The organism is Gammaproteobacteria bacterium, assembly GCA_029880545.1.
GTDB lineage: Bacteria > Pseudomonadota > Gammaproteobacteria > Acidiferrobacterales > SZUA-150 > JAOUOD01.
The window spans coordinates 1-108,912 of the sequence record JAOUOD010000010.1 but is presented as its reverse complement, the minus strand read 5'-3'; the positions used below and the strand labels follow the sequence as shown (position 1 = coordinate 108,912).

Annotated in this window: 110 protein-coding genes, 1 tRNA gene, 1 other RNA gene and 3 pseudogenes; 86 read left to right on the top strand and 29 right to left on the bottom strand. The window is 54.4% G+C overall.

The genetic code is table 11. The features are described from left to right. The first annotated feature begins 430 nt into the window (after positions 1 to 430). The 10 genes from ffs to OEZ10_11980 all read left to right on the top strand — a co-directional run bounded on the left by ffs (position 431) and on the right by OEZ10_11980 (position 8,173). Positions 431 to 526: signal recognition particle sRNA small type (gene ffs, locus OEZ10_12025), an RNA gene on the top strand. A gap of 37 nt (positions 527 to 563) precedes the next feature. Continuing rightward, positions 564 to 2,273, top strand: coding sequence for a DNA polymerase III subunit gamma/tau (gene dnaX, locus OEZ10_12020; protein ID MDH5633706.1), 1,710 nt, complete (start codon positions 564 to 566; stop codon positions 2,271 to 2,273). 16 nt (positions 2,274 to 2,289) lie between these two features. Next, the gene (locus OEZ10_12015) at positions 2,290 to 2,613 is read left to right on the top strand and encodes a YbaB/EbfC family nucleoid-associated protein (GenBank protein ID MDH5633705.1); all 324 of its coding nucleotides are present in this window, start codon (positions 2,290 to 2,292) and stop codon (positions 2,611 to 2,613) included. 3 nt (positions 2,614 to 2,616) lie between these two features. Then, positions 2,617 to 3,213, top strand: a complete 597-nt coding sequence (recR, locus tag OEZ10_12010; GenBank protein MDH5633704.1) for a recombination mediator RecR — start codon at positions 2,617 to 2,619, stop codon at positions 3,211 to 3,213. An 83-nt stretch (positions 3,214 to 3,296) separates the two neighbouring features. Next, positions 3,297 to 3,875: an RNA polymerase sigma factor gene (locus OEZ10_12005; protein ID MDH5633703.1), complete on the top strand. Its 579-nt coding sequence runs from the start codon at positions 3,297 to 3,299 to the stop codon at positions 3,873 to 3,875. Next, on the top strand, positions 3,872 to 4,618 hold the full coding sequence (locus tag OEZ10_12000) for a hypothetical protein (GenBank protein ID MDH5633702.1): 747 nt from the start codon (positions 3,872 to 3,874) through the stop codon (positions 4,616 to 4,618). The genes OEZ10_12005 and OEZ10_12000 overlap by 4 nt, the downstream gene beginning before the upstream one ends. A gap of 137 nt (positions 4,619 to 4,755) precedes the next feature. After that, positions 4,756 to 5,691 carry an SPFH/Band 7/PHB domain protein gene (locus tag OEZ10_11995; protein MDH5633701.1) on the top strand — a complete coding sequence of 312 codons (936 nt, stop codon included), beginning with the start codon at positions 4,756 to 4,758 and terminating at the stop codon, positions 5,689 to 5,691. 18 nt (positions 5,692 to 5,709) lie between these two features. Then, positions 5,710 to 6,177, top strand: coding sequence for an NfeD family protein (locus OEZ10_11990; protein MDH5633700.1), 468 nt, complete (start codon positions 5,710 to 5,712; stop codon positions 6,175 to 6,177). A gap of 317 nt (positions 6,178 to 6,494) precedes the next feature. Then, positions 6,495 to 7,712, top strand: coding sequence for a hypothetical protein (locus tag OEZ10_11985; protein ID MDH5633699.1), 1,218 nt, complete (start codon positions 6,495 to 6,497; stop codon positions 7,710 to 7,712). 32 nt (positions 7,713 to 7,744) lie between these two features. After that, entirely contained in the window at positions 7,745 to 8,173 is a 429-nt protein-coding gene (locus OEZ10_11980; protein ID MDH5633698.1) for a hypothetical protein, read from the top strand. A 418-nt stretch (positions 8,174 to 8,591) separates the two neighbouring features. Here the strand turns inward: OEZ10_11980 and OEZ10_11975 are convergent. The 4 genes and pseudogenes from OEZ10_11975 to OEZ10_11960 all read right to left on the bottom strand — a co-directional run bounded on the left by OEZ10_11975 (position 8,592) and on the right by OEZ10_11960 (position 11,521). Then, a pseudogene (locus tag OEZ10_11975) lies at positions 8,592 to 8,690 on the bottom strand (SEL1-like repeat protein). Positions 8,691 to 8,926: 236 nt separating this feature from the next. After that, positions 8,927 to 9,703 carry a sel1 repeat family protein gene (locus tag OEZ10_11970; protein ID MDH5633697.1) on the bottom strand — a complete coding sequence of 259 codons (777 nt, stop codon included), beginning with the start codon at positions 9,701 to 9,703 and terminating at the stop codon, positions 8,927 to 8,929. A gap of 241 nt (positions 9,704 to 9,944) precedes the next feature. Beyond that, positions 9,945 to 10,241, bottom strand: coding sequence for a cytochrome c (locus OEZ10_11965; protein MDH5633696.1), 297 nt, complete (start codon positions 10,239 to 10,241; stop codon positions 9,945 to 9,947). Positions 10,242 to 10,276: 35 nt separating this feature from the next. Further along, the gene (locus OEZ10_11960; GenBank protein MDH5633695.1) at positions 10,277 to 11,521 is read right to left on the bottom strand and encodes a M48 family metallopeptidase; all 1,245 of its coding nucleotides are present in this window, start codon (positions 11,519 to 11,521) and stop codon (positions 10,277 to 10,279) included. A 76-nt stretch (positions 11,522 to 11,597) separates the two neighbouring features. Between OEZ10_11960 and orn the strand changes: the two genes are divergently transcribed. Continuing rightward, positions 11,598 to 12,149, top strand: a complete 552-nt coding sequence (orn, locus tag OEZ10_11955) for an oligoribonuclease (GenBank protein ID MDH5633694.1) — start codon at positions 11,598 to 11,600, stop codon at positions 12,147 to 12,149. Between the two features lie 14 nt (positions 12,150 to 12,163). Here orn and OEZ10_11950 read toward each other — a convergent pair whose 3' ends face one another. Together OEZ10_11950 and queG are read right to left on the bottom strand one after the other, a co-directional pair. Then, positions 12,164 to 12,907 carry a hypothetical protein gene (locus tag OEZ10_11950; protein ID MDH5633693.1) on the bottom strand — a complete coding sequence of 248 codons (744 nt, stop codon included), beginning with the start codon at positions 12,905 to 12,907 and terminating at the stop codon, positions 12,164 to 12,166. Beyond that, positions 12,904 to 13,977: a tRNA epoxyqueuosine(34) reductase QueG gene (queG, locus tag OEZ10_11945; protein MDH5633692.1), complete on the bottom strand. Its 1,074-nt coding sequence runs from the start codon at positions 13,975 to 13,977 to the stop codon at positions 12,904 to 12,906. Before queG ends, OEZ10_11950 begins: the two co-directional genes overlap by 4 nt. A gap of 59 nt (positions 13,978 to 14,036) precedes the next feature. Between queG and OEZ10_11940 the strand changes: the two genes are divergently transcribed. From OEZ10_11940 to OEZ10_11925, 4 genes are all read left to right on the top strand, one after another. Beyond that, positions 14,037 to 15,536, top strand: coding sequence for an NAD(P)H-hydrate dehydratase (locus OEZ10_11940; protein MDH5633691.1), 1,500 nt, complete (start codon positions 14,037 to 14,039; stop codon positions 15,534 to 15,536). Positions 15,537 to 15,570: 34 nt separating this feature from the next. Then, positions 15,571 to 16,011: a tRNA (adenosine(37)-N6)-threonylcarbamoyltransferase complex ATPase subunit type 1 TsaE gene (tsaE, locus tag OEZ10_11935; protein ID MDH5633690.1), complete on the top strand. Its 441-nt coding sequence runs from the start codon at positions 15,571 to 15,573 to the stop codon at positions 16,009 to 16,011. After that, on the top strand, positions 15,993 to 17,330 hold the full coding sequence (locus OEZ10_11930) for an N-acetylmuramoyl-L-alanine amidase (GenBank protein ID MDH5633689.1): 1,338 nt from the start codon (positions 15,993 to 15,995) through the stop codon (positions 17,328 to 17,330). The genes tsaE and OEZ10_11930 overlap by 19 nt, the downstream gene beginning before the upstream one ends. Positions 17,331 to 17,473: 143 nt before the next feature. Then, positions 17,474 to 18,973 carry an alanine:cation symporter family protein gene (locus OEZ10_11925; GenBank protein ID MDH5633688.1) on the top strand — a complete coding sequence of 500 codons (1,500 nt, stop codon included), beginning with the start codon at positions 17,474 to 17,476 and terminating at the stop codon, positions 18,971 to 18,973. Between the two features lie 56 nt (positions 18,974 to 19,029). On the opposite strand, the gene glnD is transcribed toward OEZ10_11925, so the two are convergent. Next, positions 19,030 to 21,711: a [protein-PII] uridylyltransferase gene (gene glnD, locus OEZ10_11920; GenBank protein MDH5633687.1), complete on the bottom strand. Its 2,682-nt coding sequence runs from the start codon at positions 21,709 to 21,711 to the stop codon at positions 19,030 to 19,032. A 67-nt stretch (positions 21,712 to 21,778) separates the two neighbouring features. Beyond that, positions 21,779 to 22,546: a type I methionyl aminopeptidase gene (gene map / locus OEZ10_11915; GenBank protein MDH5633686.1), complete on the bottom strand. Its 768-nt coding sequence runs from the start codon at positions 22,544 to 22,546 to the stop codon at positions 21,779 to 21,781. A 348-nt stretch (positions 22,547 to 22,894) separates the two neighbouring features. Between map and rpsB the strand changes: the two genes are divergently transcribed. The 15 genes from rpsB to rnhB all read left to right on the top strand — a co-directional run bounded on the left by rpsB (position 22,895) and on the right by rnhB (position 37,204). Beyond that, positions 22,895 to 23,740 carry a 30S ribosomal protein S2 gene (gene rpsB, locus OEZ10_11910; protein ID MDH5633685.1) on the top strand — a complete coding sequence of 282 codons (846 nt, stop codon included), beginning with the start codon at positions 22,895 to 22,897 and terminating at the stop codon, positions 23,738 to 23,740. An 87-nt stretch (positions 23,741 to 23,827) separates the two neighbouring features. Beyond that, on the top strand, positions 23,828 to 24,712 hold the full coding sequence (gene tsf, locus OEZ10_11905) for a translation elongation factor Ts (protein ID MDH5633684.1): 885 nt from the start codon (positions 23,828 to 23,830) through the stop codon (positions 24,710 to 24,712). A 32-nt stretch (positions 24,713 to 24,744) separates the two neighbouring features. Next, positions 24,745 to 25,467: a UMP kinase gene (gene pyrH / locus OEZ10_11900; protein ID MDH5633683.1), complete on the top strand. Its 723-nt coding sequence runs from the start codon at positions 24,745 to 24,747 to the stop codon at positions 25,465 to 25,467. Next, complete coding sequence (gene frr / locus OEZ10_11895; protein MDH5633682.1) at positions 25,467 to 26,030, top strand: ribosome recycling factor; 564 nt, start codon at positions 25,467 to 25,469, stop codon at positions 26,028 to 26,030. The genes pyrH and frr overlap by 1 nt, the downstream gene beginning before the upstream one ends. A gap of 72 nt (positions 26,031 to 26,102) precedes the next feature. Continuing rightward, positions 26,103 to 26,855 (top strand): isoprenyl transferase, encoded by a 753-nt coding sequence (locus tag OEZ10_11890; GenBank protein MDH5633681.1) that lies wholly within the window; start codon positions 26,103 to 26,105, stop codon positions 26,853 to 26,855. Beyond that, positions 26,848 to 27,693, top strand: a complete 846-nt coding sequence (locus tag OEZ10_11885; protein MDH5633680.1) for a phosphatidate cytidylyltransferase — start codon at positions 26,848 to 26,850, stop codon at positions 27,691 to 27,693. Before OEZ10_11890 ends, OEZ10_11885 begins: the two co-directional genes overlap by 8 nt. 13 nt (positions 27,694 to 27,706) lie before the next feature. Then, a complete protein-coding gene (gene ispC, locus OEZ10_11880; protein ID MDH5633679.1) occupies positions 27,707 to 28,909 on the top strand; it encodes a 1-deoxy-D-xylulose-5-phosphate reductoisomerase in 1,203 nt (400 codons plus the stop codon). Continuing rightward, a complete protein-coding gene (gene rseP / locus OEZ10_11875; GenBank protein ID MDH5633678.1) occupies positions 28,909 to 30,267 on the top strand; it encodes an RIP metalloprotease RseP in 1,359 nt (452 codons plus the stop codon). The genes ispC and rseP overlap by 1 nt, the downstream gene beginning before the upstream one ends. 8 nt (positions 30,268 to 30,275) lie before the next feature. Then, the gene (gene bamA / locus OEZ10_11870; protein MDH5633677.1) at positions 30,276 to 32,579 is read left to right on the top strand and encodes an outer membrane protein assembly factor BamA; all 2,304 of its coding nucleotides are present in this window, start codon (positions 30,276 to 30,278) and stop codon (positions 32,577 to 32,579) included. A gap of 24 nt (positions 32,580 to 32,603) precedes the next feature. Continuing rightward, a complete protein-coding gene (locus OEZ10_11865; GenBank protein ID MDH5633676.1) occupies positions 32,604 to 33,143 on the top strand; it encodes an OmpH family outer membrane protein in 540 nt (179 codons plus the stop codon). A 12-nt stretch (positions 33,144 to 33,155) separates the two neighbouring features. Continuing rightward, positions 33,156 to 34,184: a UDP-3-O-(3-hydroxymyristoyl)glucosamine N-acyltransferase gene (gene lpxD, locus OEZ10_11860; protein MDH5633675.1), complete on the top strand. Its 1,029-nt coding sequence runs from the start codon at positions 33,156 to 33,158 to the stop codon at positions 34,182 to 34,184. A gap of 2 nt (positions 34,185 to 34,186) precedes the next feature. Beyond that, positions 34,187 to 34,630: a 3-hydroxyacyl-ACP dehydratase FabZ gene (gene fabZ, locus OEZ10_11855; GenBank protein MDH5633674.1), complete on the top strand. Its 444-nt coding sequence runs from the start codon at positions 34,187 to 34,189 to the stop codon at positions 34,628 to 34,630. A gap of 13 nt (positions 34,631 to 34,643) precedes the next feature. Next, the gene (gene lpxA, locus OEZ10_11850; protein ID MDH5633673.1) at positions 34,644 to 35,420 is read left to right on the top strand and encodes an acyl-ACP--UDP-N-acetylglucosamine O-acyltransferase; all 777 of its coding nucleotides are present in this window, start codon (positions 34,644 to 34,646) and stop codon (positions 35,418 to 35,420) included. Continuing rightward, on the top strand, positions 35,421 to 36,593 hold the full coding sequence (lpxB, locus tag OEZ10_11845; GenBank protein MDH5633672.1) for a lipid-A-disaccharide synthase: 1,173 nt from the start codon (positions 35,421 to 35,423) through the stop codon (positions 36,591 to 36,593). It begins immediately after the preceding gene. Further along, positions 36,590 to 37,204, top strand: a complete 615-nt coding sequence (rnhB, locus tag OEZ10_11840; protein ID MDH5633671.1) for a ribonuclease HII — start codon at positions 36,590 to 36,592, stop codon at positions 37,202 to 37,204. The genes lpxB and rnhB overlap by 4 nt, the downstream gene beginning before the upstream one ends. A 15-nt stretch (positions 37,205 to 37,219) precedes the next feature. On the opposite strand, the gene OEZ10_11835 is transcribed toward rnhB, so the two are convergent. The 15 genes and pseudogenes from OEZ10_11835 to gspD all read right to left on the bottom strand — a co-directional run bounded on the left by OEZ10_11835 (position 37,220) and on the right by gspD (position 50,920). Then, positions 37,220 to 37,585 (bottom strand): hypothetical protein, encoded by a 366-nt coding sequence (locus OEZ10_11835; GenBank protein MDH5633670.1) that lies wholly within the window; start codon positions 37,583 to 37,585, stop codon positions 37,220 to 37,222. Then, positions 37,582 to 37,830, bottom strand: a pseudogene (locus tag OEZ10_11830) (S8 family serine peptidase). Before OEZ10_11830 ends, OEZ10_11835 begins: the two are co-directional and overlap by 4 nt. Before the next feature lie 495 nt (positions 37,831 to 38,325). Next, positions 38,326 to 38,958: pseudogene (locus OEZ10_11825) on the bottom strand (S8 family serine peptidase). Positions 38,959 to 39,440: 482 nt separating this feature from the next. Beyond that, complete coding sequence (locus OEZ10_11820) at positions 39,441 to 39,833, bottom strand: hypothetical protein (protein ID MDH5633669.1); 393 nt, start codon at positions 39,831 to 39,833, stop codon at positions 39,441 to 39,443. A gap of 237 nt (positions 39,834 to 40,070) precedes the next feature. Then, complete coding sequence (locus OEZ10_11815) at positions 40,071 to 40,889, bottom strand: type II secretion system protein N (protein MDH5633668.1); 819 nt, start codon at positions 40,887 to 40,889, stop codon at positions 40,071 to 40,073. 8 nt (positions 40,890 to 40,897) lie between these two features. Then, positions 40,898 to 41,389 (bottom strand): type II secretion system protein M, encoded by a 492-nt coding sequence (locus OEZ10_11810; GenBank protein ID MDH5633667.1) that lies wholly within the window; start codon positions 41,387 to 41,389, stop codon positions 40,898 to 40,900. 5 nt (positions 41,390 to 41,394) lie between these two features. Beyond that, the gene (gene gspL / locus OEZ10_11805; GenBank protein MDH5633666.1) at positions 41,395 to 42,732 is read right to left on the bottom strand and encodes a type II secretion system protein GspL; all 1,338 of its coding nucleotides are present in this window, start codon (positions 42,730 to 42,732) and stop codon (positions 41,395 to 41,397) included. After that, complete coding sequence (gene gspK / locus OEZ10_11800) at positions 42,722 to 43,696, bottom strand: type II secretion system minor pseudopilin GspK (protein MDH5633665.1); 975 nt, start codon at positions 43,694 to 43,696, stop codon at positions 42,722 to 42,724. Before gspK ends, gspL begins: the two co-directional genes overlap by 11 nt. Then, on the bottom strand, positions 43,689 to 44,321 hold the full coding sequence (gene gspJ, locus OEZ10_11795) for a type II secretion system minor pseudopilin GspJ (protein ID MDH5633664.1): 633 nt from the start codon (positions 44,319 to 44,321) through the stop codon (positions 43,689 to 43,691). Before gspJ ends, gspK begins: the two co-directional genes overlap by 8 nt. After that, positions 44,318 to 44,698 carry a type II secretion system minor pseudopilin GspI gene (gene gspI / locus OEZ10_11790; protein MDH5633663.1) on the bottom strand — a complete coding sequence of 127 codons (381 nt, stop codon included), beginning with the start codon at positions 44,696 to 44,698 and terminating at the stop codon, positions 44,318 to 44,320. Before gspI ends, gspJ begins: the two co-directional genes overlap by 4 nt. A gap of 7 nt (positions 44,699 to 44,705) precedes the next feature. After that, on the bottom strand, positions 44,706 to 45,254 hold the full coding sequence (gene gspH / locus OEZ10_11785; protein ID MDH5633662.1) for a type II secretion system minor pseudopilin GspH: 549 nt from the start codon (positions 45,252 to 45,254) through the stop codon (positions 44,706 to 44,708). Next, entirely contained in the window at positions 45,220 to 45,699 is a 480-nt protein-coding gene (gene gspG, locus OEZ10_11780; protein MDH5633661.1) for a type II secretion system major pseudopilin GspG, read from the bottom strand. Before gspG ends, gspH begins: the two co-directional genes overlap by 35 nt. 22 nt (positions 45,700 to 45,721) lie before the next feature. Beyond that, positions 45,722 to 46,942, bottom strand: a complete 1,221-nt coding sequence (gspF, locus tag OEZ10_11775) for a type II secretion system inner membrane protein GspF (GenBank protein ID MDH5633660.1) — start codon at positions 46,940 to 46,942, stop codon at positions 45,722 to 45,724. A 6-nt stretch (positions 46,943 to 46,948) separates the two neighbouring features. Continuing rightward, the gene (gspE, locus tag OEZ10_11770) at positions 46,949 to 48,445 is read right to left on the bottom strand and encodes a type II secretion system ATPase GspE (protein MDH5633659.1); all 1,497 of its coding nucleotides are present in this window, start codon (positions 48,443 to 48,445) and stop codon (positions 46,949 to 46,951) included. Between the two features lie 9 nt (positions 48,446 to 48,454). Continuing rightward, a complete protein-coding gene (gene gspD / locus OEZ10_11765) occupies positions 48,455 to 50,920 on the bottom strand; it encodes a type II secretion system secretin GspD (protein ID MDH5633658.1) in 2,466 nt (821 codons plus the stop codon). A 572-nt stretch (positions 50,921 to 51,492) separates the two neighbouring features. On the opposite strand from gspD, the gene OEZ10_11760 reads away from it, so the two are divergent. From OEZ10_11760 to ftsB, 8 genes are all read left to right on the top strand, one after another. Beyond that, on the top strand, positions 51,493 to 53,586 hold the full coding sequence (locus OEZ10_11760; protein MDH5633657.1) for a fibronectin type III domain-containing protein: 2,094 nt from the start codon (positions 51,493 to 51,495) through the stop codon (positions 53,584 to 53,586). A gap of 215 nt (positions 53,587 to 53,801) precedes the next feature. Beyond that, positions 53,802 to 57,248 (top strand): DNA polymerase III subunit alpha, encoded by a 3,447-nt coding sequence (gene dnaE, locus OEZ10_11755; GenBank protein ID MDH5633656.1) that lies wholly within the window; start codon positions 53,802 to 53,804, stop codon positions 57,246 to 57,248. Positions 57,249 to 57,321: 73 nt separating this feature from the next. After that, positions 57,322 to 58,281: an acetyl-CoA carboxylase carboxyltransferase subunit alpha gene (locus tag OEZ10_11750; GenBank protein ID MDH5633655.1), complete on the top strand. Its 960-nt coding sequence runs from the start codon at positions 57,322 to 57,324 to the stop codon at positions 58,279 to 58,281. Then, positions 58,268 to 59,632: a tRNA lysidine(34) synthetase TilS gene (gene tilS, locus OEZ10_11745; GenBank protein MDH5633654.1), complete on the top strand. Its 1,365-nt coding sequence runs from the start codon at positions 58,268 to 58,270 to the stop codon at positions 59,630 to 59,632. The genes OEZ10_11750 and tilS overlap by 14 nt, the downstream gene beginning before the upstream one ends. Before the next feature lie 97 nt (positions 59,633 to 59,729). Further along, on the top strand, positions 59,730 to 61,385 hold the full coding sequence (locus OEZ10_11740) for a CTP synthase (GenBank protein ID MDH5633653.1): 1,656 nt from the start codon (positions 59,730 to 59,732) through the stop codon (positions 61,383 to 61,385). Beyond that, complete coding sequence (gene kdsA / locus OEZ10_11735) at positions 61,386 to 62,228, top strand: 3-deoxy-8-phosphooctulonate synthase (protein ID MDH5633652.1); 843 nt, start codon at positions 61,386 to 61,388, stop codon at positions 62,226 to 62,228. Between the two features lie 71 nt (positions 62,229 to 62,299). After that, positions 62,300 to 63,583 carry a phosphopyruvate hydratase gene (eno, locus tag OEZ10_11730; GenBank protein ID MDH5633651.1) on the top strand — a complete coding sequence of 428 codons (1,284 nt, stop codon included), beginning with the start codon at positions 62,300 to 62,302 and terminating at the stop codon, positions 63,581 to 63,583. A gap of 40 nt (positions 63,584 to 63,623) precedes the next feature. Continuing rightward, on the top strand, positions 63,624 to 63,926 hold the full coding sequence (gene ftsB / locus OEZ10_11725) for a cell division protein FtsB (protein MDH5633650.1): 303 nt from the start codon (positions 63,624 to 63,626) through the stop codon (positions 63,924 to 63,926). A gap of 42 nt (positions 63,927 to 63,968) precedes the next feature. Here the strand turns inward: ftsB and OEZ10_11720 are convergent, their stop codons facing one another. From OEZ10_11720 to OEZ10_11700, 5 genes are all read right to left on the bottom strand, one after another. Next, positions 63,969 to 64,598, bottom strand: coding sequence for a hypothetical protein (locus tag OEZ10_11720; protein ID MDH5633649.1), 630 nt, complete (start codon positions 64,596 to 64,598; stop codon positions 63,969 to 63,971). Then, on the bottom strand, positions 64,595 to 65,056 hold the full coding sequence (locus tag OEZ10_11715; GenBank protein MDH5633648.1) for a universal stress protein: 462 nt from the start codon (positions 65,054 to 65,056) through the stop codon (positions 64,595 to 64,597). Before OEZ10_11715 ends, OEZ10_11720 begins: the two co-directional genes overlap by 4 nt. A gap of 81 nt (positions 65,057 to 65,137) precedes the next feature. Next, complete coding sequence (locus OEZ10_11710) at positions 65,138 to 65,266, bottom strand: hypothetical protein (GenBank protein ID MDH5633647.1); 129 nt, start codon at positions 65,264 to 65,266, stop codon at positions 65,138 to 65,140. Positions 65,267 to 65,289: 23 nt separating this feature from the next. After that, a complete protein-coding gene (locus OEZ10_11705) occupies positions 65,290 to 66,849 on the bottom strand; it encodes a YeiH family protein (GenBank protein MDH5633646.1) in 1,560 nt (519 codons plus the stop codon). 425 nt (positions 66,850 to 67,274) lie between these two features. Beyond that, positions 67,275 to 68,282 carry a folate-binding protein gene (locus OEZ10_11700; GenBank protein ID MDH5633645.1) on the bottom strand — a complete coding sequence of 336 codons (1,008 nt, stop codon included), beginning with the start codon at positions 68,280 to 68,282 and terminating at the stop codon, positions 67,275 to 67,277. A gap of 165 nt (positions 68,283 to 68,447) precedes the next feature. On the opposite strand from OEZ10_11700, the gene sdhC reads away from it, so the two are divergent. The 7 genes from sdhC (at position 68,448) to OEZ10_11665 (ending at position 72,726) form a co-directional block, all read left to right on the top strand. Then, a complete protein-coding gene (gene sdhC / locus OEZ10_11695; protein MDH5633644.1) occupies positions 68,448 to 68,825 on the top strand; it encodes a succinate dehydrogenase, cytochrome b556 subunit in 378 nt (125 codons plus the stop codon). After that, the gene (gene sdhD, locus OEZ10_11690; GenBank protein MDH5633643.1) at positions 68,822 to 69,181 is read left to right on the top strand and encodes a succinate dehydrogenase, hydrophobic membrane anchor protein; all 360 of its coding nucleotides are present in this window, start codon (positions 68,822 to 68,824) and stop codon (positions 69,179 to 69,181) included. Before sdhC ends, sdhD begins: the two co-directional genes overlap by 4 nt. Continuing rightward, positions 69,178 to 70,941, top strand: coding sequence for a succinate dehydrogenase flavoprotein subunit (sdhA, locus tag OEZ10_11685; protein ID MDH5633642.1), 1,764 nt, complete (start codon positions 69,178 to 69,180; stop codon positions 70,939 to 70,941). Before sdhD ends, sdhA begins: the two co-directional genes overlap by 4 nt. Positions 70,942 to 70,955: 14 nt before the next feature. Further along, positions 70,956 to 71,657, top strand: a complete 702-nt coding sequence (locus OEZ10_11680) for a succinate dehydrogenase iron-sulfur subunit (GenBank protein MDH5633641.1) — start codon at positions 70,956 to 70,958, stop codon at positions 71,655 to 71,657. After that, on the top strand, positions 71,651 to 71,926 hold the full coding sequence (locus OEZ10_11675) for a succinate dehydrogenase assembly factor 2 (GenBank protein ID MDH5633640.1): 276 nt from the start codon (positions 71,651 to 71,653) through the stop codon (positions 71,924 to 71,926). The genes OEZ10_11680 and OEZ10_11675 overlap by 7 nt, the downstream gene beginning before the upstream one ends. 151 nt (positions 71,927 to 72,077) lie before the next feature. Continuing rightward, on the top strand, positions 72,078 to 72,302 hold the full coding sequence (locus OEZ10_11670; GenBank protein ID MDH5633639.1) for a hypothetical protein: 225 nt from the start codon (positions 72,078 to 72,080) through the stop codon (positions 72,300 to 72,302). Positions 72,303 to 72,390: 88 nt separating this feature from the next. Next, a complete protein-coding gene (locus tag OEZ10_11665; GenBank protein MDH5633638.1) occupies positions 72,391 to 72,726 on the top strand; it encodes a hypothetical protein in 336 nt (111 codons plus the stop codon). 53 nt (positions 72,727 to 72,779) lie between these two features. On the opposite strand, the gene nadB is transcribed toward OEZ10_11665, so the two are convergent. After that, positions 72,780 to 74,432 (bottom strand): L-aspartate oxidase, encoded by a 1,653-nt coding sequence (gene nadB, locus OEZ10_11660; protein MDH5633637.1) that lies wholly within the window; start codon positions 74,430 to 74,432, stop codon positions 72,780 to 72,782. 232 nt (positions 74,433 to 74,664) lie between these two features. On the opposite strand from nadB, the gene rpoE reads away from it, so the two are divergent. The 41 genes from rpoE to OEZ10_11455 all read left to right on the top strand — a co-directional run. Then, a complete protein-coding gene (rpoE, locus tag OEZ10_11655) occupies positions 74,665 to 75,240 on the top strand; it encodes an RNA polymerase sigma factor RpoE (GenBank protein MDH5633636.1) in 576 nt (191 codons plus the stop codon). Continuing rightward, the gene (locus OEZ10_11650) at positions 75,212 to 75,832 is read left to right on the top strand and encodes a sigma-E factor negative regulatory protein (protein MDH5633635.1); all 621 of its coding nucleotides are present in this window, start codon (positions 75,212 to 75,214) and stop codon (positions 75,830 to 75,832) included. The genes rpoE and OEZ10_11650 overlap by 29 nt, the downstream gene beginning before the upstream one ends. Continuing rightward, positions 75,810 to 76,808 carry a MucB/RseB C-terminal domain-containing protein gene (locus OEZ10_11645; GenBank protein ID MDH5633634.1) on the top strand — a complete coding sequence of 333 codons (999 nt, stop codon included), beginning with the start codon at positions 75,810 to 75,812 and terminating at the stop codon, positions 76,806 to 76,808. Before OEZ10_11650 ends, OEZ10_11645 begins: the two co-directional genes overlap by 23 nt. 132 nt (positions 76,809 to 76,940) lie before the next feature. Beyond that, a complete protein-coding gene (gene lepA / locus OEZ10_11640) occupies positions 76,941 to 78,761 on the top strand; it encodes a translation elongation factor 4 (GenBank protein MDH5633633.1) in 1,821 nt (606 codons plus the stop codon). Between the two features lies 1 nt (position 78,762). Continuing rightward, entirely contained in the window at positions 78,763 to 79,593 is an 831-nt protein-coding gene (gene lepB, locus OEZ10_11635) for a signal peptidase I (GenBank protein ID MDH5633632.1), read from the top strand. A gap of 56 nt (positions 79,594 to 79,649) precedes the next feature. Continuing rightward, on the top strand, positions 79,650 to 80,057 hold the full coding sequence (locus OEZ10_11630; protein ID MDH5633631.1) for a DUF4845 domain-containing protein: 408 nt from the start codon (positions 79,650 to 79,652) through the stop codon (positions 80,055 to 80,057). Further along, positions 80,044 to 80,724: a ribonuclease III gene (rnc, locus tag OEZ10_11625; protein MDH5633630.1), complete on the top strand. Its 681-nt coding sequence runs from the start codon at positions 80,044 to 80,046 to the stop codon at positions 80,722 to 80,724. Before OEZ10_11630 ends, rnc begins: the two co-directional genes overlap by 14 nt. Next, the gene (gene era / locus OEZ10_11620) at positions 80,714 to 81,625 is read left to right on the top strand and encodes a GTPase Era (protein MDH5633629.1); all 912 of its coding nucleotides are present in this window, start codon (positions 80,714 to 80,716) and stop codon (positions 81,623 to 81,625) included. The genes rnc and era overlap by 11 nt, the downstream gene beginning before the upstream one ends. Further along, positions 81,625 to 82,380, top strand: coding sequence for a DNA repair protein RecO (recO, locus tag OEZ10_11615; protein ID MDH5633628.1), 756 nt, complete (start codon positions 81,625 to 81,627; stop codon positions 82,378 to 82,380). The genes era and recO overlap by 1 nt, the downstream gene beginning before the upstream one ends. A gap of 5 nt (positions 82,381 to 82,385) precedes the next feature. Continuing rightward, entirely contained in the window at positions 82,386 to 83,117 is a 732-nt protein-coding gene (gene pdxJ / locus OEZ10_11610) for a pyridoxine 5'-phosphate synthase (protein MDH5633627.1), read from the top strand. Continuing rightward, positions 83,114 to 83,491, top strand: coding sequence for a holo-ACP synthase (acpS, locus tag OEZ10_11605; GenBank protein MDH5633626.1), 378 nt, complete (start codon positions 83,114 to 83,116; stop codon positions 83,489 to 83,491). Before pdxJ ends, acpS begins: the two co-directional genes overlap by 4 nt. 595 nt (positions 83,492 to 84,086) lie before the next feature. Next, complete coding sequence (locus OEZ10_11600) at positions 84,087 to 85,025, top strand: hypothetical protein (protein MDH5633625.1); 939 nt, start codon at positions 84,087 to 84,089, stop codon at positions 85,023 to 85,025. 4 nt (positions 85,026 to 85,029) lie between these two features. After that, a complete protein-coding gene (locus OEZ10_11595; protein MDH5633624.1) occupies positions 85,030 to 85,470 on the top strand; it encodes a hypothetical protein in 441 nt (146 codons plus the stop codon). Beyond that, positions 85,463 to 87,157: a hypothetical protein gene (locus OEZ10_11590; protein ID MDH5633623.1), complete on the top strand. Its 1,695-nt coding sequence runs from the start codon at positions 85,463 to 85,465 to the stop codon at positions 87,155 to 87,157. Before OEZ10_11595 ends, OEZ10_11590 begins: the two co-directional genes overlap by 8 nt. 4 nt (positions 87,158 to 87,161) lie before the next feature. Then, positions 87,162 to 88,577 (top strand): hypothetical protein, encoded by a 1,416-nt coding sequence (locus tag OEZ10_11585; protein ID MDH5633622.1) that lies wholly within the window; start codon positions 87,162 to 87,164, stop codon positions 88,575 to 88,577. Further along, entirely contained in the window at positions 88,574 to 90,655 is a 2,082-nt protein-coding gene (locus OEZ10_11580) for a hypothetical protein (GenBank protein ID MDH5633621.1), read from the top strand. The genes OEZ10_11585 and OEZ10_11580 overlap by 4 nt, the downstream gene beginning before the upstream one ends. Next, on the top strand, positions 90,648 to 90,854 hold the full coding sequence (locus OEZ10_11575) for a hypothetical protein (GenBank protein MDH5633620.1): 207 nt from the start codon (positions 90,648 to 90,650) through the stop codon (positions 90,852 to 90,854). The genes OEZ10_11580 and OEZ10_11575 overlap by 8 nt, the downstream gene beginning before the upstream one ends. After that, positions 90,851 to 91,036 carry a hypothetical protein gene (locus tag OEZ10_11570; GenBank protein ID MDH5633619.1) on the top strand — a complete coding sequence of 62 codons (186 nt, stop codon included), beginning with the start codon at positions 90,851 to 90,853 and terminating at the stop codon, positions 91,034 to 91,036. Before OEZ10_11575 ends, OEZ10_11570 begins: the two co-directional genes overlap by 4 nt. A 13-nt stretch (positions 91,037 to 91,049) precedes the next feature. Then, positions 91,050 to 91,298 (top strand): hypothetical protein, encoded by a 249-nt coding sequence (locus OEZ10_11565; protein ID MDH5633618.1) that lies wholly within the window; start codon positions 91,050 to 91,052, stop codon positions 91,296 to 91,298. A 196-nt stretch (positions 91,299 to 91,494) separates the two neighbouring features. Then, positions 91,495 to 91,623, top strand: a tRNA-OTHER gene (locus tag OEZ10_11560). Positions 91,624 to 92,096: 473 nt separating this feature from the next. After that, positions 92,097 to 94,697 carry a phage protease gene (locus tag OEZ10_11555; GenBank protein MDH5633617.1) on the top strand — a complete coding sequence of 867 codons (2,601 nt, stop codon included), beginning with the start codon at positions 92,097 to 92,099 and terminating at the stop codon, positions 94,695 to 94,697. Between the two features lie 64 nt (positions 94,698 to 94,761). Continuing rightward, complete coding sequence (locus OEZ10_11550) at positions 94,762 to 95,268, top strand: hypothetical protein (protein MDH5633616.1); 507 nt, start codon at positions 94,762 to 94,764, stop codon at positions 95,266 to 95,268. Between the two features lie 8 nt (positions 95,269 to 95,276). Continuing rightward, positions 95,277 to 95,828, top strand: coding sequence for a hypothetical protein (locus tag OEZ10_11545; GenBank protein MDH5633615.1), 552 nt, complete (start codon positions 95,277 to 95,279; stop codon positions 95,826 to 95,828). Positions 95,829 to 95,838: 10 nt separating this feature from the next. After that, positions 95,839 to 96,177: a hypothetical protein gene (locus tag OEZ10_11540; GenBank protein MDH5633614.1), complete on the top strand. Its 339-nt coding sequence runs from the start codon at positions 95,839 to 95,841 to the stop codon at positions 96,175 to 96,177. Then, complete coding sequence (locus tag OEZ10_11535) at positions 96,174 to 96,647, top strand: hypothetical protein (GenBank protein MDH5633613.1); 474 nt, start codon at positions 96,174 to 96,176, stop codon at positions 96,645 to 96,647. Before OEZ10_11540 ends, OEZ10_11535 begins: the two co-directional genes overlap by 4 nt. 4 nt (positions 96,648 to 96,651) lie before the next feature. Beyond that, positions 96,652 to 97,005: a hypothetical protein gene (locus OEZ10_11530; protein ID MDH5633612.1), complete on the top strand. Its 354-nt coding sequence runs from the start codon at positions 96,652 to 96,654 to the stop codon at positions 97,003 to 97,005. Further along, on the top strand, positions 97,005 to 97,646 hold the full coding sequence (locus OEZ10_11525; GenBank protein ID MDH5633611.1) for a hypothetical protein: 642 nt from the start codon (positions 97,005 to 97,007) through the stop codon (positions 97,644 to 97,646). Before OEZ10_11530 ends, OEZ10_11525 begins: the two co-directional genes overlap by 1 nt. Beyond that, positions 97,643 to 98,146 carry a hypothetical protein gene (locus OEZ10_11520; GenBank protein ID MDH5633610.1) on the top strand — a complete coding sequence of 168 codons (504 nt, stop codon included), beginning with the start codon at positions 97,643 to 97,645 and terminating at the stop codon, positions 98,144 to 98,146. Before OEZ10_11525 ends, OEZ10_11520 begins: the two co-directional genes overlap by 4 nt. Next, a complete protein-coding gene (locus tag OEZ10_11515; GenBank protein MDH5633609.1) occupies positions 98,143 to 98,661 on the top strand; it encodes a hypothetical protein in 519 nt (172 codons plus the stop codon). The genes OEZ10_11520 and OEZ10_11515 overlap by 4 nt, the downstream gene beginning before the upstream one ends. Before the next feature lies 1 nt (position 98,662). Continuing rightward, entirely contained in the window at positions 98,663 to 98,887 is a 225-nt protein-coding gene (locus OEZ10_11510; protein MDH5633608.1) for a DUF2635 domain-containing protein, read from the top strand. 26 nt (positions 98,888 to 98,913) lie between these two features. Continuing rightward, the gene (locus OEZ10_11505) at positions 98,914 to 100,374 is read left to right on the top strand and encodes a phage tail sheath subtilisin-like domain-containing protein (GenBank protein ID MDH5633607.1); all 1,461 of its coding nucleotides are present in this window, start codon (positions 98,914 to 98,916) and stop codon (positions 100,372 to 100,374) included. 25 nt (positions 100,375 to 100,399) lie between these two features. Further along, positions 100,400 to 100,759, top strand: a complete 360-nt coding sequence (locus tag OEZ10_11500) for a phage tail tube protein (GenBank protein MDH5633606.1) — start codon at positions 100,400 to 100,402, stop codon at positions 100,757 to 100,759. 3 nt (positions 100,760 to 100,762) lie between these two features. Further along, positions 100,763 to 101,056, top strand: coding sequence for a phage tail assembly protein (locus tag OEZ10_11495; GenBank protein ID MDH5633605.1), 294 nt, complete (start codon positions 100,763 to 100,765; stop codon positions 101,054 to 101,056). Positions 101,057 to 101,200: 144 nt separating this feature from the next. Continuing rightward, positions 101,201 to 102,694, top strand: a complete 1,494-nt coding sequence (locus tag OEZ10_11490) for a tape measure protein (protein ID MDH5633604.1) — start codon at positions 101,201 to 101,203, stop codon at positions 102,692 to 102,694. After that, positions 102,691 to 103,899, top strand: coding sequence for a DNA circularization N-terminal domain-containing protein (locus OEZ10_11485; protein ID MDH5633603.1), 1,209 nt, complete (start codon positions 102,691 to 102,693; stop codon positions 103,897 to 103,899). Before OEZ10_11490 ends, OEZ10_11485 begins: the two co-directional genes overlap by 4 nt. Further along, entirely contained in the window at positions 103,892 to 104,938 is a 1,047-nt protein-coding gene (locus OEZ10_11480; GenBank protein MDH5633602.1) for a hypothetical protein, read from the top strand. Before OEZ10_11485 ends, OEZ10_11480 begins: the two co-directional genes overlap by 8 nt. Beyond that, entirely contained in the window at positions 104,935 to 105,498 is a 564-nt protein-coding gene (locus OEZ10_11475) for a phage baseplate assembly protein V (GenBank protein ID MDH5633601.1), read from the top strand. Before OEZ10_11480 ends, OEZ10_11475 begins: the two co-directional genes overlap by 4 nt. Beyond that, a complete protein-coding gene (locus OEZ10_11470) occupies positions 105,498 to 105,746 on the top strand; it encodes a hypothetical protein (GenBank protein ID MDH5633600.1) in 249 nt (82 codons plus the stop codon). The genes OEZ10_11475 and OEZ10_11470 overlap by 1 nt, the downstream gene beginning before the upstream one ends. Then, positions 105,746 to 107,521: a phage GP46 family protein gene (locus tag OEZ10_11465; GenBank protein MDH5633599.1), complete on the top strand. Its 1,776-nt coding sequence runs from the start codon at positions 105,746 to 105,748 to the stop codon at positions 107,519 to 107,521. Before OEZ10_11470 ends, OEZ10_11465 begins: the two co-directional genes overlap by 1 nt. Before the next feature lies 1 nt (position 107,522). After that, positions 107,523 to 108,575, top strand: a complete 1,053-nt coding sequence (locus OEZ10_11460) for a baseplate J/gp47 family protein (protein MDH5633598.1) — start codon at positions 107,523 to 107,525, stop codon at positions 108,573 to 108,575. Beyond that, a partial coding sequence (locus OEZ10_11455; GenBank protein MDH5633597.1) for a YmfQ family protein occupies positions 108,572 to 108,912 on the top strand: 341 nt, incomplete at its 3' end. The genes OEZ10_11460 and OEZ10_11455, both read left to right, overlap by 4 nt.

Sequence of the window (108,912 nt, the reverse complement as noted above, 5' to 3'; positions counted from 1 at the left end):
AATCCCTCTCTCTCCGCCAGACCAAATAAAAAAGACCCCCTTGCGGGGTCTTTTTTATTTGATTGGTGATGTGTGCAGGTATTCGAACGCTCGATGAAAGCTATAGGCCGGTTCGACGACCGCATGACATGCGGGCGAACGCCGGCGCACGGTACGTGCAACGGCGGCCCGAAGGGTAGGGCGACAGCCCGAGTAATCCCTCTCTCCGGTCCCAAGACCACCTTCGGTGTTCTGTCGGACACCCGCTTGAACCATTGTCGATGGTTCTGCCGGCCAATCATTAAAAAAGGCTGCCTGTAGGCAGCCTTTTTTAATGATTGGAAGAAAGTCTGGAGTCGTACTCTCGATGAAAGTTACAGGACAGTTCGACGACTCCAAATATGGTGCCTGGAAGGGGGCGTGTTATACTCGCGATTCACTGGCGGTGAAGGTTGGCCTCCCGGGCGGCGATAGGTTGTGAACCCGGTCAGGTCCGGAAGGAAGCAGCCGCAACATCCGAATCGGGTGTCCGGGTCAGGCTGGCTGGATCCGCCACCAGATTTCCAGGAATTGGGGGAGATTGCTTGAGTTACGAAGTGCTGGCCCGGAAGTGGCGGCCGCGGACATTTGAAGATCTGGTGGGTCAATCCCATGTTGTTCGACCGCTGGTTAATGCACTGGACAATCAACGACTCCATCATGCATTCCTGTTTACCGGTACCCGCGGTGTTGGTAAAACCACTATCGCCAGGATTCTTGCCAAATCACTCAATTGCGAACAAGGTATTTCGTCAAGACCATGTGGCGAATGCTCAACCTGCCAGGAGGTTGATGCCGGGCGATATATAGACCTGCTCGAAGTGGATGCCGCATCCCGTACCAAGGTGGATGATACGCGCGAGCTGCTCGATAATGTGCAGTACGCGCCGACTCGGGGGCGATACAAGGTCTATCTCATCGACGAAGTACACATGCTTTCGGGTCATAGCTTTAACGCGCTGCTGAAGACCCTGGAAGAACCGCCTGCCCATGTGAAGTTTCTTCTTGCGACAACCGATCCGCAAAAATTGCCGGTCACCATCCTGTCTCGATGTCTGCAGTTTGGATTGAAACGACTCGAGATCGGGCAAATTCATCAACAGATGGAAAAAATTCTGCAGGCGGAAACGATACAGTACGAATCCCCGGCTGTTGATTTGCTGGCGCGTGCCGCTGACGGCAGCATGCGAGATGGATTGAGTTTGTTGGACCAGGCGATAGCGTACGGCAACGGCGTGCTGCAAACGGATCCTGTTCGTGAAATGCTCGGCACTATAGACCAGGGAATTATAGAAAGATTGTTGTCCGCTCTGGCGCGGAGTGATGCTGCCAGCCTGATGGCTGCAATCAAGGATGTGGCGGATCATGGCGGTGATTTTCGATCTGTGCTCGACAGCCTGGCCCTCGCTCTGCACCACATTGCCATGCTGCAGGCAGATATACAATTATCTGAATTGTCTGAAACCGATCGCGCCATGCTTGCCGATTACGCGGAAGCGCTGTCTCCCGAAGCCATTCAGTTGTTTTACCAGGTTGCTTTGCACGGAAAGCGTGACTTGCCGCTCGCCCCCGATCCTAGAAGCGGGCTGGAAATGAGCCTGCTGAGAATGTTGGCATTCAAGCCACTAACGTTGGTCGATGTTGGAACACCGGGATCCGGGGAGAGTGAAATATCTCGTGCAGACCGGGGCGCACCACCAGCGTCGGTTGCCAAGCCCCGGTTGAACACTGCGGCCAAGGTAACACCGAAGACGGAAACTCTCCCAGCCGAGATTGAAGTCCAGTCTCGTGTAGGGCTGGAAACCGGGTTGGCACAGGCCATGACGGAGGAGTGCGCTCAAGCTCCGGAATTGTTCCGTTGGCCAGTAGATTGTGAAACCTGGGCCCGTTGGCTGGATCACTGGTCAATTGGTGGGCTATTGGGGCAGGTTTTGGCCAACGCGGTACCGGAGGCTGCGGAGACTGAAGATATGGCGCAGCTGGTTATGGCCGTGAATGCCTCGCACTTGTACAGCAAGGAGCGAGAGCAGGATTTACAAAAATTGCTTAGTGAGCGGTTTGGTAAACCGCTCAGGCTGTCGATTCGCATTGGCGAAGCAAAGGGAGAGACACCCGCGGATCGCCAGTTGCGGATAAATGACGAAGCCCAACAGGCGGCGGATGCGGCAATCGCTGCCGATCCCAATATCAAGGCAATGCAGGATATATTTGGCGCCCGAATCAAACCGGGTTCGGTCAGGCCACGAACCCATTAGTTTTTTTGAAGAGGTTATCATGAAAGGTGGAATCGGCAAGATGATGCAACAGGCCCAGCGTATGCAGCAGGACCTGCAGAAAGCACAGGCTGAGTTGGCAAATATTGAAGTGACAGGCAATGCTGGTGGTGACATGGTCAAGGTGACCATGACTTGTCGTCATGATGTACGTAAGGTGGAGATTGATCCGGGCCTCATGGAGGATGATAAGGAGATGCTTGAAGACTTGTTGGCAGCCGCTGTCAACGATGCCGTCCGGAAAGTGGAACAAGCCACGCAGGAGAGAATGTCAGGCATCACTGCGGGGCTCAATATTCCCGGATTGAATTTGCCCTTCTAGAGAATGTCGGAATCCAGGGTCATTCAGCGGCTAATTGAGGCGCTCCGGGTATTGCCAGGCGTAGGTCCGAAAAGCGCACGCCGCATGACCTATCATTTGCTGGAGCGAAACCGGGACGGCGCGAGGGAAATTGCCGCCGCACTGATCCAGGCAGTTGACACCATAGGCCACTGTCACCGTTGCAACAATCTCAGTGAAACAGCGCTGTGCGATATCTGCAGTTCCGGTAGACGCGACCCGTCATTGCTATGTGTTGTCGAGACTCCTACGGACTTGCAGTCGCTGGAACAGGCGGGTGTCTATAACGGTACATATTTCGTACTCATGGGGCATTTGTCACCACTTGATGGCATCGGCCCGGATGAGCTTGGCATGGACCGGCTGGAGGCGCTGCTCGATAGTGGCGGTATCCAGGAAGTTGTGCTGGCAACAAACCTGACCGTGGAAGGCGAGGCAACGGCGCATTTTGTCGGTGAACTGGTTCAGTCTCGCGGTATCAGGGCAACCCGTATCGCCTATGGTGTACCAGTTGGCGGTGAACTGGAGTACATCGACCGCAATACGCTCTCACGTGCCTTTTCCGGGCGTCGTGATGTATAGTTAATAACACGATTACAAAATAAAAATGGAGTAAAAGCGGTGCCACGTTTTAACCCCCGTTTGGCAGCATCGCGTTAAGACAAATGAAAAATCAGGAGAGCGATGAGGATTTGATGCTGCGGTTTCGCGATGGTGACGCCGCTGCATTTGATGAATTGTACAGGCGTCATCGCCCGGGGCTGTATCGTTACTTTATCAGGCAGACGGGTAGCGCGCCGTTGGCGGAAGAGTTGTACCAGGATGTCTGGATGAAACTTATCCGGGCCAAGGACCGGTACGAGGTGAGGGCGAAATTTACGACCTACCTGTACCACATGGCCCATAATCGCCTGATTGATTATTACCGGCGCAAAAGCCCGGAACTGGCCAACTCCTTTGTCGATGAAGATGGTGAGTCGCTTTGGGAGCAAATGCCGGAAGATGCGACGCACGAACCCGACCAGGTTGTCGAGCGTCAATTCAAGATGGAAGAGCTGAAGCAGGCCATTGATACATTGCCGGAAGCCCAGAAGGAAGCATTCCTGATGCGGGAAGAGGCGGGCATGAGTCTCGATGAGATTGCTGAAGCTACAGGGGTAAATCGTGAAACAGCCAAGAGCCGATTGCGCTACGCAGTAGCAAAGTTGCGCAAGATGCTCGAAGGTCTGGAGGAAGAAGAATGATGCACAGCGACCGTCAATTTGACAGCTATCTAGAGGGTGGTTCAGCACTGTCCCACGCGTATGCCGGTTTTGGCAATGAACTGCCGACAGAAGCGGTAGATAACGCCATTCTTGCCGCCGCACGCAGGGCGACAAGCAGCGGTCCGCGTAGTGGCAGGCATGGCAAGCGTTCATGGCAGGTACCCGCATCTATTGCTGCCTCAATGGTGGTCGCCGTGGGCATGGTCGCTTTTTTGAACCAGAGAATTAATGGTCTTGGAATTCCGGATTCTGCTGAGCCGGTACAAACTGCCCGGCTATCGCCTGCTCAAACTGTTCAACCGGTCACCGATCCGGCAGCAAACGTTGCCAGCGCTGCGGGCGCTGAGAACCCCGGTCAAGCAGATGTATCATCACCTACCGAGATGGCACTGGCAAAAGCAGCCGCCAATGCTGACGAGCAGGCCGTGGCACTGACCCAGCGATCAATGGCATCAGTTGGGCCCGTGCCTTCAGCGCAAGGCACAGAAAAGAGGTTGTCATTCGGTCAGCGTGTAAACTTGCTCAGGCAGGGAATGAAGCCTTCCCAGGTGGCTGTTTTACTGGGAGAACCCAGTGCCAAGGATTCGGGGCAGTGGATATATCAGAAAATTACCTCTAACCCGAATCAGATAAATGAGTACAGACTTGGTTTTAACGAGAAGAACGAATTGCACGGCTGGTCCCTGAAAACCATCGAGACAAAAACCCCTGCAAGTCACTGATACGGGCGGTATAAAAAATATTTCTTGATTGTGGGGCCTTGTGGCCCCATAACTTTATCTGGACAATAAATCAGCCGAATCCGGGATGGTTTGCCGGTAACCTGTGATTCCGCGCCCAATGGAAGAAAGGAGTGTCTATGTTTGAGTTGAGTGCAGCGTTGTTGTTTGTGTATGTATTGGTCATCCTGGCTATTTCATTTGTTTTTATGGGCGTCAAAACTGTGCCACAGGGTATGGAATATACAGTTGAACGGTTCGGACGTTATACGCGAACACTGTCACCGGGGCTTCACCTGATTGTCCCTGTCATTGATCGCATTGGCGCCAGGATCAGCATGATGGAAACCGTTCTCGATGTACCCTCTCAGGAAGTGATCACCAAGGACAATGCCATGGTTGAAGTGGATGGCGTTGTTTTCTTCCAGGTGCTTGATGCTGCCAAGGCTGCCTACGAAGTAAACCAGCTTGCGCGCGCCATTCTGAACCTGGTTACCACGAATATTCGTACGGTGATGGGCTCCATGGACCTGGACGAGTTATTGTCCAAGCGTGACGATATTAACGCACGGCTGCTGATAGTTGTTGACGAAGCGACCATGCCTTGGGGTGTCAAGGTTACGCGAATCGAAATCAAGGATATTACGCCGCCGCGCGACCTGGTGGATGCCATGGCCAGGCAAATGAAAGCCGAGCGTGAGAAGCGTGCCTCAATCCTGGAAGCTGAAGGCAAACGCCAGTCAGATATACTCAAGGCAGATGGCGAAAAACAGGCAATGATTCTGGAAGCAGAAGGCAGAAAGGAGGCGGCATTCAGGGATGCCGAAGCGCGTGAACGCTCTGCCGAGGCTGAAGCCAAGGCAACCCGGGATGTTTCAGCCGCTATTTCGACCGGGAACGTACAGGCTATAAACTATTTTGTGGCAACAAAGTATGTTGATGCGCTGCGGGATATCGCCAAGTCACCGAATGAAAAGATTTTGTTCATGCCGCTTGAGGCAAGCAATGTAATTGGCGCAATTGGCGGAATAAGCGAACTTGCCAAGGAAGCCTTCAACAAGCCAACGGGCAGCTGAAACGCGAGGAGTGTGAGTATGGAATGGGCTTCACTGGTAGAGTTTTGGCATTGGTGGATACTCGCCGTCGTGCTAATAGTGCTCGAACTGTTTGCACCGGGAGCCTTTTTTCTCTGGATCGGGTTGTCGGCCGGGCTGGTAGGGGCATTGCTGTGGCTGATACCGGGGACGACCTGGGAATGGCAGTTGACCGTGTTCGCCGTGCTTTCTGTCGTCACCGTGGTCGGCGGCCGGAATTTCCTGCGGCGCCATCCGATCCATACTGATGCGCCGGAACTGAATCGACGTGGCCATCACTACGTTGGCCGGGTTTTTGCGCTAAATGAGCCCATAGTAAACGGTTATGGAAAGATTCGCGTGGATGATTCGACCTGGAAAATATCCGGTTCCGACCTGCCGTCGGGTGCAAAGATCCAGGTAGTTGGTGTCGACGGGGTTGTCCTTAAGGTGGTGCCTGCGACTACCGTTACTACGACTACGGACTGATCCAGCAGCAAAATTCCTGGCGTAGGTTTCTTGTTTCGATGTTGCTCGCAATTTAGGATTGACAGTCTGGCCGGTATTTGGGCATGAATTGACATGTGTGAGAACATCCGAATTGCTTCAAATTATGGGCATGACTGGCTGGATAGCGTCGTACATCATCTGTTGGCATTGAAAAACATCGACAATCAGCTATATTTCGGGTCTCCCCGAGGAGATAGGGTGTTTCTGAGGGGTAAATCTAGTTTATGGTAAACGTCCGGTTCCGTCTTTTTGGCACGGGATGCACGGCCGCCTGCACGATTCTGAGGGAGAAATAAATGAAACGTTTTCTGGCTTTGTCATCAATGTTGGTGGCAGGTGTTTTTTCGCAAACTGCTTTAGCCGAGACCGATATCAGCGGATTTGTGACAGCGGGCGCCACCTATGGTGATTCCGAGGTCAAATCCTATGACGGCACCTATGACGACTCTACAGATGCCCTGACATTGAGCCGTCTTGGTATCCAGATCTCGGCAGAGGTAAATCCACAAGTCAGCGTGACCGGGCAATTGCTGTCCAAGGGTGGCGATCCATCCGGAAACTTCAATGTTAACGCTGACTGGGCGTTCGCGACCTACAAGCCGACAAATAACACCAGTATCCGGGCTGGCAAGATCAAGCTGACTTCCTACCTGATTTCGGACTATTACGAAGTGGGATATGCCTATCCCTGGGTGAGGCCGCCCCAGGAGGTGTACAGCACCAACCCGATCACCGCCATTGAAGGTATTGATGCGTTAATTCGCTTCAACTTTGGTAACAACAGCTTGTTGATCCAGCCTTATGCCGGTGGAAATCACGATACCTGGGCGGTTCAGCCTCAGGAAACCATGAGGCCGTTTGCTGATTGGGTCGCGTTTTTCATGGGTATGGGATTTAGCCAGGGTGCAGCAGAAGCCATGGCGGCAGCACAACCAGCGCCCGGGTCAGTTCATTACATCCAGTTCTCCACCAAGCAGATGGGCGGTATCAATATCGCGCTGAGCAATCCGTATTTTACCATTCGCGCCGGCCACTTCAGTACCAGTGTGTACCAGAAAGAGTTTGGTGTTGATGGCGACAAGGGTGCATATACCAGTGCCGGTATTACAGCGGACTGGAAAAATATTGTTTTCTATTCAGAATACTTCAAGCGTGATGTAGAAGGCCTGGCCAATGCTGCGTTCCCGAATCAGAAAGGCTATTACGCCACCCTGGGTTATCGCTTTGGTCCGACCATGATCCACTACACACGTGCGAGCCTGGCGGACAATGATAACCCGACGACCCCAAGCGTTGATTATCCAATGCCGGGTGTTCCGCTGTTGCAGCGGTCGCATACCCTGGGTGTTCGCTATGAGCTTGGCTCAGGTGCGGCATTCAAGTTTGATGTTCAGCAAGCAACTCCGGGCAAAGGCACACGTGGCTTGTTTGTCAGTGATCCGAACAACCCGGCTCTCGAAGACCCGAGTGAAAGCGTGAATTTGTACAGCATGGCAATTGACGTAATTTTCTAGAGCTCTGAACGAATTCACAGGAATTGTATCCAATGAAAAAATTGAAAATGATAGTTGCAGCTTCGGCCTTGTTCCTGGCGGCAGGGGCGGCGTCTGCAGACAGTATCGCGGTGATTACATCCGTTGATGGCAAGGGAATCGGGATTACCAAGGATGAGATAGCCAATATTTATCTCGGTAATTCCAGTACGTACGGGGACGGTGTCCAGGGTCAGCCCGTAGATCACGCGGATGGTGCCCAGGTTCGCAAGAAGTTCTTCAAGACCATGCTGGACAAGTCCGAACAGGATTTCGACAGGCATTGGTCAACGCGTCGTTTCAGTGGTCGCGGAAAGCCACCAAGACAACTGGGTAGTGATGCAGAGGTCAAGCAGTGGGTATCATCGAACCCCGGTTCTATCGGGTATATCAACGGCAAATCCATGGACAAGAGTGTCAAGTTGTTGCTGATCATCCCTTGAGCGGTTCTCATGCAGGAACAAAAAAGCCGGCCTGTGGGCCGGCTTTTTTGTTTGCAGCGATCGACTGTCAACAATCGCGTTATTTGCACATGGACATGAACTTTGCCTTCGGTCCCTTGCAAGGATCGGCACTGAATCCTGTGTCATCCTTTTTTGTATCCTGTGCGGGTTCCGGAGTCTTGGGCTTGGTCTGGGGCTGGACAGCTGGTTCAGCCGGCTTGGCTACCGGAACCGGTTTTGCAGGTTTTGGTTTACGCGCTTTTTCGGCAGCCTTTCGGGTTTCTTCTTCCTGTAGCTGTTTTCTCAATTCGGCCCGGCGCGTTTCAGCTTCTTGCCTGCGTTTTTGTTCTTCGCGCGCCTCAATCTTTCGAAGTTTGTCGCGTTCCAGCTGCCTCAGCTTGTTCTTGGCGGCACCGAATCCCTGCGCGGCAGACTTTTTGTACCACTCCCGGGCCTTGTCCATGTTTTGCGGTGTACCGAGACCTTGTTCGTACATTTCGCCAACATAATACTGGCCTTGTACTGAACCTTGTTTGGCCTGTTCCAGTTGCGCCTTGAACAGGCTTTGTGAAACCTCGTCAAGCTGGTCTTCGGCCACGGCGCTAGTCGTGAAGCAGGCGAGTCCGACAGTGATCAGCAGTATTTTCGGAAGCCTGGTATGCAAGTACTCAAACATGTTTATCCCCAATCATCTCTTTCGGATGGTATTGTTTGTATCCCGCGCCTTTTCAGACGCATCCCCCATTTGATGGTTTATTGTGTAACCGTTACAGTTCCGGCGCTGCCTTTGCAGACGGCGGCGTTGTTGTCATTCAGTCTGCACTGAAAGCTGATACCCGGCTCCTGCCAGCCTTCTTTCGCTGCAATTTTTGGCGCATAGGATCGTTCGCCACCGGCCTTGTTGATATCAAGAACGTTGTAAACGTATTTCACCGAAAAGCTGCCATCGGGTTGAAAGTTGTTCACCGTGGACTTGATGGTGTAGACCAGTTCCTGGTTGTTAACTGTATGTCTGAATTTTTCCGAAAAGCAGATGAGCTCATCAGAACTTGGCAGGCAACTGCTGCGAATTGAGGGCAAAAATCCTACCGGTTGCTTGCCGGTCAGCCAGTTGCCAGAACTGATGACTTGCTCGGTGTCATAGGTCCTGGCCACCGGGACCGGTTTTGCTTTTTTCGGTTTGACAGGCGCAGGCTTGGGCTTTGGTTCGGGTTTGGCTATCCTGGCTGGCTCGGGTTTCGGTTCTGGTTTCGGCTGGTCGGCTGCCTGTCGACGCTCAACAAAAAGTTTGGCAAGCGGGTGACCATTGTCGGCCGCCTGTTTGTACCAGTGCATGGCTTTATCAGAGCTTTGCTCTGTTCCCAGCCCCTTTTCGTAGCGTCTGGCAACCACGAACTGGGCGGTAGGGTCGCCTGCCTTGGCTTCGGCCAGGTATTCGCGGAAGGCCTGGGCTTCCAGTTCATTGGCTCTCGCCGGCGATAAAATGGTGACTAACAACAAAAAAGCGGTAGTAATAACCGTCCGAAACATGGTCTATGATCTCCAAAAAATAAATTTGATACTTTCCCGTTTTTACCCGGTGTGGACCCGGGTTTAATCAACTAGCGGTATTAACTGGGATGTGCTCACCATCGAGCCCGGCTCCCCGCAGGCCTGATACTGCGTCAAGTGTAGCAAAAATTTTTCTTTGGTGTTCGTCGGGTTTGAAACGGGGAGGTCGAAAACCGGCCCGAAGCGGCTAGGCGGCACGGGCCGGACAGATGATCCCGGTTCAGTCCCGGAACCGGTAAAAACTCTCGGCAAGATACTGAGCAATGTCATGCTGCTGAGCGGCATCAATTTTGATGTCTAGCTGACTAGCACAAATGCCGACACGGTGGATCAGGCTGTCATAGCTGTTGATTTTACGATTTTCGCGCGTGTAGACGTCTGAATTGTGGCAGCTGGTACAATGTTTCTGGTGCAGTTGCTGGCCGCGGGTTTTGTCACCAAAACGTATTTCTTCCGCAACCAGTTGGGTCGAAAGCACTGGAAGCAGCATCAACAGAATGGCTGAATAACTCTTCATAAAGGGCGTCTCCGGGTAGTTAGATTCTGTTTATTTCAAGTTTGTTGAGCCTGTAAATGCGCGATCCGGACGGCGGCGGGCGGGTGGCTGTCATAAAACAATGAGTTAACCGGGTCCGGCGTCAGGGTCGATGCGTTTTCCCGATACAGCTTGACCAGTGCCGACACCAGCTCATCAGAGTTAGCGTGTTGCGCAGCATAACGGTCAGCTTCAAATTCATGTTTGCGCGATCCCCAGGAGAATAACGGGCTCAGCAGGAACGTGAATACCGGGCCGGCGAGCATAAACAAGACCAATGCCATGTGATACGAAGGCTGGTCGACGCCAAGTCCCCGGTAGAACCAGGTTTGCTGGGCCAGCCAGCCGAGCAGCGCCAGCCCGGCCAGGCTCATGCTGAAAATCAGGATGATTCTCTTTAACACGTGCTTGTGTCGAAAATGTCCAAGTTCATGGGCCAGCACCGCTTCAATCTCGCTCGCGCTCAGGTGTTCGAGCAAGGTGTCAAAGAAGACGATGCGCTTGTTATTGCCAAACCCGGTGAAATAGGCGTTTCCATGAGTAGAGCGCCTTGAACCGTCCATAACAAAAATGCCGCGACTGGCAAAGCCGGTGCGATCCAGGAGGTTTTCAATATGCTTTCTGACTGCGTCGTCTTCCAATGGTCTGAATTTGTTGAACATCGGTGCTATGACAGTAGGATACAGCCACAACATGAGCAGGCTGAAACCTGACCAAAGTAACCAGACATAGAGCCACCACAAGTCACCCATATTGTTCATGAGCCAGAGTGCAGCCAGCGCCAAAGGGGTGCCCAGTAACAGCAGCAGAATGGACTGCTTGACAAAGTCAGAGGCAAACAGCTTTCGTGTCATGGTGTTAAACCCGAAGCGCTGTTCAATGGCAAATGTGCGATAGAAGCTCACCGGCAATTCCAGTACGCTGCCAATAACAAACATGCTTAGCAAAACCGCTGTTCCCGTCGCCAGTGACGACCAGCCGGTTTTCAGCCACAAGGAATCAATAATGGCCAGCCCGCCACCGATAGTCCAGCCCAGCAACAACAGGCTTCCGTATAGATCATCTATAACCGAGAAGCGAGACTTGGCAACAGTGTAGTCCGCAGCTTTTTGGTGCTGTTCTGCGCTAATCTGCGCAGCAAAGGTCTCGGGTACTTCATTCCTGTGTGCGGATACGTGATGTACCTGGCGGTAACTTAGCCAGGCCTTGACCAACAGGTTCAGGACTACCGCGGCAATGAAAATTATTGTCAATGTGTTCATCTACTGTTTGATTCCTGCGGGGAAATAGGGTATTCGTCAGCGACAAATTGTAACGCAACCCTGAAGGATTGACCTAATGCCACAAGACGCCAATGCGCTGATCTGGATCGACCTGGAGATGACCGGCCTGGACCCGGACAATGACCGCATTATTGAAGTGGCCACTATTGTGACAGATGCCAACCTGAACGTGGTTGCACAGGGACCGGTTTTGGCAATACATCAAGCAGATGAAGTCTTGCAGGCGATGGATGAATGGAATACCCGTACCCATGGCGGGACCGGGTTAACCCGGCGGGTCAAGGAATCGAACCTGTCGGAAGTCGACGCGCAGGCCCGGACCATAGATTTCCTGAAAGACTATGTTCCCAAGGGCAAGTCACCCATGTGCGGAAATTCGATCTGTCAGGACCGGCGATTCCTGGCGCAGCATATGCCCGACCTGGAAGCCTGGTTCCATTATCGTAACCTGGATGTCAGCTCTTTCAAGGAAGTAATCAGGCGCTGGCGACCCGGGATCCTGGATGGGTTCAGCAAAAAGAATACTCACATGGCCCTGGATGACATCCAGGAATCCATTGATGAGCTTCGGTATTATCGCGAGCACTTTCTGCGCCTGGAAGATTAGATTCCGGGTATCTTTTAATTACTCGATTGAATGCGCGAGCCGGTAGCATCACCGGTAATGGTGTATTCTTCGTTGCTCACCCGATCAAGCAGGATCAGCCTGTAATCCTTGTCCTGGTTTCTCCAGTAGCGCTTGATCAGTACCTGGCTGTCACTGATGTGCGCACGATCTAGCAATTCCTTGAGCTCGGCGGCGAGCCAGCGTTGATCAGGCCATTGTCCTCTGGATTGATAATACAGCTGGATACTCAACCGGATTGGAGACAGTGATGCCAGGGTATTGGCAGACCTGGCCTGTTCAACATAGGCCCCGGATACATTGAGCTGATCAAGCTTTGATTGCGCTTCAGTCACGCGTTGTACGTTGTCACCGTTAAGATCAATGATTTCGTTAAGCTTGTTTTCGGCCAGTTGCCGGTACTGGGCCTGCTTGTCACTTGAATGGGCGCTCCGGCCAAACTTCAGGATCAGGTGATTGACCTCGTGCATGAGCAGGCCGTAGCGAAGCTCGTCAGCTGCCAGTTCGGCCCAGCTGGAGGCGTCAGCATCGTCCATGTCGGCAACGATGTTGAATACCTGGCGCGCTTCTTCAAACCGGTTTGCGCGCTTGAGGTTCTGGGCTTCGTTGTAGTTTTCCCTGGCGTATTCATTGGTGGCGAGAACGATATTGGGAACTGCAAATACCAAAAGCAGTAGCAGGTAATGCATGTATGTTCCGGTTCGAATCATGATAGGCAGCCTTTCGGGTTGTTGTGTCATTGTTTTCCGGCAAGTCGGTCCAGTGCCCACTGGCAGTGTTCGGCAACAAGCCTGCTGCCCGAATCGCTGATACACGTTCTCAGTGCCTGCACCGTTTCCGGGTTGTAGTCACCGTTTCCCAGGGCTATGGCAATATTCCGTTTCCATTGCTCGTAGCCAATGCGCCTGATCGCCGATCCCTCTGTGCGTGATAGAAACTTCGCTTCGTTCCACGAAAACAGTTCGAGCAGGCTGATGTTATCAAGATTGTGACGTGGCTTGAAGTCAGCCTCCGGACTGGTACCGGCAAAGCGGTTCCACGGGCAAACGAGCTGGCAGTCATCGCAACCATAAATGCGGTTACCGACAAGCGGTCTTAGTGATTCCGGTATTGAACCCTTGTATTCAATAGTCAGGTAGGAAATGCACAGCCGGGCATCGACTACATAGGGTTCGACAATTGCTGCGGTGGGGCAGGCATCAATACAGCTGGTACAGTTACCGCAATGACCGGTGACAGCAGCATCAGCAGGTAATTCCATGTCAGTATATATCTCTCCCAGGAAGAACCATGAACCATGTTGCCGGTTGAGCAGGTTGCTGTGTTTACCGGTCCAGCCGATTCCGGCCTTTGCAGCGAGAGGTTTTTCCATAATCGGGGCGCTGTCACAAAATACGCGATAGCCATATGGGCCTGCCTGTTGCTCGGCAAATTTTGCGAGTTTTTGCAGCCTGTTGCGTACCAGCTTGTGATAGTCGCGACCCAGTGCATAACGTGAAATATAGGCGAGACTGTTATCAGTCAGTACTTCGTCAGCGGCTCTGGCGTCGGGCTGATAGTTCATTGCCACGCTGATAACCGACAAGGTACCGGGTACCAGTTCGGCGGGTCGCCAGCGCTTGCTGCCGTGTTTGTGCATGTAGTCCATGTCGCCGTGGAAATGCCTGGCCAGCCATTGCTGGTGCTGCTGACCTGTTTGCTCCAGGCTGGTATCGGAAATACCGAACATGTCGAACCCCAGTTCAAGGGCGCGTTCGGCAAGATCGGTCTTGAGTTGAATCAGTTGTTCTGCTGACAACTTGTTTGCCATGGGCATCGGTCCCTGTTCCGAGCTTTTGTTTGGGGCCGATATCTGACTATCATAGCGGCATGAACTATAAAGCCAGCCAATCCCTGCCATGTCAATTGTATCGTGCTGAGCAAACCCGGGAGCTGGATCGCCTGGCTATTGCCTCGGGTATCACAGGCTACGAATTGATGCGACGCGCGGGCCGGGCAGCGTTTTCGTTATTGCGTTTTCGTTGGCCGCGGGCACGCCGGTTGCTCGTATTGTGTGGTGCCGGGAACAATGCTGGTGATGGCTGGGTAGTTGCACGGTTGGCGGGTTTTGCCGGTTTCCAGGTGCAAGTTATTACCCTGGTAAACCCGGAGCAACTGCAAAACGAAGCAGCAATCGCCTGTCGCGCGGCTCTCGAAGAAGATGCGATCAGTCTGTCGACTGTTGCCGATGCGAACTGGGACGCAGACGTTGTCGTCGATGCATTGCTGGGTACCGGCATTGATCGCGCCGTGTCCGGGGAATGGCTGGAGGCAATAAGGAGAATCAATGCTTGCGGACGCCCGGTGTTGTCGTTGGATATCCCCAGCGGAATTAACGCGGATACCGGTTCAGTTATGGGCGCGGCGGTAAAGGCGGCCTGTACCCTGAGTTTTATCGGCCTGAATACCGGCCTGCTTACCGGGGCAGCAGTGGATTATACGGGAGAGGTTCACTTCACTGATCTCGATATACCGTCGGCGGTGTACTCGACGGTTGATGGTGTAGCTGAGCGACTGGATTCGTCCCGGCTGGTGGATTTGCCGAAACGACGCCCATCGGACTACAAGACCCGTCACGGCCATGTCCTGGTGGTGGCAGGATCTCCGGGTTTTAGCGGGGCGGCCAGCCTCGCCGGGCGATCGGCAGTGCGTGCCGGGGCAGGCCTGGCCACAGTTGTTACTCATCCCGACACGGTTGTCGCCGTCTCGGCAGCCGCCGCCGAGTACATGGTTGTACCGTGGAATCGCAAGGATTTGCTCCAGGCGGCTCTGCAACGGGCAAGTGTCGCGGTGATTGGTCCCGGTCTTGGGCTTGATGGTGCAGCGCTCGAACAGTTTGCAAGGCTGGTGGATAGTGACTTGCCGCTGATAGTGGATGCGGATGCGTTAACCCTGCTGGCTGAAAACCCGCAAAGACGGGGCAACTGGATTCTGACACCTCATCCGGGTGAGGCGGCGCGCCTGCTGGGCACGAGTATCGCTGGCATCGAATCCGATCGCCTCAGGGCTGCCGAAGCTGTTTGCGAACAATATGGCGGTGCCTGCGTACTAAAAGGCGCAGGAACGATCGTTTCAGCGGAGACATCGAACCGGTCAGGGCTGATCCACGGCGGCAGCGCCGCCCTGGCTACCGGCGGGACAGGCGATGTATTGGCGGGCGTGATAGGCGCCCTGGTGGCCCAAGGTCTTGCGTTGCCAGGAGCGGCGGCTTTGGGCGCGGTTTGGCATGCAGCGACCTCAGACTGGTTAACAGGCCGCGGCAGAGGCGTGGGTCAAACCGCCGGCGACCTGGTGGAAGCCTTGCCCGAAGCAGGTTACCGATATGCCTGAAAACGAAGAAATCGTGATCACCACTGCCGAGGCCATGGAGACGCTGGGATCTTGTTTGGCGACGTGCCTGGAAGAGGTTCGCCTGGTGAGCCTGCGCGGCGCATTGGGGGCGGGTAAAACGACACTGGTACAGGGTATTCTGAAAGGTCTCGGACACACAGGTTCGGCCAAGAGCCCGACGTTCTCGCTGGTCGAGCCGTATGAATTGGGCGGACGGGCTATTTTCCATTTTGATTTGTATCGGTTGAAACAGCCGGAAGAACTCGAATTTATGGGTATACGGGATTTCTTTGACCAGGCGTCATTGGTGCTGGTCGAATGGCCGGAAAAAGGGGCTGGAGTTTTGCCGCCTGCGGACGCAGATATTATACTGGCCCGAACCCAAGATGGACGTTCGATTACGTGGGAAGCGCATACACCTGCAGGCAAACACGCATTCACCCGGTTTCAGGCGCAGTGCTTAAATTGTTCCTGATTCTTCTGTTGTTGCCGTTGTCGCTGCCCGCTCAGGCGTCGGTACAAATCCGTGATATCCGAACCTACCAGGCACCGGATCATTTGCGCGTGGTGCTGGATGTTTCCGGAAAGGTGGAACACCGTTTGTTCAGCCTGAGCGGTCCGGACAGGTTGGTTGTTGATCTCGATGAGACCCGGCTGGGCGCAAATTTTCCCGAACAGTTTCCTGAAGATGCTCCGCTGAGCCAGATTCGCAGTGGCCGGCAGGGTGATGGCTTGCGCGTCGTGTTTGATCTGAAGCGCAAGGTAAGACCAAAGACGTTCTTGTTGCAGCCAGGCGGGCAATTTGGTCACCGACTAGTCATCGATTTGTTTGAGCAAGAGGCATCTGAACAGAAACCAAAGCCCAAACAGGCACCGCAAATTCGGAAAGCCAATGATTCATTCCCTTGGGTGATCGCCATTGATGCCGGGCATGGTGGCGAAGATCCGGGAGCTATCGGCAAATACTATCGTACCCGGGAAAAGGATGTTGTGCTGGCTATTGCCCGGGAATTGCAGAAAAAAATCGATGCCACACCAAACATGCAGGCGGTGATGACGCGCGATGGTGATTACTACGTGGGTCTCGCTCCTCGACACCGGTATGCCAAAGACACGAAAGCTGATTTATTTGTCTCGATTCATGCTGATGCAGTTCCCGGTAAACGAGCACGTGGTGCTTCTGTCTATGTGCTTTCCCAGAAAGGAGCATCAGATACCATTTCCCGCATGCTGGCAAACAGTGAAAATGCGGCCGATGTTGCCGGCGGTTACGTGGCAGAAGAAATTAAAGACCCGATGACTCAACTCGTGCTCTATGATTTATCCATGTCGAAAAATATGCCGTTCAGCCGGGAATTCGGTGAAGATGTGTTAGCGGAAATCGGCAAAGTCAATAAGCTTCATCGGAGAACGGTTGGTCATGCAGGATTTATGGTGCTGAATGCTGCAGCAACGCCATCAATTCTTGTCGAAACCGCATTTATTTCCAATCCGATAGAAGAGAAGAAGTTGCGCAGCAGGGATTTCCAGCGCAGCATGGCAGAAGGAATCTTGCGCGGTATCAAGCGATTTCTTGCGCGAAATAATTTTATACCAAATTCAGCCCGTGAAGCAGCAAGCGAAAATGCTGCGGTTATAAAGAAAACAGGCAGGCACAAGGAACACATTGTCAGGCGTGGTGACTCGCTGTCCAGTATTGCCAGAAAATATAATGTTCATGTGGATACGTTGCGATTTGCCAATAACCTGACCGGAACCCAGTTGCCGGTTGGACGCAAGTTGCTCATCCCTTAGAATCAGGCAAAAAGATAATGAGGCGGGCCTGTGGCTTGCCGTTGTTGTCGAACAATTTGAAAAATAATGACTGCAAACCAGGCTGGAGGATATCGATGCATCAGAAAATGATCAGTGGCTTATTTTGGATACCAATGCTGCTAATGACAGCGTTGATGACGACGCCTGCATTTGCTGCCGAGACCGGTACCGCAACCAGCACCCTCAATGACTGGTTCGGCATATTGAATGGCTACCTGGCCGCTGTATTCTTTTTTGATGTGCTGTTTTTTGTTGAGGGCGCCAACTTTCCGTTTATTGTTGCCTGGCTTGTCGTGGGCGCTGTCTTTCTGACCGTTCGCATGGGCTTTATCAACTTTCGCGTCCTGGGGCATTCCATTGGCATTATCCGCGGCAAGTATCGTGTTCCGGGCGCCGAGGGCGAGGTCTCGCCATTCCAGGCACTGACCACGGCGTTATCGGCAACAGTAGGTCTTGGCAATATCGCCGGCGTTGCCATTGCCGTCAGTGTTGGCGGCCCTGGCGCAACGTTCTGGATGATTGTTGCCGGCCTGTTTGGCATGACCGCCAAGTTTACCGAAGCCAGTCTTGCGCAAATGTACCGCGAAGTTCGCCCGGACGGTCACATCATGGGTGGTGCCATGGAGTACCTGACCCGTGGTTTTGCCGAAATTGGCTGGACTCGCACGGGCAAGGTGTTGGCTATCCTGTTCTGCGTGTTGTGTATTGGCGGCTCACTGGGTGGCGGTAACGCGTTCCAGGTCAGCCAGGCGCTTACCGCGGTCAAGCAACAGGTACCGTTTTTTGCTGAACAGCCCTGGGCGTTTGGTGTCATCATGGCTACATTCGTAGCGGTGGTAATTATCGGTGGCCTGCGACGCATCGCCCATGTCGCGGAAGCCATCGTGCCATTGATGGTTGTCGTGTATCTGCTTGCCTGCTTGTGGATTGTGGTGGTCCATGCCGCGGAAATACCAGCGGCTATCAGCTTGATTGTCAGCAAGGCCTTCACCTTTGAAGCCGGTTTCGGTGGATTCATTGGTGTTATGGTCCAGGGCTTCAAGCGTGCCGCGTTTTCCAGCGAGGCAGGTGTCGGCTCTGCCGCTATCGCCCACTCAGCTGCCAGAACCGCCTACCCGGTTCGTCAAGGTATTGTGGCGCTGCTGGAGCCATTTATTGATACCGTTATCATTTGTACCATGACCGCGCTGGTAATTATTCTTACCGGTGTCTACCAGGCTCCCGAGTACGCACACTTTGTCCAGCAGAACCAGGGTGCAGCGCTGACATCGGTGGCGTTTGGTTCGGTGATCAGCTGGTTCCCGATTGTTCTGAGTCTTTCGGTTGTGTTGTTTGCCTACAGTACGATGATCTCCTGGTCGTATTACGGCGAACGTTGCTGGACGTTCATGTTCGGTGAGAAGGCGTCATTGGCCTACCGGATCATGTTCGTCTTGTTCGTTGTGATTGGGTCTGTTACCAGCGCCACCAATATCCTTGATTTCAGTGACTTGATGTTGTTGTCCATGGCATTCCCCAATGTATTGGCGCTGTATGTGCTGCATAACAAGGTCAGGGATTCATTGCATGAGTATCTTGCCAGGCTCAAGAGCGGCGAGTTTGAGCGAAATCCACAGGCATGAGGCATCATTGACAATCAGCCGGATGGCGAGCATGCCATCCGGCTTTTTTGAGTCTTCTAAAATGTCATTTCTTTCGGTTCAGCAGTGTTTTCATTGGACAGTCTGCGAGTGACTTCCTGCTTCAGACAATCCAGCTGTTCGGCAGATTCAATCGGGGAATTGTTGCGGTCAACAATGAAAAAGATGTCCTCGGCGCGCTCGCCAAACGTTGTGATTTTTGAGGCCGCCAGCTTGATATCACAATGATGCAGGGCCTGGGCGACCTGATGCAACAGGCCGGGTCGGTCCTGCGCGGTAACGTGCATGATGGTGGCACGACCGCGGGCTTCGGTCTTGAAATTTATATCCGTCTTGATGGGAAAATGTTTGAGCTTTCTTGGCATGCGAATGTTGGCGCGGCGGTTCTCGGCGCTGGCCAGCAGCGCCTTGCTGATCTCTCCTGCCAGATAATCCAGTTCACGCGGGTTCTCGATTGCCTTGTTGTTGTGATCCATGACAACAAAGCTGTCGAGGGCGAAGCCGTGAGCTGTCCCGTGCATACGCGCATCAACTATGGACAGGTTTAGTCGATCAAACGCGCCAGTAAGCTGCATCAGCAAATCGGATTTTGTCGGGGTAAATACCAGGAATTCACTGCCACCCAGCTCAGGATTGTAACGTGTTGCCACCAGCGGGAACTCCGCTGCCGACCTGCTGATAATGGTTTCTGCGTGCCATGCCAGGCTGTCGATATCAAAATTCAGGAAGTAATAGTCAATAAGCTGTGACCAGTACAAATCGATAAGCTGCTTTCGCGGCTTGTCCGGTTGCAGAATATCCAGCACCGCCTGTTTGCGATACTTTATGTTGGTCGATACATCGGATACGGAATCAGCGCCTTCCATAAAGACGCGGGTTGTCGCGTGGTACAATTCTGCGAGCAGGTGACCCTTCCAGTCGTTCCATACCTTGGGGCTGGTGCCTCGTATGTCGGCTACGGTCAGCAGGTAAAGATTGTCCAGGTGTTCCTGGTCACCAATTTGCCTGGCAAAGTCGAGTATGACATCCGGGTCGGATATGTCGCGTCGTTGTGCGGTCCAGGACATTGTCAGGTGATGTTTTACCAGCCAGCAAACGAACTCGGTATCATATTTGCTAATACCGTGCTTTCGACAAAACCGCCTTGCCTCTGATTCGCCGAGTTCCGAGTGGTCGCCACCGCGACCCTTGGCGATATCGTGAAACAGGCCGGCAAGGTACAACCTTTCCGGCTTTACCAGTTTACCGATCAGCGAGCTGGCCAGCGGAAATTCACTTTGGAATTCCGGCACGGTAAATCGCCTGAGGTTGCGAACCACAAACAGCGTGTGTTCATCAACGGTATAGACATGAAACAGGTCATATTGCATTTGACCGGCAACGCGACCAAATGCGGGCAGGTAGGCAGCCAATACACCGTAGGTGTTCATTCTCCGGAATTCGTGGGTAATACCCCGGGGCTGGCGGATTATCTCCATGAACAGGCTCTGCGTTTCAGAGTCATTGCGAACGTGCGCATCAATAAGCTCGACACTGTCCATGATCAGCCGGATGGTTCGTGCCCGTATTCCCTTCAGCTCCGGGTGTTGTTGCAGCAACAGGAACAGCCTGAAAATATTGCGAGGATCTTTCTGGAATAACTGTGCATCGTTGGCTGACAGGTACCCATTAATGGAGACAAAGTCACTGTTGATCGGAATCTTTTCGAGCTGGCCTTCATATAAGATAATTTCCTGGAAATACTGGAGCAGTATTTCATTGAGCACGGAAAGTTGTTTGACCGTCCTGTAGTAGCGCTTCATGAACTGTTCAACAGCCAGCGAGCCGGGCTTGTCTTCAAACCCCAGGGACTCGGCCAGCAGTCGTTGATAATCGAACAGTAGCCGGTCTTCTTTCCGTCCGGCTGCATAGTGCAGGCCGTTACGCACTTGCCAGAGGAAGTTGCGGTTACGCAGCAACAGTTTGAATTCCTTGTCGGTAACCAGCTCAAGCGACACCAGGTCTTCAAGCTTGCGCGTGCCGTAATGACGTTGTACTACCCATAGCAGCATCTGCAGATCGCGCAGACCGCCTGGTCCGTCCTTGATATTGGGTTCCAGGTTGTTGGCGGTATCGCCAAAATGACCATGACGTCGATGCTGCTCTTCCAGTTTTGCGCTGAAAAAATCTGATGAAGACCATATGCGAGCTGGTGATGTCAGCTCCCGCATCGCTTCATACAGTGCGCTGTTTCCGCAAAGGAGGCGGGACTCCATGATGTTTGTAGTGATGGTGATGTCATCACGCGCAGCCTGGTGACACTCGTCCGGTGTTCGGGTGCTGTGGCCAATGTCCAGTCCCATGTCCCACAGAAACCGCAGAAACTGTTCGACGGAGCGGTGTAATTCTTCGCCATGATTTTCGGGCAGAAGGATGATGAGGTCGATATCAGAGCTGGGATGTAACTCGCTGCGACCATAGCCGCCAGCCGCAGCAAGTGCCGCCATTTGTCCCAGGGAACTGCCCAGGACCAGGTACCAGGCCTCGTTCAGTAACTGGTCAATAAACCAGGCATGAGCGGAAACCAGTTTTACCGCGGTGACGTCGTTGTCGTTCCAGTGCTTGAGCTCCTGTCTTCCGCGGGTCAGGGCGGTGCGAAAGGTCTGCAACGGCTTGTCGCTTTTTTTCAGCGACGCCTGGAAGGCGCGATTGTCGAATATCGTGTTCAGACGATACGCCATGACATGTTATCCGTCGATTTTAGGGTCTGCCGGAGGGTCGCCAATACCGGTATCTTTATGCGCGGGACTAGACATCCTCACCTTCCAGGCGGGTGAGAATATCGTGCCCGGATTCAGTAACCAGAATCGTATGTTCCCATTGCGCTGACAGGCTGTGATCCCGGGTCACCACAGTCCAGTTGTCCGGCAACAGCTTGACGTTGCGCGCACCGGTATTGATCATTGGTTCGATCGTAAAGGTCATACCGGGTTCCAGTATTGTTCCGGTTTTTGGTTGGCCATAGTGAAGAACCTGGGGGTCTTCATGGAATTGTTTGCCAATGCCGTGACCACAATACTCCCGAACTACCGAGCAATGCTGGGCTTCGGCGTAGGTCTGAATGGCGTGGCCAACGTCACCCAGTGTCGCGCCCGGCCGAACCTGTTCGATACCCAGCACCATGCATTCGTGTGCAATGCGGCAGATTCGCTCCGCCTGGACCGAGGGCTTGCCAATAAAAAACATCTTGCTGGTATCACCGTGATAGCCGTCCTTGATTACCGTAATGTCAATGTTGACGATGTCGCCTTTTTTAAGCTTTTTCGGGCCGGGTATCCCGTGGCAGACCTGGTGGTTCACCGACGTGCAGATGGACTTGGGGAAACCCCGGTAGTTTAGTGGGGCAGGAATGGCGTCCAGGTCATTGACGATGTAGTCGTGACAAATCCGGTCCAGTTCTTCGGTGGTAATACCCGGCTCGACATGCGGCCGAATCATTCGCAGAACGTCCGCAGCCAGGCGGCCGGCTACGCGCATTTTTTCGATTTCTTCAGTTGTTTTTATGGTGATGGCCATAGAGTTTCCTGGAAAAGCCTGTTTTCACGGCTCGGCGACCGCTATTGGGCCGCACTCTAGCATTTATCGACGCTTGAAACAGCATGACCGGCGGCTGAAATCCCGGTCCATTGGTGGGGTGAGCTTGTTGGCGTCAAAGCAGGTATGATCCGGGTTCTCGATATCTTTTTTTGTGGCCAAACACCTGAATACGTTGGCTAAACCCGGCATTTCATGATATAAGGCGGCTCGATTTTTCACTAACCCACACATGGTCCGTCACATGCGTCCGGGTGTTCGGGAGGCCGATTCAGGCCATTTCGAATTGACGCATGGGGGCCATGGAGGCTTAACCCGAAGGAGATAAACATGAGTAAAGTCAGCATGCGTCAAATGCTGGAGGCCGGCGTGCATTTCGGCCACCAGACCCGTTTTTGGCACCCGAAGATGCGCAACTATATTTTCGGGGCGCGCAGCAAAACCCATATTATTAATCTTGAAAAGACCCTTCCGTTGTTCAATGACGCCATGAATTTTCTTGGCAAATTGGCCCAAAATGGCGGTAACGTCCTGTTTGTCGGCACCAAGCGCCAGGCGGCCCAGATTATTGCTGAAGAAGCTCAGCGTTGCGGCATGCCTTATGTTAACCATCGCTGGCTGGGTGGCATGCTCACCAACTTCAAGACGGTCAAAAATTCCATCGATCGCCTGAAAAGCCTGGAATCCATGCTGGCTGACGGCAGCACCGAGCGTCTGAACAAGAAGGAAGTCCTGAATCTCACGCGTGAACTTGAAAAGCTGCAACGTAGCCTGGCCGGCATCAAGGACATGCCTGGCCTGCCTGATGCATTGTTCATTGTCGATGTCGGGCATGAATATATCGCGGTCTCTGAAGCCAACAAGCTGAATATCCCGGTCGTGGGTATTGTTGACACCAATTGCAAGCCCAATGGTGTCGATTACATCATTCCAGGGAATGATGACGCCATTCGAGCCATTCGCCTCTATGCCGCGGCAGCAGCGGACACCATTTTGGAAGGTCGCCAGAACGCCAATATCCAGGCACCGCTGCCTGCTGAAGAAGAGTACATCGAGGTTAACGAGGGCGAAGAGCCCAGGGCAAAGGCAAGCAAAAAGACCTCCAAGAAGAAGACAGCAAAAAAAGCAGCCACCAAGAAAGTGGCTGATGACGCTGCTTCTGAAGACGCTGAATAATTTGCTTGTTCAGCCAACACGCTGCCGGTGAATTCAGTTCACCGGCAGGCTTCGTTTTTTAATACAGATTTTAAAAGAGGATCGAAAATGGCGATTTCTGCTTCTCAAGTAAAGGATCTTCGCGAGCGTACCGGGCTCGGCATGATGGAATGCAAACAGGCGCTGGTTGAAACAGACGGCGACATGGACGCGGCAATCGAACTGCTGCGCATGAAAGCCGGCGCCAAGGTAGAGAAAAAAGCCGGCCGTACCGCTGCCGATGGTGTTGTTCGTATTACGATTACCGGTGACGGCAAGACTGCTGCCATGGTTGAAGTGAACTCCGAAACTGATTTTGTGGCCAAGGGTGACGAGTTCCAGGCTTTCGCCCAGTCGATTTCCGATCGCATTGCCGCAAGCAACCCGGCAGATGTGGCCGCACTCAGCGCCATGCCACTGAAAGATGGCGCAGATACAACTGTAGAACAGGCGCGTGAAAGCATCGTCCAGAAACTTGGCGAAAACATGGCTGTTCGCCGTTTTATCTCCAGGTCTACAGGCGGTTTATTCGGCAGCTATATCCACGGCAACAAGATAGGCGTACTGGTTGAGCTTGAAGGCGGTGACGAAACGCTCGCCCGTGACATCGCCATGCACATTGCAGCCAGCCGCCCCGAATTTGTCTCTGCTGACGATGTATCTGCTGAAGTCATCGCCAAGGAGAAGGAAATATTTGCGGCCCAGGCAAAGGAAAGCGGCAAGCCGGATGACATCATCGAGAAGATGGTTACAGGTCGCATCAGCAAGTTTGTCAACGAGATAACCCTGCTGGGTCAGCCGTTCGTTAAGGATCCGGATTTGACCGTAGAAAAGCTGCTGGCCAAGGCGTCTGCCAAGGTGTTGAGCTTTACCCGTTACGAGGTCGGTGAAGGCATCGAAAAAGAGCAGGGCGACTTTGCTGCGGAAGTTATGGCGCAGGTAAAAGGCGGCTGAATAATACACTAGAGGATCCGGCAGGAATTCGCATGGCCAGCGCACCACGACGCATATTGCTGAAGCTTAGCGGCGAAGCCTTGATGGGCGATGACGCCTTTGGCGTTAATCGTGATGTTCTGGCCGGCGTTGTCGAAGGTCTGAAACGGGTCCGCGCAACCGGTATCCAGCTCGGCATAGTTATCGGTGGCGGCAATATCTTCCGGGGTGTTTCCACTGCCGCATCAGGGATGGATCGTCCGACGGCCGATTATATGGGCATGCTGGCGACAGTGATGAATGCGCTGAGCCTGGCTGACGCCCTGAAACAAGCCTCTGTTGATGTTCGGGTTCAGTCAGGACTGGAAATTGCCGGTGTAGTTGAGCCGTTTGTGCGGAACCGGGCGCTCAGTCATCTTGAAAACGGCCGTATTGTCATATTTGCTGCCGGAACCGGAAGTCCGTTCTTTACCACTGATACCGCTGCCAGTCTGCGTGCGCTTGAAATCGGCGCGGATGTGCTGGTCAAGGCCACCAAGGTAGATGGTATCTATGACAAGGATCCGGCGAAGCATGATGATGCTGTTCGTTATGATCGGGTAAGTTACGACGAGGCCCTGGAGAAGCGTCTTGGTGTAATGGATGCATCAGCCTTTGCCTTGTGTCGGGACAACGGCCTGGCTATCAGAGTTCTGAATATTAATGATGCCGATGCCCTGGTCAGCCTGGCAAGGGGTGAGAATGTCGGCACCTTGGTGTATGCGGGAGAAAACTAATGGCTACGATCGAAGCAGTTATTGCCGATGCCGAAAAGCGCATGAACAAAACCATCGAGTCGATGAAAACTGAACTCACCAAGATTCGCACGGGACGCGCCAATGTTGCGTTACTTGATCACGTCATGGTTGATTTTTATGGTACGCCGACTCCCATTGGCCAGGCTGCCGGAGTCAGTGTGGGCGATGCCCGTACGCTCGTGGTAAAGGTCTGGGATAAAAACATGATCCAGGCGATAGAAAAAGCAATTCTTGAATCTGATCTTGGCCTCAATCCAGCTACTGCGGGCGATACAATCCGCATTCCGCTGCCTCCGCTTACGGAAGAGCGACGCAAGGATCTGGTCAAGGTCGTTAAGGGTGAGGGTGAACACGGCAAGGTTGCGGTACGCAATATTCGGCGTGACGCCAACACCCACGTCAAGGAACTTCTGAAGAACAAGGAAATATCCGAAGACGATGAAAAGCGTGCCGAAGACCGGATTCAGAAACTGACCGACAGCTTTGTTGGCAAGATCGACAAACACATAGAAGAAAAAGAAAAAGACCTGATGGAACTCTAGTTCCAATGCCATTTGTGGTACGGGAAAAAGAGATTCAGGAAAGTAACACTTGAACGCGGTGAGGAGATCGTCATTAGCAAGGCCAGCGCATCTGAAGCCCACACGTGTCCCGGACATATCGCCATCATAATGGATGGCAATGGTCGATGGGCATCGCGTCAGGGTATGCCGCGTGTTGCCGGTCATCGCAAGGGCGTTCAGTCAGTAAAGAATGTCATCGCCGCCTGTGCAGACCGTGGCGTGCGTTACCTAACCTTGTTCGCGTTCAGTAGCGAAAACTGGCAGAGGCCGGAGCGTGAAGTCAACCTGCTCATGGAGCTTTTCCTGGGCGCCCTGGAAAAGGAAATCGGCCGACTGCATGAAAATAATATCCAGTTTCGGGTAATTGGTGATATTGAGCCGTTCGGCAAGAAACTGGTTTCCAGGATCAGGGAAGCCGAGGACCTGACGCGGAACAATGACAAATTGACCGTTATTGTCGCTGCCAACTATGGCGGCAGGTGGGACATCACCCGGGCTTGCCGACGTATTGCCAAGCAGGTTCAGAGTGGCAGTATTGATCCAGACACCGTAAATGAAAAGACGATGGAGCCGTATCTCAGTCTTTATGGCATTCCCGATCCTGACCTGTTTATCCGTACCAGTGGCGAGCAACGAATCAGTAATTTCCTGCTGTGGCAGCTGGCCTATGCGGAGCTGTATTTTACAAACTGCCTGTGGCCGGAATTTGGCGACAATGAGCTGGATGAAGCCATCGCAGAATATTCACAGCGACAGCGGCGATTTGGTCGGACCGGCGACCAGGTAGAGAGTAGCAATGCTTAAGCAGCGACTGATTACAGGCATTTCGCTGGCGCTGTTCCTGGTGGCATCAATGTTCTATTTGCCATTGGTTGGTACGGCGATCGTATTTGGCCTATTCGCTGTTGGCGGCGCCTGGGAGTGGGCCCGGCTTAGTGGATACAGTAATCGCCTGGTAAGGGGCGGTTATGCATTCACTACCTTGTGCGCAGGTATTGTTGTTTACCGGGATATCGTTGAAGGCGACGCAGCCATAACACTGACCATCCTGCAGGTTGCAGCGCTCTGGTGGGTTTACGTGGTTGTTGTTGAATTGGCGATGTACCAGGATCGCGAAAAGGGATTCTTTGCCGGTAACCTGATGAAGCTTGTTGCCGGGCTGATCATAATTGTTCCTGGCTGGTCTGCCGGTATTTATCTGCACTCACTGGCTCCGCAGATGCCAGCCGCATTTCTGTATCTCATTGCCCTCGTCGGCTTGTCAGACACCGGCGCATATTTTGCCGGGCGCACTTTCGGCAGACGCAAGCTTGCGCCCAGGGTTAGCCCGGGAAAAACCATTGAGGGACTATTTGGCGGTATGCTTGTCTGCGCGATTCTTGCCATTCTTTCGTCCGCATATGGCTGGGAGTTTTCCGGCAAGGCGGTAGTTGTTTTCGTCTTGATCAGTCTCATTGCGGCTGCATTCGGTGTTGCCGGGGATCTTTATGAAAGCCGGATCAAGCGTTTGTCAGGATTCAAGGACAGCGGCAGCCTGTTGCCGGGTCATGGCGGTTTTATGGATCGAACCGACGCCTATCATGCGGTAGCACCGACATTTGTGGTCATGCTGTTGCTGTTCAGGGACTTGTTCGGGTTATGAGACGGAGCCACAGATGATATCGGTCACCGTTCTCGGATCTACTGGTTCGATTGGCGTTAATACGCTGGATGTCATTGCTCGCCACCCTGACAAGTATCGGGTTGATGCGCTCACCGCGTATTCACAGGTGGATCGACTGCTGGAACAGTGTATACAGTTTCGGCCGCGTGTCGCGGTCCTGGTCAGTGATACCGCGGCCGGGCGGTTTCGTGAGCGGGCGAAAGAAGCCGGGCTGGATATCGCCGTGCTGCATGGTGAGCAGGCATTGGCGGAGGTCGCTGCAGACACTAACAGCCAGGTTGTAATGGCGGCCATAGTTGGCGCGGCAGGACTGGTGCCAACCCTGGCGGCGGTCACGGCTGGCAAGCGCGTACTGCTTGCCAACAAGGAGCCGCTGGTTATGTGCGGCCACATCTTTCTCGATGAGGCGGCAAAGTCGGGAGCGGAATTGCTGCCAATAGACAGTGAGCATAACGCGATTTTTCAGTGCATGCCGGATGGTTATGCGGCCGGGCAGAAACCGCGTGGAATCCGCAGAATCCTGCTTACCGGTTCAGGCGGACCGTTTCGCGCGCGCGCGCGAGAAGAACTGGCCGATGTCACTCCCGAACAGGCGTGTGCACATCCCAATTGGTCTATGGGGCAGAAAATATCGGTTGATTCGGCTACCCTGATGAACAAGGGGCTGGAATTGATTGAGGCATGTTGGCTCTTTAATGTTGGCGCCGATGACGTCGACATTGTGATTCATCCGCAAAGCGTTATCCACTCCATGGTTGAATACAACGATGGTTCTGTACTGGCACAAATGGGTAACCCGGATATGCGAACGCCGATTGCCCATGCGCTGGCGTGGCCGGAACGGATAGATTCCGGCGTGAATCAGCTCGATTTGTTCACGGTTGCGCGTCTTGATTTCGAGCGCCCCGACCTGGACAGGTTTCCGAGTCTTCGATTTGCCTACAGGGCGGCGCGGGAAGGCGGCACCAAGCCGGCGATCATGAATGCCGCAAACGAAGTAGCTGTTGCGGCGTTTCTTGAGGACAGGATTCCCTTTACCGCGATCTTCGATGTTATCGAGTATGTCATGACCGGAATCGATGCTATTCCTGCCGACTCTCTGGGTGCCGTTTTGTTGCATGATGGCCTGGCGAGGAAAATGGCAAGTCGCTGTATAGATGATCGCTTTAATAATGCTGTGTGCAAGGAACAGTGATGAGCGCGATATATACCATCCTTTCCTTTGTAGTGGCGATAGGCATTCTTGTTGTCGTTCATGAGTTTGGACATTTCTGGGTGGCAAAAAAACTGGGCGTAAAGGTGCTCAGATTTTCAGTAGGGTTTGGCAAGCCATTGTGGAGCCGTCGTTTTGGTGCGGACAGCACAGAGCTGGTGCTGGCTGCAATACCACTCGGAGGCTATGTCAAAATGCTTGGCGAGGATGACGATGATGTGCCAGAACAGGAAAGACATCGTGCATTTAACCGTAAGCCCCTGGCAAGCCGGGTTGCCATTGTAATAGCGGGACCGCTATTCAATTTTATTTTTGCGATCCTCGCCTATGCGTTTGTATTCAACCACGGAGTCGATGACCTGGTGCCGGAAGTGGGGCGCGTAGAACCAGGCTCAATCGCGTACAGCGCCGGGGTCAGGGCCGGTGATGTGCTGATGGATCTGGATGGTCGCCCGGTTAATGGCTGGGGTGAACATCGAATCTACTTGATGAAGCGTGCGTTGTCTGGCGAGGTTATTCACCTTCGTGTCCGCAAGACGGATGGTGCGGAACATGCGACTACAATTGACCTGTCTGCTGTTGATGTGGGGGTGTTGCGTGGCCGTGTATTTGAGGATGCCCTGGGCTTGTTTCCTTTTCAGCAGCTTGTCGAACCGGTTGTCGGCAATGTTCTGGAAGGAGCCGGAAAAGCCGCGGGCCTGAGGCAGGGAGATCGTGTTGTCTCGGTAAATAACCAGGAAATGAAAACATGGATGGATCTTGTGGCCGTAGTAGGGAGCAATCCCGGCAATGAGCTTTCAATGATAATTGATCGTAATGGCGTCAAACAGAAGCTCAGGGTAATTCCTGAAACCGTGGCTACGGCTGAACGGGTTACCGGCAGGATCAATGTTTCTGTTCAGTTGCCGGAGTTCCCGAAAAACAAACTGGTTCGCCTCGAGCAATCCGTTGGACAAAGCCTGCTATCTGCTTCCGAGCATACGTGGAATATGAGTGTGCTGACACTGCAGATGCTGTACAAGATGTTAAGTCTTGAGGTATCAACAGAAAACATCAGCGGCCCCATTACCATTGCCCAGTATGCAGGAAAGTCTGCGGAAGTCGGGCTGGACCGGTTTGTATTGTTTTTGGCGATAGTCAGTATAAGTCTTGGTGTTCTGAATTTGCTGCCAATCCCGGTTCTTGATGGAGGTCATCTTCTTTATTACCTGATAGAGGCAATAAAGGGATCACCTCTGAGTGAAGAGTCAATGGTGATTGGTCAACAGCTCGGGATGTTTCTCCTCGCGGGATTGATGATTCTGGCGTTTTATAACGACCTTACGCGTTTGTTCGGATAAGAATAGGTATGAGTATAAGAAAACTGTTTGTCTTTGTTTGCCTTGTGGTTTTGGGTGCGGGTCAACTGACCCATGCGGCGGAACAAGGGTTTGTTGTATCGGATATACGCGTAGAAGGGCTGAATCGAATATCGGCCGGCACAGTATTCAATTACTTCCCGGTGAAAGTCGGTGACAGTTTCGCCATGTCAAAATCCCAGGATGCAATCCGTGCTGTATACAAGACCGGGTTTTTCACCGACGTATCGTTACACAGGAAGGGCACAGTTCTTATAGTCCGCGTCAAGGAGCGACCATCAATTGCCAGTATCAAGCTGGAGGGCGCCAAGGAAATCAGCGAAAGTGACTTGCGCAAGGGTCTGAAAGATGCAGGCCTTGCCGAAGGCAGGATTTTCAGCAGGACGCTGCTGGATCGTATTCAAAACGAGCTTAAAAGACAGTATTTCTCCCAGGGCAGGTATTCGGTTGAGATCGACACAATAATTGAAGATCTCGAAAGAAACCGTGTTGCCGTTAACATAACGGTCAAGGAAGGTCTCGTAGCAACAATCAGGCAGATAAACCTGATTGGCAACAAGGAGTACAGCGACGATGACATACTGGATGAATTCATGCTGTCGTCGACCGGTATGTTCTCGTTCATGTCTTCATCGGACCAGTATTCCAGGGAGCGATTGATTGGTGATACGGAGATACTGATGAACATGTACCGGAATAACGGCTATATGAACTTCAATATTGAATCTACCCAGGTATCCATCAGCCCGGACAAGGAAAATATCTATATTACAATCAGCATGTCTGAGGGAGACAAGTACTTTTTTGGAGATTACAAACTTTCCGGGAACCTGATTGGCGCAGACAAGGAAATCGCCGAAGCGGTTGCCGTTGATTCCGGTAGTGTATTTTCCAGGGACAGTATTACCAAGACCACCCAGGCGATAACAGGCATTCTGGGCAAGGAAGGGTATGCCTTTGCCAACGTGAATGCGATTCCGGATGTAGACGAGAAAACCAAGAAGGTCAACCTGACCTTTTATATTGACCCGGGAAAGAGAACCTACGTAAGGCGGATCAACTTCTTTGGCAATGCCGTCACACGTGACGATGTGTTGCGCAGGGAAATGAGGCAACTTGAAGGCGGCTGGTTCTCCCCGGCACTGGTTAACAGATCCCGTGTCCGTCTGCAGCGACTTGGCTTCTTTGACGCAGTAAATATTGAAACCCCGCAGGTCCCCGGGACTGATGACCAGGTCGATATCAATGTTATGGTCAAGGAGCGTCCGACAGGAAACCTGTTGCTCGGTATCGGTTATTCAGATGTTGATGGCGCATTGGTAAACGGCAGTATCAGTGAGAAGAACCTCCTGGGCAGCGGCAAGGAGTTGTCAGCCAGTTTTGACAACAGCAAGTCCAGCAAGCATGTAAATCTCAAATACGTTAACCCGTATTACACAGACAATGGAATTGAGCGCGGATTTACTCTCTACGCAAGAGAGATTGATGCGGAAGCGGCTGATACCGCACCGTATATCCTTTCTACAAATGGTCTTGGAGTGTTTTTCACATTCCCGACAACGGAGCTTCAGTCATTAAATGCCGGCGTGGCATATGAGTCCAACAAGATTACGGTGGATCCGGTTACCGGTTCCAGGGTGGCTATTGACTTTGTTGACAGGTATGGCGAGGACACCAATGCACTGAAAGTTACCATGGGCTGGTCTCTTGATTCTCTAAACAAGGCCTTGTTCCCGAGTTCAGGCGGCAGAATCCGGTTGTCCATAGAGGGAACGACGCCTGGCAGTGACGTGGAGTACTACCGTACCACTACGGATGCATCGTATTACATCCCGCTGACACATTACTTCACATTCCGTTCCAAGCTGGATGTGGGTTACGGGCGCGGCTTTGGTGATTCAATCAGTATGCCGTTTTACAAGAATTATTATGTGGGCGGCAGCTCGACATTGCGCGGATACGAGTCTCGTTCGCTAGGGCCGGTGGACAGCAATCGGGGGCAGCCGATAGGTGGCAACAAGCGTCTGCTCGGCAACCTGGAGCTGTTCATGCCAGTGCCCGGGTCAGATGTCGACGACAGTGCAATGCGCTTGAGCTTGTTTGTGGATAGCGGTATGGTTTATCCATATGGCAGCGAAATTGATGTTGAGCAGATGCGCCATACGTACGGAATTGCATTCCACTGGTTTTCGCCAATCGGACCGTTGAGCTTCAGTTATGCCTGGCCATTTAACGAAGAGCCCGGTGATCAACTGGAAAAGACCCAGTTCTCGGTTGGTGTGCCATTCAGGTAGGGTTGTTTACGCGAGCACGTTTCCATGATTGATGCAGGACAAAACAAGCTTTCGATCATCGCACTATTGCTGGGCTTCCTGGCAACGGTACTGAGCCCGGCTGGGCTTGCCGAACAGCAGAACCTCAAGCTCGCCTATGTCAATTTTGTGAAGGTCATTGAGCGCGCCCCCCAGGCCGAAGCGGCCCTGAAGAAGCTGGAAGCGGAATTCAGCCCCCGCGACAAAAGTATTGTTGACCTGCAAAACCAGATCAAGGAGTCTGAGGACAAGCTGGAAAAGGATGCCCTGGTGCTGAAATCGGCAGAAAGGCGGTCGGTAGAGCGCGATATCCTCAAGATGAAGCGCGACCTTCGCCGGATTACCCAGGAGTTCCGGGAAGATTACAATCTGCGACGCAATGAAGAACTGGCGTCACTGCAAAAAATGGTCTCCAGAGTAATTGAAGAGATTGCCCGGCAGGAAAAATACGATCTCATAGTCCACGAAGGCACTCTATACGCCAGCAAGCGGGTAGACATTACCGAAAAAGTGCTTGACCGGCTGAAGCGCGAAACCGGGCGATAGAGGATTGCTGCAGTGATTACTCTATCCGAGCTGGCCTCAATACTGGGTTGCACCGTCGTCGGTGATGGTGCCCTGCAGGTTCGTGGCGGGGCTTCGCTGGTCAGCGCCGGACCGGGAGACATCGTTTTTATCACCTCCGAGAAATACCTGGGCCTGCTTGGCGAATGCAGTGCAGGGGCGGTGCTGGTGTCACCTGAGCACGCCAGCGGGGTAGTGGGCAACAAGCTGATTTGTGACAACCCCCATGTGGCTTTCGCTCGTGCGCTGGAGGTTTTGTATCCCCGATCCGCGCCCCTGAAAACCATTCATGAGAGCGCGGTGATAGCGGAAACCGCGAGCCTGGGCGAGGCCGTAACCGTCGGCCCAAACAGTTGCGTCGGCGAATTTACCATGGTCGGCGACGATGTCTGGATTGGCGCCAATGTAACCATAGGCGATAACGTTAGGATTGGTGCCGGGACCCGTCTTGAACCCGGCGTTGTCGTTCTGGATGGCTGTCATTTGGGCAGAAACTGCATTATTCATGCCGGTGCGGTGATAGGGGCCGACGGCTTTGGTTATGCCCGGAACGGCAAATCCTGGGTCAAGGTGCCCCAGATTGGCGTTGTACGACTGGGAGATGAAGTCGAAATCGGCGCCAACACGACGATTGACCGGGGTGCACTGGACGATACGATCATTGGCAACCGTGTAAAAATCGATAACCAGGTCCAGATTGCGCATAACGTCACAATCGGCGAAGATACGATGATTGCCGGGTGCGTCGGAATTGCCGGAAGTGCCACAATCGGCGCCAATTGTGCAATTGGTGGACAGGCAGGGATTCTAGGCCATCTTTCTGTTGTCGATGGCGTTACAATTGGGGCGTGTTCGCTGGTGTCAAAATCCATCACAAAGCCTGGCATGTATTCCTCAAGCATCAGAGTGCAAGAGCTTGCCAAGTGGCAAAAGACCCTGGCAAACCTGAACCGGCTTGATCAATTCGCAGGAAAAATTACTGCATTAGAGCAAAGAATGAATACTTTGGAAGGAGAAGCGTAGCTTTGAAGACCCTGGACGTAAACAAGATTAAGGAGCTTTTGCCTCATCGTTATCCATTTTTGCTGATTGACCGGGTCCTCGATTATGAACTGGACAAGGAACTGACTGCGCTGAAAAATGTTACCGCAAATGAACCTTTTTTTGAAGGTCATTTCCCGGTTGCACCGGTTATGCCCGGTGTCCTGATTCTTGAAGCCATGGCCCAGGCAGGCGGTATCCTGAGTTCGCTTACCTTGAACCAGTCGTTCGGCGAGGGTGGTGTCTATTACTTTGTCGGCATAGACAAGGCAAGATTCAAGCGCCCGGTAGTCCCGGGTGACCAGTTGATTATCAAGACGGTATTGTCCAGAAAGCTCAGGAACATCTGGAAGTTTGAGGCAACAGCGTCAGTAGACGGCGAGGTGTGCTGTACTGCTGAACTTATGTGTACCTATAAGGAAGAGTAAAGACAGTTTCTTTATGAGTCGCATTCACCCAACGGCAATAGTAGCCGATAGCGCCAATGTCGCTGAAGATGTTGAGGTCGGGCCTTATGCGGTAATAGGCGACGACGTTGTGATCGGATCTGGCACCTGGATTGGTGCGCATGCATCGATTGTCGGACCTACAACCATCGGCTGCAACAACAAGATATACCAGTTCTGTTCCATCGGCGGTGATACCCAGCATACCGCCAAACAAACCCGTGTCAGTACGCTGTCCATAGGTGATGGCAATACGTTCAGGGAATTCTGCACCATTAACCGGGGCAGTGATCAGGGTACAAACAAGACAGTTATCGGGAACAATAATTTCCTGATGGCATACGTGCATGTTGCTCATGACTGCGTTATTGGCAATAACGTTACTTTTGCCAATAACGCCAGCCTGGCCGGTCATGTCGAGGTGGAAGACTACGCGATACTGGGCGGTTTTACCGGGATACATCAGTTCTGTCGTGTTGGCTCCCATGTCATGACGGGTATTGCGACTATCAGTTTCAAGGATATTCCGCCATACCTGATGGTCTCCGGAAATACTGCCCAGCCATTTGGACTGAATACCCGGGGCCTCAAGCGCCGTGGATTCACCGAAGATGATATCAAGGCTCTCAAGACAGCGTACAAAACGCTGTACCGATCAGGATTAACCCAGGACAAGGCGCTTGGCGAGCTTGCAGATCTTGCGGACAAGTATCCTGATGTCGGGCATTTCGTCGAGTTCATCAAGAAAACCGAGCGTGGAATCATTCGATAGGTGACAGCGAGGAAGCCGCTACGAATAGCCATGGTCGCCGGAGAAGTCTCCGGCGATTTGCTTGGTGCTGACCTGATCAAGGCACTGAAGCTTCACCATCCGGACATCGAGATTTACGGTATCGGCGGACCCAGGATGATTGAGCAGGGTTTCAGGTCGCTCTATGACATGGAGAGACTGGCGGTAATGGGGCTGGTGGAGGTGCTGGGTCGCCTCGGCGAACTGCTTAAAATCAGGAAAACATTACGAGACCAGCTTATCTCGGATCCGCCTGATGCTTTTGTTGGTATTGATGCGCCGGATTTTAATACGGATCTCGAGCTCAAGCTGAAGAAAGCGGGTATACCGACATTGCACTACGTTAGCCCAACCGTTTGGGCGTGGCGTGGTTACCGTATAAAAAAAATTCGTCAGGCAGTGGATCACATGCTTGTGGTATTTCCATTCGAGATGAAGTTTTATGAGAAGCAGCACATGCGTGCTACTTTTGTTGGACATCCTGCCGCCAACGAAACACCGGAAGTAATAGACAAGACGGGTGCAAGAAAGGCGCTGGCATTACCGATCGACAAAGATGTTATAGCGCTGTTGCCGGGAAGCCGGGGTTCGGAGTTGTCACGTCATGCCGAACTATTCGTGGATTCGGTGGTTCGGATACATGCACGTTATCCGGATGCGGTATTCGCGCTGCCATTCGCCAAGCCACAACTTCGGCAGGCCTTCTTGGATGCTATTGGAAAACGGGAGCAGCAATCGTTGCCAATAGTTTATTTCGACGGCCGATCGAGGGAGGTGCTTGCCGCTGCTGATGTCGCGCTGCTGGCATCGGGCACGGCGGCGCTGGAAGCAGCGCTGATGCGCACACCGATGGTTGTTACCTATCGCATGAACCCGTTGAGTGCGTGGCTGATCAAACGTTTTGCCCATGTAAAACTCTTTTCCATGCCCAATAACCTGGCGGGACATGAACTGGTCCCGGAGTTTATACAGGAGAAAGCGACAGCTGATAACCTGTCGTCATCGGTATGCCGCTTTCTGGAAGACAGTGCTCGGCGACAGCATGTAACCCGGGAACTGTCTGGTATCTACACCCAGTTGCGTTGTGAATCGGGCAAGCTCGCGGCTGAAGCTGTGTTAAGCGAGGTTCGGTTATCACGGGATGAAAAGCAATGACCCGCGTAATCAGGCCCGGGCAAGAGATACCTTCACCGCTGCTTGAAGGTCGGCTCGTAGCCGGCATTGACGAGGCAGGGCGCGGTCCACTGGCTGGTTCAGTATTTGCTGCTGCCGTCATACTTGATCCCGGAAAACCGATCGATGGACTGAATGATTCCAAGCAACTAACACCCGGTAAGCGCTCATCACTTGAGCTGGAAATAAAAAACCGTGCGCTGGCGTGGGCTGTTCACCCGGTTGACGCCGCTACCATCGATGAGATCAATATTCTCCAGGCAACATTCCTGGCTATGAGAAAAGCTGTAGAAGGCCTGGTACCGGCAGCCGGAGTTGCACTGATTGATGGCAACAGGGTTCCTGGCGGGCCATGTGAAGAGGTTGCCATTATCAAGGGTGACCAGAGGGTGGCGTGTATTTCAGCCGCGTCAATCCTGGCGAAGGTTGCCCGGGACCGGGAAATGGAACAGCTGGACAAAATCTTTCCGCAATATGGTTTTGCCAGGCACAAGGGTTATCCCACGAAAGAGCATATCCACGCCTTGAATACCTATGGCGTCATTGCTGAACATCGAAAGAGTTATGCGCCGGTTGCCCGGTTATTGATGTAGGTTGTGCGAGTGGCTTTAGCGCAGGGTCGGGAGTCGGTAGGAAAAATTGGGCTGAACCGATACGAAGCCCGGAAGCTTCGAACACTGAAACCGAATGGCGGAGAGCCCTGGATCCCGGGCGATTCTCAGAAGATAGTAACTTCCCGCTCGTGAAAGCGACAACGGCTCAAACTCGGCAAGCAAGCCAAACAGTTGTGATTGCTCTATCGTACCCGATACTGCCAACAGGTATTCCCCCGGCCGAACGGTTTGGGCTGCACCCTTGGCGGAATCAATACGCATGCTGTCGATGTGACCGGTTTCATTGGCAGCCTGCGGTTGGCTGCAGGCTGCCAGGAAGAAGCAACAGGTCAATACAAGATTCCTGTCGCTGGGCATCACGGGATCGCTGCTGTCACATTGGTCGGAGCCTGAATGTGAGCCAGGGCGCCCATGGCATTGACTGCATTGCCGGAAGTAGTCAGGCCAGCCAGTGCCGCTACTGCTTCACCACCACTCTTGATAGCCTGTAGTACATCGGCATAAGTGTAATCCGGGTTAAATGCAAACAGCATGGCAGCAAGGCCGGCCACGTGCGGAGTTGCCATGGAAGTACCATTGATGGTGTTGTAGGCAATTGTGCTGCCAATATTCAGCTTGAAGTATGTGGCCATCAGTCCCTCGCCAACGGCGGCATCACCGTTTCCAGATAGCCGGATACCAAACGAACACGTGAGTGTGCCGGCACAGCCAGTTAACTCGTGTCCGAAGCTGGATATATTACCGGCGGACGTTCCGGATCCGAAAACAAGGTTAGTGCCGGCGGTAAACGGGTTACCAGAAATGCTGTAGTTAATGGAGACATTGTCGCCCGCTGCGATATCCCAGCTCATGTAGTGCGTGGCGACAACAAAATCCTGTGTTCCCGGGAGCGTGTATTGCCTGTAAGCAACATCGTTGGCAGATTGAGCATAAAAACCACTGCTACACCAGTTTGACGGGTTGACCAGGATATCATAGAACACCGGATCGGACGTATCTCCATTCCAGATGCAACTGTTGGTGGCGGGTACGGCCGTCCATGCACCCGTTTTGGTCCAGGCGCCGAAATTATCGAGCGAGACGACTGGCGTGGAATTCCAGCTGCTACGAATGTTGGTGCCTGGTGCGCCGACATCCACCGTGGTCGCACCGTAGTTGGAAAAGCTCGCCAGTTCATAGGCCTGGTCCAGCGCAGCCACACAGAGCAGGCTAGGTTGGTCATAATTGCACGGATAGGCGGGCGAGACATCATTATCCGAGCCGGCATTGCCTGCAGCGACAATGACCGCTACCCCTGCAGCACCGGCATTGGCAATAGCGGTATCGAAGGCGGTATCAAAATTGCTGCCACCCAGGCTCATATTAATCACCTTGGCGCCGTTTGCAGTCGCAAAATTCACGCCCTGAACAATCCCGGCTGTTGATCCGGAGCCACTTGTTCCCAGTACACGCACGGCCATAATACTGGCCTGCCAGCAAACACCGGTAGTGCCTTTGTTGTTATTGCCTTGTGCACCGATAGTGCCGGCGACATGGGTGCCGTGACCGTGGGTATCCATGGGATCAGGGTCATTGTCGATGAAATCGTAACCGTGATTGGGGAATCCGGCCCCGGCGCCATTCCACATGTTGGCGGCCAGGTCTTCATGTTTGTACTGCACACCGGTATCCAGTACCGCTACCGTGGTGTTGGCGCAGTCGGTAATATGGTTCCATGCCAGTTCGGCGTCCATGTCGTTACCGGCAATGCCCGGATTATTGGTTGAATAGCTGCCACTTGAGACGGACTGGGAAACGTTTTTGAGTCCCCAAAGTTGTCCGTACTGGCTGTCTGCCGGTGCCAGGTTGGCGTGGTATATAAAATTAGGCTGTACCGCAGCGACACCTTCGCGGCCCGTCAATGTGCTGATAGCCTGTGCGGTTGTCAGGCCGGACAACTTGACAAGATGATACCCGGAAGTGCCGACAGCTTTGCTGGAAAGCACATTCATACCGGTCAGTACTGCAGGCTGCATATTTTCCGCGATCGTCGGTTGATATTTGACGAGCACCTCGTTGGCAACAAATTCAGCCGACCCATAGGATGACAAGTCTGTTGCCGCCATGGCATTGCCGGTAAAAACCAGTGTCGCAACCAGGCTGGTGAGAATCTTCTTATTGCGAAAAGAATTACTTAATGAAACTTGAGTGATCATAATCTGTCTCCCTGTGGCGCTTATGGTACGGCAATGCTGATTTGGTTTGACGCCAAGCTTTGACTGCCGTCGCTGCTGCCCGGTGGATTAAGCGCCGAGTAGGCGGCTATACGAATGTAGTTGGTTGCGCCTTTGACCAGGGGTACGGATGCACTGGTGGGCGCAAGCGCGCCGGAGACATAGGGAGCATCAACAACCGAAACACCTGAATCTGAAATGTTAAACCCGGAGATCGTGCTGGAGTATACCTTGTAGCCACCACCGGGGCTGTTCACGGCGGTTTCTCGGTTGGCGTCCCAGGATACGGTTACATCGGTTCTCGGCAGTGGTGAGGAACTGCTGCTACCCCTGTTGCATGAAGCCAGGAATATGCCAACGCTTATGATTAATAATACCTTACTGCATGTTTTCATGGTATCGAGTCCTTCCAGATGATCTAAATACAAAAAGGGTCTCCTTGCGGCCCGGTTGACTTCTGTTAACTGCTGGCCCGGATTCGTGTGGTTGCCTGATCCGATGAGTATTGCCAACAGTTGAGCCCTGATTTTGAGACCAGGCGTACGTCAAGTTTATTTTCCAGGTTTTCTTGATTTACATGGAACTGGTTATGCTTTTTTAAATTTAACAGTATCAGGCCATTGTGCTGCTGTCTATCTGGCGAGTTTCATTGGCATGTTCAGGTTAATATTGCGTCTTCCGCCACCGTTGTCGTTGCCAATCATTCGCAGCAACGGCTCAAGCTCCTGTTTTCTTTCCCCGGGCTGAATAAAGCCGTTCAGGTTCAGCATCTGCGAGCCGCCTATATCCCAGTTGCCGTTTATACTAAATACCAGTGGCCCATCTAGATTCTTTCCTCTAATACTCGCCTTGTTTCCGGTTTTGTCACTTGTCGCACCGAATTCGAAATTGCCAAGCGGGTTAACCGGGGTCAGTGCGCTGCCGGCATCTCGCCAGGTGAGCGTTGCTGTGCCCAGGAATTGTTTTCGGGACAAGCTGAAGGTGTTTGCGGTAACAGTAATATTGCCTGAAAGTGATAAGAGTGAAGCGGGTGCGTAAATCAGGCCGACGGTTGAAGCCGGGGCCGCCAGTTTTAATTTGTCAATCAGCAGCGTACCTGGCGTTATGCTGACTGTCGCCTTTCCCATCAACGCCTCGTCGCTGAAAGTCAGGGATGTTTTCAGTTTGCCGAGCAGCAGGTGAAATGGACGAATTCGCCATTCGACCCTGGTGATGACGGCAGCCTGGTTGCTTCCGGCAGGTGTGGCTATCAAACCGTGTCCATGCCAAACGGTTCCGTTGGGTTGTTGCAGAATGAATGAACTGATGCCAGCCTTTTCCATAGCCCAGGCCAGCAGGGACGCCGGGGCGTATATAATGATAAATACAACATAGAACAACAGTCCGGTGGCAACAAGATTACGGACAGGTTTGTTTATGGCGCCGCGATTTTTCGGAATTGAAAATTTCATCTGCAGCTTTATTGCTCTTTGAATACCATGCGCGCGCTGACTGTGCCGATGTTTTCTGTGGCATCCAGGGAAGCACTGCTGGTCATCAGTGATTGTCTGTTGGCTGCATCAATCAGGTCAATGAGCTGGTCGAAGCTGATGCTGCTGATAACCAGCCGTACGCCGTCATTGCCTTGTGGTTCCATGGTGTCGATCAGGGATGCCAGGTTTCTCTGGCGACTGATTGCTTCAATGCGGGCCATTACCGTACCTTCCGGCTTCGCTCCCGAGTTGCTGGTGGCGAGCTTGATTGTTCTTGCCTGTGTTTGCATGAGAGCCAGTTGTGCCTGTTTTTTAGGCAGCGTGGTACTGAGTGCCTGGATTTTTCCGGCGACTGGAATCCATACCCCGGCATAGACAAAAAAGACGGCGAGAATCACAGATCCGACCAGGATTATGGTTCGTTCGCGTGGTTGCAGGCCGCGCCATTTCTGCTTGATTTGTGCAATGGAGTCAGTCATTTGGTTTAACCATGGCTTAGCTTGATTCTGCCGCTTACCTTGTTTTCAACGCGATTGGCTGACAATACTTCGAGCTTGATGCTGGCAGCATTGGCCCTTTGTTTGAGTGTATCAAGTGCGGCGTAATCCTTTACGGTCAGGTTGATTGTCAGGTCTGCTCCGCCATAACTGATCGAGCTGATTGTTACATGATCGCCCCCGGTCAAAACAGGGGTGACCTTCATAAGCAGACCGAGAAACGCATCGCCACCGCCACCGCGGAGTTCGTTGAATTTTTGCTGCATCTGCAGTACCGGGTCGACAATAACCTTCGCGTCCGGGAAAGTTGTACGAAACAGGGATAGCATTTCCTGCTGAATCCGGTTGCTCTCCTGTTTCAGTCGATAGGCATCACCAGCCTGCAAGACAAATAATGCAGCTATGGCAATGCCGGCCATTACCGCCGCACTGCGTAGCCGGTAAAGCGGAGTCGTGGTCTCTGCAGGCTGGATACTGTATTGACCCTGGAGCAGGTTAAGGCTGCAATGGCGTGGATGCAGCAGGTTAACCAATGGCTGGTTGCCACTTCGAATTTCAAGGTCCAGCGCAGAATGCCAGTTTTCCCATTCCGTTGTTTCGTCAAAGTTGTAGACGTTCAGGCGGGTAATCGGTGACTCCGTTGACGATAACGCCGACTTCAGGGAAGTTAGCAGGGTGTTGTTGTCAGAACAGGGAACTGATAATCCTTTTGACTCGCTTGTTCGCAGGCAGCAGCAGTCGGCGTCTTTGGCAAGGACGGCGGAAGAGTCACCATAGGGCAGCCCAAGCGGTAAGGGCAACACAGCGCGCACATATAACCCGGCCTGCTCGAATACCTGCTTCCATTCGCCGATCAGGACCTTGTTGACGACAGCAATGGATAATCCGGAGTCAGTGCCGGGCGAATAGACAAAATGCTGGTTCGACGGGTCACCCAGTATGATGTCTTCCATCGCGTAGGGCAGTGCCTGTTCAATTCGTTTTCTTCTGGTCGTGGGCATCTGCAGGCTGGTAAGCAACACGGCATTGGCCGGAGCCCAGGCGATAATGTTTGCCCCCCTGGCTTGCTCCTTGAGCTTGCCAAGTGTGTCAACGTTGCCTTGTTCAACGACCAGGTTATTCTTGCGCAAGCACCAGGCTATCGGCTCGGCAATAGTTGCTGAAGTTGATCCCTCTGCCAGACCTGTTGATGTGTTTTTGCTCCAGCTTTGCGGAAGGAAAATTTCAAGCGTGACCGGGGCAGACTGCCAGGACTCGGCCTTGGCTTTCCTGGTCTGCAGCGCCGCGATCTTTTGCTTTATAGAAATGAATAAACTACTGTTCACGTTCTTCCGTGCCAATCAACAATACCCGGTTGCTGCTCCAGACCAGTTGGCCCAGGGTCTTGCTTTCCCGGTGAATGAGCGCTTCAAATGATCGATCCAGGCGACCAAACTGGGTGCTAACGTTAACATTAAAATAGTCTGACTTCACATCATATTCGACATCCGGCAGCCCCGGGGTTCCGTGAAATCTGCCGGCCAGGTCGGTTTTCTGGGTGAATGGCTTCTGTTGCCGATCCTTCAGAATCTGCTCTACAACCGCAGGATCCGCAGTTGGCTGAAACAGGGCTTTGAATACGGCATCGGGAGCAGTATTGATATTGATGGTGGTTCTGCCGGGTAATGCACTGAGGTAGTCGCGTATTAGATTGACATATTTCGGCACGAAACCGGCCACCAGTCTGAGTTCGTCAATGCTCTCGAAATTTCTGGCGGCTGTGCGGTAGGGCGTAGTGAGCGAGAGATAGTCGACATCTTCAGCCCCGGAAGCACGCCTTTGGGAGTCCTTGTCCAGCCAATCAAGCACGGAATCGACAAGGTCCGGGCGGATATCCTGGGCTTCCAGAATTCGACGAAAAACCGCGATATCGGGGGTGCTAGGCGTGCCGTCCGGCTTGAGCAGATTATTGAGATTGAACTTGCCCTGGGCATCGGTGACGATGGCAAAAAACTGGCCCTCGCCAACATCCCCGGCAAGTGGCGTCTTTGCCCATAATTCATCAAGGTGGTCGTTGCTGCTGTTCTGGGCATCGATCAACATCATGGTGATCGCGCCCTCTATGGCACCCTGGCGAACTGCTTCAGACTGGGCCTGTGCTGCCCGATTCTCGAATTGGCGCAAGTTGATTTGCTGGCTAAAGCTGATATAGGCGGTTGCAGTAGCAACAACCGTCACCACGAAAATAGCGGTGACCAGGGCTACACCGCGCTGTCTGCGCAACGGCATATTGGTGGCTGGTCTAGTCATTGATTCGCAGCACCCTGTTTATTTCTGCTTGCCCGCTTTGTTGAATAATGATTTCAACACCCTTGGGTAGACTCGGTGGTAATTGTTGTTGACCGAGTTGCTGGGGCAATGGCCAGGTCTGGTGCCACTTGGCCCCGTCATGGTAGCGAACCGCGAAGTTCTCGACGTTGGCAAGAATTTGCTGTGACCGGGGTTCGGTCTGCGGCGCACGATCAAGGACCGGCCATGCCAAACGGAACAGTCTTTGCTCGTCATCCAGTCGGTAACCTATTCGCTGAAGATCGGAAACCGGGCTACTGCCGATAATTGACATACCCCCGCGTGTACATTCAAAAACCGGAGCGCCTAGTGCGCGTGTATCAGCCTCTCTGCCTTCCAGTGCCGGGCCGGTGGAACCGTCAGCCAGGCGAATATCGCGATCCCTGCACTGACTGATGTCTTCCTCCATACGAAGAAAAGCAAGTGCCAGTCCTTGTTGGCTCTTGCGTTCTGCCTCGAGATGATCGCGGGCATCCAGGACAAAGCTGAGACCGGAGAAGGTCATTACCGACATGATGGCGAAAATCGCCATTGCTGCCAGCAGCTCAAGTAGCGTAAACCCGGAATGAGATATCGGGAATTTCATGTTGGCGGTTTTCTCAGTACACCGATCAGTACTGCGAGAATGTGATCATCATCTTTTTGTCGAATGCGAATCTCGATCCGGCGAATATCGTCATGGACGCTTGATTGAACCTGTTCTTCCCACTGCCATTCCCTCGCAGCAAATTCGTCGTTGCCGGTACGAGTGCCGATACCGGGCCAGCTTTTCTCCAGCTGATGAATAGCAAGGCGGTTTTGTGCCAGCCACAAGGCGAGATTGCGATCGCGAAGGCTGCCAGTAGTTTCCGCGGCCTGGCCAATTACGCCAACAATTCCGGCAAACGAGATGGCGACGACCGCAAGTGCAACCAGGATTTCAATCAGTGTGAATCCGCGTTGTTGGTGCCCGGGAAATATCATGGTCTTGTCAGTTATCCTTGATCTCTGCCGGTTCCCGTTGAATCTCACCGTTGATGTCGCTGCTCAGCTGCCAGTGAGCACCGCTATTGCCGATGATCATCCGAAATGGACTCAGGTCCCCGGTAGGGTAGATGATAATAACCGGGTCCTGGTGGGTTGCCTTGCCGTCCACTTCGCTGTCTATCACCGCGACACCTTCTGAAAACTGGCGTGGCCTGAATAACTCGTCTTCAATGGGTGCCAGTTTGCCTTTTTTGTCGGGAAACAGGAATGCGTATTTATCCAGCTCTGCGCGGAAAAAATACACCTTTCCCTGCAGTACAGCTTCTTCGCGCAGCTGTGACAGCAGGGCCTGCAAACGCTGACTCTCGTCGCTGGCGGCGCGTTTGGGATCATCGCCTATGCTCAGGACTACCATGCCGGCAATAATGGCCACCAGGGTTACCGTGACCATTAACTCGATTAATGTAAAACCGCCCGATTGCCGGGCGGTGATGGGGTTGATCCGCTGTGCAGAAGGATCAGATTTCATCCAGGTTCCAGTTACCAATATCACGATCCCAATCCTCACCGCCTGGCTGACCGTCGGCGCCATAGCTGAACAGGTCGAAATCGGTACCTCGAACTCCAGGGCTCAGGTATTGGTATTCACCACCCCAGGGATCCTTGGGAAGTTTCTCCAGGTAACCACCTTTTTTCCAGTTGTTGGGAACGCGGCCGGCAGAAGGCCGCTGAACCAGCGCCATCAGGCCCTGCTCGGTGCTGGGATAGGTGCTGTTATCGAGCTTGTAGAGCTTGAGCGCGCTCATGATGGTGCTGATATCATTCTTGGCTGCTATTTGGCGAGCCTGGTCAGGCTTGTCCATGATGTTGAGTACAACATAGCTCGACAGGATGCCGAGAATGACCACGACCACCATAATTTCAATCAGGGAAAAACCGCTTTGACGCGCGGCGCCGAAAGACTGGTTGTTGCGAAACTTGTCAGAATTCAATTCCATAACTTCACCGGTATCCAATAAACTATTTTACGAGTTGATTCATTTCAAATATTGGCATCATGATTGCCAATACAATCAATAATACCATTACACCCATGCCAATAATGAGAAGTGGCTCCAAAATGGCGGTAAAGGTCTTAACCCAGTTTTCCAGTTCCCGCTCCTGGGCCTCAGCCGCCCGAACCAGCATGGTATCGAGTTTGCCGGTAGCTTCGCCACTGCCAATCAGGTGAACAATCAGCGGCGGAAACAGTCGACTTTTTCCAAGTGCCCGCGAGAATGATCCGCCCTCGCGAACCTGGTGCAGGGCATGCTCCATGGCTGTGCGCATCGGAATATTGTTGATCAGGTCCACGCCATAACGCATGGCGCTGAGAAGCGGAATGCCGCTGGCGACCAATATGCCTAACGCATTGGCCATGCGTGCGGCGTTAACGCCACGGGTAACCCTGCCGGTTACGGGCATGCGAAGCAATAAATGGTGCCAGGCATGGCGAATATGAGGTTGCCTGAGTGCGTAGCGAACGGCGAAAACAATCGCGATTATCGCCACTGGCCAGAGCATGCCACCGGCGCGAACCGTGTCACTGGTCCATAACAGCGCCTTGGTCAACGCGGGCAATTCCTGGCCGGTATTTTCGAATACGCGGGTTACCTTGGGCACGACGTACACCATTAGCAGGCTGACCATGGCGATTGCCAGCATGGTCACCAAGGCAGGGTAGATGAATGCCTGGACAACCTTGTTCTGTAACGCCTGACGATTTTCCATGTAATCTGCAAGTCGTTCCAGTATCTGTGCCAGCTGTCCGGATTGTTCGCCGGCCTCAATCATGCTGCGGTAAATATCAGGGAAGGCATTGGGAAACTGGGCCATGGCCCGGGCAAGTGACTGGCCTTCCAGGACATGACCGCGCACGCCGGCGAGGACATTGCTCACGCGACGGGACTCGGTTTGTTCGATCAGGGCATTCAGGCAGTCTTCTATTGTAAGTCCGGCGTGAACCAGGGTGGAAAATTGCCGGGTAATGAGCGCGAGATCGTTGCCGGAAATACCCGGTTGACTGAAGCTGAACTGGAATGCGCCACTACGCGGGCTAGTTTCCCGTATGGCATTGACAGCGAGAGGGGTTAATCCCTTGTCCCGCAGCACGCCGCGTACCTGGCGCTCGTTATCGCCTTCCAGTACACCTTTTACGGTGCGCCCCTGGGCGTTGAGAGCCTGGTATTCGTAGGCAGCCATAGCGGGTTACCGCGCGACCCGTAAAACTTCTTCAAGGCTGGTTGCGCCTCGAACAACCCAGCGCATACCGTCTTCCTTGAGCGAATGCATCCCTTTTGTTCGTGCATGATCGCGAATCCGGTCTTCGGCTTCGGCATCATGGATCAGGCCGCGCATGACGTGGTCAACTTCCAGTAATTCGTAGATACCGGTTCGCCCCTGGTAGCCGGTAAATCCGCATTCCGGGCAACCTTTGTGGCGATAAAGGGTGTCTGCATGACTACCGATAAGAGCAATCTCGGAATCATCCGGCTGGTATGATTCACGACAGGCAGGGCATAGCTTGCGCACGAGCCGTTGGGCCAGCACTCCAATCAGGCTGGACGCAACCAGGAACGGTTCCACGCCCATGTCGACGAGGCGGGTAACGGCACCGGCCGAGTCGTTGGTATGGATGGTGGCCAGCACCAGGTGGCCGGTCAAGCTCGCCTGGACAGCGATTTGAGCTGTTTCCAGGTCACGAATTTCGCCAATCATGACAACGTCAGGATCCTGGCGAAGAATAGAGCGCAGTGCCCGGGCAAAGCTCATATCAATTTTGGAGTTTACCTGGGTTTGACCGATCCCATCGAGGTCGTATTCGATTGGATCTTCGACGGTCATTATATTGAGCTCGGTGTGATTCAATTCCGCCAGCGCTGCGTACAGGGTGGTGGTTTTACCCGAGCCTGTTGGGCCGGTAACCAGAATGATTCCGTGAGGCTGATTGATCAGCTCGATGAGCGGGTCGCGGGTATTGGTTTCCATGCCCAGGTGGGCAAGGTCCAGTCGGCCGGCTTGCTTGTCCAGTAAGCGCAAGACCACGCGCTCACCGTGACCTGTTGGCAGGGTGGATACACGTACATCCACGGGTCTGCCAGCCAGTCTCAGGGTGATGCGTCCATCCTGTGGCAAGCGTTTTTCAGCAATATCCATCTGCGCCATGATCTTGATGCGCGAAACCAGTACGCCGTGTACAGCACGCTGAGGTTCAACAATATCCCGGAGTATGCCGTCCTGTCGAAAGCGCACTACAGACCGGGTTTCAAATGGTTCTATATGTATGTCAGATACGCCTTCCCGTACCGCCTGGGACAGCAGGGCATTAATGAGTCGGACGATAGGTGCATCGTCTTCACTTTCCAGCAGGTCTTCGGCCTGGGGCAGGTTCTGGGCCAGGTCACTGAGGTCCATGCTTTCGTCCAGGTTGCCGACGATTTGTTCAGCATGGCTGGCACCGCGCTCGTAAGCGTGTGTCAATGCGTGCTCAAATTCTTCCTTGCCCAGCTCTATCAACGCAATGCCGGCAGAAAGCGATCGCTGCAATTCGGCGATAGCGGTAGCGGTTACACCTGGACGAACCCACACTTCGATATGAGAATCTGTACGGCGCGCACTAATCACGCCATGACGCTTGGCAAAATGATAAGGCAACTCTTGGGCGAGTTGGGTATCCAGGCTGGCGATATTCACAGCAGATGACATGGCGTCAGTCTACGAATCTTCGCGGCCGTTGCCAGTTTCAGACGCACTGCTGGCCGAGCCCTCATCTTCCGGGGGACCGAGATACTCACTTTCCTGCGATTTTTCAAACAGTCGCTCATCTTCAGTTTTCGGTTCCGGGTTGTTTTTCGGCGAAAATGATTTCAACGTCTCGTGGTCATCACCGAGCAGCCCGATATCATCCTGCTGGCGCATAATATAGTCGTAACGATTTTGCGTATATGACGTGCTGCCCTTGGCGTCACGTATGATGGTGGGTTTGAGGAACACCATCAGGTTGGTCTTGTTTTTTTCCTTTTTCTGGTATTTAAACAGCCAGCCAAGAATCGGTATACGGCTGAGTATGGGCACGCCTTGCGAGCCTTCGTCAGCGGTATCTTCGATAAGACCACCCAGCACGACCGTGGATCGATCTTCGATAACAACCGTGGTTTCCAGGGTCCGTTTATTGGTGATCAGGTCCTGGGCAAGGCCGGTTGCGGCACTGTTGACGCTCGATACCTCGGACTTGATTTCCATCTTTACACCGCCACCCTCGGTAATCTGTGGCTTGATCTCGAGCGTGAGACCGACGTCCTTGCGCTCGATCGTCTGGAACGGATTGACAGAACCGCCTGTACCGCCGCCGGCACCGGTATTGGAAAAACTGCCGGTCAGGAACGGGACATTCTGGCCGACGACAATCTTGGCTTCCGCGTTATCCAGGGTCAGTAGTGTCGGTGTAGACAGAATATTGGCCTGGTTCGCCGTTTCCAGTGCGCGCGCCAGCCCGCCAAGCCCCCGGATGATGCGGCCATCAGGCAGAATGATTTCAGGGCCAAGATAGGCGAGTGTCAAGCCGTTGGAAGCGCCCAAGGCTGTTGGGTCAACCGATGCGGCGGCAATAGAAGGGTTGCCGTAGTTGGCCATTCCACCGATAACTCCGCCTTGGTTGCCGGCCTGGCGACCGCCCATCCATTGGAAACCCAGCTCGATAGCATCCTTTGAAGAAATTTCAACAATCAAGGCCTCCACAAACACCTGGGCGCGGCGGGCATCAAGTTTGTCAATGACACCCCTGAGATTGTTATAAACCGCATCTGAGGCGTTAATGATGAGAGAATTGGTATCCTCGTCCGCCTGGATCATGGATTTGGGTGCGCCGGCTGGAGCTGCTTGAGCGGTCCCCGGCCGTCCCCGTGGGCCGCCGGACGAGGGTGCGCCGGCAATGGCACCAGCTTCCAGCAGGCCTCGCAGAATATCGGCAAGTTTCTTGGCTTCTGCGTTTTTTAAATAAATTACCCGTGTGTTGCCTTCGGTTTTTGCAGGCACATCGAGTCGTTCAATGAGTTTTCGAATCTGGGCGACACTACCTGGGTTGTCGCTGCGCACGAGTAAGCTGTTTGTTCGCAAGTCAGGAACGATCGAAGTCCTGGCGTCGACAGAGCCAACAGCTGCCGCGCCTTTGGGAATGCCAGGTGCGCCACCACCAGAATGTTGCGCCATGAGCTGGCTGACCAGTTCTGCCATATCGAGCGCCGAAGCGTGCTCGAGGGGGATAATGGTAACGTCGGTGCTAACGGGCTGATCAATTTCTTTCAGCAGATCCATCAGGGTGCCAATGTTGCTGGCATAGTCAGTGATAATCAGCGCGTTCGCTGGCGTGTAGGCGGATAATTGGCTCGTGGGCGCCATTAGCGGCCGCAACAGCGGCACCAGTTCCGTGGCGTTGCCATGCTGCACCACGACCACCTGGCTGACCATCTGCTCGCCTTGCCAGCGACTATAGAAGCGACCCGCGTCCTGCTTGCCTTCGCCAACCGGAATAATCTTCACCGTGTTTTGATCCAGCTCTGAGATGGTGAAACCCTGCGCCCTGAGCGCGGACAAAAATATCCGGTAGGCGGCTTTCTTGGATACGGGTTTGGCGGAAATGATGCTGATTTTGCCTTTTACCCGGGGATCGAGAATAAAATTCTTGCCAGTAATTTGTGAAATCGTTTTGATCACCGCCTTGACATCAGCATCCTGGAAATTAAAGAGCATTTCGTTGCCGCCGGTGCTGACAACTTTCGCAGGTTCAACGGGTCTGGCGGGGGATGACTTCTTTTTTTGAGCCGGTTTCCGTGCATTGTTGGGAGTGGCGGATTTGGCGGCACGTTGCTGTGCCTGTTGTTCCGCCCGGATTTTTGCCATTTCTGCCAACGGCAGGTTAGTGCCGGCAACAGCCCCGGTTTGTTTATTTCCGGGGTTGCCTTGGGCTTGTGCGCCCAGTTTTTCGATTTTGGGCGCGGGATTGGTATTCACGGATTGCTGGGCTGCCGGTGTTTTTTGATCTTCCAGCGGTTTTAGGTCAGCAGCCTCGACCAGATTATTGATCCCAGTCAAATAGCCAAGACTGATGCCAAGCATAATAATGCAGGTGCGACCAGATTGCAGGATGGGGATCCGGATTCCTTGTTGTAGTAAGCCAAGCATAACTTATGAGCTACTCATTTTTTTGGTAAATGTATTGTACTTGCCGAGCAGCGATTAAGTGTCATCAGTCGCTTCCGGCGAATTTTGTATCATATTTTGCGCGTGAGTATATAGGATAAGCGATTGAAAAGGGATGGGGTGTGCTGATCAGATGTCGTTTCTTTGTGTCGACGATTCCAGGCCAGTTTCGGGCCTGTAGCCACCCATCAGGACGATTGAAATTCGAGAATGGGCCTGATCCGTTATGGCAAATCGGGAACTGCCCGAATTGAATGGCGATTGACGCTATTTCCGAACCAGTTCACACCCGCCTGGTTGGGTAGCAGGATAGGTGGGCCCTATATTTTTGGAGCGTATATGTGAAAAAAGAAGATACGTGGCAAACATAGTGGCATCACTAACGTGACTGAGAGCCTGATCAGGCTTGTAGCGTATCGTGATTAATTAAAGGTACAACCAAACGGAATAACAATATCTTATCAGGTAAGATTGAGCTCGCGACAAATTGAAAAACAAAATGCTAACCGGGGCCAATGTTCTTTGGGTGCCCAAAAATCAGTCGGAGGTGGGCGATGCTTAGTTTATCAGTTGTGATATCAAGGTATTCGAGGGCAATTCTTTTTCTCGTTTTTGCAGGCGTCCTTTCCTCCTGTAGTGGTGGAGGCGGTGGAGGTGGTGGTGCGGCACCCGCGCCGACGCCGTCCGTACCAGCAGATCCTGCCGCGTTAACGGCAGCCTCAGCTTCCAGTAGCGCAATTAATTTAACCTGGGCAGACAACAGCACAGACGAATCAGGATTCAGAATTGAGCGAAGCACTTCTGCCACAACCGGTTTTACGGAAATTGCAACGGTAGCTGCCGATGTAACAGACTATTCCGCATCCGGCCTGACAGCGTCAACGACCTATTATTTCAGGGTGAGAGCCTATAATGGTGTTGGCAATTCCGGATACTCCAATACTGCCAATGCCACGACACAGGCGCCGGCAGCCACTGCACCGACTGCACCGACAACATTGGTTGCGACGGCATCGTCCAGTAACGCCATCGCCTTGTCCTGGTCGGATAACAGTAATAATGAAACCGGCTTCCGGGTTGAACGAAGCACGTCCGCTACTACCGGATTTGCAGAAATCGCTACAGTCGGTGCCGGCGTCAGCAGTTATTCCGCATCCGGCCTGACAGCGTCAACGACCTATTATTTCAGGGTGAGAGCCTATAATGGTGTTGGCAATTCCGGATACTCCAATACTGCCAATGCCACGACACAGGCGCCGGCAGCCACTGCACCGACTGCACCGACAACATTGGTTGCGACGGCATCGTCCAGTAACGCCATCGCCTTGTCCTGGTCGGATAACAGTAATAATGAAACCGGCTTCCGGGTTGAACGAAGCACGTCCGCTACTACCGGATTTGCAGAAATCGCTACAGTCGGTGCCGGCGTCAGCAGTTATTCCGCATCCGGCCTGACAGCGTCAACGACCTATTATTTCAGGGTGAGAGCCTATAATGGTGTTGGCAATTCCGGATACTCCAATACTGCCAATGCCACGACACAGGCGCCGGCTGCAACAATTCCGTCAGCACCAACCAATTTGAAAGCCAACACCGTATATATCAACTCGACTGATCTCGTTTGGACGGATAACAGTTCGGACGAAACCGGCTTCAAGATTGAGCGCAGCCTTTCATCAGCAACCGGATTTACCCAGGTTGGCACCGTAGCTGCTAACATAAGCGGCTATTCCGCAACCGGTCTGACCTCGTCAACGACCTACTATTTCCGCGTCACGGCCTATAACGCGGTTGGTAATTCGGTATATACAAACACCAAATCGATTACTACTGCGGCGTCAGCGCCATCGTTGAGCGCACCTTCCAGTTCACCGGCTAACACGGATTTTACGTTGTCATGGACGTATTCCTGGGGTGCCGGTGGTTTGTTGAGCAGTACTCAGGATGGTTTTGAGTTACAGCGATCGTCAACGTCGTCAACCAGCGGTTTTTCGACTATCTGGACTGTGACAAACGACCGCTCACCATCTGCGCAAGTCAGTGATAATTTGGCATCAGCCGGAACATATTGGTATCGAATTCGCGCCAGGCATAATACTGTTTATTCCAGCTGGAGCAACGTGGTGTCAGTCTCTGTAACCGCGCCAGGCGCAACATTGCGGATCATCAACGACTTGTACGATACAACCGATGGCGCGGGTAACCTGTGGGGTACGTGGAACAGGCTGATACGTGTTCGAATTGCGGCGACCGAAGCACAGGTGACTACACCGGGAAATACCTATGAAAAATTGACACCGGCGGATTCCATAACGACGACTCAATATACAAACGGGTATGCACAGATCATTAATCCTGACTACACAGCACCTTATGCGGTAGGAAGCTACAAGGACTTTGACGTTTCCGGGTTTGGGGGCTCAACCTACTGGGTTTACTTGCAAGCAGGCTGGTGGGAGTACGTATGCTACCTGGGAGTATGTTCCTGGGACAAGCACATGAGCCAAGTCTATGGCTGTGACAACGTCACGCCTTATTACAAGAATAGCTGGTTCTGGGTGTCAGGCCACGTTAGTGGAACGTTTACTGTCTACGCCAGCGATTTCCTGCCCCATTTTGCCTGGTTCGGCAGTCCGTGGTGCCCGTAGGGCCGGCATAACGCCTGTCCCGACCAATTTATCGGGACAGGCGTGATTTATGAGTATGGATTATGCAATCAGCGCTAACTGAGACAGTATTTATACAAAACGGGCCTGATATTTTTGGAGATTACAGGGCATGTCTCGTCCATGACGGTCGGTCAGGCCACAGCTGATTTTCTTGCCATTTTGTTTTCTCGGTCGAATGGTGTGAAATACGCACCATGAGCACATTTGTACACCTCCATGTTCACACCGAGTTTTCCCTGGTCGACGGCATAATCCGGGTCAAGGATCTGGTTGCTGCGGCAAAGGAAGCCAGGATGCCGGCTGTCGCGGTGACGGACCTGGCCAACTTCTTTGCCATTGTGAAGTTTTACCGTGCCGCCAGTGGTGCCGGGATCAAGCCGATCATGGGATCGGATGTCTGGATCGAGAATCCGGATGACCACAACAAGCCGTTCCGGCTGGTATTGCTGTGCCAGGATCGCGACGGTTATCACAACCTCAATCGCCTGATTTCCCGTGCCTATGCCGAGGGCCAGCATACGGGCCGGCCGTGTATTTCAAAGGATTGGCTGCAAGGCCAGACTGACGGGTTGATTGCATTGTCCGGGGCACAGGAGGGTGACCTGGGGCAGGCGGTGCAGGCCGGTAATCAGGAAGCGTGCGCCAGGCTTGTCGCCGAGTACATGAACCTGTTCCCGGGCCGCTTTTATATTGAACTGCAGCGAACCGGGCAACCACACCAGGAAGATTATGTGCATGCCGCGGTGGCATTGGCCGAGCAACACCAATTGCCGGTGGTGGCCACCAATCATGTGCATTTTCTCAAGCAGGAAGACTTTGAATATCACGAAGTGCGGACCTGCATCCATGATGGCCGCGTGTTGGCGGATAACCGGCGCCCGCGACGCTACACCAGCCAGCAATACCTGCGCAAGCCGGAAGAAATGGCCGAGCTGTTCTCGGATATTCCCGAGGCACTGGAAAATACCGTGGCCATCGCCCGGCGTTGCAACCTGGAGCTGGAATTCGGTACGTATTATCTTCCGGATTACCCGGTGCCTGAAGGCAAGACCATTAATGATGTCTTGCGCGAACAGTCATTGAGCGGTCTTGAAGAACGCTATATTGAGCTGGAACAGGGCGGCGAGAAACTGGATCGCCAGGAATATTACGATCGGCTGGAGCTGGAGCTGAACGTTATTATTGATATGGGCTTCCCGGGCTACTTCCTGATCGTTGCCGACTTTATCCAGTGGGCCAAGCATAACGATGTACCGGTGGGGCCGGGGCGTGGATCAGGCGCGGGTTCTCTGGTGGCCTATGCGCTGCGCATTACCGATCTTGATCCCATCAAGTATGACCTGCTGTTCGAACGCTTCCTGAATCCCGAGCGTGTGTCCATGCCCGATTTTGACGTGGACTTCTGCATGGACAAGCGTGACCGCGTTATTGATTACGTGGCCCAGCGTTACGGGCGGGACAAGGTGTCGCAGATTATCACCTATGGAACCATGGCGGCGCGCGCGGTTGTGCGTGACGTTGGTCGTGTTATGGATCATCCCTACGGTTTTGTTGATCGCCTGGCCAAGCTGGTCCCGTTTGAAGTAGGCATGACCCTGACCAAGGCGCTCGAGCTGGAGCCCGAGCTCAAGGAGCGTTACGAGAAAGATGAAGATGTTACCGATCTGATCAACAACGCACTGGCGCTGGAAGGCATGGCGCGCAATGCCGGCAAGCACGCCGGTGGTGTGGTGATAGCACCCAAGCCGTTAACCGACTTCATGCCGACCTACTGTGAACAGGGTGGCAAGGCACTGGTATCGCAACTGGACAAGGATGATCTTGAGATCATTGGTCTTGTGAAGTTTGATTTCCTGGGTCTGCGCAATCTCACCATCATCGACAAGGCAGTCAAGATTATCAACCGCAATCGTCACAGCAGCGGTGAATCGCCACTGGTGATTGATCAACTGCCTATAGATGACAGGGCCAGTTACCAGTTGCTCATGGAATGCAAGACCACGGCCTTGTTCCAGCTTGAGTCACGCGGCATGAAAGACCTGATCAAGCGATTGCAACCGGACAACTTCGAGGAAATTATCGCCCTGGTCGCCTTGTTTCGCCCGGGGCCGTTACAGTCGGGCATGGTGGATGATTACATCAACCGTAAACATGGCCGCGCCAGGGTGGTCTATCCGCATCCATCACTGGAACCGATACTCAAGCCTACCTACGGCATCATCCTGTACCAGGAACAGGTTATGCAGATTGCCCAGGTGTTGTCCGGCTATACACTTGGTGGCGCTGACTTGTTGCGTCGCGCCATGGGCAAGAAAAAGCCCGAGGAGATGGCAAAGCAGCGCGATATATTTGTTTCCGGCGCTGAAGCCAATAATGTCGATGGCAAGCTGGCATCGGACATCTTTGACTTGATCGAAAAATTTGCCGGATACGGTTTTAACCGTTCCCATTCCGCCGCCTATGCGCTGATCGCCTACCAGACGGCGTGGCTGAAAACACATTACCCGGCGGCATTCATGGCTGCGGTATTGTCGTCGGATATGGACAACACCGACAAGGTGGTCACGATGATTGCCGAATGTCGTGACATGGGTCTTGAGATCAAGCCACCGGCCATTGCCCATTGCCATTACGAGTTTACCCCGATCGATGACAAGACCATTCTTTACGGCCTTGGTGCCATCAAGGGGCTTGGCCAGGCGGCGATTGAATCCATTCTCGAGGATCGTGACCGAAACGGTGAGTTTACCGACTTGTTTGAACTGTGTCGGCGCGTCGATCTTCGCAAGATCAATCGCCGCACACTGGAGTCACTCATTCGCGCCGGCGCACTGGACGAGTTTGGCCAGGATCGGGCCGTGCTCATGGCATCACTCAACGATGCCTTGCAGGCCGGCGGCCAGCATAGTCATAACCAGGAAGCCGGGTTGATGGATATGTTTGCCACTGAAACTGTTCAACAGAAGGCGCCTTATGCGCAGGTGCCAGCCTGGGATGAGGATCAGCGTCTCGAAGGGGAAAAGCTGACACTGGGTTTGTATCTTACCGGGCATCCTATCAACCGCTATATTCCGACACTTAACAAAATTACCGATTCCAGTATTGCCAACATCAATGTCGAGGACAGGAAGTCGATCATTGTTGCCGGCTTGATCGTCGGCATTCGTACCATGCAGACCAAGCGCGGTGACCGCATGGCATTTATTACGCTGGATGACAAGACCGGTCGCATCGAGCTTGCTGTATTCTCGGACATGTTTCAGCAATACCGCGATCTGCTGGTCAAGGATGCGCTGCTTGTTGTAAAGGGCGAGGCATCGGTAGATGAATACTCCGGCGGCTTCAAGATGCGCGCCAATGAAATCTACGGCATTGACCAGGCGCAACAGGCATTTGCCCGCAAGCTGGCGCTGCGTCTTGATGCCAGCCAGTTCCATGATCACCTGTTGCCGCGACTGAAAGAGATAATTCAGCCGCATGAGGATGGTCGTTGTGCGGTTACCGTTCATTACACCAATAACCGGGCAGAAGCGGACCTGGTGTTTGATGAACAGTGGTGCTTCCGGTTGACCCATGGAGCACTCGAGCGCTTGAATGAACTGGCAGGAGAGGAGCGTGTTGAGGTTTTTTACGGGCAATGATGGTTTTGTAAGCGCTTGATTCTTCTGTTATCCTCGCGCAAAACGTAGTCAGGGGCCTGAAAGGTCGAACAGAATGAACCAGAATTATCTCGAATTCGAACAATCCATTGCTGACCTTGATGCCAAGATCGAGGCGCTGCGCACTGCCAACAAGGAAGGCAGTATTGATATCCAGGAAGAAATTCACAAGCTTGAGGAAAAGAGCCGCAAGCTTACCGAGAATATTTTCAGTTCGCTGACGCCTTGGCAGATATCCCAGCTTGCTCGTCATCCCCAGCGCCCGTATACGCTGGATTACGTCGAGCTCATGATGACTGATTTCGAAGAGCTGCACGGCGACCGCCGGTTTGCTGATGACCCGGCGCTGGTGGGTGGTATTGCCAGGCTTGAAGGACGGCCGGTGATGGTCATTGGCCACCAAAAAGGTCGTGATACCCGGGAGAAAGTTCGGCGCAATTTTGGTATGCCGCGCCCGGAAGGCTACCGTAAGGCGTTGCGCCTGATGGAGACTGCCGAGCGCTTCAAGTTACCAGTAATTACCTTTATCGATACACCAGGTGCTTATCCGGGTGTAGGTGCGGAAGAACGTGGTCAGTCAGAAGCTATTGCCCGCAACTTGTACGTCATGGCGGACCTGAAGACCCCCATCATCAGCGTCGTGATTGGCGAAGGCGGGTCGGGTGGTGCACTGGCCATAGGCGTGTGTGACCGCCTGATGATGCTGGGATATTCCACGTATTCGGTGATTTCGCCTGAAGGCTGTGCCTCGATACTCTGGAAGAGTGCGGACAAGGCGCCGATAGCAGCAGAAGCCATGGGTATTACTGCCGACAGGCTCAAGGAGCTGGGCCTGGTGGATTCCATTATTTCGGAACCGCTGGGCGGCGCGCATCGCGACATGGAAACCATGGCCGGGCAGGTCAAGGCCGCCTTGGTGTCGACGCTTAACGAACTTGATACCATCCCGATAGACAGCCTGCTGGACCAGCGCTACCAGCGTTATATGAAGGCCGGCCGGTTTGAGGAAAACTGATTCCACGCTCGACCCGGAATCTCTGCAAGACACCCTGATTCGGCTGGGCGCGACGCCCGGGCGTCATCAGTGCGTGGTTGCCTATAGTGGTGGCGTCGATTCTCATGTCCTGCTGCACTTGCTTTCCAGGACCGAATTCAACGTATCGGCTGTCCACGTCAATCATGCTATCAGTGCCAATGCCAACGCCTGGCAAGCGCATTGTCAGCAGGTATGCGAAACACTTGGCATAGCCCTCGTTGTCGAAAAAATCTCACTCGCAGGCTCGCCAGGCAACACCGAGGCGCGGGCCAGGCATGCCCGGTACAAGGCACTTGCTGATCATATCAGCGCAGACAAGAAGCTGTTACTGACCGCACACCATCAAGATGACCAGGCAGAAACGGTCTTGCTCCGACTGATGCGTGGCAGCGGCGTTCACGGCTGGGCGGCCATGCGGGCGACAAGGCCGTTTGCTCGCGGCCAACTGATCCGTCCACTGCTTGATATTTCTCGCCGGCAAATACTTGACTATGCTCGGGCCGAGGATTTGTCATGGATTGAAGATGAGACCAATCGTCTTTCCGGTTTCGACCGGAACTACCTTCGACATCAGGTAGTGCCGATGCTGGAGGCCCGTTGGCCAGGCGTGGGGCGGCGTTTGGCCCAGGTGGCGGGTGATGCGCGCGATACCGGGGAATTGCTCGATCAATCCATTTCCGGGCACCTGGCGCTGTGTCAGACCGCCGATGGGGAGCTTTCTGTTTCGGCGCTATCTAGATTGGCGCCCGGCGAACAGGCATTGACTGTTCGGTTGTGGTTGAGGCGAAGGGGGTATCCCATGCCCTCGCGCCACAAGCTGACGGAGATTATTTCCCTTTTGCACCAGTCCACGCCCCATAGCGTACGCTGGGGTGAGGCTGAAGTCTGGTGCTATCGGGATATTCTGGCAGTCAGGAGATCGGCCCCGGTGATTCCTGGTAACTGGCAACTGGCATGGCCTGACAGCACCCCGGAGCTTGAGTTGCCCGATCTGGCTATCCGGTTGCGGCTCCATGAAACGGCCGCAGCAGGGATATCCAGTCGGCTGCTGGTCGGCGCAACTATCGAGCTCAGGCAGCGCCGGGGTGGTGAGCGGGTGCAGTTGCCGGGAAGGCAACTGCACCACCAGCTAAAAAAGGTGCTTCAGGATGCGGCGGTACCGCCCTGGTTGAAAAACCGTCTGCCATTGATATTTATTGACGGACAGTTGGCTGCCGTGCCCGGGGTGGCCGTGTTTGAACCGTTTTGTTGTCGGCAGGGTGAACCCGGCAAGGTATTTGAGATCACCGAAACCAATAAAAATGGGGATTGGGTAAACCTTGTTGTCTGAGTCCGTCGCTTCTGGTACTTTGTCATCCCGTCCAGACGATATTGTCACGATGATTCAACCCACGCCTGATTCAATCCAGGCTTACTGAGACGGGTCCATGACCAAATTTATTTTTATTACCGGTGGCGTAGTGTCCTCCCTCGGGAAGGGTATTGCCGCTGCCTCCCTTGCGACCTTGCTCGAAGCACGTGGCCTCAAGGTTACACTGCTCAAGCTGGACCCCTATATCAATGTTGATCCCGGCACCATGAGCCCGTTTCAGCATGGCGAGGTTTTTGTTACCGACGATGGCGCCGAAACCGACCTCGACCTGGGCCACTACGAACGTTTTGTTCGCACCACCATGACCCGCAACAATAACTTCACTACTGGCCAGATTTACGAAAACGTCATCCGCAAGGAGCGTCGTGGTGAATATCTTGGTGGCACTGTGCAGGTTATTCCGCACGTCACCGATGAGATCAAGCGCAATGTCCAGATTGGCGCCGCTGATGCGGATATTGCCATCGTCGAGATTGGTGGCACGGTTGGCGACATTGAATCCCTGCCATTTCTCGAAGCCATCCGCCAGATGGGTATCGAAATGGGCCCAAGCAATGCCGTGTTTATCCACCTGACCCTGGTGCCGTACCTGTCCGCCTCTGGTGAAATCAAAACCAAGCCGACCCAGCATTCCGTAAAAGAATTGCGCTCTATTGGTATTCAGCCTGATGTGCTGATGTGCCGGGCCGAGCAGGCCCTGCCCGAGGCGGAGCGGCGCAAAATTGCGCTGTTTACCAACGTGCCCGCGCGTGCGGTTATTTCCGCGGTTGATGTGGACAGTATTTACAAAATTCCTCGAGCGCTGCACGAGCAGGACCTGGATGATATTGTTGTCGAAAAACTGAGGCTCAATGTCGGTCCGGCAAACCTTGCCGAATGGGACAAGGTGGTCGCCGATATGGCCAGCCCAAGCAGCGAGGTCACTGTTGCCATGGTCGGCAAGTACGTCAACCTGACGGAATCCTACAAGTCCTTGTCCGAGGCCCTGATTCATGCCGGTGCGCAAACCCATACGCGCGTCAACATTCGCTATGTTGACTCCAGCCAGATCGAAAAAACCGGCACGGCCGAGCTGGATGACGTGGATGCCATCCTGGTGCCAGGCGGATTTGGTGAACGCGGAGTTGAGGGCAAAATCACGGCGATAAACTTCGCCCGTACGCACCAGGTTCCGTACCTGGGTATTTGTCTCGGCATGCAGTTGGCCGTGGTTGAGTATTCAAGAAATGTCGCCGGCCTCGTTGGTGCGCACAGTACCGAGCTCAATGCCAGGACGCAGCACCCGGTTATCGGCCTGATTACCGAATGGAAGGACAAGGATGGCAGTGTCCAGGTTCGCACTGAAGACAGTGACCTGGGTGGAACCATGCGACTGGGTGGCCAGCGGTGCAAGTTGATTGAGGGTACTCACAGTCGTGAACTGTATGGCAAGAATGTTATAACCGAACGCCATCGCCATCGATACGAATTCAATAACAATTATCGTGATCAGCTTGAACAGGCGGGGCTGGTCGTCGCCGGCACTTCCGAAGACGGCTCATTGGTCGAGATAATTGAGGTCAATGAACATCCCTGGTTCGTGGGCGTCCAGTTCCATCCCGAATTTACATCGTCTCCACGAGACGGGCATCCCTTGTTTACCGGCTATATCCAGGCAGCTCGCGATCATCACGAGGCCGGTAATCGCAAACAACAGGCAGCGGCTAGTTAAATGAAGTTATGTGATTTTGAAGTCGGTCTCGACAGGCCGTTATTCCTCATTGCCGGGCCATGCGTCATCGAATCCCGGCAGATGGCCATGGATACATCGGGACAGCTAAAGCAGATCACCGATGAGCTGGGCATTCCGTTTATTTACAAATCCTCCTTTGACAAGGCAAACCGGAGCTCGGGCAAATCCTTCCGGGGTCCGGGCATGGAAGAGGGTCTGGAAATTCTTGCTGATGTGCGCAAACAGATCGGTGTTCCGGTGCTGACCGATGTGCATGATATTACCCAGGTGGACGCGGTAGCCGCGGCAGTAGACGTGCTGCAGACGCCGGCATTTCTCTGTCGACAGACGGATTTCATCGAGGCGGTAGTGGCGGCCGGCAAGCCGGTCAATATCAAGAAGGGTCAGTTTATGGCACCAGGTGATATGGCCAATGTTGTCGACAAGGCTGCAGCGGTCGGCGGAAAAGACCGTATTATGGTCTGTGAGCGTGGCGCAAGCTTTGGTTACAACAACCTGGTATCTGACATGCGCTCGCTTGCGATCATGCGCCAGACGGGCTGTCCGGTGGTTTTCGATGCCACGCACTCGGTGCAGCTGCCAGGGGGGCAGGGCACAGCATCAGGCGGTCAACGGGAACATGTCCCGGTTCTGGCCAGGGCGGCGGTGGCGGTGGGGGTTGCCGGCATTTTCATGGAAACTCACCCCAATCCTGCCGAAGCGCTCAGTGACGGACCCAACGCCTGGCCGCTGGGCCGTATGAAGTCCTTATTGACCATGCTCAAGGACATCGACAGCCTGGTAAAATCGCGTCCACTTGATGAGATATTGCTCAACTCGTAGTACACTCCGCGCCCGAAACCAGAGACCAACAAGACCCCGGTGTGAGACCGGCAGAGAGTGATTAAAATCCGATGAGCAAGATAGTGAATATCAAGGCGCGAGAAATTCTCGACTCGCGCGGTAATCCCACCGTAGAAGCAGATATTTTCCTTGATTCCGGCGTCATGGGCCGGGCGGCTGTCCCGTCCGGAGCCTCAACCGGAGAGCGCGAAGCCGTGGAGCTACGCGATGGCGACAAATCCCGCTATTTAGGAAAGGGTGTTACCAAGGCCGTTGAAAGTGTCAACGGTGTAATTGCGGATGCCCTGAAAGGTATGGATGTCACTGATCAGCAAGGTATTGATACCACCATGATTGAGTTGGACGGTACGGATACCAAGAGCCGGTTGGGCGCCAATGCGCTGCTGGCGGTATCGCTGGCGTCTGCACAAGCAGCCGCCCGTGACAGCAACAAGGCATTGTACGAATACCTGGGCAACGCTGATGATTTCCGCATGCCGGTTCCGATGATGAACATCATTAATGGCGGTGCCCATGCCGACAATTCGGTGGACCTGCAGGAATTCATGATTGTTCCGGCGGGCGCCCCGACATTTCGCGAAGCGTTGCGTTGGGGTGCGGAGGTATTTCACGCACTGAAGAACGTTCTCCATGATCGAGGTTTGAACACAGCCGTGGGAGACGAGGGCGGCTTTGCCCCGGACCTGGGCTCCAATGAAGAGGCGATTCAAGTGATCTTGCGCGGCATCGAGAATGCCGGTTACAAGCCTGGCAAGGATATTTTTCTTGGCCTTGATGTCGCCAGTTCGGAATTCTGCAAGGATGGTCAGTATCGCCTGACTTCGGAAGACAGGGTGCTGGATGCCAGTGACATGACCAACCTGCTGGATGCCTGGGTTGAAAAATACCCGATCATTACCATCGAAGACGGCATGGGTGAAAATGACTGGAAAGGCTGGTCCATCCTGACCGAAAGACTTGGCAAGCGTGTTCAGTTGGTCGGCGATGATTTATTTGTCACCAATACCAAAATCTTCAAACAGGGTATCGATCAGGGTATTGCCAACTCCATTCTGATCAAGGTGAACCAGATCGGCACGCTCAGCGAAACCCTGGCTGCAATTAACATGGCCAAGAACGCCGGTTACACCGCAGTTGTGTCCCACCGTTCCGGCGAAACAGAAGATACGACGATCGCCGATATCGCCGTGGCTACCGGTACCGGCCAGATCAAGACCGGCTCCCTGTCACGTTCTGATCGTGTGGCCAAGTACAATCAATTGCTGAGAATCGAGGAAGCCCTTGGCGACCGGGCCGTTTACCCGGGCCTGTCCGCTTTCCCGATGCTGGGCTAGTTTATATCTGGATTACCCAATCCGGTGATATGATGGCGGCATGATGAGTCGTGATCGCCTGATTATCGTGTTCCTTGCGACGGTTCTGCTGCTGCTTCAGTACCCTTTGTGGCTGGGAAGCGGCAGTATCGTGCGCGTCTGGCAATTACGCGATGAAATTGCGCGACAGCAACTGGAAAACAGGACCCTCAGGGAACGAAACCAGGCACTGCAGGCTGAAGTGGCCGATCTCAAGCACGGCTTGCAGGCAATTGAGGAGCGCGCCCGTTCCGAGCTGGGTATGGTCAAGCCTGACGAGACATTCTATCAGCTGGTCGACAAGCAGAAGAAAAGCAAGCCGTGAGGGCTTGGCGAATCTGGCGTGTTTCTTAACGAAGCTGGAGCGTCAGAATATATCCGGTTTCATTTGCTCTAAAACGTAAATGAGCATGACAAATAAAAAGAAGAAAAACTCAACGACCGTAACCAGGTACAGCATCCAGACAATTCTCCGCGCGGAAGGCTTCATCGGGATCCAAAACCTGCGCATGTAGGTGCGCCAGCCGGGCAGCCAGGACCAGCGTTTTATCCTGGAGAGATAGGTGAGAATGGCTTCGCCCCAGGCATTGAGGCTCTTGTCCACTTCATCGACGCGCTTTTCACGCTCTGGTTCAGACAGGTTGCTGTAGTCATCGGACAATGTGATGACGCAACCCGTGTTATCCGCTTTTACCTCGAGCACAGTGCGCTTCTTGATAAAGTCCCTGTATACCAGCTCCAGCCTGTTTTCACCGTGTGTGCAAGTGAAACTGGTCTGCGTATTCTGCTGGTTACTGTGATTGGTCAGCTGCATGGTGTAGCTGTTGTCGGCGACTGACAGGCTTTCAAAATAGTAGTATGGGTTGATTCTTAACAATACTTCCACATCAGACAGGATAGCAAAGACCTTATCAGCAGGAAGATCAGACCTGATGGTCACCCAGGCAGCATCAGTTGAATCAATGGGCGGTGTTTCTTTGGTACGGATTTCTGTCATAAAGGAAACGGTACAATCAGCAAAGGTGCTTTAATGGCGCGCGACAACTCATCTACATGAATGCGCGAGCGGTAACCTTGCTCGCCTTTTGGTCTTGGCGAGCCGATGATGATGACATCATAATTTTCTGACAAGGACTGCTTTACCAGGCAATCTGTAGGCTTACCAAGATCAACGAATGCGCTATAGCCAAAACCGGCGGCTTCGACCTCTGCCTTGACCTTCTCCATTCGCTCCTGGATTTCGTTTTCCAGCTGGTTTTCAACGTATTCTCCGAAAACAATCTGGGTAGAAGAGTTGTTCAGCCAGTCATCGCCCATCATGCCTTTCCAGAAATCAGGCACAATTTCGAGATGATCGATATGGCCACCATCGGCAGCGATGTCCAGGGCGTATAGTTCCGCGGCCCGGGCGCCGCGCGTACCGTGGCTGGCAAGCAATATTTTTTGATAGGTCATCTTGTATATTGAATTATTCAGTCGAAAAAAATCCCGGACCCTGCGAACAGGATCCGGGAGTCGTGATTAAATCACATTTCGTTATTTGGGAATAGACAATACAACTATTGCAACTATCGCCAGTGATATTCCGAGTGCCACAAAGTCTTCCATGCGGTCACTTTTGAAGATCGACAGGGCGGTGCCACGTTCAAATTTCTTTTCAGACATAATTAATATCTCCCTGAGCAGGTTTAAATCGTTTCACGTACAAACATGAGGATGACGATCAATGCGCCGATGGCCTTGGTAGTACCGACAATGGTGCCAATGACCAGCGGTTGACCGCCTGCCTGCTTGATGGACGAGAACGTGATTTGCATACCCAGTCCGACCAGGCCGAAGGCGAAGAACCAGACGATCAGGTTTCGGAATGCCTTGACGCGCTTGGCGGTATGGCGAACAGCCTTGTGTGCATTTTTCAGTATCTTGTTGGCATCCTTGTCCAGAACCTTGGCATTGACCAGGCCGCGCAAGGTATCGTCATCATCGATAGACATAACCTTCTTGTTTTCGATGAGGCGAGCCAGTGCCGCCTTGCGATCTTCACGCTGAACCTTGTCGGACTGTGCCTGCAGGGCTGCCACTTCTTCATCTTTAAGAAGCTTGGCTTCCTTGATGTTGTTATCGAAGTACTTGCCCTTGTAATGGTTTGCCGGAGCAAAGATACCGGTAGAAGACAGGGCGAATATCAGGATGAAGCCCAGAACGAATACCGGGAACTTGCCAACAATAACCTTGCCAACATTAACCTGTTGCGCACCTTCTTCACGCTTCACGTACCAGACTGCCAACCACAGAACAATAATAGGCAGGAACAGTACACGAGTAATGTTGAAGATTTCGGCAACCTTCAGGGTTTCGATACCGTTCGGCTGGAATGCCAACGCTGCACCGGCTACCTGTGCTGAGTTGAGAATGCCGGTACCAGCCCATGCACCGAACTGGATCGGACCCATTCCCAGGGCATGTCCTACAGGCGGGAAGATAAACATCATCAGAACACCCCAGAGCAGGATGGTACCGATGGTGTAGGCAATTTCAGTAGACTTGGCCTGGACAACCGGGGAAGCGGCAACTGTAGCTGATACACCGCAAACACCCATACCGGCTGAGAGTACGCCACCCATGGAGTTGGGGATGTTGCGACGAGAGCCGAGCCAGAGCACCATGCCAACAGAACCCAGTACGAAGAAACCGATCATGACCACGGACAGGCGGCCCAGCTTGGCCAGTTCGGCCATACTGTACAGCGCGCCCAGCAGGATAACGCCGGTCTTCAATCCCAGGCGGGAAAGGCGAACACCATTTTCTGCCCAGCTGGGAATCTTCAGGTAGTTGACGATGACAATACCGGCAATGATGCCCAGTACGACATAGTTCAGACCAAGCAATTTGTCGATGGTTTTACCGGTATCACCAACAGTGCCCATAGCCTTGCCAATTACGGCAACCCAGGGAGCGAGACCCCATTTTACCGCGGCTGCTACCAGCAGGATAAACAGGGCACCGGCCACTGTAGAAAGGTAGTAATCCATACTGCCTTCCTTGGGTGAGGCCAGTAACTGCCACAGACCAATGATGATACCGACTGCACCGGCAGCCAGCGAAATGGAGATCATCTCTCCGGTCAATTTTTCAACTTTTAATGTGGCCATCAGGCCATCAAGCATGTTTGCCTTAACCAGGTAACCATAGGCCATAAAGATAATGCCCATGATCAAGGTTGCCGGCGTCTTACGCGTGTAAATCATCGGCGAGCTCCTCCAGATAGTCGTGTTTTAATTTTCAACTCGATGGCCAGATAAACAAGACATCGGTTTGAATTTATTCTCTACCCTAATGTTGTGTAGATGATTGCTGGCAATATATGCAACCAACTGATAATAGTAAATCAGTATATTATGATATTGTTAACCTAATACACGTCCTTCCTATTCGATGCAATTCAATCATAGCCCGGTGGCATTAACAACTGTATTGCTTGTGATCGATTGAAATTCCGTGGTTTCATGGTGGCTGAGTACAGGCAAGCCATGTCCGTAATAAATAAAGACGTAACGGAAAGGCAAGTTATTCCATGGATATTGTTTTGCTGGAATCTTTTTAACAGATAACACCATTTTAGAGCGGCGCTCAGGCTTGAACACCGCTTCAGAGTTATACGAGTGGTATATCGTTATGCAGGAGTATTATCTTCAATACTGTATGGCATTGGTAGCAGTGTAATTGGCGGACCATTCTGCGAGTCCATGTGCAGATCATGCGCCAGAGCTCCACTTATTTGACAGCTGACAAGCGCCTTGCACAAACCCATCGCATCCACGCGGGCATCAACTATGCTGCCGGCAGCCTGCTCACCAAAACTTTCCGAAAAGACCGGGGCCCCGGGTTGAGGGCATTGTTGGCTATCAATGGTACCAAGGTACATGCGTTTCTTGAGTTTCCCGAGGTAGCGCATGCGAGCAACAATTTCCTGTCCCGGATAACAACCTTTCTTGAAATTTACACCGTCCAGTATGTCGAGATTGATCATCTGCGGAATAAACTGGTCGACAGTTTCTTCGAATACCTGGGGAATACCTTCTTCAATATCCAGAAGACGCCATCCAGCAGCATCTTCGGTCGCGACTATTCCTGAGCTGCTCTGCCACAGCGTGCCGACAAACCCCGATGGCGCGGATAGCAGTGTGCGTCTTGTATTGCCATTCAGACTAACAAGGGCAATGTCATCGGTTGTGTCATGAATGACAGGATTGGCATCGGCCGGCAGTTTCGGCAAGCCCGGGCAAGACGGGTTGCCGATAACGCCAAGCAGCAGGCGATCTTGACAAAACTTGATGTCAACTTTTGAGCGCATGACAAACATCTGCAATCGCCTGGTCGTCGCTTCGGCCAACGTTGCGGGTAACAAAAGATTGTAATCGTTTCCTGTCTTGAAAATACGAAACAGGGCCAGTACTCGCCCCTTGGGATTACAGTATGCGCTCAACTGGGTCGGATTGGTGTCGAGCAAACGGATATCATTTGACAGCTGCCCCTGCAGGAATTGTGCGGCGTCGTCTCCACTGACACGGATTAGCGCCAAATCCGTCAGTGCGGCCAACGCGGTCCGGGCGCCTGGATCAGCACCGGAATTTGCCAGTGCCTGAGCCGGGGATGATTGCAGGATGTGTTTCCAGTCCATTTGCTAGGTACCTCTTTTTTGATCTTACCGCTTTTGTTATCTGCCAAACCGTGTCTTATAATTGACCATGTCGGTGGCATTCACCGGGATAGCGTGGTCCGCCATGCTTCAGCCGCGCTGCCATGACGCAAGGCAGCAGTATAACAAGGAAAACCAACTGTCCAGATGCGAAAATCAGATCGCCCAGTATTTCTAAACCTGTTCCGGATTCAGCTGCCTTTTGCCGGGGTTACATCTATTGTCCACCGGGTGACCGGCGTTTTATGGGTGCTGTTGTTGCCGGTTGCAACCTATTTTTTGCAATTGTCCCTTGAGAATCGTGAGGGATTCAATGCGATAATGGCGCTCTGGGAGAACCCTGTGGTTCGGGTGCTGACGTGGTTATTTGCAATAATGCTGGCACAACACTTTTTTTCCGGGGTGCGTCACCTGTTACTGGATCTTGATATCGGCGTAAAGAAACAACAGGCAGTCCGGAGCGCGAAACTTTGCTGGCTCGGGACTGCCATTGTCGCACTAATACTCGGGGTATGCTGGTGGTGAAACGCGTGCAATTTCTCGGCTCGTCACGTAGCGGCCTGGGTGAATGGCTGGTACAGCGCATGTCGGCGCTTTATATAGCCGGTTTTCTGCTGTACTTGATTATTCGTTTCAGTGCCGATCCTGTTGCGGATTACGACGCCTGGTTACAGTGGTTTGGCAACGGCATGGTGCGGGCGGCATTTGGTGTATTCGGCCTTAGCCTGGTGGCGCATTCCTGGGTGGGTATGCGCAGTGTGTATCTTGATTACCTCCATCCGTTCTGGCTGCGGCTGACCGTAACCGGTTTGACCGGGGCGTCATTGCTGGCACTGCTGGTATGGATGGGGCGCTTGTTGGTGGAGACCCGTATACCGTGAGACTTCCGGTTCGACGATTTGACAGCCTGGTAATAGGCGCTGGAGGCGGCGGTTTGCGCGCCGCCTTGCAACTGGCCGAGGGTGATGCCCATGTAGCCGTTGTTTCGAAGGTATTTCCGACACGATCACACACCGTTGCAGCGCAGGGCGGCATGAACGCAGCGTTGGGCAATGTCACCGAAGATAATTGGCACTGGCACATGTACGATACCGTCAAGGGCAGCGATTATCTTGGTGACCAGGATGCAATCGAATATATGTGTCGAGCTGCTTCCCGGCTTGTTATTGAACTGGAACACTACGGTGTGCCATTCAGCAGGCTGGACAACGGTCATATCTACCAACGCGCCTTCGGTGGGCAAAGCCAGAATTTCGGAGGAGCGCAGGCAGCGCGAACCTGTGCCGCCGCCGATCGTACCGGCCACGCTATTCTTCATGCCTTGTACCAGCAGAACCTGAAGGCCAAGACCCATTTCTTCGATGAATATTTTGTTATTGACCTGATCAAGGACAAGGACGGCTATATTCTGGGTGCGTTGGTCCTTAACATAGAAACTGGCGAACCTTTGCTGATTGAAGCCAAAACCACCTTGTTGGCTACAGGCGGCGCCGGTCGCATGTTCCGCACATCAACCAATGCGATGATTAACACCGGCGATGGCATGGCAATGGCGCTGCGCGCTGATATTCCACTTCAGGACATGGAATTTTTCCAGTTTCACCCGACCGGTATTGCCGGGGTAGGCGTGCTGATGTCGGAAGGCGTTCGTGGTGAAGGTGGTTACCTTATTAATAGTGAAGGTGAGCGCTTTATGGAGCGCTATGCGCCAACCGCCAAGGATCTGGCCAGTCGTGACGTGGTCAGTCGCGCGATTGCGGTGGAAGTGCGCGAAGGCCGTGGTTGTGGACCAGACAAGGATTATTGTTTGCTGAAAGTTGATCACCTCGGCGCCGAAGTCATCAAGAAGCGCTTGCCAGGCATACGTGAATTGTCCATGCGTTTTGCCCATATTGACCCCATTGAAAAACCGATTCCGGTCTACCCGACGGCGCATTACACCATGGGTGGTATTCCCACCAACAAGGCCGGGCAGGTGGTGGCGCCAGTGGCCCATGGTCCTGAAGAGCCGGTCCCGGGGTTGTATGCCGTGGGAGAATGCGCCTGCGTGTCGGTGCATGGCGCCAATCGTCTTGGCGGCAACTCCTTGCTGGATATCGTGGTTTTCGGGCGTGCTGCCGGCAATCATATACTCGACTACCTCAAGGAAAACCGGTTCCACCGCGCTATTGACCAGGATAGTGTCGATCTGGCCATGAGCCGGTTGTCGCGTTGGGATCGAAAAACCGGCTCCGAATCCGTAAAGGATATACATGATGATCTGCGCAAGACCATGGAAGACTATTGCGGAGTTTTTCGCACACAGGATGTCCTGGATGAGGGTATTGCAAAAGTCCTGGAGCTGGAGCAGCGCCTTGAACATGCCAGGCTGACTGATCACAGCCAGGTATTCAACACAGCGCGCATAGAGGCGCTGGAACTGGAAAACCTGATGGATATATCCATTGCCACGGTAGTATCTGCGGCAGCACGTCACGAGTCCCGCGGCGCACATTCACGTCTGGATTATCCGGATCGTGATGATGAACGCTGGCTGAAACACAGCCTGTTTTTCAAAAAAGATCGACTGCTGGATTACAAGCCGGTTCGCATGAAGCCGCAGTCTGTTGATCCGTTTCCGCCTAAGCCGCGCGTGTATTAAGAAAGGCAGGCGTCATGGCGATCCGGTTTTCAATTTATCGATACAACCCCGAAACGGACAGCGAGCCGCGTATGCAGGATTACGAGCTCGATGATGACTGCGGCGCCATCATGGTGCTCGACGCTTTGATCCTCATCAAGGAGCAGGATGACAGTCTCAGTTTTCGACGTTCCTGCCGGGAAGGAGTGTGTGGCTCGGACGGCATGAACATGAACGGTCGTAACGGCCTTGCCTGCGTGACACCGATCAAGTCGCTGAAGCAGCCAATTGAAGTGCGGCCATTTCCCGGGCAACCGGTTATCCGCGACCTGATTGTCGATATGGAGCCGTTCTACAGGCAGTACCGTTCCGTAAAGCCCTGGTTGATTAACGATGAGCCGGAACCGGAAATCGAGCGCCTGCAGTCGCCCGAAGAACGCGATCGGCTGGATGGTTTGTACGACTGCATTCTGTGCGGTTGCTGCTCGACAGCGTGCCCATCATTCTGGTGGAACCCGGATCGTTTTCTCGGACCGGCGGCGTTGCTACAGTCCTGGCGTTTCCTGGCAGACAGTCGCGACCTGGCGACAGGAGAACGCCTGGATGACCTGGAAGATCCGTACCGGCTGTTCCGCTGTCATGGCATTATGAACTGTGTTGATGTGTGCCCTAAGGGGTTGAATCCCACCAAAGCCGTCGGCCTGATCAAGCAAATGCTCATGAGGCGGAAGTGGTAACCGACGAGGAGATGGCGCGGCTGCGTTGGCGCTGCCGCCGGGGTCTGCTGGAGCTGGACCTTGTTTTTGAGCAATTTATCCGCCACCAATACCCGTCGCTGGGGCCGGAGCTGAAAGACGAATTCTGGTTGTTACTCGACGAAGCCGATAACGCCATTCTTGCATGGCTGAATGGTTCCGAAAGCTGCACGGATAGCGGCTTAAACAAAATTATCAAGAAGATCAGGGAAGATATTGATTATCAACATAAAAAAATCAAAGAAACTTGAATTCATCTGGATAGTTGTCGTTTCCTGCAGCGCGCTCCCAATCGGTCTGGCTCAAATACCGTTCTTTCTGAAACTCTTTCTTTGGCTAATCCTTTTCTTGTATGGCAGGCGAATACATCGGTCATTACGTCATGCCGGGACGACGTTGGCTGTGACTGCATTGCAACTGGATAAACTTGGCCGCTGCCGCCTGCACGTCGGCACCGCGGAGCATGGTGCCAGGGTCGCCAGTCATTGGCGTATCGGTAACTGGTGCCTGCTCCACCTGGATCAATTGCCCGGGCGATCGCGACAACGCGTGATACTGGCGCCCGATACGCTGAGCGCCCGGGAGCGCGCTTATCTGCAGCGCTGGTTGAATGGTTACGAAGGGTAGGCGAAACCAATCTTTTGCTGGCAGATGCACACTGTCTGGCTATGCTTTGTTCTGACTAGATCAATAAAAGAGAGGTCGGTGAATGCAGATGAACAAATTGTCATGGGTATTGATTGGCGCGGTGCTGTTGTCCGCGTGTGCCACCAAGCGTGTTGAACGGTCCATTGAGGCCTATCATGAAGCCGCCGCAACGGTAAAACCGGGTGATTCCAGGGAAGCAGTGCTGTCGGTCCTGAATCCAACACAATGGCGCCTGCCATTTGATGAAAAGAAACAACCGGAAAAATACACGCGCGATGGCAAGCTGGTTGAAGTGCACTATTTTCGCGCCAGACTAATTGATGACGGCAAGACTACTGATGACGAGTTTGTTCCCTATACCTTTGTGAATGATGTGTTGACCGAGATAGGCTGGCGAAAATAACCCGGCGTTACGCCAGCCAGCCGGGCTGATCCTGGAATCATGCAGGGACGTTGCTAAACCGCCGATAATTTCGAGGTGGAAAGTTCTCTTGGGTCATATTCAGACGGGACCAGAATCGTGTCCCGCATTTCATTGTCGTCGGCTTGCGGATAATCGCGCGTGTAATGCAAGCCGCGACTTTCCTTGCGTTGCATGGCTGACTGCACGATCAGGTCAGCAACCTCGACGAGGTTACGCAGTTCGATCAGGTCATTGGTGACCTTGAAGTTGCTGTAATACTCGCGAATTTCGTCTTTCAGCAAATCAATACGATGCTTGGCGCGTGCCAGGCGCTTGTTGGTACGGACTATGCCGACGTAGTCCCACATGAAACGGCGCAGTTCATCCCAGTTATGGGACACCACCACCTGTTCATCCGGGTCGGTAACACGGCTTTCATCCCATGGCGGCAATACGCTGGCGGTAACATCGTCGTTGTCAGTGCGTGAGCCGATATCCTTGGCTGCCGCTGTTCCGAATACCAGGCATTCCAGTAACGAGTTGCTGGCCAGGCGATTGGCGCCGTGCAAGCCGGTGAAGGTGCATTCGCCAATGGCATACAAACCAGGCACATCGGTGCGTCCGCGCAAGTCGGTCATGATTCCGCCGCAGGTATAATGGGCCGCGGGCACCACCGGCAGTGGCTCCCTGGTCATATCAAAGCCGAACTCAAGGGTGCGTTGGTAGATGGTTGGAAAGTGTTCTTTTATGAATTCAGCAGATTCATGACTGATATCAAGATTGACGTGGTCAACGCCGTGCCGTTTCATTTCAAAGTCGATGGCGCGGGCGACAACGTCACGCGGCGCAAGCTCCTCGCGTGGATCATGTCGTCTCATGAACGCACTTCCATCGGGCAGCGTCAATTTGCCTCCTTCGCCACGAACAGCTTCGCTGATCAAGAAAGACTTGGCTTGTGGATGGTACAGGCAGCTGGGATGAAACTGGACAAACTCCATATTGGCCACGCGGCAACCGGCACGCCAGCCCATGGCAATACCGTCACCGGTCGACGTATCAGGGTTGGTGGTATAGAGGTAGACCTTTGATGCGCCGCCTGTTGCCAGTACCACGTAGCGGGCCTGGTATACATCAACCCGGTTATTGCTGCGATCAAGTATATACGCACCAAGACAACGATCGGGACCGGCCAGACCAAGACGTTTTCGCGTAATCAGGTCAATGGCGATCTGGTGTTCCTTGAGGGTGATGTTGCCATGGCTGCGCGCCAGGTCCAGCAGCGTGGTTTCGATGGCGCGGCCGGTAGCATCGGCAGCATGAATCACCCGGCGGTGACTGTGGCCGCCTTCCTTGGTCAGGTGCAGCAAGGAATTGCCGTTACGGTCAGCCTGGCTACTGAATGACACCCCGGCGTCGATGAGCCACCGGATGGCTTCGGGTCCATGCTCAACGGTGTAGGTGACAGTATTTTCATGACACAAGCCGGCACCGGCATCGAGAGTGTCCTTGATGTGGGATTCAAAAGAATCCTCATCACCGTCAAGTACGGCGGCAACGCCACCTTGTGCATACAGGCTGGAGCCTTCGCTGAGCGCCCCCTTGGCCAGCACCGTGACACGATGCGAATCGGCCAGGCGCAGCGCCAGGGTCAGCCCGGCGGACCCTGCACCGATAACAAGAACATCAGAAAAAAACGGCGTAGGCATGATTGATGTGTTGGTTACCGGGTTGCAGATTTTTGAATACTGTTGAAAGATGCCCAAGCATAACCACTAACATTGGCGGACGGAAGCAAAAACCCGGGCACGAACGACAGGAAAATGAACCTTTTACAGAATCAGCGGTCTACGCTCACGAAGCACAGTTTATCCACCCGGGTGAAGGCGATGGCATTGGCAGTATTGGCAGGGGAGTACAAGCTCAAGGTGTGTAGCGTCGATGATTGATCAACAAACCGATGTTGACCTGGTTCGACGGACGCGACGGGGCGAGCAGGCCGCTTTTAACCTGCTCGTACTCAAGTATCAGCACCGGGTCAGCAAGCTGGTTGCCAGGTTTATCCATGACTCGTACGAGGTGGAAGATGTGGTCCAGGAGGCCTTTATCAAGGCATACCGCGCGATTGGCAATTTTCGAGGCGACAGCGCTTTTTATACATGGCTGTACCGAATTGCCGTGAACACAGCCAAGAATCACCTGGTGAACAGTGGTCGCCGACCACCCGGTACGGACATGGATTTTACAGACGTAGAGAACATGGCTATGGGTTCACCCCTCGCGGAAATTGCCACGCCGGAAAAGTGCATGCTGGCAGATGAAATAGCTCGTACCGTTCAGGATGTGATTGGCGGCCTGCCCGAGGAGCTAAGAATAGCCATTAGTCTCAGGGAGTTCGAGGGGCTGAGCTATGACGATATTGCAGGGCTCATGGATTGCCCTGTAGGTACGGTTCGGTCGCGAATTTTTCGTGCCCGGGAAGCTATAGATGAAAAACTCAGACCGCTGTTGGCATAACGAGGCTGCGATAGTGACAAACGAGACTGACAATATGAAAGACGCAAAAGAAAGAATGTCCGCGATGTTGGATGGTGAATTGGCGCCTGGTCAGGTAGACAGCCTGATTCGGCAAATCAACAGTGATCCCGAACTGCAAAAGGTCTGGGAGCGTTACCATGTAGCCAGCGCCGCAATGCACGGTGAACAAGGCCGGCATCGGTCTGGTTTAAGTCAGCGCATTATTGAGCAGCTCAGACAGCAGCCGGTCATGCTGGCACCGGAACCAGGCGTGCAACCGGTTAGGCGATGGACGCAAGCACTGGCAGGCCTTGCTATTGCTGCATCGGTCGCCGCTGTTGCGTTGTTCGGGTTACCGAGCCTGCTTCATGAGCCAACCGGCAATGACCTGCTGGCCGGCAAGCCCATCCAGGACGGAGATTACATCCGGGCAGGGAATACATACTGGAAAAACAATACACCGGCACTGGAGCAGGAACTGAATCTGTACCTGGTTGAGCACAACGCCTACAGCCCGGTATCAAACCTGAAAGGTATCATGGGTTATGGCGCTGTTGCCGGGTACGATAATGCCAGTAAACAAGACAAGTAGGATTGTGCTCGCGCTGTTCGCGTTGACGCTGGTGCCAGTCATGGCAAGTGAGACCATGGCCGATGAAAGCGCCACCGATTGGTTAATGAAAATGAGCCGCGCGGCGCAGACGCTGAATTATCGCGGTCATTTTGTTTATCAGCACGATGGCCAGATGGAAGCCATGGAGATTGTCCACCAGGTTTCAGCAGGCCAGGTGCGGGAGCGGCTGCTGTCTCTCAATGGTGCGAAGCGGGAAATCATTCGGAATAACGACGAAATTCGATGTTACCTGCCTGACGAAAACGCCATTACGGTCAGTCGTGCTTCAATGACGACAAAAAATTTCCCGGCACTGGTTCCCGCGATGCTGGAAACACTCAAGCCTTTTTATCGTTTCGCTTTGGGGCAAACCCGGCGTATAGGAGGGCGCCCGGCCCGGGAAGTACAGATCATGCCGGCAGATGAATATCGTTATGGCCACCGATTCTGGGCAGATCAGGCAACGGGCTTGCTTGTCCAGGCCGAGTTACTGGCCAACGGGGGCGAAGTGCTCGAGCAATTCATGTTCACTCATGTGGATATCGGCGCCAATATCGCCAGGTCAGAACTCGAGCCCACTACCGGTCACAAACAGATGGTGACTCATGATTCCGACGGTGACGGAGAACTGACAGACAACACGGGCGATACACGGGTGTGGCAGGCACAATGGATGCCTCGGGGTTTTGTCGTCAAAAGCTATCGTCGCGCAATGAAGCCCATGTCAAACCAGCAGATGACCCACATCGTGTTGTCGGACGGCCTGGCGGCGGTGTCAGTTTTCATTGAGCCTGCACGGTCGGCGCAAAACGACGGTGGAAACCGCATGGGTGCGGTTAATGCCTGGCGTCGACACCTGGCGCAGTTTCAGATTACTGTGGTCGGCGAGGTGCCTGAAAAAACCGTCCGGAAAATCGCCGAGCAAATGCGCTGGCAGGCCGGAAAAGAGCGATAGAAGCTATTTATTGTGCCGCCAAGAGAGGATATGATTGGCCGCGATCGTATCAGCAGGAAGGCGCCGTCGGCGCCTTTTCTGCATTTTTGAACATTTGGCTATGCCGACGGCAAAGCCTGATCCAGAGATTTCATGAACAATCCAGAGCACAGTCTTGATCCCGGCCTGATCCGAAATTTTTCCATCATTGCCCACATTGACCATGGCAAGTCGACTATTGCCGATCGTTTTATTCAGCGCTGCGGCGGGCTTGAAGAGCGTGAGATGGAATCCCAGGTGCTGGACTCCATGGACCTGGAGCGTGAGCGGGGCATAACAATCAAGGCGCAGAGTGTTAGTCTTGATTATCCTGCGCTCGACGGTAAAACCTATCGCCTGAACATGATCGATACTCCCGGTCACGTCGATTTTTCGTATGAGGTATCCCGCTCCCTGACTGCTTGTGAAGGTGCCTTGCTGGTAGTCGATGCGGCCCAGGGCGTTCAGGCGCAAACGGTGGCCAACTGCTACACGGCAGCGGAACTGGACCTGGAAATTGTCCCGGTTCTGAACAAGATCGATTTGCCGGCGGCGGAGCCGGATCGTGTCAGGAACGAAATCGAGGAAATTATCGGGATTGACGCATCGGAAGCCATCCAGGCCAGCGCCAAGTCCGGAATTGGTATTGACGATATTCTGGAATCCATCGTCAAGCGCATACCGGCGCCCAAGGCAGACAGAAGCAAGCCATTACGCGCACTGATCATCGATTCCTGGTTTGATAATTACCTTGGCACCGTATCACTGGTGCGTGTTGTTGATGGCTCGCTGAAGCCGAAAGATCGCATTCTGCTGATGGCGACGGGCCGTGAATACCAGGTTGATGAAATCGGCATTTTCACGCCCAAGCGCAAAAAAGTCACCCGGCTCGAAGCGGGCGAAGTAGGGTACGTAATTGCGGGCATCAAGGATGTTCGTAGCGCCCGGGTCGGCGATACCATGACTCTCGCCAACAAGCCCGCAGCTTCGGCGCTGCCGGGCTTCAAGGAAATCAAGCCGCGTGTGTTTGCCGGGCTGTACCCGGTGGAGTCGGCGGACTATGACGATTTTCGTGATGCCCTGGAGAAGTTGTTGCTTAATGATGCATCGCTGCATTATGAGCCGGAGACTTCAGAGGCGCTTGGTTTCGGATTTCGTTGCGGCTTTCTCGGCATGCTGCACATGGAGATTATCCAGGAGCGCCTGGAGCGTGAGTACGACATTGACCTGATCACGACGGCGCCGACAGTGGTGTATGAAGTGGTGCTGAACAGTGGCGAGACATTGCTGGTAGAGAATCCGGCGCGCCTGCCAGAGCCGTCAACAGTACGGGAAATGCGGGAACCTATTATTGTTGCCAACATCCTGTCACCGCAGGATTACGTCGGTGCGGTGATCGGGCTGTGTGTTGAAAAGCGGGGTATTCAGCGCAATATGCAGTATATTGGCAAGCAGGTAATGCTCAGTTATGAGCTGCCGCTGAATGAAGTGGTGCTGGACTTTTTTGACCGGCTGAAATCAGTTTCCAGGGGATTCGCTTCGCTGGACTATGACTTCCTCGAGTTTCGGCCATCCAGTCTGACCCGGCTGGATGTCCTGGTAAACGGCGAGAAAGTTGATGCGCTCTCTATTATTGTGCACAAGGATCAGGCGCAATACCGCGGCCGCGAGTTAACGAAAAAGCTGAGAGAGATTATTCCGCGTCAAATGTTTGATGTGGCAATCCAGGCCGCCATCGGCGCCAAGGTTATTGCCCGTGAGACGGTCAAGGCATTGAGAAAAAACGTTACCGCCAAGTGTTATGGCGGCGATATCACCCGAAAGCGCAAGCTTCTCGAAAAACAAAAAGCCGGCAAGAAACGAATGAAACAGGTGGGTTCGGTAGAAATCCCCCAGGAAGCGTTCCTGGCTGTGCTCAGAGTGGATGACAAATAATATGGATTTTTCGCTGTTCCTGTTCCTGTCCCTGGTTGTGACCGGCGTTGTCTGGGCCTGGGATGCATTCATGATGAAAGGTGGGCGCGAACAGCGCGCGGCTGATTTGCGCAACGCCGGTGGTACCGTTGATGCCGTGGAGCGAATCCGGCGTGAACCAATAATGGCTGAATACGCGCGCAGTTTTTTCCCGGTCATCCTGTTTGTATTTGTATTGCGCTCGTTCCTGTTTGAGCCATTCAGAATTCCATCGGGTTCGATGCTGCCCAACCTGCTGGTGGGTGATTTTATAGTCGTGAACAAGTACGCCTACGGTGTTCGCCTGCCGGTGATAAACAAAAAAGTCATCAATATTGCAGCACCGGATCGCGGTGATGTCATGGTTTTCCGGTTTCCGCGTGACCCCTCGGTAAACTACATCAAGCGTGTCATCGGTGTGCCGGGTGATCGTATTGCCTACCGGGACAACAGGCTGCATGTCAATGGAAAAGCAGTGACTTATGACAAGCAGGCAGACTATATTTATCGGGATATCAGCGGTGGAGAAAGAAAGTTCTTGCAGTACCTGGAACAACTGGACGGCGAATCCGGGGAGCACAGGGTTATCCTGGAAGAAGGAAGTTATGCTTCCGGGCCAATAGAGCTCACGGTTCCTGAAGGGCAGTATTTTGTCATGGGTGACAATCGTGACAACAGCAATGACAGTCGTTATTGGGGATTTGTCCCGGATGCCAACGTCGTCGGAAAGGCCTTCATGATCTGGTTCAGTTGGGATTTGAGGATGAGCTGGGACCACGTATTGTGGCATCGAATGGGAAATTCGATAAACTAGGCAATATCGGTTATTTTTACAGGGCAGGCACGATGGCCACAGGAGGAGCAGTGCACATGGGTCGAAACAATATGAATATGAATCATCGCTTCCAGCGCGGTATGTCTATCTGGTCTTTCTCGCTGATTGCACTGGTGGGCGGGTTTTTTGTCCTGGTGGGGGTAAAAATGGTCCCGGTCTACCTTACGGACATGAAAATCAAGAGTGCATTGACCAGCCTTGCCCGGGATCCGGTGGCGCAAAATGCCCCGAAATATGAGATCAAGGAAATGATCCGCAAACGACTCGAAATAGATATGGCAGAACGGGCGGTAAATCTTGAGCAGGATCTGGCGTTTGAACGTGATGGCCGGGCCCGCGTTATCCGCATTGCCTACGAAAGCGTAACACCGCTGTTTTCCAATATATCGATACTGGTGCAGTTTGATCACAAGGAAAAGGTGGGTGACTTTGCCGGCGACTAAATTCAGCCGTCTGTACAAAAAACTGGGGTATGTATTTTCAGATGAAACAATATTACCCCAGGCGCTAACCCATCGAAGCAAGAGCACTGTCAACAATGAACGTCTCGAATTTCTTGGTGACAGTGTTCTTGGATTTACCATCTCCGCCGAACTCTACAGGCGATTTCCCGAGACTAATGAAGGCGTATTGACCAGGTTGCGCGCCAGACTTGTGCGCAAGGAAACACTGGCAAGACTGGCCCGCGAACTGGGCCTGGGTGACTATCTTCGCCTCGGCACCGGCGAACTGAAAAGCGGTGGTTTTGACCGAGACTCTATCCTGGCCGATGCGCTGGAAGCCATTTTTGGAGCGGCGTTTGTCGACGGTGGAGTTGATGCCGGACGGCAGATCGTATTGCATCTTTATCAGCATGAACTGGAAAGCACGACCAGCGCGACAGCCGCCAAGGATCCGAAAACCCGGTTGCAGGAATATCTGCAAAAGCAGGGGCTGACCCTGCCTGTTTATTCGACTGTTGATATCAAGGGCAAGGCCCACAGACAGGAATTCCAGGTAAGTTGCGAGGTGCCTGGCCTGGAACCTATTGAAGGGCGGGGCAGCTCCCGGCGCAAGGCCGAACAGGATGCCGCCAGTATCGCCTACGAGAAACTGCAAAATGAATCCTGATACACCTTATCGCTGTGGCTACGTGGCCCTTATTGGCCGACCCAATGCCGGCAAATCGACGCTGCTCAATCGCCTGGTAGGGGAAAAACTTGCCATCACGTCGCGCCGTCCGCATACCACGAGACAGCAAGTACTGGGAATACGAACGACACCGGCCTGTCAATTGATCTTCATTGATACGCCGGGCATGCACGACAGCAGGCAGAATTCCATGAATCGCTACATCAACCGAATCGCCAGAGGTGCGCTGGAAGGGGTTGACGCCATTGTTGTATTGATTACCCCGCGCGGCTGGACAGATACGGACAAGACAATACTGCAGGCTGCGCTTAAGGAAAACGTACCGGTGATTATCGCAATAAACAAGGTTGATACGCTTGAGGATCGCGATGCGTTGTTACCGCTTATTGCCGAATCTTCGGCCATGCCAGGAGCCGATGTCATTCAGGATATTATTCCGATCTCGGCGTTACGCGGCGAGAATCTTGATCGCCTCGAAAAATTGCTGATGCGGCAACTGCCGGAGCAGCCGGCAGTATTCCCTGAAGATCAGCTGACTGACCGGACTGACCGGTTCATGGCCAGTGAGTACATTCGTGAGCAGGTGTTCAGACAGCTGGGACAGGAGGTGCCGCACGCAGCTGCCGTGTCCATTGAATCCTATGCCGAGGAAAAAAAGCTAATCCGTATCGAAGCCATTATCTGGGTGGAGCGTGAAGGCCAAAAAGCCATCGTTATTGGCAAAAAAGGTCAGCGCATGAAAGATATTGGCAGTGAAGCCAGGAAACAACTCGAAGCGTTCCTGGGCAAGAAGGTGTTTCTGCAGTTGTGGGTCAAGGTTCGTGAAAACTGGCGTGACAACGAGATGATGTTGCGCAACCTGGGGTTCGGAGAGGACTGATGATCAGGGTCGACAATGAGCCGGCATTCATCCTGCACCAGCGTGACTACCGGGAAACCAGTCGACTGGTGGAGCTCTTTACACCGAATCACGGGCGCGTCAGCGTCGTCGCCAAAGGTGTGCGACGCCAGCCGAAAAAGGGAAGCCAGGCAATTGGTCTTTTCCAGTCCTATAGCACCAGCTGGTCCGGTCGCGGCGAATTGATGAACCTGAACCGTATCGAAGCTGATTCGTTGGCAGCCGAACTTGCCGGCGAGCGACTATATTGCGGACTTTATGTGAATGAAGTATTAATGCGCGTGCTTCATTACCAGGAGCCGCACCAGGAACTGTTTTATCATTACCGTGGCCTGATTACAGAGCTGGCCGCGGCAGGCAATCTGGCGTTGTTGCTGCGCCAGTTTGAACTGAATTTGCTGACGGAGCTTGGTTACGGGTTGGTACTCGACCACGAAGTAGCAGGCGGGAAGGCTATTGATTGCGACGCGACCTATGACTATATCATCGACGCAGGACCGCGGCTTCTGGCTGACAAGGCCCGCGCATCCGGGGTTGTGATCAGCGGCAACTGCCTGATCGGTCTCCGGCAAGGTGACCTGGCGCCAGGCTGCCTGCCATCAGTACGCAACCTTATGCGCGCCGCAATTGATGCGAGGCTTGACGGCAGGCCGCTGGTCAGTCGGCAAATGTTACAGCGCATGAGGCGAATTCATAAATCGACACCAGTTGCTAAAGAAACAATGGTACCAGAGTGAAATAAATGAGTATGAAACTTGGAGTCAACATTGATCACGTCGCGACATTGCGACAGGCACGCGGTACGCGGTACCCCGAACCGGTGCAGGCTGCGCTGGAAGCAGAGCAAGCAGGTGCCGACGCCATTACCCTGCATCTTCGTGAAGACCGTCGACATATCCAGGATCGTGATGTTGAATTACTCAAGGACATCCTGCAAACACGCATGAATCTCGAAATGGCGGTGACCGAAGAAATGATCGGCATTGCTTCCCGCATACAGCCTGCTGATTGTTGCCTGGTTCCTGAGCGTCGAGAGGAGCTCACAACCGAGGGAGGCCTGGATGTTGCCGGACAAAAAGACAAGATTGCCCGCGCCTGTGAGAGACTTGGCGATGCCGGTGTCAGGGTTTCTCTTTTTATTGATGCCGATCTTCACCAGCTTGATGCCGCGCAAAGTTGTGGCGCGCCGGTAGTTGAAATTCATACCGGGCATTACGCCGATGCCAGAAACGAGAAACAGAAAATAGCCGAGTTCGCCCGTATCGAAAGGGCGGTGCAACACGGGCTGGAACTTGGTTTGCAGGTAAATGCTGGACATGGGTTGCATTATCAAAATGTTCATACAATTGCCGGTCTGACTGGTATCAGCGAGCTTAATATTGGTCATGCCATAATTTCACGTGCTTTGTTTGTCGGTATGCAGGCAGCCGTGAGTGAAATGAAACGTTTGATGCGAGAGGCGCAAATCCGGTGATATTCGGTATTGGCACCGACATCGTCCGGGTTAACCGTATGCAACACGGTATTGACCGGTTTGGCGATGAATTTGCTCGCAGAATTCTTGCGCAACAGGAATTTGATGAGTATGTGAAGATCAGCAAGCGCGCCAATTTTCTGGCAAAACGATTCGCGGCAAAGGAGGCAACGGCGAAGGCAATGGGCCTGGGATTCCGTAATGGTCTCCGCCTCAAGGATATTGCTGTTACCAACGATAACCTGGGTAAACCGCTGCTAAAGCTAAGCGGCTATGCTGACAAGTTTGCGTGTGAGCATGATATTGTCGCCATGAATATCAGTCTGAGTGATGAACAAGACTACGCTGTCGCCTTTGTAATACTCGAGCGCTGATTTCTTCTTCATAAAGTCCAGCCGGTCAACTGCCGATTTCCCGGGATTAAAATACAGTCCGGTCTTGTTGCGACATGTACTGAAGCATGCAAGGGGCGCCATCCACTCCTGTTTATGGACAATTCCAATATTGGCGTCTGTTTGTTTTGTACCGGAATCTGCTGCTACCGGGTTTCCTGGAGATCAATGACTTCTTTGGAAGCAATATTTGCCAGCGATCAGCGTTCTCGCGTGCCTACAGGCGCGCGGGCAATATGTCCGGAATCGGGAGATTGAACAGATTCGGCAAGTTCTCTGTGCCGGCCATAAGCAAGGCCGCGATTTCGCTATACCCGTCCCGCCTGGCAAGTTGCCGCGCCAAAGTCATTTCAGTGTGTTAACTGGGCAAGGCGCCACCGGGCAGGTGTTCCCGGGAAGAATTGTGGTGCGACTGAATGGTCATGCACGATGTGAAATGGCTCCCCGGGCGAGCCGCAATAAGAACCACGATTAAAAAGGCCAGAGTGGCTATGCCTGCGTCAATAATGGCATCGCGGTCCGCAGCGTGACATAAATCCCCTTTTTCTGTCCATCCTAAACACCTATTTTCGCGGGAATGGGTGAAAAATCCGATGATCAACTGCCGGCTGCGAAGTTTATCTGCAGCTGCGGCGAGAAGTTTGAGGCTGCACCAACCAGGGTGGAGCCCGATGAGTCACGTCCGTGGCATCCGTGGGAGTACTTTGGCCGGTGTCCTGAGTGCGGTGATGAGGCGCCGCAGGCGCATTGGCAGCGCAATCTGCTAAAGGGCTGGGCGAGCGCTACGGGGCCGAAGACGCCGGAGGGCAAGGCATCCAGCGCGGCGAACCTGGAGGGACACCCTACACCGCAGGAGGCGCTGATTACCCGGTTTAACCGGATGACCACCGGCCTGCACGCGAAGGTGGCCCGATATTTCCCCGCAAAGCCTGGCAAGTATGACGCCTGCAACGGTTGCCGATATCGGCGCTCCCTGGAGTGTTTTGATGAAAAGGTGTGTTTGATTCGAACCGAGCTCTATATGAAACACCTGGCTGCATTTGAGCAGCAGGATCCGAGCAAGCTGCAGCGATACAACGCAGAACTGCAGGCAACTCTCCGCGCGATCATCGATGACATGCTGCTGGGCATTATCAGCAAGGGTGTGCAGATCGAATCCCCGGTTTATGGTTTCGATAAAGAGGGCCGCCTGCATATTGGCGAGGTGACGGATCCGGACACCGGTGCCAAGGAGGTGCTGACGGAGCTGCGAGCCCATCCGTTGCTCAAACCGCTGATGGAATTCATTGGCAAAAACAACCTGGCGCTGGGCGACATGGGCATGACTGCCAAGGTGCAGGATGAGCAGGAGATCACCCAGGGCTTTCTGGAGCATGCCGAGAATGACCGCGAGACCATGCAGCAATTCCTGGAGCACCAGACAAAGGGACAGCAGAAACTCATTGAGCTCATCAACCGCAACACGTCACCGATCAAGGGCGATGTGATCGATGCGGAGGTGGTGCGCCGTGAGTGAGCATATGAGACTTGTGCCGCTATCTTTAAGACAGGCAAATGAGTTTGTCCGGTACTATCACCGGCACCACAAGGCCGCCACCGGTCATAAATTCAGTATTGCAGTGAGTGATGGCGTTAAGATTAGAGGTGTGGCCATTGTTGGCAGGCCTGTCTCACGGCATGCAGATGATGGGGCAACACTCGAGGTAAATAGGCTTTGTACGGACGGGTATAAAAATGCATGTTCGTTTTTATACGCCGCAGCATGGCGAGCTGCAAAGGCTCTGGGTTTTACCGGCATAATAACCTACACCTTGCCAGAGGAGGGTGGTGCCAGCTTGCGCGCCGCCGGATGGAGATTTATGGGCCCAGCTGGTGGTGGATCATGGAGTAGGGAAAACAGAGAGAGGTCTGATAAACACCCATTAAAAGAAAAAGTAAAATGGGAGATGCGCAATGCCTGAGCGTATCAGCGCCCGGAAGCGTATCCAGCTGCAGAATGTGGCGGAGCGCGAGGTGCTGCGCTATGCCGACAGCCACGGGCTCTGGCACAAGCATGTGCACAATGTGGAGCTTGACCAGGTGCAGCTGCTGAAAATGCAGGAGATGGATGAGCACAACAACACCATCGACTTTTCCAGCCGCCGTACCGGCAAAACGGCGTGCAAGGAGATGTATGAGCTCAAGGATAATGCCTGCAATCCAGATCAGGAGCTGGGCATTGTGGCACCGCGCGAAGCCCAGGCGATTGTAAACCTCAATTATCACCTGGATGCCATTCGCCGATCGCCGGTCCTGAGCAATTACCTGGCGTTCAAGTCGGGCCGCAAGCAGATGAGTGACACCCGCTATGAATTTGCCAACCGGAGCAAAGCGCAGGCCTACGGCATCATGGCCCAGGTGGACGGTGGTGATCTGACCAAGGCCAGCCTGGAAGAGGTTGACGACATGCCGAAGGCGCGCCTGGATTCGCGCTTTTTGTTGATGCTGGGATCCTCGCGCCGCCTGGGCGCGAGCAAGCAGAGCCGCAATGATCCAAAGATCCGCATCACTGGTGTTTTCAAGGGCGCGGATACCCTGGCTGATATGGCGATCTCCGGCACGTATCGCGTGATCGGCGCCGTGTTTGGCGACGCTGCGCGCAACCTGCTGCAGCGCATGATTGCGGCAGACTTGCTGAGTGCCGATGCGGTGGATGTTAAGACCTACAAGTACCCGATCCCCATTGCCAATGCGATGCTGGCCATGGAGATGGACCTGCTGCAGCGATCATTCATCATGCAGATGAAAGACGAGCTCAGTGAGGATGAGTTTGTGCGGCAGCTGCTGTGCATCAACATTGCCAGCCGCAACCTGGTCTGGGAGGAGAAGCTGCGCCGGGCGCTGCATATCGGCTTTGAGGTAGGGCTGGAAATTGTTGAGCCAATGCCGGGCGAGAAGTATAAAAAATCCGGATTGATATCGTTTGGCTATGATCATTCCGGTCACGGTGAGCGGAAGGAGTCATCAAGATATGCTTTTGTTGTGCTGGAGCAGATTGGCAATTTTACCTGCACACGCTATGCCCGCACCTGGCCACCGGGCACGGATGAAAAAATTGTTGAGGCGGATCTGCTGGCGTACTGGCAATACTTTGATCCGGATTGCGCGATCGGTGACGCCTATGGCATTGGCATGATGACCAACCTGAATGATCAGCTGTATTTCAACAACCTGACCACCATCAACCGGCGCAATATCGGCGAGGGCGAAAGCACGGCCAGCACCTGGTCGGAATGGGCGTTTGCGCCGCTGCGCTTTGAGGGCATGACCAAGCACAGCATGGCGCAAGCCGTGCGCAGCTCTTTCCACTCGCACCAGGCGGCCATGCCATACGTCGAAGATTGCGATGCCGACAAGCTCACGCAGACTGAGCAGGATATGCGACTGCTGCAGCGACAGATCACCAACATCGTGCCCATGCAAACCAAAACCAGTTATTCAACCTACAAGATGGCGGACGCCAAGCTGGGTGATGACTGCTTTGATGCCTACATGGCAGCGCACTGGGCGCTGGTTACTCGTGGCGCGCTGATCGTGCCATCAATCATACAGATCAATCACACCAACCGCGCCAAGCTGCTGGGGCAGAAACTGCGCGCGACAGGATGACGCCATGAAAAAACTGAACCCGTTTGAAATACAGCAACGCCTGACAGGCATGATACCCGGCATGCAATTCAGCGCTGATGCCACCAAGCAGGCAATGTATCGCGCCGGTGTGCTGCCGGCCGGCGCCGGTGAGCGTGGCTATCGCACCCGAGAGCAAGACCGGATCCGCTACCTGTACCAGCTGATGTATGTGAGCACGGATCTGCGCCAGGCCATCATGGACCTGCGTGAGATGGACAGGCTTGATGGCCGCGTGAAGGAGATCCACAAGCGCACGGCCCGCATGGCAACCAAAAAGGGTGTGATGATTAAACCGGGCACAGGCAACAACAAGGTGCTGCTGCGCAGCTGGGATCGTTTTTATCGCCGGCTGAATCTGAACCGGCGCGAAAAGCTGGAGAGTGACTTTCGCGGATTTATGATGGAGGGCAACCTGCCTATGCAATGGGTGCCGGCACCTGACAGCAAGTCTGTGGTGGCCGGTTACCGCATGCCAACCGAGACCATTGTGCCGCAAGTCGCGCCCAACGGCGCATTCAAGGATCCGCGCGTGGCCTATATCCAGTATGACTACACCATGGGCAAAGAGATCGCCCAGTTTCCGCTGTGGCAAATGTCCCTGGTGCGCCTGACGCCGGATAATTTTGACGATATGGGCAGCCTGGGCAGGCCATACCTTGATGCCACCCGTCCCGCGTGGCAGAAACTGCGTATGACCGAGGAGGACCTGGTGATCCGCCGGCGCACACGTGCACCGCAACGCCTGGCGCACGTGCTGGAAGGCGCGAGCGAGTCCGACATTGAAAAATATCGCGCCCGGGTGGAGGGCGATCAAAACGATATCACCGCCGATTTTTATCTGAACAAAAAGGGCGCCGTGTCCAGCGTGGCAGGTGATGCCAACCTGGACCAGATCGCGGATGTGGTGCACCTGCTCGATACATTCTATGCCGGCAGCCCGGCACCTAAAGGCCTGTTTGGCTATACCGGCGACCTGGCGCGTGATGTGCTGGAAGATCTCAAGCGTGACTACTTTGATGAGGTTGACGCGCTGCAGGATACGCTCAGCTATGTGTACAAGTTAGGTTTTTACCTCGACCTGTTGCTGCAGGGTATCAATCCGGATGTGTTTGGTGATTTTGAGATTGAATTTGTTGAGCGCAAGACTGAAACACCGAACCAGGCCGCCGATCGCGCGATCAAGTATCAGGCCATGGGCGCCAGTGATCGCACCGTGTTTGAGACTGCCGGCCTGAATTATGAAACCGAGCTGGAGCGCAAAGAAGATCAAGCCGCTGCCGGCAACCCTTACCCAGCGCCCAACCAGATTGCCGGCGGCAATCGCGTGAGCATTACGCCGGGCAATGGACGCAAGGGCGAGAGTGCAACCGATGTATCCACCACGAGAAGTGCAAAATGACAGGCGTGGCACTGGCAACCAATGCTCGCACCGCGACCAAGGCGGCGATCAAGCGTGGCACCAATGCCGCCCAGGTATCGATGCGCAAGCTGGATCGGGATGCACTCAACGACCTGGAGGCGCTGTACCTGCAAACCCGCACCGAGATCGAGAATGTCATCCGCAGTTATGGTGATGATCGTGGCAGTCTGCGCCTGGATACGATGCAGCAGCTGCTTGGCCAGGTGAACGGTCGCCTGCGCTCGCTGGAGCTGGCGCGTGATCAGATGCTATGGGATGGCATTGACCAGGCCGCCAAGTACGGCGCCGGTGTTTACGATGGCATCGGCCTGGCCAGTTTCCAGGTGGCGGAAGAGGCGGCACTGTTTGTGCGCAACTTTGTGGCAGAGGATGGCCTGCAGCTGAGCGATCGCCTGTGGCGTAACAGTAACCACGCACGCGAGATCATGGGCCGCCAGATCCAGAGCGCCATTATCCAGGGCCACAACGCCAGCAAGGCCGCGCAGGAGTACCTGGCCAAGGGCATCACCGTGCCGACGGATCTTGCCGACAAACTCGGCATCGCCAATGCGCACGGCGTGGCCAAGGTGGCAGCCGGCACGCTGATGCAAGGTGACGATGCACCCTATTGGCAGGCGCGGCGCGTATTCCGCACCGAGATCAACCGCGCGCATGGCGAGGCCTACATGGCCGGCGGTGAGCAGGTGGAGGGGTTTGTCGGCTGGCGGTTTTTGTTGTCACCCAACCACCCGCGCGTGGATATCTGTGATATGCATGCAAGCGCCAACCTGTATGGCCTTGGTCCTGGTGTGTACCCGAACCGGTCAGCCTGCCCTTGGCCGGCGCATCCCAACACGTTGAGCTTTGTGGAGATGGTGTTTGATGATGAAGTGACTGCGGATGACCGGGCCGGCAAGCAGGATCGACTGGATTGGCTGGGGAGCCAATCAGCCAGCGTGCAGACCGGCGTGCTGGGGAGCCAGAAAAAGCAGGCAGCATTTAATGCCGGCATCCTCAAACAGAATGAAATCGCAACGCCATGGCGAGTATTAAAAAATCGGTTTGAGAAGCGCGGCATTGATGTAGCCAAATTGATGCCGGTGCCTGGGCCGCCTACCGCAATCATTGCCAAGCCGGTGGCGGTTAATATCAAACCAAACCTGCCAACGCTGGAGCCAGGCTCGCCAAATCGCCGCTCCAATGAGTTTTTCGATCGATGGGATCAGGCCGGCACATTCAACAGCGACACTCTGAAAAAATCAGCGGCGCGTTTTCATGCCCCTGGCGAAATACCCAAGACTACCGGCGGTGCATATTATTCTAATGGCAAAATTCACATGGCCGGCAAGCACCCGGATACATTATCCGGGCAAGGCACCATGCGCCATGAGTATGGCCACTATCTGGATGATAAGATTGGACTTTGGAAGGAAAGCAAGGGAGAGCACGAAACCACATTTTATCGCAATTATATCTCATCCGGTCGCAAGGGCACGGCCGCGCTGGAGGCCGATGATGTGCATATCAGGCAGCTGCAAGAAAACTATTTCAAGGGTGCCAAGAAAAGGCATCCATCACTGGCAAAACGGCGCTTTTCAAGTGGCGCCTATAACCAGGCGCGGTCTCTGGATGTGAATGATTTTATTCGTGAGCATGGCGATGTGGCCAGCGCCGCCGCCGCCGCACGCAAGCAGCTGCCCGGCGGTAATGACATATTTGATTTATTGCTCAAAAGCCCGGATATAGAGATAACCAATGATCATGCGGCTATACTGCTGGCCAACGGCAAGCGATATGGTGATACTGCCATACTCTGTGAATCGATGTTCAAGCATCCCGATGCCGGACACATGGCCGACCTGGCCGGGGCTGTCACCCGCAACCGGGTGGGGTGGGGCCATTCTAATGCCTACTACAAGCAGCGCTCCGGGTTTGGTCGACAGGCTGAGGCCTTTGCCAATACGTTTTGCCTGCTTGACTACAAGGCTGGAACATACCAGCGGGAATATATGCGGACGTTTGTACCCAATTTTTCCAAGTTTGTTGAGGATATATTGCAGGAGGTGATTGATGGTTGATCTACATGATACGGATTTTCCGGTACTGCAGATGGAGTACAGGCAAAAATTCGGCGAGCTCACATTTAGCCCGTTGAGCGTGCCGGATGACAAGGTGGAGTACCTGGTGACAGAGATGCACAAAGCCATCGCCGGCGAGCGAGGTGAGATAACTGATGATGAGCTGGGTGCTGACGTTCCTGATGAGGCCGATGCATGACGGCAACCGTCGCCAACCTGGTCACCCGGCCGCATGTTGCCTGCACACAATGCAAAAGCGTGGTGTTTGATGGTGTGGCGCTCAAGTCGCGCGTGGTGCGGATCCTGCCCGCCGGCACGGCTGAGGCGAAGTGCCGGCAGTGCAAGGGATGGGTGAAGGTGCCGGTGGTTTATCAACGATAACCGAGGAATGGCTATGAACAACGATTTATTGAGCGAGGCTGAATATATTCTTGAATCCATCCAGGATGGATCTTCCTTGCCGGTTGATCTGGAAGCTGCGCAGTCTCGATACGACGCCTACAGGCTAGAGGATGGCAAATTATGTCCGCGATGTTTCATGATAAAAGGCCTGCCAACAGAGATGAAAAACGAGCCTAGTGGTAACCATCTCGACCGGTATAGCTGCCCAGCCTGCTCTTTTGTGATTGAAATTGAGGCCTGATCAACACGCTGGGTGCAGTTTTTTCGGTAGGAAATACAACAATAGCTCCCAGTGCAGTGAGACTTTCAGGATCATGAAAGTTTTTGTGCACGATAATGAATAAACCCGGCACGATAGCAGCGGGTTTTTAACTTTTAGCGCATGTAAATAAAGTGCTAGGTGCAAGCATGGACACTGCATATAATGTGTTCACAATGTCGCTGTAGCTCAAACAGGCTAGAGTCCCAGGGCTGAGCAGTAGAGTGTACAAACCCAGCATATTGCCGGGTTCTACTCTCAGAGAGTGTCCTGGATCATGCGGGTTCAAGTCCCGCCGGCGACACCAGATAGCAAAAAAGCCCGGCTGAGTGCCGGGCTTTTTTGTGCTCTGTCCCAAGTGGCTGAGCAGTAGAGTGTACTCTTTCAACTCGCATTATTATCTGCGTTCCGTAGGCGGAACAGTACCCCAGTACCGCGCGTGATACAAGGTGAGCCCATGACAACATTTGTTGTGATTCCTTGCCGTTTTTTCAATCATTCAGCCTTCTGATTCGATTATCTGTAAAACGTCTGCCTTTTTGCTCGATATTGCCTTACAGAATAATTATAAGAAAACACAAACACGGCTGGATTTTTCCCTGTCTTGCCGTGACACGATCCCCCTTTTTTTGTCCAATCTTTTTGCCTAGATTCGGGATAACTGGCCGGAAACCCGGCCAAAAACCGGAAATCAGGGCATAACGCGCGCCACCAGGCGCGAAAGCGAGAAGCCGAGCAATACCGTGGATGCGGTGGCTCGGCTTTTTTGTGGAGATTGAGATGGCACTGAAACCAAGGCGGATGACATTTGAGGCACCGGCGCTGGATGGCGCGATACGGCTGTACTCGGATCGCGTGGACGCGCGGCGCTTTGACAATGGCAACACGGTCACCACCGTGAACCTGGCCCGGGTGATGCAGTTTAAGGATCCATTCTATGGAACCGTAAAGCTCACGCGCAAAATGTTTGAGAGTTTCATTGAGAATTTCAAGGCCAACACCTATGGCCAGGAGATTTTCATTGATGTGGCTCACTCACCCAGCGATGGCGCGGCGGCAACTGTCCGCAAGCTGTTTATGGATGGGCAGAAACTGCGCGCGGAGGTGGAGTTTACCGAGTTTGGTATTGATGCTGTGAAAAAGCGCGGCTTTCGTTACCTGTCGATAGACTTCACGGATAACTACTTGCACCCGGAAACGCAAAAAGAGCATGGCCCGCTGCTGTTTGGCGCCGGCCTGACCATTCGCCCGCGCGTGAAAGGCCTCGACCCCGTAACCCTATCCCATGACAAGGATGAACTGCCCGCGCTGGTCAGCGACCGCGTGGCGTACATGCTTGCCGAAGAACTGGAGCAAGAAATGAAAAAACATATCGATCGGCTGCGTAAGCAGCTATCTGAGCAGGGCCTGTCTGAAAAGCAAATTGCGGCCTACGTGGCCCAGCTGGAAGTGGCGGGCAAAACACTGGGCGAAAACGATGACGCCATCGGCGCCGTGATTGATGCCTTTGTTGAATCCGCCAAGCAGCTGGCCGAGGCCGGCAAGGCCGGCAACGATGCCATCAAGCTGGATTTTTCCAGCCTGAACATTCCAGCGCCCACTGCCGGTGTTACCGCTGACGATCTCAACAAGCTGCTGGATGAGCGTGATGCCAAGGCAAAGGCAGAGGTCAAGAAGCTGGCCGAGAGCCTGGATGCCAACGTCAAGCAATTCAGTGACGCTATCGAAGAGGCCGAAGGCCTCAAGCAGCTGTCTGAAGATGATCGCAAGGCGCTGCTCTCAGCCGCTGACATGATCACCGCCAACATGACCGCCGAGCAGGTGACCAAGCTGGCTGAGCACCAGATTGCCCTGGGCAACAAGATGGTGGCCGCCACCAAGCTCAGCAGCATGGGCTATGCCGGTCCGGCCGGATCCATGCACATCACGGTTGATGAGCGCAACTCGGTGATGAAGTTGCAGGAAGAGATCAACAGGGGCCTGCGCGGCACCTCCCAGCATGCCGCTCGCAAGCTGGTGCTGGCCGAAGACCCAAGCAAGCAACACCCCATGATCGGCATGGTGCTGGCCGAGTTTGACCGCATCCATGCGGTGCGCCTGGCGCATGAAGCCAAGCAGTTTGCCGCTGGCAGTACCGGCATCGGCGATACCCAGCTGCCGATCGGTTTCCAGCGCACCGTGATCATGGAAGCGCTCAGCGATCTGCGCGTGCTGGAACTGTTGCAGACGCTGACTGACCCAAGCGCACAAGCCACCACCGAGATCCCGTATGAAACACGTGATGGCTCCGCCATTCTCAACAATGGCGTCGTGTATGAAGGCCAGCCGATTCGACGCGCGTCAGTACAGCAGGCCATGGATACCGCGTACATCGTGCCCATGAAGCTCGGCTTTATTATCTCGGAAGAGGTAATGCACTTTACCCGTGCCAGCGCGATCAACTGGGATGCTTACGGCCGCAACGTGGCCAGCAATGCCCGATTCATGCGCGAGCTGATTGTGCGCCGCATTTGCAACGAGCTGCAGCGCAGCGCGGATGCCTACAGCGCCACCGCGGTGGCCAATGAAGGCCTGGATGCGCAGCTGACCGGTGCCAAGAGCATTGTGAAAACTGCCAACTTCCCGATCGTGCGGCCACACCAGCAGCGCGACCTGAAAGGCACAGCGGTCGGCGCCCTCGAAAATCCGATTGTTGTGCGGCTCAATGGTGCGGCGATTGCCGAGTATGACGGCAGCGGCACCCAGGCACCGGGCACGTATTACAGCATCATCAACTACAACCTGGGCTATGTGCAGTTTGTAGATGAATCTGGTACGCCTGCCACACCACCTAACGCCGCCGGCGTGGATGATATCAGCTACAGCTACTCAACCAATGTCGAATTCTTTGACATGGACGATCCTGGCTCTGATATCGGCTTGCACCTCAATGGTTTGCTGCGCGCCTTTGGTGATCGCAAAACATTGATGGCACAGGATCGGTTTGTGGTGCCGGATTTCATGCTGATGAGCTACACGCTCAATAACAGCGTGACCAACGCCAACAACTTTGAGGCCGACAGCAAGCGCAACGGTACCGATACCACCAGCCAGGGCGACCTGGCCACCGTCAAGGGTGTGGGTGCATTTTCTACCAATGCGCCGAGCGTGGACCTGGGCGAAGAGCGCGCCATTATCGGCCAGCGCAATGTGATGACCTACACCGTGGCCAAGCCATTTGTCACCGGCCAGCCCTTCGAGGTAACCGATGCTAATGGTTATGCCACCGGTCAGAAACAGGCGTATGGCACTGAATTCAGCGCCATGAAAGTGCCGACGCCTATCCGCGGCCACCTGACTTCGCTGATCGCCTACTCGGTAACGGCCCGCGCTGCGGTTTAAGTCATAACGCAATGATCGGCGCGCTACTGGAAACGGTAGCGCGCCCACTTGCAAGGAGAAGACGATGCCAAAAGTTTCATTTACCAATAAGACAGACAAGCCTATCTCTGTTGGCCCTGTCACTGTATTCCCGGGCAAGACCCGCGAGGTAGAGCAAAACCATCTGCACGGCCAGCCGGGTTATCAAGCCCCTGAGAAACCCGCCGAAGACGCTGCGCCCAGCCCGGTGCTGGAGCTGCTTGATGGCAACATCAAAGACATTGCGGCCGCCATCCAGGCGCGCGATGAAAACGGCAAGCCGGTGATCAGCGATGATGACCTGGCAGCGCTCAAGTCTGCCGAGCAGGACGGCAACACCCGCAAGGGTGTGATGGAAGCCATTGCAGCCGAAGAGTTGCTGCGCGCAACCGAGGAGGCAGATGCCGGCACCGGCGGCGGGTCAGACGTGGAGACTTTTATCGCGTCCCTGAAAGACAAGTCTGATGAGGAGCTGATTGAGCTCAGCGAAACACATGCTGACGAACCGCAGCTGCTCGATGCCATCAACACTGAGATCGACGCGCGCAACTAGGTGCTGATATGAGCAGCTTCGATGCAGCCATCCTGACCGTTCTCAAGCATGAGGGCGGTTTTGTGGATGATCCAGCCGATCCTGGTGGCGCAACCAATTACGGCGTGAGCCTGCGATGGTTGCGCACACTGGGTGACCTGGATGGAGATGGTTACCTGGATGGTGATCTTGATCACGATGGTGATGTGGATGCCAGCGATATCCGCGCCATGAGTCAATCCGATGCGGAAAATCTTTATCGGCTGCAGTGGTGGAATCGGTATGAGTACGAGTTAATCAATGACCAGGAAGTGGCAACAAAGATTTTTGATATGGCGGTCAACATGGGTGCACACCAGGCGCACAAGATTGTGCAGCGCGCCTGTCATGCCGTGCACCGACCGACGCCTGATGATGGCAAGCTGGGCCCGAACAGCTTGGCGGCAATCAATGGCTCATACCCTAACGAGTTATTGCCGGCCATTCGTAGTGAGGCCGCCGCATTTTATCGATTGCTTGTAGTAACTAAACCGCGGCTCGCCAAATTCAAAAATGGCTGGCTAAAACGCGCCTACTCATAGAGAGATCACCATGCCAGACCTGCAAAACATACTGCCGCAAACTGAATGGATCGCACTGGCCTGGCTGGTGCTGGCGGTGTTTTTTGGTACCGAGACGATCAAGCGCGGCATTCGATTGTTTGCCAGTGAGTACAACCCGGGCTGGATTTACTTTGCTTCGCTTGCTGTTTCCTGCGCGGCGGCGATCGCCTTGTGGCCAGGTACCAGCACGGTGCCCTGGTGGATCCCGGCGATGATCGTGGGCCCGGCCTGCAGCTGGGTGCATCCGCACACGCTTGATCTGATTGCATTGCGGTGGCCACGTGTGGCCGCGGTGCTAAAGGGTAAACGAAAGGAGCAAACAGCATGACCATGAAACTGTGGGCCATTGTGGCCATCGCATTGTCATTGATGGCGAGCCATTGGCAGATGTACGAGATGGGCGCCGATGCTGAGCGCGAAGCTGTGCAGGCGGCAGCTGCGAAACAAGCCGAAGAGGATGCCATGGCGGCCAATCGGCTGGCCACTGCGGAGGTGAAACGTGCAGAGACTACTACAACCAAGATTATTCGAATACGTGAGGCACCCGATCCTGGCAAGTGTGCTGATGTGGCTATGCCTGAGTCTGTCGTTGTTGAACTTGGCGGCGTGCACCACCTACAAGGAGCGGGAGATCAACCCGGCGCTGACAAAATCAGTGGCGCGTCCGATGTTGCAATGCCACACCAATCGCTGCTTGTGGGAGCGCTCGATACGGCAAGACGCCTCTATTATTCAGGCCAACTGTCAATTCGAGGCACTGCGTGGCGACCCGCCATCACCCGGCTGCCAATAGGCTGATGCGATGGAGCGCCTGACCGAATACGCCACCTGGATCATCTATGCCATCGCTGCCATCAGCGGTGGCCTGGGTGGTTGCGCGATTGCCGGGCATCACATTCTGCGTGGTGAGCCGGCGCGCTCCAGCTTTGTGGTTGCGTATACACTCATCGGCGTGGTGTTTGGCATCCTGTTTTTTGCAACCAGCTCGATGATGGGTTTTATCACCATCACCGTGCATGAGCTGATTGCCAAGAGCATGATGATTGGTGCACTGGGCTCGCTCTCCCTTGCTTCGATGAACCTGAGCGCGCGGTTTATTTTGCGCCGGCTGGGCATTGAGGTGCAGGTGCAGGTGAAGCGGCGAGGGGAATTCTGATGCCCGGCACCATGAGCAAGGCCGACCTGGTCGCGGATCTCAAGCAGTCGCTGCATGATGCGGCCAATGCATTTGATCGCACTGGGCTGGAAGCAGTGGACAATGCAATGGCACGGCTGCTGAACCTGGCCGCTATTGATCTTGGCCGCCTTCGCCCGCGCATAATTACCAGCACAGTCACGCTGCAGGCCGGCGTGGCCGATTATGATTTGCCGGCGGGCTTTGGTGGTTTCCAGGTGTGCGAGTGGGGCGAGGATGTGCGCCGCCGCATGATGCCCTGGGAAGCCAACTACCCGAAGCGCTTGCCGCATGCCACCGTGATTGCCGGCGGCGTCAACGGCAAGCAGCTGCACCTGGTACCGGCACCCACTGCTCAGCAGATTTCTCTCCTGGGCAGCACGTACCCCTTCACTTATCGCATCGCGCACGTGATTGATGACCTGGCCGCCAACACCACGGTGCCGGATACCGAGCGCGCACTGCTGTTGTTGCGCGCCCAGGCCGAGGCCATGCGTGAGCTGGCCATGCGCGGCGTGACCAAGGCCTACAAGCTGAAAGACGGCGTGAGCCAACCCCGCAACGGCACGGCCTCGGCAATATGGCAGGTCATGATGCAAGACTTTGAGAGGTTGGCAGCATGATAAACCTGAGCATCAAGGTCACATCGCGGCGGGTAGAGCAGGCCTTAAAGCTGGCGCCTGGCGTAATGGCCAAGCACATGCAACGTGGTATCGGTCGCGTCGGCGCCGAGGGTGCGCGCGAGATGAAACGCAATGCCCGCGGCTCCATGGCGGAAGGCACCATGGTGAACTCCATGCGATCCCAGCCGCGCGGCCAGTTTGCTGTTTTTATCGGCCCGGCTGTGGACTATGCGCCGATGGTGGATGAGGGCACCGGCCCGGGTGGCGTGCCAAGTATTCAGACGCTCAAGGACTGGATATCAGTGAAAGGGATCACGCCGGAATCGCCGGACGTGGACGATGAGGATGAGCTGGCCTTTTTGATCCAGCGCAAGATCCAGGAGGAGGGCACGCCGGCGCAGCCGTTTGTGGATCCCACCCACCAATTTTTGCGGCGCCGCGGTCCGGTGCTCATGCGTAAAGCCGCCGCGCGCGGTCTGCGCGAACTGGGGCTGGCATGAGTGCAATCAACACACTCATCGGCAACCCGCTATTCATTATCCTGCAGCAGGTGTTTGCCGGCCGAAAGGTGACGCGCGACTACCAGCATATAGATCAATACAACGATGCAGACCAGAAGGCCGGCATTGTCACCATGATATTGAGCGCACCACGCGCCGCGATCAGTGACAACCTGCACCCGGTCCGCGTGATGCTGACTTTCCAGGGTGTGGTGAGCGAAGCGAGCGGTGGATCCGCGATTGAAGAGCTGGAACTGTCATTTATTGACCAGGTGCAGCAATTTGTTGCCAGTGTTTCCGGCATAGGTATTGAGCTGGTGGAGTGGAAAAACTCCCGCCAGCTCGAACACCCCTGGGCCTGGTGCGGCGCGGTGCTGGAGCTGGCACCGGTTGACCTGTCAGCGGATTCAGTCAATGCCAACCTGTCACCGTTTATCACTTTTAATGCTGACTACAACCTGCCACCGACCGGCGATGACAACGACGCCACCGATACGGTGACACTGGAGCAATAACATGACCGAGACCAAGACCCTGCATATCAAGCCCGCGCGCAAGGATTTGCGTGTGCCGGATCCGGATGACGCAAACAAGGCACCGCTGCCTGCCAAGGGCAAGGTGGTAGCCAACTCACCGCACTGGCAGCGCCGACTGCGCGCCGGTGACGTGGTGATGGTGGCCGTGGAAGAAAAGCCAACACTGGCACCCGCCAGCAGGCAGGAGCCCAAGGGCAACAAGTAACCAGGTAACAGACCGAGGAAACAATCATGGACTTTAATGAAATACCGATTGATCTGCGTGTGCCGGGCTCGTATGTCGAGGTAGACAGCAGCCGCGCACTTAAAGGCTCACCGGCCATGCCGCACCGCGCGCTGATCATTGGTCAGCGCCTGGCCGCCGGCACCGTCGCTGCCAATACGCCGACCCGCACCGTGAGTGCGGCGGAAGGCGAAACCCAGGCCGGCCGTGGCTCCATGCTGGCGGCGATGATTGCCGCGTTTAAAAAGGCCAATCCCTACACGCCGACCACCATGGTGGCACTGGATGATGATGGCGCCGGTGTTGCGCACACCAAGACGATCACCATCACCGGCCCGGCCACGGCCGCCGGCTCGATCAATTTGTATGTGGGCGGCCAGCGCGTGAAAACCGCCGTGGCCAGCACTGACACGGGGACCGCAATCGCCACCGCCGTGGCCGCTGCCGTGAATGCCGACACCAGCTTGCTGTTTACTGCCGCCTCTGCGCTGGGCGTGGTGACACTCACCGCGCGCAACAAGGGCGCGGCGGGCAATGATGTTGATGTGCGCCTGAACTACTACGATGGCGAAACCTTGCCCGCCGGCGTGGGTGCGGTGATCGCTGATGGTGTGGCCGGGGCCAATAACCCGGACATTACTGCCGCACTGGCCGCCATTGGTGACACGCAATATCACACCATTGTGATGCCGTACACCGACGCCGCCAACCTGACCGTGCTGGAAACCGAGCTGAGCAGCCGCTGGGGGCCGATGAAGATGATAGAGGGCCATGCGTTTGCCGCTGCCGGTGGTACGCATTCTGATATCACCACGCTTGGCGACAGCCGCAACTCGCCGCACGTGACCATTCTGGGTGGCCAGGATTCGCCAACGCCGCCCTATGTGTTGGCCGCCGTAGTGGCTGCGGTGGATGCAACTGCGACCGAGGCGGATCCAAACCGCCCGCGGCAATCGCTGGCACTGCCTGGTGTAATGGCACCGGCCGAGGCAGACCGATACACCTACCCCGAGCAGGATCTGCACCTGCGCGATGGCATCAGCACGTTTGTGGTGGATGATGGCGGCGTATGTCGCATTCAGCGATTGATTACCACATCCCAGACCAAGGCCGGCGTGCCGGATACCAGCTATCTCAATGTCACCGACATGCGCAACATCATGTATCTGCGCTATAGCCTGCGCGCAACCGTGGCGCTCAAGTTTCCGCGCTTCAAGCTGGCGGACGATGGTGCGCGCATTGCACCGGGCCAGGCGATCACCACCCCGACACGCATCAAGGAGGTTATTGTCGCCCTGGCGCGCAGCGACTGGGAGAAGAAGGGTCTTGTCGAAAATATTGACCAATTCAAAAAGGATCTGGTGATTGAGCGCGATGGTGCGAATCCGGACCGGGTCAATGCGCTGATCCCGCCTGACCTGGTCAACGGCTTCCGTATATTCGCCGCACAGATTCAGTTTATTAAATAGTTAATTACGCCAGGAGGAAACCATCATGGCACAAATACTGGGGCGCGCCTTTATACACTGGAACGGCATGCTGTTGCGTACCAAGAAGGGCAGCAGTAAAGCCGGCAATATTGCCGGCATGCAGAGAAATGAAGTGATCGGTGATGCCGGCATTGATCACAGCGAGGAGCTGCTGGCGCCATTTGTGGAGACCACGGTGCTGGTGACCGCGGATCTCAATATCATGGAACTGCTGGCGGCCAAGGATGCGGTGATCACGTTTGAAGGTGACAACGGCAAGACCCTGGTGCTGCATGAAGCTCACCAGGCGCTTGGTGGTGACCTGTCATCGGACAGCGGTGAACTGGAAACCAAGTGGGTAGGCTCACGATTTGAGGAGAATTAAGCCATGAGCAAAAAGGTGGATGACAAAGCCGTCGAAAATGATCGAGAGATCCTGCTGGATATGGATCTGCGCAAGCCAGTGACCGTGGCCGGCAAAGAGATCACGCACATTATTATTCGTGAGCCGACTGTTGATGATCTGGACGTGATGGGTGATATCGAATCCTCCAACCGGATTGTGATCATCAAGGCGCTCATCGCGCACCTGCTGGGCTGGGCACCATCAGACCTGAAAAAGGCGCACGTGAAGGACGTGATGAGAATGGTGGGCGCAGTGGGGGAGTATGTAATGGGTTAGGCAGCAACTGGTTTGAGCAGCTGGCGGACGCAGCGGCAACCTTTAGCTTCACCCATGCAGAGTGGCAAGCCATGACGGTCCGCCGGTTTTTGCGATGGCATGCACAGGCAATGAGACTGAACCCTAACCCGCCCGAGGATGGCAATGCTTAATAATAAAATCGGCATCATTTTCCAGGGCATCGACAGGATGACGGCTGTATCGCGCAAGGTGCACAAGAGCCTGCTGCCTGTTGGCGCTGCCGGGAAAGAAGTGAGCCACCGATGGATGGCCATGAACAGCCAGGCCGGGATCCTCACCCGGCGCCTGGGCGCGCTGGGTATTACCGGCGCCGGCGCCACCTGGTTATTTAAACGTGAGCTCATTGATACCGCCGCCGAGTTTGAAAAATTCAGCATTCAGCTGGAGGCGCTGGAAGGCTCCAGCGAGAAGGGTAAGCAGGCGCTTGGCTGGATCAATAATTTTGCCACCAAGGTGCCCAGCCAGATCGGCGAGGTTATTGATGTGTATTCCAAATTTAAATCCTTTGGCCTGGATCCGGTGAACGGTGGCATGCAGGCGGTGTTTGATATGAGCAACAAACTCGGCGGCGGCCAGGAAAAGCTCACCGGCATCACTATGGCGCTGGGGCAGGCCTGGGCCAAAGAAAAACTGCAAGGCGAAGAGATATTGCAGCTGGTCGAGCGCGGTGTGCCGGTGTGGGATCTGCTCAGCAAGGTCACCGGCAAAACCTCCCAGGAACTGAACAAAATGAGCGCCAAGGGCCAGCTGGGCCGCAAGGCGATCAAGCTGCTGATGGATGAGATGGGCCGTGATGCCGCCGGCGCCTCGCTGAAACAGATGAAGAGCTGGAACGGCATGATGAGCAACCTGGGCGATCAGTGGTATCGCTTCAAGATCCTGGTGATGCAGTCGGGCGTGTTTGATTTTCTCAAGAGTAAGCTGGGCGGATTGCTGAGCACGCTGGACAAGATGGGCGAAAACGGCGAACTGCAGAAGCTGGCCGATGTTATTGGCGGCAAGTTGATCAACGGGCTAAAAGCCATGTGGAGCATTGGCCAGGGATTGTGGGGCGTGATGAAGGGCCTGGGCACGGTGATTGGCTGGGTGGCAAACCTGCTGGGTGGCTGGGAAAATCTAGGCTTTGCGGTGGCGGCAATCCTGGGCGGCAAGCTGGTGCTGTCGGTGGTAATGCTGGGTAAGTCATTGTGGGGACTGGGCGCGGCCATCCCGGGCGTGGTCGCCGGCATCAAGCTCATCGGCGCCGCGATTATGGTCAACCCCATCGGCGCCGCAGTGGCCGCGCTGGTGGGTGGCGCGTATTTGATTATCAAAAACTGGGGCGCGGTTAAAACCTTTTTCTCTGATCTGTGGATAGGTATTAAAGACACCATCGGCAAGATCAGCGGCGCCATGCCAACCTGGATGAAGTTTACCGGCGCAGGCATGGCCATCAACATGGCGGCCAAGGCCATGCAGCCAGCGCCCACCATCAACCGCGCGGGCAATAACAATGTAAACGGCACCATCAAGATCCAGGTGGACAGCGAAGGCCGCGCCCGGGTGAAAGACGTGCAAAGCAACAACCGTGATGTGGCGCTGGACGTTGACACCGGCCTGATCGGGGCGGCGCTATGAGCTGGCGCGATCAATTACGGCCGGCCTCGTTTCGGGGCGTGGCGTTTCGGTACGAGGAAACAGACACCGAGCTCGGCCGCCGCAACCACCTGCACGAGTATCCTGACCGGGATCTGCCCTATGTGGAAGATCTCGGCCGCAAGGCCAAAACCTTCAGCATTGAAGCCTATGTGATTGGTGACGATTACATGGCGCAGCGCGATGCCCTGGAGGCGGCGCTGGATGCCGAGGGCCCGGGCGAGCTGATTCATCCACGCTATGGTGCGCGCAATGTGTCTGTGACTGCTGCCCGGGTGCGCGAGACCACCCGGCAGGGCCGCATGGCGGTGTTTTCGATTACGTTCACCGAGGCCGGCAACCGTAGCGAGCCCAGCGCGACCACGGCCACGGACAAGCAAACACAATCGGCCGCCGGCGGTTTGGCCACTGCCGCAGAAAACGAGCTGGCCGATAACTTTGATATAGATGGCCAACCGGGATGGGTGAGCCTGGGCGTGACCGACACGCTCAACAGCTTCACCAGCCAGCTCAACCAGGTGCAAGGCATGATTGCCGGGCCGGGCAATGCTGTTGCCGATTTTACCGGCGCCATCACTCGATTTGAAAACGAGCTGACCGGGCTGCTGCAAACACCGGCCGCACTGGCCACCAATATCACCAGCCTGGTGGCGGCATTAGAGAGCCTGCCGGGCAACGTAGCAAATAGCCTGCAGGTATATGAAACGCTATTTGATTTTTCTGTTGCTGCACCGGCGGCGAATACGGCCGCGGCGCAGACCCTGGTGCGCAGCCAGCAGCAGCTGGTGCACCTGGTCAAGGTGGCAGCCGTGGCCGGCGCCGCGCGTGTGAGCTCACAAATCCCGTTTGATAGCAGCGCGGAGGCACTGGCTGCGCGTGATTGGCTGCTGGCTGCCATGGATAGCCTGGCGAACTACACCGACCCGGTGACCGGGCTGCCAGCCGATGATGGCGAGTATGACGCGCTGAGCGCGCTGCGCCATGCGGTGGTGGAAGATCTCAACACCCGTGCGGCCAAGCTGCCGCAGATCGTAAGCCATACGCTCAACCACTATGTGCCTGCCGTGGTGCTGGCCTGGGATCTCTACGGTGATGCCGAGCGTGGCGATGAGATTGTGGCGCGCAACCATGTGGCGCGGCCGGGCTTTTTGCCTGCCGGCGAACCGCTGGAGGTGCTGAATGCCTAGCAATGCGTTTGTGCTGGAGGTAGGCGGCAAGCAGTACAGCGGCTGGAAGCGCGCCAGCGTAACTGCCGGCATCGAGCAACTGGCCGGCAGCTTTGATCTGACCCTGACCGAGCGCTGGCCGGAGCAGCCGGTCACCCGGCCGATCAACCCGGGTGATGAGTGCAGCGTATACATTGATGAAGAGCTGGCACTGACTGGCTATGTCGATGATGTGATCCCTAGCCATGATGCACGCAGCCACGAGGTGCGCATCACCGGCCGGGATAGATCCGGTGACCTGGTGGATTGCAGCGCCATACACAAAACCGGTGGCTGGAAAAACAAGGCGCCGATGCAAATTGCTGCCGATATCTGCAAACCGTATGGCGTGACTGTTGCCAGCGCGGTGGGCTCACTCAAGGCATTTGCCCATTTTCAGCTGAATGATTCGGAAACCGTGTTTGAAGCCATCAGTCGCATGGCGCGCATGCGCGGCGTGTTTGTGATGAGTGATAACGCCGGCGGCATTGTTTTTACCCGTGCCGGCACGGAAGTGGTGCCGGAGGCGCTGGTGCTGGGGAAGAACATCCTGGCCGGTGAGCTCACCCGCAGCATGCGTGATCGATACAAAACCTACCTGGTGCAAGGCCAGCATGCCGGCACCGATAACACCACGGCGAGCGACAGCGTGAGCCGCAAGTACCAGGTGACGGATGAACAAGTGGGCCGGCACCGCACGCTGGTGGTATTGGCCGAAGACCAGGCCGATGGCGGCGATTGCGCCGACCGTGCAAAGCATGAGCGCAACATGCGCCTGGGAAAAAGTCAGCGCGCCAACATTACCGTGCAGGGTGCGCGCCATAGTGGCGGCGCACTGTGGATGCCCAACAAGCGGGTGGTGGTGCGTGATCGATGGCTGGGCATTGATGCCGAGCTGCTGATTGCCAGCGCCACCCGCAGCCAGGATGAGGGTGGCACAACGACGCAGCTGAGCCTGGCACGGCCGGAAGTATTTGACGTGGTGCCGATACCGGAACCCACCGGGGAATCACTGCTATGAACTTGCGCGCCTTGCAAAAACTGCTGCAGCCGCTGAGTCGGCGGATTCGCCTGCTGGCCGGCCGCGGCATGGTGCTGCTGACCAATAGCGACACCAAGCGCCAGACCATGCAGGTGCAAGTGGGGCCGGAATCGACCATTGATGATGTTGAGCATTTTGAGCCCTATGGCTTCACTGCCAATGCACCGGATGGCAGTGAGGCGGTGTTTTTATCTTTAGGTGGCGAGCGCAGCCATACCGTGGTGATCCTGGTTGATGGCAAACCCTACCGCCTGAAGTCGCTGGAGAAGGGCGAAGTCGCGCTATACGACGACCAGGGGCAAAACATCCATATCAAGCGCGATGGCATTGAGGTCAACGCGAAGAAGGTCACGGTGAACAGCGAGGGCGATGCAACGGTCAACGCCGGCGGCACTGTGGACATTAACGCCACCGGCATGATCAACCTAGACGGCGATAGCAGCGATGCGCTGCAAGGCATTGTCCAGGGGCAATGCATGTGCGCCTATACCGGCGCACCACATCCGCAAGTGTCAAGCAACGTAAAGGCGACAGTCTGATGGCGATGACAAAACAAAGCATGGCCGCCAAGATCATCGCCAACGTCGATGCGCTGGCGCATATCCAGAGCAGCAACCCGGCCGAGCTGGCCGCCTATCGCACGCAGCTCATGGAGGCGATGTGCCAGGGCATCATCGATGAGATCAACACCAACGCTGAAGTTGCCGTGTCCGTGACCAGCGTGAGCGGCGTCACTGTTGGCGCGGGCGTATCCGGGCCGGGCACAGGCACAGGAACGATTACCTAATGGACATTGCAATCAAACAAGACAGCCACGGGGAATTTGATATCGACGTACTGCGCCGCGAGGTGGAAGTGCCGACGTATGGTCTCCGGTTCACGGGCTTGGATGGCTTGGATTATGTCAACATTCCTGACCACCCGAATCTCAGGCATGGTCTCACCGATTTTTCTGTTGAGATCGATATCATGCACCCGCATGGCGTGAACCCCATGTGGATGCTTGGCAAGGGGGATGCCTGGCTAGTTAGTGGGTATGGTATCGCGTGCTATCAACTGGATCCGAATCTTGATGTGCCAACCGGGTTCTATTTGCATGATGGCACAACCCGATTGAACAGGTCGCACCTTCTCAAACGTGGTGTGCGGTATAAAATTCTATGGGTTATTGATCGCGCTGCAGGTATCTTGAGCCAATACGTGGACGGGCAGCACACGCTCGATACTGATATCAGCCTGATTGGCGATATCGGCAACACCAATGAACTGAGAATTGGCACTCACCAAAGTGCTGCATATAACGGTGATTACTTCGGCGTCCGAATGTACAGCCGTGTCATCGATGCCACCGAAGCCGCCGAACACGCAGCAGGCGTATACAGCAACAACGCCGGGCTGGAACTCTGGCTGCCATTTCGCGAGGGCCAAGGTACAAAGACCTACGACCAATCCGGCAATGGTCATATCGGCAGTTTTGTTGGCGCGCCTTCTTGGATTTACACCGGCACCGAGAAGCGCCGACTGACCAAGCCGGAGTTTGGTTTGCGTGTTAGCAGAACGGCAAACTATCACTATCTTTCAGTCGCAACCCATCCGACGCTGGACTTTGATATCGGTGATTTCAGTATTGAAACCATCCTGACTGTTTATGATGTTGTCGACAGCAAGGCCATTATAAATAAAGGTGCCAGCGCCGGCCTGTCTGGTTTCCGTTTTGGCGTGAACAGCTCGAGAGCATTGAGGGCACTGATTGGCGATACGGTCGCATTCGTTGAGGGCAACATATCACCGAACGGCGCAATCGAGCTTCATGAGCGATTGCACCTGGTCGCAACATTCGATCGCGATGGTCTGGTGCGCGGTTACATCAACGGCGTCGAAACCGGATCCTTTGATATATCCGCAAAATCCGGCTCAATCAATTCAGCATCTGATCTGCGCATCGGGCAAGCCTATGTGGCAGGCGATAATGTTGTGCATGCGGCGCGCTTATACAACCGCCTACTCACACCCGAGGAAGTGGCCGAGCGCTACGCCGGCCAGTACTTGGATGAGACCGGGCTGGTATTGCACATGCCGATTGAGGAGGGTTACGGCACGACCACGGCCGACACATCCGGCAACGGTCATGTGGGCACCTTTGTTGGATCACCGGAATGGGTCATCACCGGCGAGACTGAGCTGCCGAGCGAGAGCGATGACCTGGCGACAAGCGATGGCCTGGACGAAGCGATCTTGATCTCACTGTTTACCGATGCGCGTGTTGATGACGAAAGCCTGCTCGATGACCCGCACGACAAGCGCGGCCACTGGGCCGACACGTATCTCGATGAACCCATCGGCAGCAAGCTGTGGCTGCTTGACCGCAGCAAGATCACAGACGAGACCCTGCGCAAGGCGCGCGAGTATGCGATCGAGGCGCTGCGCTGGATGGTGCCTGCCGGGCTGGCCAAAGCGGTCGACTGCAGCACCGCGCGGATCCGCAGCGATGGCATCGGCGTGACGGTGGCCATCACGCTGCCGGACGATTCTATTTATTACTCGAACACATACGAGGTGTGATGTGGCACGACCAACCCTAACCGCACTCATAGACCGCATCGGCAACGATATCAGCACCAAGGTCACCGGCGGCACCAAGCTGCTGACCCGTGCGCTGCTCACTGCCATTGGCCGCGCCGTGGCCGGCGTGGCGCATGGCCTGTATGGCTACATTGCGCACACGGCAAAGCAGATCCTGCCCGACACGGCCGACAGCGCCATGCTCGAACGCCATGCCTACTGGAAAGGCGGTGGCATGGTTAAGAAGTCTGCAGCCAAGAGCACCGGCACGGTGACATTCACCGGTGGCGCATCTGCCACCATCCTGGCTGGTACCGAAGTGCATGCAGCCGATGGCACGGCCTATACGACCAACGCCGATGGCACTCTGGCCGCCGGTACCGTGGATATTGTTGTCACCGCCGTCGAGGGCGGCATCAACGATCAAGCGGCCGGTGTGACATTGACCCTGACCAGCCCGATTGCGGGCGTGAACAGCCAAGCCACCGTGGCCGCGGGCGGACTAACCGGCGGCACCGACCAGGAGACCAATGCGCAGCTGCTTGAACGCTTGCGGCAATACGTCGCCGCCGCACCGGCCGGCGGAAAGAAAGATGACTATGTGTCCTGGGCGCTGGAGGTGGCTGGGGTCACGCGCGCATGGAGTTATCCGCTTGAGGACGGCGATGGCAAAGTCAAAATGCGGTTTATGATGGATGACACCTACGCCAACGGCATCCCGCTTGCAGCGGACGTGACCGCCGTGCAGGCCAAGCTCGATGCCGAAGCACCGGCCGGCATTACACCAACAGCAGCGGCACCGGTTGCGGTAGTACGCAACATGACCATCAGTGTCACGCCGAACACTGTGGCCGTGCAGGCTGCCGTGCAAGCCGAGTTGGCGGATTTGTTCCGCCGCGAAGCCGAGCCCGGCGGCACCATACTGCTGTCGCATATTGATGAGGCGATATCGCTCGCCGCCGGTGAGACCGATCACACGCTTACCGTGCCGGCCGCGGACTTGACTCACACAGTCAGCCAGATCGGCGTGCTCGGAGTTATCACATGGTCATGAGCGCCGCACAGTATCTGAGCCAGGCCAAAGCGCTGCTGCCACGCGGCAAGTTGTGGCAATCGCTGGCGCGCATTGGCTCGACGTTTTCCGATTTGCTGGAGGGTATTGTCCAGGAGTTTGCACGCATCGATACCGATGCCGAGGCGCTGCTGGACGAGATGGATCCGCTCACTGTTACGAATACGATCGATGCCTGGGAACAGTTTTATGGTTTGCCGGACAGTTGTGGCGATGCACCGGGCACCCTGGACGAGCGCCGCGATGCATTGCTGGCCCGGGCCGCGCCCGCCGGCAAGATGCACCGCCCGCATCTGGTGAACCAGGCAGCGGTGATGGG

Bases quoted from the DNA above. Each gene is read 5' to 3' on its own strand.
- OEZ10_11550 (MDH5633616.1), top strand. From the start codon at position 94,762: ATGCCAAAAGTTTCATTTACCAATAAGACAGACAAGCCTATCTCTGTT.
- OEZ10_11475 (MDH5633601.1), top strand. From the start codon at position 104,935: ATGAACTTGCGCGCCTTGCAAAAACTGCTGCAGCCGCTGAGTCGGCGG.
- OEZ10_11750 (MDH5633655.1), top strand. From the start codon at position 57,322: ATGAACCAGAATTATCTCGAATTCGAACAATCCATTGCTGACCTTGAT.
- kdsA (MDH5633652.1), top strand. From the start codon at position 61,386: ATGAAGTTATGTGATTTTGAAGTCGGTCTCGACAGGCCGTTATTCCTC.
- OEZ10_11590 (MDH5633623.1), top strand. From the start codon at position 85,463: ATGCCTGAGCGTATCAGCGCCCGGAAGCGTATCCAGCTGCAGAATGTG.
- OEZ10_11970 (MDH5633697.1), bottom strand. From the start codon at position 9,703: ATGTTTCGGACGGTTATTACTACCGCTTTTTTGTTGTTAGTCACCATT.
- OEZ10_12005 (MDH5633703.1), top strand. From the start codon at position 3,297: ATGAAAAATCAGGAGAGCGATGAGGATTTGATGCTGCGGTTTCGCGAT.
- rnhB (MDH5633671.1), top strand. From the start codon at position 36,590: ATGACCCGCGTAATCAGGCCCGGGCAAGAGATACCTTCACCGCTGCTT.
- OEZ10_11650 (MDH5633635.1), top strand. From the start codon at position 75,212: ATGAAAAACTCAGACCGCTGTTGGCATAACGAGGCTGCGATAGTGACA.
- OEZ10_11980 (MDH5633698.1), top strand. From the start codon at position 7,745: ATGAAAAAATTGAAAATGATAGTTGCAGCTTCGGCCTTGTTCCTGGCG.
- glnD (MDH5633687.1), bottom strand. From the start codon at position 21,711: ATGGCGTATCGTCTGAACACGATATTCGACAATCGCGCCTTCCAGGCG.
- gspK (MDH5633665.1), bottom strand. From the start codon at position 43,696: ATGACTAGACCAGCCACCAATATGCCGTTGCGCAGACAGCGCGGTGTA.
- OEZ10_11710 (MDH5633647.1), bottom strand. From the start codon at position 65,266: ATGTCTGAAAAGAAATTTGAACGTGGCACCGCCCTGTCGATCTTCAAA.
- OEZ10_11960 (MDH5633695.1), bottom strand. From the start codon at position 11,521: ATGAACACATTGACAATAATTTTCATTGCCGCGGTAGTCCTGAACCTG.
- OEZ10_11515 (MDH5633609.1), top strand. From the start codon at position 98,143: ATGAGTGCAATCAACACACTCATCGGCAACCCGCTATTCATTATCCTG.
- OEZ10_11810 (MDH5633667.1), bottom strand. From the start codon at position 41,389: ATGACTGACTCCATTGCACAAATCAAGCAGAAATGGCGCGGCCTGCAA.
- OEZ10_11585 (MDH5633622.1), top strand. From the start codon at position 87,162: ATGAAAAAACTGAACCCGTTTGAAATACAGCAACGCCTGACAGGCATG.
- gspG (MDH5633661.1), bottom strand. From the start codon at position 45,699: ATGGAATTGAATTCTGACAAGTTTCGCAACAACCAGTCTTTCGGCGCC.
- OEZ10_11925 (MDH5633688.1), top strand. From the start codon at position 17,474: ATGACAGCGTTGATGACGACGCCTGCATTTGCTGCCGAGACCGGTACC.
- gspD (MDH5633658.1), bottom strand. From the start codon at position 50,920: ATGCTTGGCTTACTACAACAAGGAATCCGGATCCCCATCCTGCAATCT.
- nadB (MDH5633637.1), bottom strand. From the start codon at position 74,432: ATGCCTACGCCGTTTTTTTCTGATGTTCTTGTTATCGGTGCAGGGTCC.
- OEZ10_11540 (MDH5633614.1), top strand. From the start codon at position 95,839: ATGCCAGACCTGCAAAACATACTGCCGCAAACTGAATGGATCGCACTG.
- OEZ10_11520 (MDH5633610.1), top strand. From the start codon at position 97,643: ATGATAAACCTGAGCATCAAGGTCACATCGCGGCGGGTAGAGCAGGCC.
- OEZ10_11705 (MDH5633646.1), bottom strand. From the start codon at position 66,849: ATGATTTACACGCGTAAGACGCCGGCAACCTTGATCATGGGCATTATC.
- OEZ10_11630 (MDH5633631.1), top strand. From the start codon at position 79,650: ATGGGTCGAAACAATATGAATATGAATCATCGCTTCCAGCGCGGTATG.
- OEZ10_11510 (MDH5633608.1), top strand. From the start codon at position 98,663: ATGACCGAGACCAAGACCCTGCATATCAAGCCCGCGCGCAAGGATTTG.
- OEZ10_11570 (MDH5633619.1), top strand. From the start codon at position 90,851: ATGACGGCAACCGTCGCCAACCTGGTCACCCGGCCGCATGTTGCCTGC.
- OEZ10_11740 (MDH5633653.1), top strand. From the start codon at position 59,730: ATGACCAAATTTATTTTTATTACCGGTGGCGTAGTGTCCTCCCTCGGG.
- ftsB (MDH5633650.1), top strand. From the start codon at position 63,624: ATGATGAGTCGTGATCGCCTGATTATCGTGTTCCTTGCGACGGTTCTG.
- OEZ10_11465 (MDH5633599.1), top strand. From the start codon at position 105,746: ATGGACATTGCAATCAAACAAGACAGCCACGGGGAATTTGATATCGAC.
- dnaE (MDH5633656.1), top strand. From the start codon at position 53,802: ATGAGCACATTTGTACACCTCCATGTTCACACCGAGTTTTCCCTGGTC.
- OEZ10_11950 (MDH5633693.1), bottom strand. From the start codon at position 12,907: ATGACACAACAACCCGAAAGGCTGCCTATCATGATTCGAACCGGAACA.
- OEZ10_11490 (MDH5633604.1), top strand. From the start codon at position 101,201: ATGCTTAATAATAAAATCGGCATCATTTTCCAGGGCATCGACAGGATG.
- OEZ10_11720 (MDH5633649.1), bottom strand. From the start codon at position 64,598: ATGACAGAAATCCGTACCAAAGAAACACCGCCCATTGATTCAACTGAT.
- pyrH (MDH5633683.1), top strand. From the start codon at position 24,745: ATGGCCAGCGCACCACGACGCATATTGCTGAAGCTTAGCGGCGAAGCC.
- sdhC (MDH5633644.1), top strand. From the start codon at position 68,448: ATGCGAAAATCAGATCGCCCAGTATTTCTAAACCTGTTCCGGATTCAG.
- OEZ10_11495 (MDH5633605.1), top strand. From the start codon at position 100,763: ATGAGCAAAAAGGTGGATGACAAAGCCGTCGAAAATGATCGAGAGATC.
- OEZ10_11555 (MDH5633617.1), top strand. From the start codon at position 92,097: ATGGCACTGAAACCAAGGCGGATGACATTTGAGGCACCGGCGCTGGAT.
- OEZ10_11470 (MDH5633600.1), top strand. From the start codon at position 105,498: ATGGCGATGACAAAACAAAGCATGGCCGCCAAGATCATCGCCAACGTC.
- map (MDH5633686.1), bottom strand. From the start codon at position 22,546: ATGGCCATCACCATAAAAACAACTGAAGAAATCGAAAAAATGCGCGTA.
- OEZ10_11885 (MDH5633680.1), top strand. From the start codon at position 26,848: ATGCTTAAGCAGCGACTGATTACAGGCATTTCGCTGGCGCTGTTCCTG.
- OEZ10_11985 (MDH5633699.1), top strand. From the start codon at position 6,495: ATGAAACGTTTTCTGGCTTTGTCATCAATGTTGGTGGCAGGTGTTTTT.
- OEZ10_11545 (MDH5633615.1), top strand. From the start codon at position 95,277: ATGAGCAGCTTCGATGCAGCCATCCTGACCGTTCTCAAGCATGAGGGC.
- OEZ10_11995 (MDH5633701.1), top strand. From the start codon at position 4,756: ATGTTTGAGTTGAGTGCAGCGTTGTTGTTTGTGTATGTATTGGTCATC.
- eno (MDH5633651.1), top strand. From the start codon at position 62,300: ATGAGCAAGATAGTGAATATCAAGGCGCGAGAAATTCTCGACTCGCGC.
- rpoE (MDH5633636.1), top strand. From the start codon at position 74,665: ATGATTGATCAACAAACCGATGTTGACCTGGTTCGACGGACGCGACGG.
- rseP (MDH5633678.1), top strand. From the start codon at position 28,909: ATGAGCGCGATATATACCATCCTTTCCTTTGTAGTGGCGATAGGCATT.
- recR (MDH5633704.1), top strand. From the start codon at position 2,617: ATGTCGGAATCCAGGGTCATTCAGCGGCTAATTGAGGCGCTCCGGGTA.
- OEZ10_12000 (MDH5633702.1), top strand. From the start codon at position 3,872: ATGATGCACAGCGACCGTCAATTTGACAGCTATCTAGAGGGTGGTTCA.
- pdxJ (MDH5633627.1), top strand. From the start codon at position 82,386: ATGAGTATGAAACTTGGAGTCAACATTGATCACGTCGCGACATTGCGA.
- OEZ10_11535 (MDH5633613.1), top strand. From the start codon at position 96,174: ATGACCATGAAACTGTGGGCCATTGTGGCCATCGCATTGTCATTGATG.
- OEZ10_11530 (MDH5633612.1), top strand. From the start codon at position 96,652: ATGGAGCGCCTGACCGAATACGCCACCTGGATCATCTATGCCATCGCT.
- queG (MDH5633692.1), bottom strand. From the start codon at position 13,977: ATGGCAAACAAGTTGTCAGCAGAACAACTGATTCAACTCAAGACCGAT.
- orn (MDH5633694.1), top strand. From the start codon at position 11,598: ATGCCACAAGACGCCAATGCGCTGATCTGGATCGACCTGGAGATGACC.
- gspI (MDH5633663.1), bottom strand. From the start codon at position 44,698: ATGATATTTCCCGGGCACCAACAACGCGGATTCACACTGATTGAAATC.
- OEZ10_11485 (MDH5633603.1), top strand. From the start codon at position 102,691: ATGAGCTGGCGCGATCAATTACGGCCGGCCTCGTTTCGGGGCGTGGCG.
- gspE (MDH5633659.1), bottom strand. From the start codon at position 48,445: ATGTCATCTGCTGTGAATATCGCCAGCCTGGATACCCAACTCGCCCAA.
- OEZ10_11575 (MDH5633620.1), top strand. From the start codon at position 90,648: ATGGTTGATCTACATGATACGGATTTTCCGGTACTGCAGATGGAGTAC.
- tsaE (MDH5633690.1), top strand. From the start codon at position 15,571: ATGGAGACGCTGGGATCTTGTTTGGCGACGTGCCTGGAAGAGGTTCGC.
- OEZ10_11680 (MDH5633641.1), top strand. From the start codon at position 70,956: ATGGCGATCCGGTTTTCAATTTATCGATACAACCCCGAAACGGACAGC.
- OEZ10_11700 (MDH5633645.1), bottom strand. From the start codon at position 68,282: ATGGACTGGAAACACATCCTGCAATCATCCCCGGCTCAGGCACTGGCA.
- lpxA (MDH5633673.1), top strand. From the start codon at position 34,644: ATGAGTCGCATTCACCCAACGGCAATAGTAGCCGATAGCGCCAATGTC.
- OEZ10_11820 (MDH5633669.1), bottom strand. From the start codon at position 39,833: ATGAAAACATGCAGTAAGGTATTATTAATCATAAGCGTTGGCATATTC.
- gspJ (MDH5633664.1), bottom strand. From the start codon at position 44,321: ATGAAATTCCCGATATCTCATTCCGGGTTTACGCTACTTGAGCTGCTG.
- OEZ10_11580 (MDH5633621.1), top strand. From the start codon at position 88,574: ATGACAGGCGTGGCACTGGCAACCAATGCTCGCACCGCGACCAAGGCG.
- OEZ10_11505 (MDH5633607.1), top strand. From the start codon at position 98,914: ATGGACTTTAATGAAATACCGATTGATCTGCGTGTGCCGGGCTCGTAT.
- OEZ10_11595 (MDH5633624.1), top strand. From the start codon at position 85,030: ATGAGACTTGTGCCGCTATCTTTAAGACAGGCAAATGAGTTTGTCCGG.
- ispC (MDH5633679.1), top strand. From the start codon at position 27,707: ATGATATCGGTCACCGTTCTCGGATCTACTGGTTCGATTGGCGTTAAT.
- OEZ10_11940 (MDH5633691.1), top strand. From the start codon at position 14,037: ATGAACTATAAAGCCAGCCAATCCCTGCCATGTCAATTGTATCGTGCT.
- OEZ10_11865 (MDH5633676.1), top strand. From the start codon at position 32,604: ATGATTGATGCAGGACAAAACAAGCTTTCGATCATCGCACTATTGCTG.
- recO (MDH5633628.1), top strand. From the start codon at position 81,625: ATGATCAGGGTCGACAATGAGCCGGCATTCATCCTGCACCAGCGTGAC.
- frr (MDH5633682.1), top strand. From the start codon at position 25,467: ATGGCTACGATCGAAGCAGTTATTGCCGATGCCGAAAAGCGCATGAAC.
- lepA (MDH5633633.1), top strand. From the start codon at position 76,941: ATGAACAATCCAGAGCACAGTCTTGATCCCGGCCTGATCCGAAATTTT.
- OEZ10_11645 (MDH5633634.1), top strand. From the start codon at position 75,810: ATGCCAGTAAACAAGACAAGTAGGATTGTGCTCGCGCTGTTCGCGTTG.
- OEZ10_11760 (MDH5633657.1), top strand. From the start codon at position 51,493: ATGCTTAGTTTATCAGTTGTGATATCAAGGTATTCGAGGGCAATTCTT.
- OEZ10_11565 (MDH5633618.1), top strand. From the start codon at position 91,050: ATGAACAACGATTTATTGAGCGAGGCTGAATATATTCTTGAATCCATC.
- rpsB (MDH5633685.1), top strand. From the start codon at position 22,895: ATGAGTAAAGTCAGCATGCGTCAAATGCTGGAGGCCGGCGTGCATTTC.
- bamA (MDH5633677.1), top strand. From the start codon at position 30,276: ATGAGTATAAGAAAACTGTTTGTCTTTGTTTGCCTTGTGGTTTTGGGT.
- OEZ10_11815 (MDH5633668.1), bottom strand. From the start codon at position 40,889: ATGAAATTTTCAATTCCGAAAAATCGCGGCGCCATAAACAAACCTGTC.
- OEZ10_11480 (MDH5633602.1), top strand. From the start codon at position 103,892: ATGCCTAGCAATGCGTTTGTGCTGGAGGTAGGCGGCAAGCAGTACAGC.
- era (MDH5633629.1), top strand. From the start codon at position 80,714: ATGAATCCTGATACACCTTATCGCTGTGGCTACGTGGCCCTTATTGGC.
- OEZ10_11500 (MDH5633606.1), top strand. From the start codon at position 100,400: ATGGCACAAATACTGGGGCGCGCCTTTATACACTGGAACGGCATGCTG.
- OEZ10_11715 (MDH5633648.1), bottom strand. From the start codon at position 65,056: ATGACCTATCAAAAAATATTGCTTGCCAGCCACGGTACGCGCGGCGCC.
- OEZ10_11665 (MDH5633638.1), top strand. From the start codon at position 72,391: ATGAACAAATTGTCATGGGTATTGATTGGCGCGGTGCTGTTGTCCGCG.
- gspF (MDH5633660.1), bottom strand. From the start codon at position 46,942: ATGGCTGCCTACGAATACCAGGCTCTCAACGCCCAGGGGCGCACCGTA.
- OEZ10_11965 (MDH5633696.1), bottom strand. From the start codon at position 10,241: ATGAAGAGTTATTCAGCCATTCTGTTGATGCTGCTTCCAGTGCTTTCG.
- lepB (MDH5633632.1), top strand. From the start codon at position 78,763: ATGGATTTTTCGCTGTTCCTGTTCCTGTCCCTGGTTGTGACCGGCGTT.
- tsf (MDH5633684.1), top strand. From the start codon at position 23,828: ATGGCGATTTCTGCTTCTCAAGTAAAGGATCTTCGCGAGCGTACCGGG.
- OEZ10_11600 (MDH5633625.1), top strand. From the start codon at position 84,087: ATGGGTGAAAAATCCGATGATCAACTGCCGGCTGCGAAGTTTATCTGC.
- OEZ10_11525 (MDH5633611.1), top strand. From the start codon at position 97,005: ATGCCCGGCACCATGAGCAAGGCCGACCTGGTCGCGGATCTCAAGCAG.
- OEZ10_11990 (MDH5633700.1), top strand. From the start codon at position 5,710: ATGGAATGGGCTTCACTGGTAGAGTTTTGGCATTGGTGGATACTCGCC.